This is a genomic window from Thalassoroseus pseudoceratinae (assembly GCF_011634775.1).
In the GTDB taxonomy this organism is placed as follows: domain Bacteria; phylum Planctomycetota; class Planctomycetia; order Planctomycetales; family Planctomycetaceae; genus Thalassoroseus; species Thalassoroseus pseudoceratinae.
This window is the reverse complement of sequence record NZ_JAALXT010000002.1, coordinates 230,686-346,028: the sequence shown is the minus strand read 5'-3', so window position 1 is coordinate 346,028 and position 115,343 is coordinate 230,686. Positions and strand designations below refer to the sequence as shown.

Genomic DNA, 115,343 nt, shown 5'->3' with positions numbered 1-115,343 from the left:
TTCTGGAAACCACGACCCCAACGAGAATTGATCACCCGATTACTACATAGAATAACTACACTCACTCTTATCACCCTGACATCGATTCTGTCAATATGTTCGGCAAAAACTGGTCTTTCTGCGGAAAACTGGAGTGTACCAAACATTGTGCTAATACTTGCGGACGATCTGGGTTATGGGGACTTGTCGTGCTATGGGCAGGAGACGTTGCGTACGCCGCATTTGGATCGGATGGCTCGGGAGGGGATGCGGTTCACTCAGCACTATGCGGGTTCGACGGTCTGTGCTCCATCACGTTGCGTGCTGTTAACGGGTAAGCACACGGGTCATGCTCGAATTCGTGGGAACGGCCCTAGTCGATTGCTCGATGAAGATGTCACGATCGCACATCGACTGAAATCCGCCGGGTACGTGACTGGTTGCGTCGGCAAATGGGGAGTGGGCAATCCACCACCGTTGAACGACCCGAAGCGGATGGGGTTCGATTATTTCTACGGCTACGTGAATATGTATCACGCTCACAATTTCTATCCCGAATTCGTGATCCGAAACGGGACCCGAGTGCAACTACGCAATCGGGTGGCGGAAAAGTGGAAGCCGTTTCTTGATCTGGCTGATCCCCGGCATGGTCGGGGGGTGGCCATCAAACGATTGGATTATGTGCCGGATTTGGTGGCAGACGAGGCGGTGCAGTTCATCGAACGGAATCAAGAGCGTCCGTTCTTTCTCTACTTCGCGATGAATGTGCCGCATGCGAACAACGAAGCCGGTCGGCAGGGAATGGAAGTTCCCGATCAGTACGAGTTCGATCAAAAGGATTGGCCAGAACCCGAGCAGGGATTTGCGGCGATGATCCGTAACATCGATCGCGATGTGAATCGTGTTCTCGTGACACTTCAGAAGCTCGGCTTGGACGAGAACACGCTTGTCATTTTCACATCCGACAACGGACCGCACAAAGAGGGAGGCCACTCGGCAACGTTCTTCAATTCCAGCGGTGCGGTTCGGGGAACGAAACGGGATGTGTATGAAGGCGGCGTGCGTGTTCCGTTCATTGCCCGTTGGCCGGGGACGATTCCGGCGGGCACGACGAGCGACCACATCTCAGCGTTTCAAGATGTGCTGCCCACGTTGTGTGAACTTGCGAAAGTGGATCCGCCGCAAGACATTGACGGCATTTCCATGATTCCCACGTTCACGGGGCACGCAGACGACCAAACGCAACATCCGTATTTGTATTGGGAGTTTTTCGAGCAAGGTGGCAAACAAGCGGTTCGCCAAGGGGACTGGAAAGCCGTCCGGTTGAACACGCTTCGCAATCCCAATGGACCACTCGAACTCTACAACCTCAAAGACGATCTGAAAGAACGAAACAACATCGCCGCTGACCATCCGGAGATCGTGCAGACAATGGAAAAGATCATGATTGAAGCCCACCGCGAACCCGCGGAATGAACATTGTGATCATTCCACGATGATTCGAGGGCCGACGCTCATTCCGACTCAGGTTCTTCGGTTTCGACGGGGTCCTTCAATTCGACTTTTTCATCTTCGACGACAGGTGGCAGTTCTTTCGGCCCGTCAGCACTGACCTCGCTCGGTGGGATGAGTTCTGCGACGGCCGGTTTCACGCTGTTATCCAAGAGCACTTCAATTGGGTATTCCCGAATCACGCCCCAGGTGTATCTGCGAACGGTCCCCGTCGTCAGCTTCTCCTCCGTATAATCGGCTGACCCTTTCATTAAGCCTTCCAAGTCTTCGGCGTATAATTCGCTGCCGTCGTTTTCCCGTTCTTGCATCGCGGTTTGCCAGGCATCGTAGGTGCCTTCGGCATTCTTTTTCTCGAAGAAGTCCATCAAGGCAAAGACAAGCAGAACTCCCAGCACACCAAAGACAACCCCTCGGACAATCCAATCCTTTTGAGAATTCTTTTTCTTGCTTGTTTTGTCTTGCGATGGATTCGCGTCACTCATCGGTTGGTCCTTGCATGGCCATTGGTGGTAAGTCTTTGGAACGCAGGTCGCTAATTGAGCCCAAGATACTCCGGTCAAGACAGAGTTTCCAACCCGATTTCGGAAATCGTCTTGTTCACTCGACGGGGTTTCGCTGCCAAACCGTTTTGCGTTGCGATCGATCTCGATGATTCCGAATTTGGTCACACCAGTCAGTTGGAATGCCGGGAAGTTTTTGCGTCATCGCTTCGACGGTCTCCGTGAACCCGGTCCATTCCTCCAAGATTTCGAACACGAATCCGCTTGGGTGAAAAAGTTCAATCACAAGGGCGCTCGCGGACGAACTCTCCCGTTGATACCCCGACACTGCGTCGATGGCTTCCCAGTAAATCCCCGAAGCCAAATCGGGGCGGTCATCGCACCAGATACCACGGTCATCGACTCGCAAACGAGGAAATTCATCGGACACGTTACGCTACTCTCTCAGAGGTGTTATGTTCACTTGCTGGATCGGCCGGTTTGCTCAACAGTTTCTGGCGGGCAATCGAATTTTCTAGGAAGTCTGATTATGCATATTTGTTTCTTCGATATCGATGGCACGCTGCTCCTGAGTGGCGGTGCGGGGCAGGCGGCCATGGAGGCGGCTCTTGTGGCGGAGTTCCAAACCCAGGAGGAACCGCATGGCATCTCCGCGGCTGGACGGACGGATCGAGCCATCGTCACCGACTTGATGGCGTTCTATGGCATCGAGCACGACGACGCTGTTTACGAGCGGTTCTTGGGGGTCTATTTGACGCATCTGCCGAAACATCTTTCCACCGGTGGTGGAGCTGTGCTGCCGGGAGTGGAAGACGTTTTGGAAGCCCTGCATACACGGGACGATGTCCGACTTGGCTTGCTCACCGGAAATTATGCTCAGGGAGCCGAAGCGAAGTTGAAGCACTTCGGTCTGCATCACTACTTTCAATTTGGCGGTTACGGGGATCGCCACACGGACCGAGCGGATGTCGCTCGAGAGGCGTTGGCTGCGTACCGCGAACTTCACCCCGAGTGCAGCACCGAGGATACACTGTGGGTTATCGGTGATACTCCACATGACATCACCTGCGGACGAGCCATCGACGCCAACGTGATCGCTGTCGCGACTGGAATGTTCACCAGCGAGGAACTTGCCCAATACGAGCCGGATCATCTGTTTGACGACTTTTCCGATGTCAAACGGATGCTCGCCGTGTTTCCATAAGGCAACAGAACCCGCGAATCGTTGCCAATGTCAGAAAAAATCGGGGTTTACCACTTCCCAAACGTCGGTTCTCCCCGGATCATGGACACGGAAGTGTGAGAATGGGACGGGTAACAAGAATAGGCAACAAGGAGATCAAATCTCATGAAGAACGTTTGGACAATGTTAACACTGGTCGCGATCGGTGGCCCGTTGGTCGCCAATGCGGCTGAAGGCCCCGTCTTGGCTCCAACGCCGGACCCGGAGTACCGCACGCCGTTACCAAACGAACTGCCCGTGCTCCCACGGCCGAACACCATCCGCACGATCCCGGTGCAACCACGGACAATTTCGGTCGCCCAACCGCTGCCGTTGTTCCCGAATGTGCGGGTTGAAGACCGAGACAACATCCATCCGTGTGCGGTGAAGGAAATCATCCGGGTGAAAGACCCTCGCCCCAACTGCCACGCCTGCGGAAGTCCGGGCTATGTGTTCATCGAAATCTGTGTTCCGCCGAATTGCCGACCGGAAATCGACATCAAACGCAAAGACGGCAGCAAAATTGAATACGACTACGGTGACTACGAAGTCGAAATCACATCGAAAAAGGGTTACGTCAAAATCGACTACGACGACTAAAGCAGCAGACGATTGATCGCAACGGGCCCGTGGATTCACGGGTCCGTTTTTTTGTGGGTTCTACTCGCGGCTGATGACTTCATCGAGATTCAACATCATACGAGCCACCACGACCCATGCAGCGGATTCCTCGGCCGAGACCGATTCGGAGCGATGGAGTTTCGTTAACTCGATCGCGGCTTCTGGGTGAGCTTCGTAGTACTCGCGAGCGGATTGCAGCAACTTCCGAAAGACGGCGACTGATTCCGAAGACGCCGGGCGAGCGGTACAAATTTCGAACCCACGACGAATACGAGCCTCATCATCGTCGTCGGAGGGCAACTCAGTCAGCAAGCGTTCCGCCAACGCCTGAGCCGCCTCCACGAACACAAGGTTGTTCAATGTGGTGAGGGCCATCAAAGGTGTGTTCGACGCTCGACGTTCCACCAGAGTCGTGTTGCCATCGGGACAATCAAAGGTTGTCAAATTCGGATGCGGAGCCGTTCGTTTGAAGAACGTATACATTCCCCGCCGATAACGGTCTTCGCCGTCGCTGGTCTTCCATCGGAAGTTGTTCGCGTAGCTCAAGGCGGCGACGTCCGAAGGCATTGGTGGGAACACGCTTGGCCCGCCGACTTTTCGAGAGAGCGACCCGCTAGCCGCCAAATACACATCTCGCACGAGTTCCGCTTCCACACGAAAACGGTTCTGCCTCGCGAGCCAATTGTTCTGCGGGTCTTGCTCTTGAAGGTCGGGCCGAACTTGTGATGACTGTTGATAGGTCGCGGACATCACAATGTATTTGATGAGTTTTTTCCGACTCCAGCCAAACTCAGTCCGGAACCGATGAGCCAAGTCGTCAAGCAATCGCGGATGCGTCGGCGGTTCACCACGGACGCCGAAATCGTTCATGGTCGGTACCAAACCGCGTCCGAAGAGTGGTCGCCAAATGTGGTTAACCAGCACACGCGGCGTGAGCGGGTTCTCATCCGAGACCAGCCACAACGCAAGGTCCAATCGGTCCGGCTGGGACTTTTCATCACGGGACGTCAACGGAGGCAAAACCGCGAGCGTGTTCGGTTCCACTTCTCCTTGCGGTTGAAGAAAATCTCCCCGACGGAGTAAGTGTGTCGTGCGGGGGCTCTTGGTTCGTTGAGAGATCACACGAACGGTCATGAACGGCGATTGCGGAGCTTTTTTCTTGAGCTGTTCTTGTTGTTTCAGGAGAACTCGTCCGGTATCCGAATCCGCAAATGCGTAATCCAGGATCATTTGATTCTGCTTCACACTGCGTTGATCGGACGGGATTTGAACGATCTCCCGGATCTTTGCTGGCACCCCTTCACCGGGTTCGGTGCCCGTGCGTGCTTCGATGTGAAAGCGGCCGATGGTGTGTTGACTGCCGTAGTTCTGTTGGAGTTCGATCTTGATCCAATTCGATTTTCCATCGCCATTCACGGGTGTCGCGAAGACGAAAACCGCTTCATGGTCTTTGCCCATCTGCGGTGAGATCGCCCAACCGGATTTCGGTTTACCGTCAAATGCCCCAGCCACGTCCCATTTGTTCTGCGAGAAGTCAGCCGTCGCGGATTGAATGGGTTGAGGCTTGGCCTTTTTGAAATCTTGGTTCACACTGGATTGGACCTGGAACTCATTGAGCACAAAGTTGCCGTGCGCTGTCCGTCCCGGTCCCTTTGATGGAAGTTTCGGATCGGCCAGTGTTCGCAATCGCAGACCTGTGACGTTCTTCTGATCGGTTTTCGCGATGATGGTGTATGTGGCGGACGCGGGATTTTTCCCCGTGGCCAAGTACGAGCCATCGGTCTGCGTATCGAATGTTGCCCCGCCGGTTGATTTCACTTGGACGATTTCCAACGGGTGAAATTCGATTCGGTTTGGGTCGGCCTTGGCGAGTTCCTGTTGCAAGTTGTCCGCCCATTGATCGAGTTTGGTGCGGAACTCCTGTTTTGCGTTGTGGATTTTTTCCGCATGAGCGGCCAGCAGGCGGTCGTGGGTGGCTTTGTCGCGTCGGTACCGTTCGAGTTCGGCTTCGCTCTTGGCAACTTCAGTGTTGGTCTCGTCACCGTTGTTGAAGAAGGCAAAAAGTTGATAGTACTCCGCTTGCGAAATCTGATCGTATTTGTGCGAGTGACATTGAGCACACCCGACGGTCAGCCCCAACCAAACGGTGCCGGTGGTGTCCACGCGATCGAACACCGCTGCCACGCGGAATTCCTCTTGGTCCGTCCCGCCTTCGGTGTTGGTTAGCGTTTGGCGGTGAAACGCGGTCGCCAATTTTTGATCGGGTGTTGCATTGGGAAGTAGATCGCCGGCAAGTTGTTGGATGGTGAACTCATCAACGGGCAGATCATCATTGATCGCATCAATAACCCAATCCCGATACCGCCAGGCATTCATTCGCGGACGGTCTTTCTCGTAGCCATCGGAGTCGGCATATCGGGCTTTGTCTAACCAATGCCGCCCCCACCGTTCGCCGAAATGCGGGCTACTCAACAGCCGATCGACTGCGTGTTCGTAGGCATTCGTTCTTTTGTCTCGAATGAATTCTTCAACCTCGGCTGGTGTGGGTGGCAGACCGGTGAGATCGAGAAACAACCGTTTGAGCAGCACATGCCGATCGGCTCGTGGTGACGGTTCCACACCGGCTTCCTGCAACTTGGCAAGTACGAAGCGATCGATGTCGTTTCGCACCCAATCGGAGGTTGGTAGTCCTTTCCGTGCGGTCTGTTGCAATGGTTGATAAGACCAGTGATCCGATTTGACGACGAGTTTTTTGCCGTCATCGGGCCAATCGGCACCGGCGTCGATCCATCGTCCGATCAACGCGATTTGATCGTCACTCAGCGGATGGATGTCGTCTTCATACGGTGGGGGCATCTTGAGTGATTCGTCATCACTGCTGATCCGGTTCCACAATTCACTTTTCTCACTTTTCTTCGGTTCGAGCAAAGGCCCGGAATCGCCGCCCCGCAACGCGGTCGCTCGGTGATCGAGACGCAACCCGCCCTCTTGCTTGTCCACACCGTGACACGCACTGCAATGTTTGGTGAGAAGCGGTTCGATGTCGCGTTGAAACTCAATCGGCGGACTGTCTGCGACGGTCGTCTGCCCCCACATCGCAATTACGCAGAGGCAGAAGGTTGTCCGAAACAATGAATTCATCATGAGCAGTCTTCCATTTTCTACAGCCGCGTTGACCACTCCATTAAACGACGCCCGACCACGTCGGTCAACACATGTGGATTTGCCAATGCATGGCTGACGGGAAATCTGTCCCCCCTTAACCTCGATGCGTTCGGTCACTACAGTACGGGAAATCTCGTTTCTGGAAGGAATCCTATGAGTACGCCCCACGAACCGTATCCCCCTCCACCCGAAGGGGGATATCCGTTGCGAAAAGAACCGACCGCGAAACCCTCTGCCGCGAAATCGTCTCTGGAACCAGACGAACCGGCCCGTTCCCGAAAACGTCGCAAGCCACCGGGCAAACCGCGACGCTGGGGGTTCCGATTCGCGGTCTTGTTGCTACTGATTTCGGTGGCGGTGAATTTTGTGATGTTCTCCCAATACCGCGAGTACTTCGCGGCGATGAAGTCGCCATCTGAACGGCTTCTATCGGGGGATGCGGAATCCGAAGACAAAATCGCGGTGATTCGGATTGAAGGCACGATCATGCCGCCGTTTACCGCGAATCTGTTGAAGCAAATCAAGAAAGCGACGGACGATGATTCCGTCAAAGGTGTGTTGCTCACGGTCGACAGCCCCGGTGGTTTGGTGGCGGACAGTCACCAGATTTATCATCGGCTCGTCGAACTCCGCGAGACCGGCAAGCCGATCTACGTGGCCATGAAACGGATCGCCGCTTCGGGCGGGTACTATGTTTCGATGGGGTGCGGTACGGAAGGAAGAATCTTTGCTGAACCGACCACCTGGACCGGGTCCATCGGTGTGATTATCCCGCGTTATGACGTCAGCGGTTTGGCGGATTCCTGGAAAGTGCGGTCTGATCCGCTAAAAACGGGCCGATTCAAAGATGCCCTGAGTCCATTTCGCGAACTCACCGCCGAAGAACGGCAATTGTGGGGCGGAATTCTGAATGAATCCTTCGAACGCTTCCTAACGGTCATTGATGAAAACCGTGAAACGCTGGTCCGTCGAGAGTCAGCCGCTGTTGCGGAGAAGCCCGGTGACAACGTGATTCCGCATTCGTTGGAGTTGGTGGCGTACTCCAATGGTGAAGCGACCAGCGAAGACTTGGCGACCGGCCGCATCTTCCCGGCAACGGAGGCACTGGAAAAAGGACTCGTCGATGAGATCGGGTTCGAAGACGACGCCCTCGACGCGTTGCAGAAACAACTCGGGCTTGAGAATGCTCGAGTGGTCACGTATTCCAATCCGCTTTCGTTGCTGCAACAACTGCTCGGATTCATGGAAGTGAACGAACCGAACCACGATCGACAGCGTGTCCTAACCGCGACCGTTCCACAAGCCATGTACTACTTTTCCTGGGTGCCGCCAGTTTGGCCAATGTCGTTGGAAACGCCGTAAATATGGCAATTGTGTTTGATGTCCCAAACGAACTATAGTTTCTATTCTCATCGAAGGGCTTTGATCCAGCCGATCGAATCGGCTTGCAAGTCATTTTCTCAAAGAAGCGCTGAGGTTTTCCATGCAGTTGACCCACTGGCTAAACGATCTTGCTGAGAAGTTTCGCTTTGGACGATGTGGCTTCGCTCGCTCGCGTCGCCGAATCGGTAGCGTGCCGATGACGGCCGAAGTGTTGGAAGATCGCACGCTATTGTCAGCACTGACGGTGAACTCCACGGACGATAACACCAACAGCGATGCCTTCCTGACGCTACGTGAAGCGATTCTTTTGGTCAACAATGGTGGTGATTCGATTGCGGCGTTGGATCGGGCGTTGACTGCTTCGGAACAAGCCCAAGTTGACACCACCGAATCATTCGGCACGAACGACACGATCTCGTTCGACCAATCGTTCGGCGGTGGAACCGTGACATTACAGTCGCAAGGTGCCGCCGGTGGTCCCGAATTATTGATTTCCGCATCGGTTCAACTAACGGGACCGGGGTCATCCTTACTCACGATCAACGGACAAAACAATTCACGTATCCTCAGCGTTGATGGAGAAACCACGATCGACGTCGGTATTCGCGGCGTGACATTCGTGGCTGGTGCCGTTGGCAACTCGCAGAATGGTGGTGCGATCCAAAACCGGGGCGAGACGTTGTCACTCGATGACGTATTGTTCGTGAACAACGAAGCCGAACGCGGTGGAGCACTCTACACGCAAGGCGGCGTTGTGAGCATCATGAACTCGAACTTCAATGGAAACAACGCGCTCGCGGATGGCGGCGGAATCTACAACGATGGCGGGATTATTAATATCGCCACCTCAGTCTTCATGAACAATTCTGCGTCTGCGGATGGCGGTGCATTCTACAACGCCACCAACGGTGCTGTGCTCGCGGATACCCTGACGTACAGCAACAACATGTCCGACAATACCGGTGGGGCTATCTTCAACGGAGGAGCATACGGTCAAATTAACGGTGCCATTTCGAGCAATATAGCACTCACTTTCGGAGGCGGCGTCTACAACACCAATTCTCTTGACCTAAGCAACGTAGTGTTGGACTCGAACGATGGCGTTACCGGCGGTGGAATCGCAACGCAAGTTAGCGGGGAAACTGCGCTCTTGAGTGTGACACTCACCAATAACGATGCCAGCGTGGGCGGTGGACTGTGGACCGAAAACGGAGGAACGACCATGCTGGCCGATTCCACCGTTACTGACAACTCCGCAGTCAGCAACGGTGGCGGAATTGTCAACAACGGCGTCACAACGATCAGCCAATCGCTCGTTGCCAACAATATCACCGATGGCGATGGTGGGGGAATCGTCAACTCCGACGGCACGACGACTGTGATCAATTCCACGATCTCAGGCAATTCGGCATTCGGTTCCGGCGGTGGGATTTTCAACGGTCTCGGTACCATCAACATCGTTCACGGCACAATCACCGGGAACAAAGCCGACTCCGAGGACAACGGCGGAGCGGAAGGCGGTGGGGTCTTCACGAACGATCCGGGAAGCACACTCGTCGCCGTTACATCACTCTATAACACGATCGTCGCCGGCAACGACCAAGGCCTTTCCAGTGCTTTTCCTTCCGATATCGAAGGATTGCCAGTTGGTAGCAACAGTGCCAGCAATTTAATTGGTGATCCAAATTCTGCGGGTGGACTGACACACGGCGTCGATAGCAATATCGTTGGACAGGACGACGGTGGCAGTGGACGCGAACTCCTACCAATCACGAATGTCCTGGATATCACCCTGGCTCCGAACGGCGGCCCCACGGAAACTCACGCGTTAGTGGCGGACGGACCGGCGTTTAACGCAGGAAACAACGCTTTTGCGACAACACCGGGTGACGATGGCATTCCCGGAACCAGTGACGCCAACGAAGAACTACTGATCACCGACCAACGGGGCGTTAATGCTAACGAAGTGCCGTTCAGCCGAATCGAATTCGGGACCGTCGATATCGGTGCCTTCGAAACCCAGTCCGCAGTGATCAGTATCGCGGCTAATGTTGCCAGTGCTTCGGAAGGTGATTCCGGATTCACCGACTTCACGTTCACCATCACACGGACGGGAAATGTCGACGGCATCGCCACGGTTGATTACACCGTCTCGGGCAGCGGAATCGACTCCGATGATTTCGGTGGAATCTTGCCGAGCGGAACCATCACCTTCACTGATCAAGAAACGACACAAACGCTGACGTTGTCAGTCTCGGGCGACATCATCCCCGAATCCGACGAACTTTTCACCGTGCAGTTGAGCAACCCTTCGACGAACGCAGAAATTGGTACCGGTTTGGCCGCGAGTACCATCCTCAATGATGACGATCTCAGCGATTTCCCGAACATCTCTGTCAACGACATCTTCCCTGTCGAAGACAGCGGAACAGCAACGGTGACGATTACGTTGTCCCAAGTCATCACATCTAATGTGTCGATTGACTACGCGACGGCATTCGGGACGGCCGATGCAACCGACTTCACGGCGACCTCCGGAACCGCGACGATTATCGCCGGGACCACTTCAACCACATTCGATGTGGCCATCACACCGGACACTGAACTCGAAGCTGACGAACAATTCACGATTGATCTTTCCAATCTGATCGTAAACGGATCCGACACGGTCTTTGTTGCCGATGCCCAGGGAATCGGAACCATTCTCAACGATGAAGTGGCGACCGGTGTGGCCAGCGTCCAACCGCGTCCCGTGATCCCCACAGCGATCAATGGCAACGCTTTCCAAGAAGTCGGAGCGGGCAACTTCGACGGTGTCGTCAGCACGTCATCCTCGTCAGCTGACAGCTTGGGCATGCCTAACAATCTCGCGATGACGTTCGACACTGTGATGACCAACGACGCCTCCGGAACACCGGGTTCGGCTGCAGATGACTTGTTCTTCTGGGACCCACGTACCGGCCAGAACCGCATTGTGTTCGGCGATGGCACGATTCAAGACGATCCATTCCCGCGCACGGCGATCAACGGGAACGATTTCACGGTTGTCGTGTTCGGCAACTTCGATAATGGCGGTGGAAGCGACTTGTTCTTCTGGAACCCGCTCACCGGCCGAAACCGAATCATGCACGCCAACGGGCCGACTGGCAACGTGACCGGCACGATCGAAACCAATGTTGTGCCGGAAATCGCCATCAATGGGAACGAGTACACCACGTTCGTGTCCGGCGATCTCGATGGTGGCGGAGCCGAAGATATTTACTTCTGGAATCCACTGACGGGGGAAAACCGTTTGATTCACTTTGAATCAGTCATCGTTGGTAGTTCCACAAGCGGGGCCAACTTCCAAACCTCAGTGATCGACACAACGTTCATCAACGGAAACGACTTTGAACAACTCCACTTGGGGCAGTTCACATCCGCTGGGTTGCCGGAGTTTCTGTTTATCAATCTGGGTACCGGATCGAACCGGCTTGTGCCTTTGTTAGCCGATATGGCAGGTGAGTCCACCATGACCGGCGAAGTGCAAACGAACATGCTGCCCCCGACTTCGTTCAATGGAAACGACTTCGAGCAAATTGAAATCGGCGACTTTAACGGCGACGGTGTGGACGACATTTTCGCATTCGACATGACCAGCGGTCAAAACCGGATGTCTGTCACGAGTCCAATTATGATGCCACCGATGATTGTCGAAGACGTCGTTCCACGTGGGGCGATCAACAACGGATTTTCTAAAATTAGCCGCCTCACGGATCAGGTGTTCGCGCCGGGGGCTCAAGACAAGCTGTTCTTCTGGGACCCCGTCACCGGCGAAAACCGAGCGGCATTCTTGTAAGCCACGTGAGTTCAATGCAACGAATCCCGGCGTTCAGCATGCACTTGAGCACTGGATGCCGGGACCGCTGCGATCGTCTGGATGGTGGGTTGTCAACGTTTCTGGTTGACGGGTTCGGCGCGTCCGCTTAAACCGCGTACAATCACGGTCGATAACGAGTGTTTCACTCGCAAACGGCCTACACTCGCGGACGGCAATTGAAATGGCATCGGATTCACACGCAAACCCAACCAAAGTTTCCCGCAATCGGCGACCGGAGGGCATGTCGCTTGAAGATTGGCAGATCGCATTGCGACGCCAATACGGACGCGATCAAGATTTCGCCGTCACCAACATCGGCGATGATCCGGTATTTTCCGAGTTCAAAGTCCACAACGCCGCCAGTGGGAATACCTATCGAGTTGCGATTCGAGGCACACAACTCGGCGACAATTACTGCTCCTGTCCGGATTTCGAGACGAATCATCTCGGCACGTGTAAACACATCGAGTGGATGCTGGCTCATCTTGAGCAGGACGAAAGCAAAGCCCAGCGGTTGCACGACGGCTTCTTTCCGCCCTACACGGAAGTCTTTCTGAAGTACGGTTCGCAACGAAAAGTCGTTTTCCGCGCAGGGGCGGATTGTCCCGATGAGTTGAAAGAACTGGCCAAAAAATACTTCGACGACACTGGCACACTCAAGCAGGACGCCATCGGCAAGTTTCCTGCATTCCTGAGCAAAGCGGGCGAGTTCGATCATGAAGTTCGCTGTTACGATGACGCATTGGCGTTCGTTGCCGAAGTTCGTGATGAACAACATCGCAAGCAGCATCTCGCAACCGTGTTCCCGGTCGGTGCACGCAGTGCGAACTTGAACAATGTGCTGCGATTGCCGTTGTACGGGTATCAGCGGGAAGGGGCATTGTTCGCGGCGAACGCCGGCCGATGTTTGATCGGCGACGACATGGGGCTCGGCAAAACCGTGCAGGCGCTCGCGGCGGCGGAAATTTTGGCGAGTGAGTCCGGTGTGGAGAAAGTGCTCGTCATTTGCCCGACGAGCCTGAAACATCAATGGGCACGCGAAGTCAAAAAATTCACGCATCGAAGTTGTGTGGTTGTCGAGGGCACACCGACGAAGCGTGCCGATCTTTACGCCGAAGATTCGTTCTACAAAATCACCAACTACGACACAGTCCCGCAAGATCTGGCCCTCATCGGGCGGTTCGCTCCGGATTTAGTCATCGTCGACGAAGCTCAGCGAATCAAAAATTGGGACACGCAAATCGCGAAAAGCGTCAAGCGAATTGATTCTCCCTATGCCATCGTGCTCACCGGCACGCCGTTGGAGAATCGGCTGGAAGAACTGATCTCGATCGTGCAGTTTGTCGATCGACATCGGCTGGGGCCGACATATCGGTTCTTGGACGAACACCAACAACACGACGAAAGCGGGCGTGTCGTCGGGTATCAAAATCTCGATGAAGTGTCTAAGACCCTCGAACCGGTTTTTCTTCGGCGAACCAAAGCTGACGTGCTCGATGAATTACCGGAGCGGATCGAGAAGAATTTCTTCGTCCAAATGACGCCACCGCAATGGGACGCGCATCAAGACAACCGCGAAACCGTCGCCCGCATCGTGCAGCGTTGGAAACGCGTTGGCGTGCTTCGTGAACCCGAGCAACGCCGACTGATGATCGCCCTGCAAAACATGCGAATGGCTTGCAACAGCACGTATTTGCTCGATCAGGAAACCGATCACAGCGTCAAACCGGACGAACTGGTGGCGTTGTTGTCCGATTTGTTCGAAACGCCGAATGTGAAAGTCGTCGTGTTCAGCCAATGGACGCGAACTCTCGAACTCATCGTGCGTCGCCTGGATATTGCGGGAATCGACCATGTGTTTTTCCACGGTGGAATTTCCAGCAAACGTCGCAAGGAGTTTGTCAGGCAGTTCCACGACGATCCCAATTGTCGGCTGTTTCTCTCGACCGATGCCGGCGGTGTCGGCTTGAATTTGCAGGTCGCGAGTGTGGTGATCAATCTCGACTTGCCTTGGAACCCGGCGATTCTGGATCAGCGGATCGGGCGGGTCCACCGGATCGGCCAAACCGAACCCGTGCAAGTCGTCAATATGATCGCCGAAGGCACCATCGAAGAAGGCATGTTGCACACGCTCGCATTCAAGAAGAGCCTCATGGAAGGCGTACTCGACGGTGGGCAAAGCGAAGTGTTTCTCGGCGAAGGTCGGTTTCAGCAATTCATGGAAACCGTGGAGTCCGTCACCGACTCCATCAGCAAGACACCACCGGAACCAGCAACACAGCCGGAAACGCTTAAGTCACCCGCTCCGCACCCGGTGGCCTTCACGCCCTACGAAACACCACAACCGACCGGTCAGGAAACCACACCCGCACAGCCAACCGCGAGTGTTTCGGCGGATGCGTGGAACGGTTTGATTCAGAATGGCGTGACGGTGCTGCAACAACTCGCGTCGGGCAACGCCAAGTCCATCGAAACCATTCAAGACGAGAAGAATGGTCAGTCGTATCTCAAAATTCCATTGCCAGAACCGGCAGTTCTGCAAGAAACTCTGACCGCCGTCACCAAGCTATTGCAAAGTTTACAACGCTGACGAAGACTTCACTTTTTGATGAACAATCAGCCGGTGAAGGTTTGCCACAGTTTGTGACCAATGATGAGACCGATCGCAAGCAGCGTGCCGAGGGTAATCATCGTCACACCGGCGGCACTGATGCGGCGGAGTTTGCGGACGGTCGGTGATGTGGGACGGGCGGCTTCCGGCAACGATTCCAGCGTTTGCATCAATGCCCGATGGAACAACTCCGCTCCGATGACCGTCGTCAACGAGAACACCAAGAAACACCACTGAACCAGCGTGATCCCCAAAACCCAGCCAGCGGCCAATACGACCGTTCCACCGAAGAAGTAGACGAAGAACGTGCTATCGCCGCGAAATCCTTCGGTCAAACCCCGTTCGGCATCGACCAGACGACGACGCCACATTGGTCGACGACGTTCGGCACGGCAAAGGGTTTCTTCCGCGTCCAATTCCGTCGGATTCGGCGGTTCGACCGGTTTGGTTTCCGCCGATGGGTCGGCGAATGTTTGCAGACGAAGTTGCGGTTGCGACATTGCTAAGAATCAGGATTTGGGAGTTCGGGATTCGGGGATGAGTTTCAACGTCTCACGTCATCACCCCGCACCTCATCACATCATCATGTCGATCAACGGAAGGTGGGTAACAGCGACCCAAGTTGTGTCATCGAGTACGGCGAGAGCGGACCGAATCGCGGTTCCAGTGCGAACATCACACCCGCATTGTCTTTCCCGGCGTCGTAGTTTGCTCCCAAGTGGAACAGGAAGTCTGCACCGACTCGGGTGACGGTCAGCGATTGCCCGGCGTTACGTTCCTCGCGGAGGTCGTACGCCGTCGCGAATGTGCTGATCCATTTCGGACTCATGCGGTAGCTGTAACTTCCGGTGGCGATCAAACTATTGAGAGCACCACCTTTGACCTGTTGCACCCCGACGTACAAACTGCCGCGTTCGCTTCTTTGCGTGTTGAAACCGGCATTCCAAATTTCCTGACCACCGTCGAAGAAGTCGTACATCGCGTTAGCGACGAATTGGGTCCGGTCGCCGAAGTTCCATTCATAGTGCCCGTCGAGCAATCCGAGCGGCTCACCAAAGTTGTCGCGTTCGTCATCTGGGAAGTACGAGACAGCCACGTCAAAGACCATCCAGTCTTTGATCCGCATGCGTTCCGGCGGACCGACTTTCGTCTGCAAGCGATGTCGCCACGCCAACCGCAAGACGTTCAGATCGTCAATTAACTCGTGATACGGGTCGGTCACATTTCGCCCGGCTCCGTAACGAATGGCGTAGGAGCGTGGGTCCAACTGGGCTGGCACACTACCGTTGAAGATCAAACTCGGAAACCGCTGACGGTATCGCTGTTGGGCGTTGTCGTCGATTTCGTTGTACTGTGGAATCATATCCACTGAGGTGTCCGATGCGGTGTAAGAATACTCCGCCTCGAAGACCATCTTATGAGCCAAACCATTCAGGTTGAAAATTCGACTATGGACGTAGGGGAAAGTCCGCATCGCGAACAAGCTCCCGCGAATCCCGCCGCTTCCCACAAGACGTGTGAGTGAATCGCCATTGAGGTCTTCGCCCCAAAAGTCGGCTTCTCCCATCACAAAGGGCACAATGTTGAACGGCCCCGCTTGCAGTGGTGCATTGAGTTCATGCCGCGTCATTAACACCGCACCTTCGCGGTCTTGGATGTACGGAATCGGCGTGTAGATATCGAGCAGTTGCTGCGAATATGTGGGAGGATCTCCCCGTCTCAAAGCGGCGTACCCGGCGGATGAATGCTGACTCCAATTCACCCAACCATCGAGGATCGGTTGGCCGAGCGTGTAGGAGTCGCCACGCACCCAGTTGGTTTCGTTCTCGAAATCGTTCAATCGTGGTTGGAACAACGCCGTCCACGCCTCGTTGCCATCGTACTGTTGTTTGAAGTACAGCAACGTTTCTTGGTCTTTGTCGCGGTCGTATTCCGACTCCCAATACTGTTCGAGAAAGTTCGGATCGGATAGCACCCCGATTTCGGCAATCATATCAATGTTGCCGGGTAGAAACTGTCGGTGCCGCAGTTTTAATCGGTAGCGATTTTCATCTTCGAGCGGAATCGATTGGCGTTCACGACCAAGATTGTCTTCACCACCATCATGGATGTAGTAGACCAATCCTTCACCGAAGAACGACCCCGGCACGCCGAACAAGCCTTCGCCGCCGTAGGTGCCACCGGTTCCCAAGCCGACGCCTCGATCGGTGTACACATCGGTGTGCAACTCCCATTCGGTGCCGTCCGGTTGGTCGATGCCGGTCAGTTGGAACATGTCCCAACCGACTCCGAGTTGAAATCCAAAGATGCGGTCGTATCCGGTCGAGAACCGACGGATCGGAATATTTGGATCTTCAGCCGGTCCCGCAATCTTGGGCAGATAGAGTAGCGGAACCTCATCGACGAGGAATTTCGTGTTGAGTGCCGTCACGAACGGAACGTCACGGACAACTGGCTGACCGGTGATCGGATCGCGAGCGCGTGCCCCCTGCCCCCACCATGGTCGCATGATTCGGTTTTCGAGGTAAATGTCGCTGGCCTGCATCCGGTATCCCGGCTTGGCAAATTCACTCGGCGTCACATAGGCATTCTGGGCGTGGAACGAATCCCGCGAGAGTTGCCGCAGTCGATCGGCACGCACACGGACGTCGCCCATCAGCGATGGTAAAAATGTTCGCAACTCGGCATTCACAAGGAGTGCCCGGTCTTCGCGTGCGTCATACACACCCTGAGCCGCCCGGACGACGTTTTCACCCTGACGGATGACGACGTTGCCTTCCAGGTAGATCGTGAATGGAGTGTCGCGTGTTTGATAGCTCTCCGCTTGGAAGTCCGCACCGCCACCGGGTTGAGTCCACACAACCACACGGTCGGCTTTCAAATCGATCGTGCCAAACTCCTCGACGCCATCGATGACCACGTTGATCCCTCCGGTCAATCGCCAGATGAGTTCCGGTGGCGTGGAATCGGTGGTTTCACGGGTATCCAAGTTGAACGGTGGTCCGTAGCGAGGGAAGAAGCGAATGCGTCGCAAACTCGCAGGACGGGATTGTTGAATCAACAAACTCGGTGGCGGAGCCGCACCTTGTGGGATACGGAGTTGAGTCGGATCGAGTTCCCGCCGACCGGTTGTCTTTTCCAAATTCTTCTCAGCCCGAAGAAAGACCGGGTCTTGTGGTGCCGGCTCAAAGAGCGGCTTGAAGTGCTCAACAACCCCCGCCCGTGTGGCAATTTCAACAACCAACGGCGAGTCGGAAACCGAACTTCCAGGGCGTTGCACCAGCACATCGTCTTCGAGGTAAATCTGCAAGTTGTCGCGGACCTCTTCACCACGCTCGGTCTGTGTTCGCCACACAACCATCTTCTGTGCGAAGATCACCGTGGAACCCTGCACAACTCGGCAGCGTCCGCGGAGGAGGGAAATTGTGGTGTCACCGTTGGACCACTTCTGTGCCAAGTCTGCGTCGATGGAAATCGGATCTTCATCCGTGGCTTCACGAAGCATTTCCGAAGGAGCCGGTGCTTCCTCGTAGTCCGACGCAACGCCCGCTTCCGCCGTGATATTCTCGGTGTCCCGATTCAGAAACCGATCGAATAACCGAAGCGGTGAGGAAGATCGTCGCGGTGTCGTTTCGGGTCCGTTTCCGACCGACGGAGCCGGTGGGATTGCTTCACCGGCTTCGGGGTCCGGAGCTGGTGGCGGAACGAGACCGGGATTTGCCGCGGTCAGTTCGATCGCATCGTTTTCTTCTAAGAATTCAAACCCGCCCTGAACCGCCGGCTCGCTGTCGGCTTCGGCTTGGTTGGGCATTGGGGTCCAGTCCCAATCAACTTCCGAAATCGACCGGTCGGTCGTTGGGGAAGTTGAGTGCGATGGTGCCGAATCAAATTCCGGGAACGGAGACGCTTCCGAATTTTGGGATTCGGTTTCCAGTTCGGTCTGTCCACGCAGTCCACTGTGCCACAGACCTCCCGCAACCGCGAGGGCAAGCGCAGCGAAAACGGTGGCGATCGACAGACCGCGCAATTGAGACCAAAGGGCCGCCTTAGGCATTCCCTGGAATCCGATGAAGAAACATAGAGTGAGTCAGTTTGGCGAAGCTCGTCCTGTTGATTGCGGTGTCATCCTGACGACGGCATTCAACGTCCCGCTGGGCGAGCCAGCCCTCTCGATAGATTGAAAGGGGCGGGACTATAAGTCGGTCCGCAAAACGGGTCAAGACATTTTTTTGACAACTTCCCAGTTCGCGGCAGAACCCATCGACGCCCTAGTGAAACCCCATGGAAAACGGGGCAACCATACGAGAAGAAACCCAACCATGATTGACCGAATCGGGAAATGGCCGTTAAGATCAATCGTGGTATTCATCCGTCAGACCGCGTTTCGGGTTCCGTTCGCAGCCTGGCGATTCCGCGACGATCCACTCAGACGACGGAATTCACAGTGGCTTTTCTCAAAGTCGTCAAAGGAGCCGTTCCCGGTCAGATCCTGGAACTGCACGGCGAACGGACCGTTCTCGGTCGACACCCTAATTGTCAGGTCATCCTCGACGATGCCTCCGTCAGCCGGCATCATGCCCAAGTTCTCGAAACGCATGGGCATTTCTATCTCGAGGATTTGCGAAGTCGGAATTACACGTATCTCAACGGAGATCGGGTCGAGGGGCGTACCGAACTCCGCGATAGTGACGAAGTCAAAGTCTGCGGAATCCTGTTTCGATTCCACACCGATTTGCCGACCAGCGATCAGCCAGTCAAAGACGACACAACCCTGGCCAGCCGAGTCGTTTCCAGCGATTCCGATGTGCATTCCAATCCCGCACGACAAACCGTAGAAATCCCCTCACAGCCTGAGGAAGATGACAGCGTCTCCGGAAAAAGTTCGTCGATCATCAGCACACTCGACGTTCGCAGCAGCCAAGATTTGCGGTTGGGCGTCAAACCGGAAGCGAAATTGCGTGCGGTCTTGGAGATGAGTCGAGCGTTGTCTCGTGCCGTCCGGCTCGATGATGTGCTCAAGGAAATGTTGGATGGCCTGTTCAAGGTATTCCCCCGCGCGAGTTACGGCATCGTGCTCCTCAAGGAACCTGCGAGCGACAACCTGCAAGTGAAAGCTACTCGCTCGTCGCTGCCTCACAAGGAATCCGACGAGATCTACAGCCGAACGATGGTCGAGCGGGCCATCGAGACCGGCGAAGCAATCCTCAGTGCCGATGCAATCAGTGATCGGGAATTCAGTCACAGCGAAAGCGTTCGCAGTCTGCGGATTCAATCGATGATGTGCGTTCCGCTGATGTCCCAAGAAGGCGAACCCCTCGGTGCCATTCAAATCGTCACTCAGATCACTCAGGAACAATTCGTTCAAGACGATTTGGATTTGCTCACGAGTATGGCATCGCAGGCCGCGTTGGCTGTGGAAAACTCGCGACTTCACGAGCAAGTGATGCAACAACGCGAGGTCCAACGCGATTTGGAAGTCGCCACACGGATTCAGTTCGGTTTTCTGCCGAACAATCGGCCGACATTGGAAGGATACGAATTTGCCGACTACTACGAACCAGCTCAAAGTGTGGGAGGCGATTACTTCGACTATATCCCGTTGCCGAACAATTGCGTTGCCATTGCCATCGCCGATGTCGCGGGCAAAGGCGTTTCGGCAGCGTTGCTAATGGTGCGATTGTACTCCGCCGCACGATTTCACTTGTTAATGCACCCGTCTCCGGCCGAAGCCATGACGGGATTGAACGCCGAAATCACGTCCAGCGGCCTGGGTTTCCGATTCATCACCTGTGTGCTGATCGTTCTGGACCCGGTGGCTCATACGCTCACAATTGCCAATGCTGGGCACATGTTGCCGTTGGTTCGTCGTGCCGATGGCAAAGTCGAAGGCGTGGGCAAAGGATTTTCCGGTATGCCGCTCGGCGTCGAACCGGACCAGGTCTTCCGCGAAACAACAATCCCGATCGAACCCAACGAAACGGTTTCCCTGTTTACCGACGGTATTACCGAGGCGATGGATCCTGCCCAGAATCTCTATGATACCCGACTGCTGAGTCAGTTTATTTCATCGGGGCCGACCAACACGGAGAAGTTGGTGCAGGGCATCATCGGGGATGTCGAACGCTTCTGCGAAGGTCGTCCGCAATCTGATGACATGTGTTTGGTCTGTTTTCGCCGATTGGAAAACGGGACCGCGACTGCTCCATCTTGACACAACTAGCTGCAGAAAAAGAGGTTGTGACCTATTGGAGTTGGAATCACACCACTTTCAGGACATGCCGCAAGAAGAGATAGAAGCTGTACACCACAACTCCTCCCACCACGAGCGTGGCGAATTTGATCAGATATTCGGCGACTTTCGGGCGTTTCGTGGCGATGATCTGTGCCAACACGAGCACAAATGCGACCATGCCGAATTTGAAGTAGATCATCCCCTTCATGCCCCACCGGTCAAAAAAATAGCGGGCCACCGGGTTTCCCTCCTGAAACGTTCCCGTTCGCATCAGGATGTAGGTCATAAAGACATCCAACGCACTGACGAACACATATAAAGTTGTCTCGTGCTCGAATGGCAAATGCCCGCGCAAGATATTCTTGCTCGGTTCGTTTCCATGATCCTGTTTGTTTGTCGATGTCATATTGTACCTTTGGTGTGCAATTTGACTGTCATTGTTGCAAAATCTTCAACCAATCTGGTTGAAAAAAGTACAATCTCAAAAAGAGATTCGGAACCCAAAAAGAGAAAACAACACACCAGGAAAATTCACAAGAAGTTACTACAAAAATACTTGCGTAAAATTACCCCAAGTAAAACAGCTTCTTTTGGACATGTTTTTCGGACTTCTGGCACGCTGTCTGCAATATGTTCGTGGCAGAGAGACTCAGAAGTTCACAAAAAGTAGCTCGCACTGCTTTTTGTTCGAACCACGAGTGAGAGAGAAAGAGAGAGACTCAGACCCACCGGCCTGTGGAGACAGGCTGCACACCTCACATCAGGCTCTTCAGCCTCCAATCCCAAATGGACCGAGACGATTCCCGCATCGTCTCGGTTCCTTTCTTTGATAGACGCAATACTCGCGTGACCGTCCCAACGTCCCGTTACTATTGAATTTCCACCGAACCTTTTTTCGGAATCATTCCTCTACCAAGAAACCTATTGATGCCCGGATGAGTGAGCGCTACACTAACAGTAGGCTATTTACTCCTTTGTCATATGGGTCCCCATGCTCGACAATGAAATCGTTCTGAACCATTTCTTGCTCGGCATGTTTGAGCAACTCACCAACGATTTCCCGACTGACGAAATGTCTCGGAGTTTTTCCGGTCATGGACATTCGCCGATTTGGATTGCCGGTCATTTGGCAATTGTCGGGGAGATGGGATGTCAAATCTTGGGCGGCGAAATCCGTCATCAAGCTTGGCTTTCATTATTTGGACCCCGTTCAGAAGATCTGCCGGAGAAGTTGTCCCATGTGGACCCGACCGATTGTCTAACCGCCGTTGCTCCGGCCTATGCCGAGTTACGGGAACTGTCTCAGTCTGCTTCTGCGGAGCATCTGAACGCACCGCATGACGTGGGAATTCTGAAGAATTCACCTCTCAAAACCAACGAGCATATCATTGCTCACCTTCTAACGACGCATCTCGCGTTTCATCTGGCCCAATGGTCGGCTTGCCGACGTGAACTTGGCCAACCCAAACTTTTCTAACATGCCAGGCGAATGCCGCCGGGCTGATTATGACCTCATTTAGTAGAGAATCACTTGGCGAATCCTATACGAGAAGAACTTCGGGTCGAAAATCAAACCGCCGTTTTGGCAGCTGTCCTCGACCCCAGTGACCCGGTCCCGAAGGAACGGGCCTTGGAAGAAATCCGCGGACTGGTTGAAACCGCTGGCGTGAGAGTCGTCGGTGAAATCGCCCAAACGCGCGACACAAAGCATCCAGCGACCGCGTTTGGCCCCGGGAAAGTCGAAGAATTGGCCACCTTGGTCAAAGCGACCGATGCTCAGTTGGTTGTCTTCGACAATAACTTGACGCCCGCGCAAGGTCGCAACTTGGAAGAGGCGTTGAAGACGGTCATTGTCGACCGCAGTGAAGTCATTCTGGACATCTTCGCCAATTCCGCGCGGACTCACGAAGCGAAATTGCAGGTTGAGTTGGCTCAGCTGTTGTACTTCCGCCCACGACTAAAACGATTGTGGACTCACTTGGAACGCATCGGCGGGGGCATCGGTGCCGGTCGTGGACCGGGGGAAAAGCAGTTGGAAACCGACCGTCGGTTGCTCGACCGACGTGTGTCCGAGCTGAAACGCAAACTCGGCGAGATCGACGCCCGACGCGAACGCTTGGTGGCGAATCGGCATGACCAAATGACGGTGTCGCTCGTCGGTTACACGAATGCCGGCAAAAGTACGCTGATGAATGCCCTGACCGGGGCGGATGTGTACGTCGCGAACAAACTCTTCGCCACGCTCGACACCCGCACACGGAAGTGGGACATCCCGAATCTTGGCGAAGTGTTGTTGAGTGACACCGTCGGTTTCGTGCGGAACCTGCCACACCATTTAGTCGCGTCGTTCCGTTCCACGCTGGAAGAAGCTCGACAAGCTCAACTGTTGTTGCATGTTGTCGACGCCAGTCATCCAGAAGCCGAAGAGCAAATCGACACGGTCTACAAAGTGCTCGATGAAATCGGCATCGAACATGAGAACGTGTTGCTCGTGCTCAACAAAGTCGACGCCATCGAAGACCGTTCCCTGGTGGACGTGCTTCGCCGTAAGCATCAAGACGCGATCGGCGTGAGTGCTCGCAGTGGTGAAGGGTTGGATCGTCTTCGGAATACGGTCGCGGAACGTGTCAGCGGCGGCTATCTCGATGCACAAATCGAAGCCGATGTTGGCAACGGTCGCTTAATCTCTTTCCTCGCCGAACACGCCGACGTCCAAGACACCACCTACGAAGACAACCGCATGATCATGCAGTGCCGCCTGCCCAAGCGGTTCCTCAAGACCGTGCAGGACGAAGACGCGACGGTCACGTTGCGATCCGACACGGGTGCGGTTCTGAGCGACTTGGAAATTCAGCCCGAACGCTGAGTTGCAATTCGGTGAAAGCGAGTATCTCGTGCGACGAGCGGACAACATCGAAGCGGAATTTCCGCCGGGGGTTACGATGCCTGCGGAACTGCGTCAGTTGTGCGATTATCTCGACGATACCGGCTACCCCATCAGTGGTTTGATGAAATTGCGGCCGGAAGGGAACGCGCTGAAACATTGGTTTGGTGACGGCACCGACGCTTGGTGCCAACTCGCCGGGTTTGGTGCCGATTCCACCGGGTCGCCTTTGGCTCTGTGGTTGTATGCCGGACCAGACACTTCGAAAGCTCCCGTGGTTTCTCTCGGCTCCGAAGGCGACAAGACCGTCGTTCTGGCGAACAACATTCGTGATTTCCTGATGTTGTTCGGAATCGGCTACGATGATTTGGGTGCTGCAAACCTGAATCAACCTCCGACAAACCCGGATTCTGCCGCCGATTTGCGAGACTGGCTAGCCGCCAAGTTTGGCATTCACTGCCCGGAAACCGGCATCGCGGTGGCGGAACATGGGCGTTCTCGGCACCCGGACTTCGCGCAATGGGTTGAGGACGCCGTCGAAAGCACAATCACGCGGGACGAACCGGAAGCGGAAGCATTGCGACAGCGTGTGTTTGCAGTTGCCGAGGACATGATCCGTGATGGCCGCTCGCAAGTCTATCAGGTTTCATCCGCGTGGTGGTCCATGGATTTCAAGGTGGTTCGCTATCGGAACCAACTTTTGCTCGACTACCGAGACCGTGGAAAATGGCATCCGATGCCAGAGCAGTACGAAATCGACGAGGTGGTGGCGCGGTTGCTTCAATTCGTTCGGAACAAAGAGCGAGACCACTACGAGGTTTCGGTAGTATGCAGTGGTCACGTCACGGTCGGTCCGTATCGAGAACTCGTCCTCGTTCCGCCAGCCAACGATGCGAATTGACCCAGCCATTCAACCGAACGATCTCATCAGCAGCAGTGCCGAACTCCGGCCTACGCAACTTCTGCGATCGTGTTATCGTTTGTAGGGAGTCGGTGGCAGTTCGATGGGATCGGGGTTTTGCAACACCCACCGAACGGCCAGCTGAACCAAGGGGGTCGGGTCGACGTTTTTGCGTTTCGCCGCAGCGACGACCGTTGCAGCGTCTTTGAGTTTCGCGGCCGATAGCGGGCGACCTTGTTCGATGCATTTGAGAAACGCATCCGCCATCTTGTTGTATTCGGCGTCCCAATTCACCCCCCCGTTTCCGTCAAGTTCACGCCGGATCCGTCCGGCGATGCGGATCACCTCGCCTTGAACCGTAGCTGCGGGGCCACTTGAGGGAACAAGCAATTCCCACAGTTCCTCATATCGTTTTTGCCACGTCTTTGATTGGACTGTGATCGGAGATTTGCCGTCGTGGATTTCCCGACGAGGAGCCGGTGTGGCATCAAAAATCTCGTAGAGCTTGTCGAGAGCCTGACTCGCGGCATCGACGGACTCGGGATTATATCTGCTCCGGTGGAATTCGAATTGCTTGCCGATCTCCTCGACAAACTCGGCCATCCGTGGCGTCTTCTTGGCCCCGGCCTCAAGGAGCAATTCCGCGATTTCCACCGTCTCTTCGATGTAGGATCGACCAGCCAACGCCGCTTCGAGCGGGGTGAATTTCGCTTCCTCAGGGCCGTCGACATGAGCACCATGTTCCAGAAGGACACGGACGTTCGTCACATTATACTTTTCGACCGCGACATAGAGCGGCGGTCTCATACGGTTTTCGGCTTTGTTGGGGTCCGCTCCGAGTTCGAGCAACACACCCACGTTTCCCCGGCGGTAATTAAGGCGTGAATGCAGCGGAGTATCGCCGTTTTTGTCCGTGGCGTTGAGGTCCGCCCCCTCTGCGACCAGCCAACGGACTAATTCGTCGGGACAATCGACAAACGCAAGCGCTGGTCGTTTGTCGTAGCCGCCACGAGCATCGAGTTCGCAGCTTTCGAAGATTGCTTGCAATTCGGCGAGATCTCCTCGCTCGAGGAGGGCTTCGAAATCCTTGGGAAGTGTTTTTCGTTTCCTCTTCGCCATCACGCCCCTCGGACCGTGGAATCAGTCGCTGCACGATACCGTCAAGAATTAAAACGGCACACGCAAACCATCGTACGCGAGTTCCACATTGTCTGGCAGTTCGGCATTGGTTTCTTCGTATTCGAGCATGCACGCGAGGTGCGTGAAGAAGGTTTGCTTGGGCTTCAAGCGTTCGACGACTTCCAACGCCTGTTCGACGTTGAAGTGCGTGGTGTGCGGTTCGTGACGGAGGGCGTCGAGGATGAGTGTGTCCAAGCCTTCCAAGTGTGGCCACGTTTCTTCGGGGATTTCACTGACGTCGGTGCAATACGCGACATCACCGATTCGGAACCCCAACACTGGTAATTTACCGTGCATCAATCGCAGTGGACGAATTTCTTGTCCGAAGAGTTCGAACGGTTCTAAACCGATTCGCTCAAACCGCAGGCGAGGCAATGCGAACTTGTGCGGGTTGATTGGGGCTTCTTTGCCAAAGGCGTAGTAATACGACTTCCGCAGAGCCTTCTCGACGGCTTCCTCACAGTACAACGGCACAGGGGCATCCATGCGGTGTCCGCAGATCCGCAAGTCGTCTAGACCGAAAATGTGATCCGCGTGGGCGTGTGTGAACAAAGTTGCGTGCACCAACGGGATTCTTTCCCGCACCAACTGCAATCGAATTTCCGGCGGCGTGTCAACGATCACCCAACGTTCGCCGACCGGGATGGCAATACTGCATCGCATCCGGTTGTTCCGCGGGTTGTCGGACATGCAGGTCTTGCATTCGCAGCCAATCACCGGAACGCCAACACTCGTACCCGAGCCGAGAACAATAATTTCGCGTGGATTGCCAGTGCGATTCATGAGCCGTGACAACGTTGAAGACAGAGAATCCTTCCAGAAACGATAACCGTAATAGCAGAAGTTATCGTCTCAGACTCTTCAAACCATAGGATTCCTCTGGCAATCGAGCAAGACCGTTGATCGCGGTTTATACAAGCGGTGAGCGAAATTGATTGGCAGTCGACGCCTTCGATTCGCAGGGGATGCTCATCCCGCCAGCGATGGCGCGATTTCGAGGCACGAATTGCCCAAGACTCATGCACACATCGCGCGCTTGGTGCCGAAGCGCATGATCAGCCAGAAATTTTATCTTCTTGCTAGACAGTGACTTAAGAAAAAGTTCGGGGTGTGCCAACCGAACTGGCACACCCCTTGCAATACATCTCTTTCGGAAGCGTTAAGCTGGACCGACTCTCCTCTCCAGGGTTGTAATCATGTGTGGGTGATTACAACTCAACCTTCCTCAGGAGATCGGTCGGAAGTGTAGCCGGATTGAGCCGCGTGTGTGCTTCTTCCGGGCGAGCGCCTATACTTCCGGCCGTCTCCTTTTATTTTAACATGGAAAGCCTCAGGGTGTGAACCCTGAGGCTTTTTTTTGTGGGATCGTTCCTTTCCAAAAGGCGAAAGGTAGTAGATCAATCTTCAGACGTCTGGTAGGATTGAGAATCACTAATATGATTCGTCCTACCAATATTTCCCCGCCGTCGAAGGATGGAGACCGTATGAATTCCATTCGCCTGTTCCCCCTGAGTCTCATCGTCTGCGTGTGGTTTGCTCACGTTGTTACAGCGGCAGAGGTCAAAGAGAAGCCTCAGGAGCCCAGTCGCGAGGAAGTCAAATTCTTCGAAAATGAAATCCGGCCGCTGTTGGCGAAGAACTGCTACAAATGCCACGGCGAAGAAAAGCAAAAAGGCGGTCTGCGTTTGGACGGCATTGGTTCGATGCTCGTCGGCGGAGAGTCGGGGTCACCGAGCGTTGTGCCGGGCAAACCTGATGAGAGCATGCTCATCGAAGCAGTTCGGTGGGATTCTTACGAGATGCCGCCAAGCGGACGACTCGACGACGCTGAAGTCGCCAAGCTCACCAAGTGGGTTGAACTCGGCGCTCCGTGGCCGGGCGGACATGGCAGTGTTTCTGACCAACCCGTACGCCCCGTTGAGAAAATCACCGAAGAAGATCGGCAATGGTGGGCGTTCCAACCAGTCACCGATCCCGCCGTTCCCGAATTGGAAAATGACGAATGGTGCCGAACGGATATCGATCGGTTTGTGCTGCGAAAACTCCGAGAACACAAATTGTCACCCGCGAAGGAAGCGGATCGAGAAACATTGATCCGCCGCGTGACATTGGATCTGACCGGGCTGCCTCCAACACCGGAGGAAATCGCCGCGTTCGTGAATGATCCGTCATCCGACGCGTATGAACGGCTTGTCGATAGTCTTTTGGAAAGTCCTCGTTACGGTGAGCGAGCGGCTGTGCAATGGCTCGACTTGGTCCGATACGCGGAGTCCGATGGATATCGCCAAGACGCGTATCGCCCCCATGCATGGCGATATCGGGATTACGTGATCCGTTCGTTCAACGATGATAAACCTTACGATCAATTTGTGACCGAACAACTCGCGGGAGATGAAGTCGCTCCCGGCGACGCCGACGCACTGGTTGCCACCGGTTTTCTGCGACATTGGGTTTACGAATACAACCAACGCGACTGCCGTACGCAATGGGATGTCATCGTCACCGATATGACCGACGTTACCGGTGATGTGTTCCTGGGCATGGGAATGGGATGTGCCCGCTGTCACGATCACAAGTTCGACCCGATTTTGCAGAAAGACTATTTCGCATTGCGAGCCTTCTTGGCTCCGGTCTTGCCTCGCGATGATGTGCCCGCTGCGGATGCGAAAGAACGTGAGGAATACAACCGGCAACTCGCCGTTTGGGAAGCCAAGACGGCGTCCATCCGAGAGGAAATGGACCAGCTGCGTTTTTCTTATCGGCGGAATGCCAAAGCGCGAGCGGTTGAGAAATTCCCACCGGACATTCGCAAGTTCATGAAACGTCCCGAAAGCGAGTGGACACCATTGCAACGGCAGTTGGCCGACCTCGTCTTGCGGCAAGTCATCACTGAAGAGAAACGAGCTGAAGCCAAGCTGAAGGACGAAGAGAAAAAGCGGATAGCCGAACTGGAGAAGCAACTTGCTCAGTTCGACGACATTAAACCGAAACCGCTGCCGGCAGCCATCACGGTGACCGATGTCGGGGCGGAAGCTCCCACGGTGACGATTCCCGGCAAGAAAAAGCTGGGCGAGATCGAACCGGCATTTCTGACCGTGCTTGATCCGGCGGAACCGGACATCAATCCACCAGCGGAGTTGGAGTCCACCGGACGCCGGACCGCGTTGGCCAAATGGATTACCGATCCCGAAAATCCGCTGTCGACAAGGGTGATCGTCAATCGAATCTGGCAACAACATTTCGGGCGAGGCATCGTCGAGACCGCGAGTGATTTTGGCCATCTTGGCGAAAAGCCCACGCATCCAGAATTGCTGGACTGGCTCACGAAACGCTTCTTGGAAGATGGTTGGCGGATCAAGCCGTTGCATCGTCGGATCGTGATGTCGGCGGCGTACCGTCAAAGTTCCTTCGCCGACGATACCGAAGCGGCCGAAATGATCGACGCCGAGAACAAATTTCTCTGGCGTCAGAATGTTCGTCGCATGGAAGCGGAGCAAGTCCGCGATGCGATTCTCGCCGTCACGGGTGAACTCGACGAAAAGATGGGCGGTTCCGCGGTCTCGGGGAAGAGTCCTCGCCGCAGCGTCTATACCCAAGTCAAACGAAACTCGCCGGACCCATTGTTGGCGGCGTTCGACGGAGCGATGCGGATCACGAGTACGCCTAATCGCAATGTGACGACCACGCCCACGCAGGCACTGCTTCTGATCAACGGTGATTGGACCGTCGAACGAGCCCGCAAACTGGCCGGACAGTTGGAGCAGATCGCCCGTTCCAAAGGGCTGGCGACAGCGATTGAACGAGCATACAAGTTAACTTTCGGTCGGTCGCCTCGTGAGGTGGAAACGCAATCTGCGTTAGCATTCCTGGAATCGCAACGTCGACTGGCCGCTGAAGCAGCCAAGAATTCTTCATCCGAACTGAAAGCCAGACTTGGCAAAATCAAGACAGTCAATGGCGAGAGTGCGGCTCTCGATCTGCGGCCTGCAGAAAAGCAAGGTCGATTGGTTCATTTCGATTCGTCGGCCATTTCCAAATCGTTCCCATCGCAGGACTTCACCATTGAGGCGGTCATTCAGTTGCGATCGTTGTACGCGGACGCTTCTGTCCGCACGATTGCCTCGCGTTGGAACAACACCAAGCAACACGCCGGGTGGTCGCTCGGCGTGACCAGCACACGCAGCGGGTACAAACCGCGAAATCTCATCCTGCAAATTGTCGGCCATAATGGACAGGGACAGATGACGTATGAGGTTGTCGCTTCCAATTTGCGGCCGGAACTTAATAAGCCGTATTACGTCGCGGCAAGCGTCGATGTGAGCGAAACCGGCAAACAGGGAATTACGTTCTATCTGAAAGATCTCTCCGTTGCAGATGCCCCGCTGCAAATGGCACACGTTGCTCATAAAGTCGTATCGCTTGCAACGGCATCAGCACCATTGATTCTTGGTGGTCGAGCAGAAACGAACCACCATCGTTGGGACGGATTACTCGACTCTGTGCGACTATCTGCAGGCGTTCTGCCGGAGAATAATCTGGCAGTGAACTCGGCATCACCAGCCAAATCCGCCGTAGCTGTGTGGAATTTCGATGGTCAAACGCCACTCGTCGATCATGCCAATCAGCACAAATTGGCATTCCAAGAACCGTCTCGAACAAACGTGGAGCAACAAGCCCTTGTCGACTTCTGCCACGTCTTGTTGAACACAAACGAGTTCTTGTACATCGACTAAAAACTAAGTTCGTTATCTCATTCGACAGACACCACTGACCAAACACATGACTAGATGGATCGTTGTTCCATCTAGTCATGTGTTTTACTTTAGTCACTCAGCGGTTTGGCACCCGCAAAACTGACTTGGCATTGAGAAATAGGTTCTCGAGCATCGGGGCTGGCGCGATTGCTTTTGCCTGCATCGGCGCAGGTTGGCGAAGGCCTTGATTGGCTTTATGAATAAAAGCCCGGGCGATCAGGACGTTTATTGCAACGCCAGCGAAGTCATCGTCGTCCCTGCACACCAATCTGACCGGCAAAAAACAGCCGCCGAAAGTGCTTGACACTTCAGGCGGCTGCTGTTGATTTGGTTCGCTGTGGGATGCGGTCACTACGACTGCGGCATGTCGACTTCGGGGAACAAGTTCCCTAACTGCGTGATTTGCAACACTTCGCGGATGTGACTCGAGGGGTTGTATAAGCTGACTTTCACGCCCTGACGGTGCAGGTGAAACAGGAAGCCCAACACACCACTGGAAACACTTTTGACGCCTGAAAGATCGACAACCAATGATTCGGTCTTGTGTTCATCGATCAATTGTTGCAGCGGTTCACGGAATTTGTCGAGTTGATTGTCATCGACAATTTCCAATGATTTGAATCCGATGAGCGTCGAGGGGCCCGTATCGTACACCATCAGAGCGCCATAATCGTCGTTCATCATATTTCCTTCGCCACTTGGGAAAAGCCCGGATGTTGTACAGGGGGACTCCATACATTATAGGAGATTGAGCCGGTATCGAACAGAGATTGTTTGGCTAACCCCAGAGGAATCGGTGAGGTGACGATCATGGCTGTTCCAGCATTTGGTCAGCGGAATCAGAAACCCAGCTCCCGTCGAACCATCACCCGGTTGGCGACCGCAAGCGGTGTCGATGCAGACGCTCTTCATACGTTATACAGCGTATTCTACGACCTCGATACGAAATCCTATATTCCGTCTCGAAGTTGGATGGACGGCGAAACACGACTGGAAGACCAGATTCCCCAAGAACAGTTCGATCATGCGATTCGGGAGGGCGTTTGGGTTCCGTCACGTGAGATGTCCGCCGAGACCGTGACGGAATGGTTTCTGGAAGAAAAACGCCGACTTCCGCCAGCCGAGAAGATTGGCGAAGCGTTCATGATCGGGCTACGAACGTCGGCCATGCCGCTGCGGTCGATCTTGGGGAGCTATGCAAATTTCCGAGCCGTCAACGAATCGAACTTTGATCGTTGGCGAAACGATCCCGGCTTTGTTGGTGACGTTGAGGACACCGAAACCAGAGTCTTGGCCGGTCTCCAATTTCGTCGATTCTTTGGCCCGTATATGAGTTGCCACGAAGACATCGTTTATACAGCCTTGGATTTCGAGCAGTTCAATCGCCTGCCCACGTTCGATGCCACCGACGAGGACCGTGACACCATGCGGGGTGTTCTCGACGCAATCCGAAATCTCCCCGCGACCGCTCAACTGACCGAACTCAACAAGTGCTTGACCGGAACATTCCCAAGCAACAAGTTGCAACGGAAACACGTTGTCGAAATCCTCGGACTATGTGACGTGTTGCATCCACACAGTCAACCGTTGATTGCTGAGCGGTACATCCGCCCGAGTGAATGTCCGTTGCCAAGTAGTTCCACCAAGCGAGACACGCGTTACCCACTCTGCTGGTGGACTGCCGAAGATGGGGTCAACGAAGACGCCGTGGTGGATTACTTTCCGGGATTGGAACGCTGAACCAAGTCGACAACCAGGCAACAAAAAAACGGACTACCGGAGATTGAGTCCGGGCAGTCCGTCGATTTGTATTTCAGCCGTTCTTACCGCCAACCACGATGGTGGTGGTGATGGCCGGGGCTGTGGTAGTGATGATGGTGGTGCTTGCCGGGACGATAGTAGCTTCGTGGATAGTAATATCCACCGGGGTAACCACGGTATCCTCCTCGGAATCGGTAACGGTTGGCGGGATGACTGTAGCTAGGATATCTGTAGCTCCGGTATCCATAGCCCCGACCGTAGTAGCCGCCGCGTCCGTAGGAACTGCCAATACTAAATCGAAACCCGACATTTGCCGACGCTTGTTGCGGGGCCATCAGTTCGACACAGCCGAGCAGCATCGCAACTCCGGCTCCGAGTAACAGTGTCCGTTTCATTGCATTCTCCCTCTTGCTTTGTAAAAACCGTCGTGATTCGAGGAAGGGCACTGGGCCGAGTTTGGCCGTCTTGAACCAACCTCTCACCCTTGGAATGAAATTCGGCGCTCTCAGCCCGACACCGGTTTTGCGTTTTTTACAAATTGCTCAGCGCGCAACGGTTCCTCAGACATTGCATGGGGGCCGACAAATCCGTCTTCGGACGTGCTTCGATTTCCGATCGCGTTCAGAAACTGTTGCTCTGCAACAACTTCAGAAGGACAGTTGGTTAAGCATTACCAGACGCAATCTAACAATCGCGAGCCAACCGGAAACCGCTCATTTGCCAGCGAGAGGTGGCGGGGAAGAAATTCCGATATGTGCCACGGATGTGCTCATGGGACGTCAAACACGAGCCGCCACGGAGCACCCATTGATCACACATGAATTTGCCATTGTACTCGCCGAGCACTCCACCGAGCGGTCGATAACCGGGATAGGCGGTGTATTGGCTTGAGGTCCACTCCCAAACCTCGCCGAGCAGTTGTTGCATCATTCCTGACGACGCCGTTGTCGGATGCAACCGCCCGTTCTCAACGAATCCTTTCGAGTGATTCGCATGCGTGGAACATTGTTGCAGGGCGACTTCCCATTCCTTCTCGGTTGGCAATCGGGCTCCCGCCCAACGAGCGTAGGCATCGGCCTCGAAGTAACTGAGGTGGCAGACCGGCTCGTTCTCTTCGACGGCACGAACTCCGCCAAGAGTGAACGTCTTCCACTCCGAGCCATCCAAGTGCCAATACAACGGTGCAGTCCAGCCTTCGGATTGAACAACGTCCCAACCGGTGGACAGCCAGTATTCGTGCTGCTCGTATCCGCCATCCTCAATGAACCGCATGAATTCACCGTTGGTGATCAATCGATTCGAGAGTTCGAAGGCTTCCAGAAACACACGGTGTCGGGGTGTTTCGTTGTCGAAGCAGAAGTCTTCCGTGTCCGCCGGCACGCCAATCTCTCGGACTCCCTCCGGGAAGGCTTGCCAATCCAGCGTTGGTGCCGGCGATTCCGTGGGGGCGGCGGCTCCTTCGAGATAGGTCGGCAAAATTGGATTACACGAAAGCAGGTGTTTCACGTCGGTGAGCAACAACTCCTGATGCTGCTGTTCGTGATTGAGACCGATTTCGAGGATTTCGGTCAATTCCTCCGACAAACCGGCGTCAATCTGCTCCGAAACCGCGTCATCGACGACTTCCCGGTAGGCGTAGACATCTCCCAAACTTGGTCGTGTCAGCAGTCCTCGTTTCGGACGCGCGTGCCGATCGCCTACGCCGTTGTAATACGAATTGAATAAGTACGAAAACTGCGGATGATAGGGCTGGTAGTTGGGATCAGCTCGGAGAATGAACGTCTCGAAAAACCACGTGGTATGAGCCAAATGCCACTTCGCGGGACTGGCATCCGGCATGGATTGGACGACACAATCTTCCGGTGAGAGTGGTTCCGTCAGCTGTTCTGTGAAGCCTCGGATTCGTCGGTAAGCCGCGTTTTGTTGGCTGGTATCTTGAGAAACAATCCGTGACGGGTCGGAAAGTGACGCAGGTCGAGTCGCGCGGGATCGGGACATCGGCGGGGAATTCCTCATAGGATTCGGAATGGCGGCACAGTCCGCTGAGCCTATCTTATTCAACGGGCAGGAGTTGGCAACCGCCGCAACATGATCGATTTTCAATCGACGGTGGCTTCAAAACGACCAGGAAACCACGACGCCGACCAATTCAGTCAGCACAAACTCGTCACTCCATGCAAATTGTGATCCCAGCCAGATGAGACTGATGTGAACGGTCTTCACTCTGATTGCCCAAGCAATAGCCATTTGTTCCCAGCAATCGTTCCCAAGATATGAATTCTTCGGGAAAGTCGAGAGAATATCGAGTTCTGCTCTAGGCGTGATGAGTTCCAGCCTTACAATGCGACGGCGATTCGGTGCATTCACCGTATTGGAAATCTGGAACACAGTTGACGCGTCCTTTGAGATGTTCATTCCTTACAGTTCTTGATTCCGAGTTGTTTTCAGATTGTTTTTGGGCTTGGTTGGTCGTTTTTGCGAACCAAGTTCCGTGGGCCTGCCGGGGTGTTTGGATGGGCGACCGTACGAAAGGTCGATTCCCTCAACCCCCAGAGACAACAGCGAGTTCTTTGAGCACGGTCCATTCCCTCAGTTGGGCGTATTGGTGGCAATTAAAGAGATGACGTGAATCCACCGCCGCCGTGTCATAACGCCCTGGCTACTCAATAACCGCTTGGTTTTGTCGCCGAAATGTGACGACCTTCGCTCGATATCTACGACCCCGTCGAGATTCGCGGCTAGTCACAAGACAACCACTGTCCCTACCCACAAAGAATTTTTAGGTACTGCACTTGAATATTAAAACGTTTGCCGATCTGGACTTAGACAAATCAATTCAAAAGGCACTTCTGGCCGAGAACTATCAAACCCCAACTCCCATTCAGGCCCAAGCAATTCCTCACTTGCTCCAAGGCCGTGATGTGATTGGTTCCGCTCAAACGGGGACCGGCAAAACCGCCGCGTTCGCCCTGCCCATTTTGCATCAATTGGCGACCAAACCCCGACGGGCTCAAACGGGAACTCCGCGAGTCTTGGTGTTGTCGCCGACACGCGAACTAGCCCTGCAAATCGCAGAGAGTTTCAAAACGTACGGCCAATTTGTCCATTATCGTCAAGCCGTGATTTACGGTGGCGTGAGTCAACACTCGCAAGTCCGGTCGCTCGACCGCGGGGTGCATGTGGTTGTGGCGACGCCTGGTCGGTTGATTGACCTACTGGACCAAGGGCATGTCCAACTCGATCAGTTGGAAGCCTTTGTCCTTGATGAAGCCGACCGGATGCTCGACATGGGTTTTCTGCCGGCACTGAAACGGATTATTCGTGAGTTGCCAGAGGAGCGTCAGTCGCTGTTTTTCTCCGCGACATTGTCTCCGAAGATCATGGAACTGACAAAACAATTGCTGAATGATCCGGTGACGGTCAGTGTTGATCCACCATCATCCAGCGTTGACATGATCGATCAGCGGGTGGCTTTTGTCGAGCATGGTGGCAAACGTGAGTTGCTCAAGAACTTGCTCGAAGCTCCCGATGTAGAACGAGCGGTTGTGTTCACGAAAACAAAGCGGTCGGCGAATACAGTTGCCGAGAAGCTTTTGCGACAGGGAATTCGAGCGACGGCAATTCACGGTAACAAATCCCAAAATGCCCGTCAGCGAGCCTTGGATGAATTCCGTCGCAGCCGTGTGAAAGTCTTGGTGGCGACCGATGTTGCCGCTCGCGGTCTCGATGTGGACGGCATCACACACGTCGTCAACTTCGACTTGCCATTGGAGCCGGAAAACTACGTCCACCGGATCGGTCGGACTGGACGAGCCGGTGCCGAGGGCATGGCGGTTTCGTTTTGCAGTGCGGGCGAACGTCGGGAACTGCGGGCGATTGAACGACTCATCGGCCGACGACTTCTGATGGTCAACGGCGAGCCGCAACCGGAAAACGGGCCGACTTCCAAAGACGATCGGTCCGGAAACCGCCAAGGCAATCCGAAGTCCAAACCGCGACGCAACCGGTGGCAGTCGTCCGGCCCATCGAAGAACAACTCGGCGGGCAACTCAGCCGGAAAACGAAAGCGTCGTCGCGTGAAATCGAACAATGGCGAACGGCAAAACGTAAAACCCAAAGGGTAACGAAACCTGATACGCACTTCCCCCGACCGCGTGCAAATGACCGTCATGCGGTTTCGGGGAAGTCCGACATCTCTGCGGTTTCGAAGTCATAACGATCGACCGCAGGTTTCAGCAAAATTTCTTTGAGCACCACGCACATCCATTCCATGCGGCTCTCCGAGAGCATCGCACCAAACTTGATGGTCTGATCCGCGACAATCTTGATCTCCCGATTCTCCCCCTCGTTACTCTGCCATCGCGTGCGAGACTGAACGACCTCGCGAACTTGTTTGGCGTTGAAGCGTCGCTTCCAAGAAATGATCGGAATACCCGTCGCTACGTGGGAACGGCTGCCGTCGCAAACCACATCGACTCGGCCGATCAAACTGAGTAACGCACTCCAAATGATTCCGATTCCGATGGTGACAAATGGAATCAGGAACACGCACAGAAACAATGTTGTGCCGAGTCCCATCGCCTCATCGTTCATGATGGGCTGACCATTCTCTACGCCAGGCGCCGGAAACCATTCGGGCACCGGTCCGATCAAATTGCTGTAGAGTCCCGCCAACGCAACCAGAACAAACACCGAGACGATACCGTTCCAGAACAACGCGATTCCGGTCGTTGTGATGAACCCAGAAATCGACCGGAGCGAGGTCGTCACCACCGTTTGAAATCCGTTGTCGACAACCATGCAACCGATTGGTTGTTGATCGAGAATCTCTTGAATCGAGCGTTCGCTCAGACGAAGTTCGGAAAGCGGTATCAGCTGACGACACCCCTCGCAGAGTGCGACACCTTCCTTCATGTTGATGGCATCTGAGTCGACGGGTTCATCACACTCCGGACATCGCTGCATCTGAGAACCTCGGGAGAACATGCTCTGTAATGAAAACTTCATGCGTGTTAGACATTTCGACTAGTTTTGAGCGGTTTCGATGGCGGCTCGCACGAGCGGTCCCATTTTCGGCGGGGAGGCTTCGACATCGACCTGAAACCCCAGGGTTTGCAACCGCTCGGTCGCCGTCGGACCGATCGAAGCAATGAGAGTGTTGTTGGCCGCTGACCGAAAATCGTCTTCGAGTCCCTCGTCCGCGGCGGCTCGAAGTGTATTGACGATTTGCTGAGCGCTGGTGAACATCAGAACCTGAAAGTCGCCAGCGATTGTGCGGCGGATGGCATCTTTGAGCGGTCCGGTGTCTTCCGGGAACGCCCATTTATAAACCGGGACCGGCACGACGGTCGCGTTCCGATTTCTGAGGGCTTCATACAGTTCCTCGTTTGGCTCACCGTATTCTTGAATGGCAATCGTGCTACCGGCGAGGGCAACATTCTCGTCGAGGGTTTCCAGCAACTCCCGCCAAGTGTTCGGCTCCGGCACGCGATGATCGATTCCCACGCCCCATTCCCGCAGCACCGTCATCGGCTTCGGGCCACGCACGACAACCGTCGTTGCTTCCAACTCTTTGAATAGTCGGTCCGCTTCGTAACGGATTTTCCAAGTCTCCAGCAGTGCACGAGCTCCCACACCGGTCATAAAAACAACCACGTTGATCTGACCGGCTAAGAGTTGCTCCGCAAAGGCGAACACGTTAGCGTTCTCCTCCAACGGAACTTCCCGCATTGAGGGAGCCACCGTCGCATCGCCCCCAAATCGCTCAATCAGGGAATGCATCTCATTTCGTCGGCGGCTTTCAAAACTACAAATTCGGATCGGTTTTTCCGGTTTCATCGAACCATCATTTCACTACGAACCATTCAATCGGTCCCCAAGGCAACATTCCCATCGGGGCGATTCAAAAAGGTATGAGACTACGTGAACGCATTGTCCATACTCAAACTATGACGTTAAAATTCGAAATTTTCGCATGAACCTTCATGAGTGAAGAACGTCATGAGGTAAAAACGCGAAATTATCGGTCGTGACGACTGGTCTCGAATGATTAAATGAGGAACAATTTCATCAACACGTTGATCGACGTATGGATGAAGTTGCCTGACCGCTCAATTCCGAGTGGCTGGGCCGCCGGCTTCGCTCCGATAATACAACTTCTCTCCGATGACTCACGATTGAGATCGTCCATTCGGACAACCGATTGAGAGCTATTATCGCGAGAGTCTAACTCAATTACCCACTTTCATCGAATTTCGGTAACGATCGCCCGCACGATTCGGATTTGAAATTCGAAAAAATTCCTAAAAAACGCTCAACTCACGATGATTGCGCTCAACACCGCTGCCAACACAGAATGTATTTTAACTCGATACGTGTCCGGATTTCAGGTAGGGACCGCTTTGCCGGTGACTCTACCGCCGGGGCGATACAAGGTGACTCGACGTGAAGTGATTGACGAATGCCAAGTCGTCCTGCTCGACAACCAATACCGCGTCGATGCCGCTGACGTTGCGGACCGCTCGTAAGATCACGATCGGACAGCCTTCCAAACACCGCGTTGTTCTGACAAATGTTTCAGTAGTCCGACTCAAGTGGGACCACTAGGAATTGACTCGGGAACCGGGTAGAACGGAGCCATTCAATTCGCTCGCCCTTTCGGAAAGGACGCGATGATGGCTCGTCGTGTGAGGTTGGTTCTGTTCGGTTTGATGTCTTGCAGTATGGCTTGGCTATGCTGTTGCGGTTCCGTGAGTGAAGCGGCCGAGAAACCGCCCAACATTCTCTTGGCGATTTCCGACGACCAATCCTACCCCTACGCCAGTGCGTATGGCACAACCGACATTCAAACCCCTGCATTCGATCGGGTGGCGAAGTCGGGTGTGCTGTTCCACAATGCATTCTGTGCGTCGCCGGGCTGTAGTCCGTCGCGGGCGGCGTTGCTGACTGGTCGAAACACGTGGGAGTTGGAGCAAGCCGGCACACACGCGAGTTCATTCCCGCAGAAGTTCACGGTCTACCCCGACATCCTCGAAGACGCCGGTTATTTCGTCGGCTACACCGGCAAAGGTTGGGGACCGGGCAACTACAAAGTCAGCGGACGCAAACGCAATCCAGCTGGACCGGCTTGGCAGAAGCGGAAAATGAAGTCGCCGCCGGGCATCTCCAGCAACGACTACGCTAGCAACTTCAGTGACTTCCTCAAGGAAAAACCTGCGGATCAACCGTTCTGCTTTTGGTTTGGAGCCACTGAACCGCATCGGAGTTACAAGAACGGCATCGGTCGCGAACAGGGTAAGTCTCTTGCGGATGCGTTCGTGCCAAAGTTTCTTCCCGACACGCCCACCATCCGAAGCGACATCCTTGATTACGATGTGGAAATCGAGTGGTTCGATCAACATCTTGGGCGGATTCTCGATCAATTGGAGCAAGCCGGCGAGTTAGAGAACACGCTGGTGATTGTCACCGCAGACAACGGCATGCCGTTTCCTCGGGCGAAGGCTAACTGTTACGAATACGGCATCCACGCTCCACTTGCAGTGAGTTGGCCCGCGAAAGTGCCGGCAGATCGGGATGTGATCGACATCGTCGGTTTCATCGACTTCGCACCAACAATGCTACACGCCGCTGGTGTGAAGATTCCCAAAGTGATGAGCGGACGGAGCTTTTTGAATCTGCTGATGAGCCGCCGAGATGGACAAGTCAGCGAAGATCGAGTGCGGGCATACTCGGCTCGCGAACGACATTCGTCCTCACGATTCGACAACCGCACCTATCCCATCCGAGCGATGCGGACGCCGAAGTACCTCTACATTCGCAACTTCCGCCCGAACCGTTGGCCCGCCGGTCATCCCGCCGGTTTCAAGAAAGACGTTTTCGGGTACTACGACATCGACGCCTGCCCCAGCAAAACATTCCTTTGGGAACACCGGACCGATCCGCGACTTGGACAGTACTTCGAATGGTCGGTTGAGAAACGACCGGAGATCGAACTGTACGACATTGAGAACGATCCGGCGAATCTCATCAACTTGGCCGACAATGCAAAGTATGCGGCGATCAAAAATGAACTCGGGGAAGAATTCGAAGCGTATTTGCGGAGAACGGGTGATCCTCGTGTGCTCGATGGTGGTGACATTTACGAGTCTTACAAACGCTACAGTCACATCCGCGAGTTTCCCGCAGATTGATTGGATGACGCATGGAATCTCGGACCGAAACTGACGATGACGCTGCGGAATCACGGACGCTGCGTTGGCAAGATGCAGCGAGTTTGATCGTGGGGATCGTCGTTGGTGCGGCGATCTTCAAAGTTCCGCCGCTCGTGTTCAGTTGCGTCTCCGGGCCGATGGCGGGACTGCTCGTATGGCTTGTCGGCGGACTGGTCGCGTTTTGCGGGGCGTTATGCTACGCGGAACTTGCCACATCGCTACCGAAATCCGGTGGGGACTATGTCTATCTGACACGGGCGTATGCCCCGATCGTCGGATTCTTGTTCGGTTGGGCCCATCTCACGGGGATTCTCACCGGCAGTATCGGTTCGATGGCTTACATTTTCGCAGAGTATGCGAATGCGTTGTTTGAATTCTCCGCCGATAAAATCGTGCTAACGGCTTTAGTGGCTGTGATTGGATTGACACTGCTCAACATTGGCGGTGTGGTCTTCGGCAAGACGGCTCAGAATGTTCTCACAATCGCGAAGGTCCTCGGTTTGGTCGGGATCGCAGTTTGTGGACTGATCGGTGGTGATGGACTTCTCACTGCCGCCGAGCCGGTCGATGGCCAAACGGCAAATTTCGGACTGGCATTCGTGTTGATTCTCTATGCCTATGGCGGTTGGAACGACGCTGCGTTTGTGGCGGCCGAAGTTCGTGAACCGGCGCGAAACATCCCGAAAGCACTGCTAGGCGGTGTGGGGTTGGTCACACTGATCTATTTGCTGATCAACGCCGCGTACATCAACGGACTCGGTTGGACCGGGATTCAACAATCCTCCGCACCGGCGGCAGACGTGCTGAAACCAAAGTTCGGCTCGACTGGGCATGCTGTGATGTGCGTACTGATCATGATTTCCACGCTCGGCGCACTCAACGGCTTGATTTTGACCGGCTCACGTGTTCATGCCAGCTTAGGGGCGGATCACCGTTTGTTCGCATGGCTCGCATGGCAACCGCAAGACCACAAAGCTCCATTGGCTTCACTCATTGTGCAAGGTGTAATTTCGATTCTGTTAGTCCTCTCAGTGGGTACACAAGCCGGAAAAAACACAGTCGATCAGACGTTGATCACGTCGGGGTGGTCGGCAGTGTCGTGGGAACGATTTGGCGGTGGCTTTGATGCTTTGGTGGCGGCAACTGCGCCGATTTTTTGGGGCTTCTTCTTGCTCAGCGGTCTTGCGGTCATCGTGCTGCGAATCCGCGAACCGGAATTACCACGACCGTTTCGCTCCCCACTATTTCCATTATTGCCGCTAATTTTTTGCGGCACATCGGGATACATGCTGTACTCCAGCATCACATGGGCCGAAGAACTCTGCCTGCTCGGGGCGGGTCCACTCTTGGCCGGTCTGCCACTCTATTGGCTGAGTTCGAAACTCGGGACGCCGACGCCGCCAGCGAATGCGAATTGAGACTGATAGCGCTGCGAAAACCACACGTGCGTTGCCGAGAATCAACACCTTCGGGTGTGATGGTGTCGAACTAGCAAGTCATTCGTGAGAGCTGTAGCCCTCATCGAAACTTCAAGCCGTCGTACAACTCGCACAATCGTTGAATTCCCACCGCGAATTCGGTTTGTTGACGGAACGGCTTCGCGTACCCAAAAACCAGTCTCGCGATCGTACGGGATTTGCAATGAGGTTCTCCACGCATTCGTGTTTATCTCTATCGAATGCAGCGAGATTCATTACTGCTCCCGGAGGTGCGCTGTGGTTTCATCAATTCCGCAACTCGAAGACGAACTGCGACAAATTCAGGCCCTCGCCGCGAGGGTAAGTCTTGAACTCCGCCAAGCCGCCGAGGATTTGGCGATTGACGAGTCACTGCCATCACTGCAACTCATCGACGAATTGCGGCAACTGCGGTCCCGGGTGGCGACGTTGCGAAAACGGATCTCCCCCACAGAATCCACGCCGACCGAGGACGAACTCGATGCCACGACGCTCGCCCAAGTCTCGGAAGATATTGCCGCTTGTGCAATCCGCGAAACTGCGCACGAGATTCTTGAATCGGTGTTAGCCCTGGAACATCAGGAACGTGAGTCGTTCGCCCCGCTCGAAACCGTGCGAGCCGACGCCGACCGTCTGCTGAGTCAGTGGGGCGAAGGTGTGTCGAACGAGTCGACTCAACAACTTGTGGATGGTTCGCATCCAATCGCCGCGCTCGCGGGATTGGTGTCACCGAGCGACGAACTATCCGACTCGGAATGGCTCGACCGATTGAATAAGGTTTCATCCGCATACGGGGAGGAACTCGCCGCTGCGGCTGCACGCGGACGACTCGTCGGCCGAGACAAATCCTACGCCATTTGGAATTGATGACCAAAGACCGGATGAACCCCGGCCAATGGAATCGCAGTCTTTCCTCTTTGACAGTGACAACAACTGACCATGAGTTCCCTGCACTATAAAACACTTCTCGCAAACCTGCCGAGTATGGCGGCGGTCGTCAATTCGTTTGAATCTCCCGATGTTCAACGGGCCGTTTTTGATGTCTTGATCGACTCGTTTCAAAAACGACTCGCGAGTGAGCGGACAAGTTCAAGCAGTACGCCAGACGCAACGCCACCGGTTCGCTCCAGCAATGGTAAGTCCAGTGAGGAAGTCGCCGACTTGACTCACGATCTCGTCGATGGCGAAAGCATTCATTCTTTCAGCAGCGACTAGAGCCCCCTCAACTTTCCTCATGTGCCCCACGCTGAGGATTCGTTCGGCGTACCGAGCAATTCGACACTCACACAGGTTCGACACGCCCGTGACTTCGGCCAATTTAATCCGATTTCAGTCATGATTGGTTGGAATCAGAGGATGGAATGAGAAAAGGCTTGCCCGTGAACAATGCGAGACGCATAAGCCCCATAGATCAAACCGCGGATGAGGAATCCTTGGATCGTTCACTGCTGCGCGCGGCACAGGTTGCGTTGAACTGCCACTCTGATGAGAAACCATTCGCTTTGGCAGCAGTGATTGAAGAATTGGTGATCGCCAATGAGCTTGGTTTGGCCTATCAGCTTTGTCGCTGCGTCGAAACGCAAGGCGTACCGATTCCCGGCGTGTCTTCGCGTCTGATTCGCCCGTTGATCTTCGGGCGAATCGTGCAAAATGCTGACGGACCGCTTGGGGCACAGCTTCGCGAAGATTTGCAATACCTTGCGAAACAGTGGGATTCTGAACGTCGTGGAGGTCTTGATTCCCCGGAAGAATTGTTTCTGCGGGCAGCGACTTTGACTCCTGCATTGATTCTCGGTGATTCCGAGGTCACGCAACTGTTGCGTTCGTTTCCAATGAACGAATCGCTGCCACAACTATCGAATCTCTGTATTCGCGTATCGACGGCATGCCGTCGTTTGGGAGGCAAATCGAAGAGCGCTTTTGCCACATCCCTGTCTCAAACGCAGTGGGACGATGCATGGAACCAACTTCAAACTGAGATCAGTGAGTGGATTGAACACGAACTCGACGATCGATTTACCTATCGAACCGCGAAACCCATCTTTCTACAGAATCATTGGACGGTCACTCCGTCGACGGTCACACGCCGACCGGAAATCGCCGACGAATGGGCCTTTTGGCAGCATGGTCTCACTTGGCTTACAAACCAATTGAAACCTCTGTTGAATGGCGAACCGCTTCGGCGACGAAATCAAGTTGCGAGACTCTTACAGACGCTTCGCGAGAATTCTTCTGTCACACGAGCAACAGCGGACGGTAATCGCAAACAGCGATTTCAAGAGTTTCAACGACTGCAACAAGCCGCGATTGTACTGGCGGAGCGTTGGATTCAGTTGGTCGACAGCCATCCGGCCACCAATCAATTTCTCCCCCAGGAAGCTAGCGACCTACAGAAGGACATCAAGAGGCGATTTCTGTTCGTCGATCAGGAGTGTCAGGATTTCATCGCGTGTCAGTCGAATCGTCGACTTGTTGCGGCGGTTCGGTGTTGTCAGCGTTCTGTCTTGGCGTTGTGGAGTCGCGTTGTGAATTCGTCGCAACAATCCAAGCAGGAGCCAAGGCAAGAGCTGCTGTTAGCAGCGGATTTGCTTCGCATCCCTCATATCGTGCTTGATGACCATTGGACTCCCCTCGCGACGCCCGAGAGATTGGAGCGAAAATTACTCGAAACCGTGACGAACGGATTGCCGGACTGGGGATCCGCTCTCGTAATGCATCGAACGCTCGGAAACCCAAAGGCTGCCCGGCGGATTGAGTCCATCTTGAACGCAGGTTCCGACAACACGAACTGCTCCGATCACGAACTAACATCCTCAGTGACGATGCAAAACGAGGCAGCCGACGTTCGTCCGATTCCGCAAGAGGCGGAACCAATCGCAACCCAGCACGGATTGGCATCTGAGGACTCGGCTTGGATTTGGGATTTCGAAGAATCGGAATCCATGTAATAATGCTCACTGTCTACAAGTACTGGTCAACCAAGTGCAACTTGATTTTCAGAATATGCCTGATTCGCATTCGAGTCCTTCGGATCCAGCACCGAATCGGTCCCTCGACTCGCAAGCTGTTTCCCAAGGCGAAACCGAGAGCGTGGAAACTGCACTCGCGAAAGCATCGCAATTGTTTGAAGCCGGTGACTTTGCAGCAGCCGAATGGGAACTCCGAACTGCGAAACGTCAGTGTCTCGAACAACACGGGCCAACACATCCGCATACCGGATTGGTCCTGCTACAACTTGCAATTCTGTCAGCTGCTCGACGTGAAATTGCCGAAGCGATACCATTTGCCGAAGAAGCCATTGCCATTTTTCGAAAGGCTGGCGATCGGTACCAATCTCGATTGATCGAAGCACTCACGCAATTGGGGGAGTTGCAGTTTACACAATCCAATTCCGCCGCTGCTTTGAGTGCCTCTCAAGAGGCCTACGATCTTTGTCGTGAATCGCTGGCCGAGACTTCGCCGATTTCAATTCGCCTGCATAATAATCTAGCCGCCATTCATCTCAATGCCAGTCGATTGAATGACGCCGAACCGATCTTGCACCGTGTCGTCGAACTCTCGAAGCAAGTGCACGGTGAAGCACATCCAAGTGTGGCGACGTTGCTGAACAATTTAGGCGAACTCTACCGTCAACGTGGCGAGTACCAAGCGGCTGAACGATGCATGCGGGATGCATTGAAAATTCGTCGCCGCACTATGGGATGGTCGCATACGCAAGTTGGGCAAAGTCTCAGCAACCTCGGCATCATTTGGCTGATGCGGAGGCAACTCGACAAAGCCCGTGATGCACTAACGCAGTCCCTGCGAATCCGCACACAAACGCGGTCGGCCAATCATCCCGAGATTGCGACGACATTGGTAACGCTAGGCCGTGTCCATTGGGAATCTGGGCGGTTAGATCAAGCCGAAGGGATGTTGCAGCAAGCCGTTCGGATCTACGAACGACTCCAAGGCGACAACCACCCCCGATTGCCCCAGGCTTTGAGTCATCTGAGCGGTGTCTGTCGAAGCCGACATCGACTCGGACCGGCGGCACGTCATCTCCAACGGGCCATGGAACTCTCAGCAGGAGGGCGAAACCTATCACGAGCAGATGCCGCAAGTCTCATGCGGACACAAGGCGATTTTGACTTCGCCAACCGCGAATATCGACGAGCAGAAACCGCCTACCGTAAGGCTCTCGAACTTCAAGAATCGTTGAAACGGACCTTTGATCCGGAAGTTGTTCGCATCTTGTATCGGCTCGCAGCAATTTTAGGCAAGACCGACCGCACTGCTGATGCCAAAGATGTCCTCTACCGCGCAATTGCACTTTGTGAATCGACGCCGGATACGCACTCTGACCAAATTCAGGGGTACACGCAGTTGGCATCGCTCGCAATCCAAGACGGAGACTGGAAATCAGCCGAACAATGGTGCACTCGTGCGGAGACGATCGCCTCTACAAACTCAGAGCAAGCCCCTTGGATTGAAATCGAACGGCTGCGAATCACAGCGAAAGTTCATCACCAACGAAATCGCAATGCCGAAGCCGAGTCGTTGCTGACTCAAGCCATTGAGATCTACGAGACAACCATCGACGGGGACAAAATTGGAGTCGTCCCGTTGCCACGCGCACTCGCTCAGGTCTATATCGATCAAGGCAAGTACCAAAAGGCAATTCGATTGGTGCAGCGGACGATGCAAATTCAGGAAAAAGCCACGGGCAAGCAAAGTCGCGATGTGTTGGTCGATCTTCGGGTGCTAGCTGACTTATGCACACGTCAAGGTGAGTTGTTCCAGGCGGAGGAACTTCTCCGCCGGATTATCGAAATTCAGGAACAGACCGCTGACGAAACCGATCCGGAATTCTTAGAAACCTTGGAATCGCTGGTCGAGAATCTTGTTCAACAAGGACAACAGACCCGCGCCAATGAAATCCGGCAACGCATTGAACGCATTGAGTCGCGGAATTCCCATGTGCTTGATGAACTGATGTAACTAATCAGCTATTTCGCAACTTCGCTGGCGAACACAGTCCATCGAACGGCACCGAATGCAACTCTGCAGCTATGTTAAGCGTTCGGCTTGGTTAAGTACTGTGGTGGATTCGACGCTGAGAATCTCGATTTCGATCGTAAGATTTTGACCGGCGAGCGGGTGGTTTGCATCGAAATGAACGACTTCGCCATCAGTGAATTGGCGATGCAGGTCGAGTGTGTGTCCATCAACGACGAAAGAAACTTGGTCTGCCGAAGCAATTTCTTTAGACACCGCCGAGATGGGAATGCTGCGTTTGAGGTGCGAATATCGCTCTCCAAAAGCATCCTCGGCGGTGAGATACAGCCGACGACGGTCTCCGGCTTGGAGTCCATACACCCCCTGCTCTAATCCCTTGAGGACCTCGCCGTTTCCGACAACGAATGTAAGCGGTGTTCGGCCGACCGAGGAATCCAAGACACAACCGCTGCCGGAGGATGTGGTGTAATGTAAACACACCCGATCGCCGTCCTGAATTGTCGACATCGACGCATGACCCCTTCAAATTGAACGGGAAAAATTCCCAATTTGAGACTCTTCACAAACATAGCTTGTAACAGCCCCTCATCCATGGAAAAACTGGTGGAATGGATCAGAACAGCGAGATCTCCAGTCTGTGATTCTGGCCCCCAATCGTTTGATACCCTAGTGAATTGCAAGGAACCAGCCGATGACGCTTAAACTGACCGCAGCGTCCTTCTTGGCTTGTCTCAAGCGGAGCGAGTTAATTGAGTCCAAACTCTTGGAACGACTGCTGGCTACGTTCCGCAAGCAAGGTGTGAATCTTGATGACGCAAAATCGTTGTCACAGGCCTTGATTCAAGCCGACGCTCTGACGGAATGGCAAGCATCGAAATTGCAGCAAGGTCGGTACAAAGGTTTCTTTCTTGGGCGTTATCGGTTGTTGCGACTGTTGAGTACAGGGGAGACCAGTGCCGTCTATCTCGCCCAACACTTGTTCATGAACCGAAAGTGCGCGATCAAAGTTCTCCCTGGGCACCGTGTGAAAGACACCTCCTATCTCGGCCGGTTCTATCGCGAGGCCGAAGCGGTGGCCTCACTAGACCATCAGAACATCGTGCGGGCCTATGATATCGGTTGCCAAGACGACAGCGGGACAGAGTTGCACTATCTCGTTCTGCAGTACGTCGAGGGCCAGACTCTAGAGCAATCCGTGCAAGAATCGGGGCCGCTCCCGTTGACACTGATCGTCGATTTGATTCGACAAGCGGCTGAAGGACTAGCCCACGCACACTCATCAGGCTTGATCCACCGCGATATTAAGCCTGCTAACTTATTAATAACGCCTGATAAGACACTCAAGCTAGTTGATCTTGGTTTAGCCCGATTCTTTAAGGCGACTGAAGAAGAGTCGCTAACGGTCAAGCATGATGAGAAAGTCCTAGGGACCGCGGATTACTTGGCACCTGAACAGGCTGTTGATAGTCACCAAGTCGACGAACGGGCGGACGTTTATGCGTTAGGGTGTACGCTCTACTTCGCTTTAACGGGGCACCCGCCATTTAACGATGGAACTCTAGTCCAGCGATTGCTGGCACACCAAACGCGACAACCACCTTCGGTGAAACGAGACCGTCCCGATACACCAGACGAAATCTTGGAGGTTCTTGATCGCATGATGGCCAAGAAGCCAGGCGACCGCTATCAAACCGCTCAGGATGTTGCCGACGCTCTCTCTAGCTGGCTTGTTAGTCACGCGGATTCCGCCTGGCGGAAACGGAATTGGAATTTAGTCTTGGACAATCGACCAGCAGAAAGTCCGGGATCGAAGTTAAAACCAACACCAAAGCAGATCACGCAACCGGCCGCGAAGGCACTTCCGCAGAATTCATCGACGACGAACAAACCGACAGCTAAAAAGCCTTCCAATCGTAAGCCGAAAGCCAGTTCCACATCACCGCGTCCGCAAGCAAACGCAGCTGTTAGTCGACCAACCCCTGTGAACTCCGAAGCGCCAGCCAAGGCAGTCTTGGAAACGCCAGCTTCAAGGCCGATCAAGATCAACACTGAGACATCCGGTCGACAAACTAGATTCCCGCGTCGAAACTGGCGGCCGATCTTTGTGACTTTAGGCGTATTGATTGCAACTGCACTTGGTTATTGGCAGTGGTCGATTCACGAAACTCATTCCATAACCGAGCAAGCCAACTCGACTGAAATCTCGCCTATCAAGCCTGATTCCGCTTCCTCAATTCAGCCACTCGAAGACTCTGAAATCCGAGGTGGAAACTAGGCAATTCTAAAAAGTGCGAACTAGGAGCCCTATTTTTAGACTTTTTTAGCAATTACGTCCTAGCAATTAGGATCATAAGATTGACTTTAAGACTAGTCGCTAGTATGAATCAGCAGATTAGACTGAATTTACCACTGGTTCTACTACGAAGGACACAACACCATGGCCAAGAAGACAGCGTCTGGCGGAGTCAACAAAAGTCAAGCAATCCGCGATTACCTCTCTGAGAAACCCGGAGCCACTGCATCGGAAATCGTTCCGGCGTTGGAAGAGAAAGGCATTTCGGTCACACCAGGTTTGGTGAGCCAAGTCAAGTCGACCATCGGCGGAAGCAAGCCCACTCGCAAAACCACCAAAAAGAAGAAGGGCGGCGCGAAGAAAACCTCCGCTCCCAAAGCGACTCGCAGCACGAGCAAGTCGTCTTTGTCGGCGACCGAGCTGATGAATGCGAAGAAGTTCGCCGACGAACTCGGTGGAATCGAACGAACCCGACAAGCACTCGATATGCTCGAACAACTCAAATAACCGAAGCCATTCGGACGAGTCCGGGGCGTGAATTGGCCTGAAAACCAATTGGGACGACACTTTGAAATTTGCGGGTTTTCAGGCGATCGCGTTTGCCCTGGCGGTAGACCAAGTGATATACTGTCGGCGATACGGAGTGGGAACTGTGAGGATCGTTTGCTGAACCATCCCTCTCCAGCTACTTACTTTTGGGACGAAAAGCAGGGTCCATGGCGGAAGGCACGATCAAAAAACTGACGGAAAAAGGTTTCGGATTCATCGACACTGGAAAAGGGAAAGACTTGTTCTTCCACCTTTCCAACCTGGACGGTGTGCACTACAACGACCTCTATGAAGGTCAACAGGTTTCGTACGAAGAAGGACAAGGCCCCAAGGGACCGCGTGCCGAAAACGTCCGCCCACTCTAAGGCGATTGCTGGACGTTGCTGACTGACGATACCAAGTTGAAGACAGAGTACCCGTCGATTTCGAATCGGCGGGTACTTTTTTTGTGGACAGCGCTCGACAGGCAAAATCGTGATCATCTTGCCGATCCGCCGATCTTTCCATACCATAAACCATTGTGGATTTGGATATCTGGTTCGGATGCTCGATGAATTAAGGAGGGGCTGATGCTCGGTATAAAACGAACTCGATCCGTTACGGCCGTGCTGGCGGCAGTGACGATGACCTGCGGACTTTCCATCGGTATGGCGGAAGAAATCGCCGAACCCAAGCCGGAGAAAGACGCCGACTACTATCAATTGATGAAGATGTTCGTCGACACCTTCGAGCAGATCGATCGGAATTACGTGACCGATGTCGATCGTCGCAAGTTGATGGAGGCGGCCATTCAGGGCATGCTCAAAGACCTTGATCCGTATTCCACGTTCATCCCGCCCGAGGAGCTGGCTCGATTCAATCAATCGGTTGATCAGGAATTCGGGGGGATCGGAATCCAAGTGCAGATCGATCCGGAATCCAGCCGTCTCACTGTGATCACACCGCTGCCGGGAACACCAGCCTACAAAGCCGGCGTGCGAGCGGGCGACCTTATTATGGAAATCGAAGGCAAATCCACTGACGGGTACACTATCGACGACGCCGTCAAAGCCCTGAAAGGCAAACCAGGGGAAGAGGTCAGCATTGGCGTCCTGCACCTGGGCGAGAGCAAAACCGAAACGCTGACGATGGAACGAGCCATCATCAAAATGGATACGATCTTGGGTTACGAGCGAGTTGAGGGCGAAGACAATTGGGACTTCATGCTCGATGAGAAGCAGAAAATCGGCTACATCCGCATGTCGCATTTCAGTCGCCGCACCGCTGACGAACTGCTCAAAGCGATGGATGACCTGAAAGCCGACGGAATGAAAGCCCTCGTGCTCGACCTGCGATTTAACCCAGGTGGTCTGCTTTCCCAAGCAACTCAGATCGCAGATTTGTTTTTGGAAGAGGGTCGTATTGTCAGTACCAAAGGCCGGAACACTCCGGAACGAGTTTGGGATGCCCACAAGCCGGGCACATTCGAAGACTTTCCTATGGTTGTCTTAATCAACCGATTTAGTGCCTCCGCGAGTGAGATTCTCAGTGCAGCTTTGCAAGACCACAAACGAGCTTTGGTGGTCGGTGAACGAAGCTGGGGCAAAGGCAGCGTGCAGAATGTCATCGAATTGGACAACGGTGCGAGTGCCCTCAAGCTGACGACGGCGACATATCACCGCCCAAGCGGCAAAAACATCCATCGCAACGCCGAGTCGGAGAAAACCGGCGAATGGGGCGTTATGCCAGACGTGGTTGTTAAGTTCTCAAACGAGGAAATCAAAAAGTATCTTGATGACCGTCGGGACCGCGACATTATCCGCGAAGAAGGAACGAGCGAGAGTAAGTTCAAGGATCGTCAACTCTCGCGGGCTCTGAAGTATCTCGAGAACAAACTCAACGGCAAACCGGACGAAAAACCCGAAGCCACCAGTGCAGAAAAGAAGGCGGCCTAAGCCCCATTCCCCATTCAAATTCACGGCCCCGGGATTTCCTCCTGGGGCTTTTTGTTTCACCAGTCTCACCGACGCGAATTTACCGTCGTGGCTGACAACCGCACCAGTCATTGGAACCGTCGGATAGTGACTCCACACCGGGCGCGTAGGAGGGACGTTTCGACTGCAGTTCAATCGCCACCGGTTCGCTGAAGAAAACGGTATTAGCCATCACTTGGGCGATTTCAGGTTCGCGGAGATACGCATCCCAGCCGTGTGTCGCACGCAGAAACCGCGTGGCATCGAAGTCTCGATATCGCTCACGGTACGGTCCTAAGTAGGCGGAACCAGCCGTCCCTAATCCGACGTGACCTATCGCCACATCAGAGAACGGTCGTCGGAGCGGGTACAGTTGCAAACTGTAATCCGAACGGTTCACGACGTTCAACATGCGTTCCATGACTGGCAACGCAGCTTCAAACCGCCCATTGGGAAATAGCCAATGACGGTCGAAAGCCCCGGCTAGGAAAACGGTGCGAATTCGTCGTTGCTGCGGTGGAAACGCAAGCCGATATCGACTGACATATCCCCCACCAAGCATGTGCAACGCGGATCCGATCACTCGTGTTCCATGGCTGTGACCGACAAGACTGACTGGGGTCTGCTGTGGAAGTTGCGTTAGAAAATGAGCCAAGTAGATCCCGTTATAACTGGCTTGCACGCCCCGCGGAGCCAAGTCAATCGGCCCGAGATTCAAGTTCCGGTCTTCGCTTGGCCAAGTGAAGAACACGAACTGCGCACGAGCTAACGGTTGCCCACTTTGAATCCAGCGTTGAATTCGCGGGGCGATCTCATAAAGCTCCGCCCACTCCATGAAGCTACCGTGCACAACCACGCAAATCGGCAGATCGGGTTGAAGCGACGCATGAAACGCGGCGGCATCCTGAACTTGCTTTTGGCCGTCGGGTCCGGAATAAACATAGCCAAACTCGCCCGCCGTACACCCCGGCTGACCACTCTGCCGACATCGACGGCTGCTCACAACCCAATACGACTCAACAGGTTCGATCGCCTGATCCATGCCTGGCGGTTGTTCGATGTTCGGAGATTGCTCGATTTCTGGGAGTGCCGGGGCCACCGGAGTCGGCGAAGCTGGCGGAAGCAAAATCGGACCTTGCCCGCATGCCACCTTGCCAATTGTCAGAATCAGCAATATGACGGCTGGCAGCGGAAATGGATGACCGTTCGCAAGCCGCATAAACAACGCTCTTTCAAAATAGGAGAACCCCAACTTCAGCTTATTTTGCCAATCCGCGGAAACAACACCCCGATGCCGTTTCCAGAATGAATTGAAGCGATTGTATCACGCGAACAAGAACAACCCGTGCAATCGAAAATCCCTCTGTAAACTACCTAGGCCTTCAATGACTTGGAATTGACGGTTTTAGAACCGATCTTGGCACACTCGTTGGCAATCTGCATTGGCTATGCGACAATGTCGGCCCTAGCAACGCGGTTTTTCCTCGGTTGATGTTTCTATGTTTTCCGTGATTGATTTTCCTGCGGCGAGCGGCGTTTGGATTCTCGTGTCGTTGGCCGTTATGTTCTGGATCAGTATGTTGGTCCACTGCTATTTCTGCGAACCGGACCGTGAGTTTTGGTTCTTTACCATGCTAATCATTCCACCAGCAACTCTTGTGTATGTATTCGCTCGGGTTCTCTTTTCGCGACGGCAGATCCCATCCGGCCTCTTGAAACAGTTTGGCGGCAAACGGGAGATCGAGCAGAAGCGGATCGCCGCCGAACAAATTGGCAATCCCCACCAGCATGTCGAGTATGGAGAAGTGCTCCGGCAACACGGACGGTATGCGGATGCCCGAGATGCATACGCCAAAGCTCTTGAGCGAGAACCGGACAACTTGCCCGCGTTATGGGGGATCTCGTTGGCAGAAATTGAACTCGAGGAATATCCCTCCGCGAAGAACCACCTCAAATATATGCTAGAAATGGACTTTGGCTACAAGTTCGGGGATGTCAGTCTCGCTTATGGGAAGTGCCTATATTTGATGAAGGACACCGACGCGGCGACGGCCCATCTTAAGCAGCATATCAATCGTTGGCGACACCCCGAAGCTATGTATTTGCTGGCGGAGATGCACGCCGACACCGGGTCGCCCGCAGTCGCACGCCAGTACGTGGAAGCGATGTTCATCGACATCGACGGAAGTCCCAAAGCCATCGCCCGCAAACAAAGCCGTTGGCGTCGCAAAGGTCAAAAGTTGTTAAACCGCTTACCGAAAGCATCGTCATGAAGTGGATTTTCCTGGGAATCGGCGGTCTTTTGATCTTCACCTGTGAGTTGGTGGCAGAAGATTGGCCACATTGGCGGGGACCGAATCGAAATGACATCATCGATGAGCCTTCCGGATGGGACGGCAACCATTGGCTATCGAAGAAGCCGGCTTGGTCAATCAATGTTGGTGAAGGAGCCAGTTCTCCGTTGGTGGTCGGCAACGACGTCTTCGTGATGGGCTGGAAACGTGGACAAGACGTGCTGACCTGTCGCGATGCGAACACAGGAAAAGAACGCTGGTCGGTGAACTATGACTGCCCACGGTTTGGACGGCTCGCCACCGGCGATCAGGGTTTGTATTCCGGCCCGACCGCTACACCCGAGTACGATCCCCAAACCGGTCTTCTGTATACGCTGAGTTGTGACGGAGACCTCAACTGTTGGAACACTCGTCAACAAGGCAAGAACGTTTGGCACCTCAATCTCTATGATCGGTTTCAAGTCGGGCGACGCCCCAAGATCGGGCGATCCGGTCGGCGTGATTACGGATACACGACAGCTCCGCTTGTTCATCAAGATTGGGTGATCATTGAAGTCGGCTCTGAGGACGGCTTAGTGATGGCTTTTCAGAAGAGCACGGGCAAACAGGTTTGGACATCGGACGCCAACGGGCCAGCGGGACACACTGGCGGGCCGGTGCCGATCACCGTTCAGAACATCCCGTGCATTGCAGTTTTGAGTTGCTATCACCTTTATATCATTCGTATAGACTCAAAATCCCCCGGTGAAACGATTGCCCAATACGAATGGACCACGAATTTTATCAATAACATCGCAACGCCCGCCGTTCATAAAAACTATGTGCTGATCACGTCGGCGTACAATCATGAGTCCATCTGCAAATTGAAGATCACTTTGGACGGTGCGGAAAAGATCTGGCAAGCACCGTTTTCATCGAAGGTTTGCAGCCCAATCATTCACGACGGGCACATCTATTGGGCGTGGCGGGAGTTGCATTGTCTGGACTTCGAAACCGGCAAACCCAAGTGGAAGGGTGGTCGATTTGGCGATGCCGGCTCGTGCATTCTGACGAATGATGATCGACTGATTGTCTGGGGTGGGCGTGGGCAACTTTCACTCGTGGAATCAGCCAAACGAGCCGATTCGTATCAGGAGCTGGCACGTCGAGACCGACTTGGCTCCGGTGATGTTTGGCCTCACGTCGTACTAGCGAATCACCGAATTTACACAAAGGACCGCAAAGGCCAGCTCACTTGCCTGGCAATCCGCTAAAACATTCCTCTTGATCTCGACATCGTTTCTTCTCCCCGGCAATAGGCGTGCGAGAGACGCTTATTAGAGACGTGCACTTTCGTCACGACCGCAAAACGTCGCTTCGTTCTGACGAAAATGCTCACTACTGACGTTGCAATCTCGTCAAGAAAGTTTGGCCTGCCGGATGGCAACGAAAGGATTGCAGGTCGAAATGTTTTCAGGAAATGAACTGTGGCGATTGCATCATTCCACCGGGTTCGTGCTCGGCTTCTAGAATTAAAATCGTCATTCGCGGCTAAGACAGCAACGGGTCTTATGGTAGCGATGGAATGTGCTTGAGCAGGTGCATTCCAACTTGCAACGCGCAGGAGAACTCAATTGCAGAACACTGTCACAGGGACGGGAACTCCCAGAAAAACCGTTGGCTGAATGGGTGCGGCGCAATCAGTCGGTGTGACGCTTGAACTTTGCACTCCACGACTACGGCCAACTCACTTTCGGGAAAAATTCGTTGACCCCAGCCCAAATATCTGTAACATACAGCTATTTGGGCGCGCATGAGAAAACATGTCTTCAGCGTACGGACAGCGTTTTCGAATCAGAATTCACAGGATGATCAAGATGCACTTCGGTTCTGAGTCCTCGCCAGGGTTTGCAATTGGGCGGGTCGCCTATTTGATTCGCACCGGAATGGCAGTGGTGCTGAAGAATGCTGGTTGGCCGTTTTCGCCCGAGGAGACGCAGACGCTGATCACGTTGCACGATGCCGGCCAGTCGCTGAGCATGAACGAGTTGGCATCGCTGATGATTCGTGATCCAACCACCGTGAAACGACAGTTGGATCGACTGGTCGAACATCGATTTGTCGAGCGGAATGCCTCCAATGAAGACGCTCGCATCGTGATGATCAGCTTGACACGCCGAGGCGAGCAGAAGTTGCAGAAAGTCCTCCCTTTGCTTGATGACCTTCGCAAAACGACTTTAAAGGGAATTCCAAAGTCAGACCTTGACGCGACACAAAGTGTTCTGCGGCAAATGCAGAAAAACCTATCGAACCACCTCGCAAAGGATTAACGCCATGAACAAATTCGTGCCCTCACTTTGGCTACTGTTCCTCTACGTCAGTACCAGCCAGGCTCAGGAGTTGAACACTCCTACCGAACGATTGAACAAACAGAATGAGCAGTTCAAGGAACAGGTCATCAAGGTTGGTGAAAACGTCTACGTTGCAGTTGGATACAGCGTGTCGAATGTTTCCATGATTGTCGGCGAAGACGGAATTGTGCTGGTTGATACAGGGATGATGGGCAAAGCGGCACAGAAAATCGCTAAGGAGTTTCGCAAAATTACGGACAAGCCAGTCAAGGCGATCATCTATACGCATTCGCACGGCGACCACACTGGTGGAGCCCCTATGTTTCTAGGTTCTCAGCGGCCACAAATCTGGGCGCATAAAAATTTCGGCAGCGAGGCCCGTCCATGGAAGGCCGGTGGTTTGACATACCAGAATGTGCGTGGAGCGAGGCAAGCCGGATTCAAGTTGCCTCGTGAGCAACGGATCAACAACGGGGTCGCACCGGTTCGGTATCCGAATCGTGGCGGAGAAGTCTTCTCAAGAGGCGACGTAACGAAGCCGAATCGCTTTCTGGAGGGAAAGCGAAAAACCATCAATGTCGCCGGAGTCGAGCTGGAACTTGTTTCGGCCCCCGGCGAAACACTTGATGAAATCTACGTTTGGTATCCGGCGGAAAAAGTCCTGTTTGCTGGCGACAACTTCTACCGTTCGTTTCCGAATCTATATGCGATTCGTGGCACACCCAATCGTAGTGTGCGTCTGTGGGCGGAGAGTCTCGGCAGAATGGCCGACCACGATGCGGTCGCCCTTGTCGGCGGTCATACCAATCCAATTCTTGGAGCGAAAGAAGTCAAACAGGTGCTGACCGACTATCACAACGCGGTTCAATTCATTCACGACAAGACCGTCGAGGGCATCAATAAAGGCCTGACGCCCGACGAGCTAGTCGAATATGTCAGACTCCCTGAACGACTAGCGAATAAAGATTACCTGCAGCCGTTTTACGGACATCCTGATTGGGGTGTTCGCAGCGTGTTCAACAGCTACCTTGGATGGTTCGACGGCAATGCAACGAATCTGTTTCCGTTGCCCCCCAAGGCAGAAGCTGAGCGAATGGTTCAACTCGCCGGTGGAAAAGACAAATTGGTACAAGCCGCCCAAAACGCACTCGCCGATGACGACAACCAGTGGGCCGCACAACTCGCCGACCATCTGCTGGCAATCGACAAAGAAGACGTTCCCGCGAAACACATCAAAGCAGATGCCCTGACAAACCTCGCCCATAAAATGGTCAATGCGACCGCCAGGAATTACTACCTGACGGTTGCTCGTGAACTTCGGAAAAGTAGTCCCTGATTTACAACTGGACAAGTCGTTGACACTCGAGTTCTGCACGGCGAATTCGGCAGTGATCGTGCCGGGGTCAAAGAACAGACGCCGCGGTTGGAATCCCGATCAGATCGTCAGAACAGCGTTCCAGCAGCCCCCAGATGTTCAGACCCGAACCAAAGTGACAATTGCTGGACCGAAAACGACAAAACCCTCGGTCGCACTAGAAGTTGCGACCAAGGGCTTAAGTTTGGATTGTGATCCGGTTCTTCAAAGCTCCCCGACAAGGACTTGAACCTTGAACCTAGCGGTTAACAGCCGCTCGCTCTACCGATTGAGCTATCGGGGAAAAGGTGGGCACTTGGTGTTGAGTGCGACCACGAGTATTAAAATGATTCTTCACATAAGATGCAAGAGAAGGAGGAATGGTTCGGAGGAAAAACTTTTGAATCAAAATTTGGTGGATCGATACAAACGGATTAATCGTCGTCCGTGTCCACACCACGGTGTTTTTCCAGCGTTACGCAGTTTCCGGCATCGTTGAATTCGATGACGTTCATGAAGGCTTTCATGAGCATCAGGCCACGCCCGGATGGATTCTCCAGGTTTTCGATGGCGGTGGGGTCGGGGACGTCTTCGGGTTTGAAGCCCGGCCCTTCGTCGCAGATACGAATTCGCACTAGGTCGGCGTTGATCCAGCAGCCGATGTGCACTTTCTTGTCGCTATCGGACTTGTTGCCATGCTTGATGGCGTTTACCAAAGCTTCTTCGAGAGCGAGTCGAACACTGAAGACATCCCGTGGCGGGAACTCCATTGACTCCAGCAAACCGACAATCCGCTCTTGGATCGCGTGACCCTCATTCGTGTCACTCGGGATGCTGACCTCGAATTGCTCTTGGTAGTCCATTTGCTTCTTCAACCTAGTTGTCATTATCCAACCAAGGCTCTGGCAAGGGACAACGGTCGTGACCGCCAAAAGTTCAACATGAGATAATGCCGTCCCCGGTCTGCACGCGATACCCAAGCTTCGTTGTGGATCAGATGAGTGGTCGATAGTTCAATCGGTGTGTTCTGACCCAGAGTTTGATGACTGCTTGGCAGCAAGTTGGGGCAAAACTGATGGCCTACATCACTGTTGCTGGACGCGAACAAGGTCGCAATCAAGCGAATTTGGCGAAGGGTCTCTCACTGGAAACCGATTCCCCATCAAAACCCTTCCAAGGCCTTATCGCGGTTCTCAAAGATGCTAAAGAGCTTGTTGAGTTTTGTGATTGCAAAGACCTCGTAGATATCCGGACGGATACTACAGAGCCGAAGCTGCCCGCGGGCTTGCTTCACCTTCTTGTCCATCGTGATCAATTTACCCAATGCAGCACTGGAGAGGTACTCGACATTGGAAAAGTCCAAGATGATCTTTTCGCGGTCGTCGTCGTCGACTAAGCTGAAAAGTTGGTTCCCGATGATCTGGATATTGGTCTCATCAAGAATTTTTCGATCGACAAACTGAGCGACGGTAACATCACCCACTTCTTCAATTTCGAGGCGTCGATGACCAGCAGCTGACATTGATGTATTCCGCCTTCGTCGCGGGGTTCAAGAAGAGAGCCGTTCCAACGTGCGACCCAAGGAATCTAAAAACACGTAGAAGATTCTGAAATGATCTTCACACCTAAGCTTCAGATTGTCAAGCAATATCAGCAGATTCCCCTTGGACTTTTCCACGGCTATGCGGGCCAGATAGCAGCGTCTTCCCCATCGATACGAAGCGTCAAACATTTCGCACTTCCCCCCGCCTTGATGAACTCGTCCAGTGGGGTCGGGTGGGGAGTGAAACCGAGTTCCGCGAGGCGGTCACATAGATCGGGACATCCGGTGTTGAGCACAACGTGCTCCCCCACAACCACGGCATTGCAGGCGAATCGCGTCGCCTCTTTATCGCTGACTTCCACCAACCGGGGGATGTGCTCGCGAATCGCCGCTTGAGCGTATGCATCGAACGCGGGGGGATACCACAACGCAGTGTCGGTTTGCAGCGGACAAAAACAGGTGTCGAGGTGATAATAACGGTCGTCGACCAATTGAAGAGGAATCACCCGACAGCCGATCTCGCTGCCTAACCATTGCATGGCGGACGCTTCGCTCCGGATCAAGTACCCGGCGTACAGGGTTTCGCCACAAAACAAGGCATCGCCGGCTCCCTCGAACGACCACGGTTCGGGAAGCATGACCGTTTCAAACTGATGAGCTCGAAACCAAGCTTCGTCAATTTCTGTTTCCCCTTGCCGAGCAGCGTGACGAAAGCGGGCGAGGAAGACCGTGTCGTTCCAAATCAACCCGGCGTTTGCAGTGAAGACAAGGTCTGGCAACCCACGGATTGGGGTCATCATTTCAATGTTCACCCCCAACGCAAGCAACTCGTCTCTTAGCAGATTCCATTGGCGAATCGCTTCGTCCCGATCGCTTTGTCGAGACCGACTCATCCAGGGATTGATTTCGTATTCGATCCCAAAATAGTCCGGCGGACACATCAAGATTGTGGGCCGTTTGATTTCACGCATGGGTCGATCGCTCGTCAGAGGGGACGGATGCTGGTCAATCGAACGCGTGAGTGAGTTGTACCTGGTTCGGGGAATTGGAGGGAGAGCAAATTCTTTCGCGTCGCCCGACAAGAACAATTGTGCAAGCAGACGCAAGGGGTGAACTGAGGGAAATTCTCAATCCTCATAAACCGCCAATTCACGAGAATTCGGATCTTCCCTCACACGACGGTGGAGAAGTATAATCCACCTTCGAACACGAAATTGTTCCATTCCTCGATACTTCAATAATTGGGCGCTCCGAATGACGGTTGAAGTTGCTCGGCCGGACGTTGCCGATCTCACATTTCAAATGTACGAGCGTTCTGTTCATCCGGAGCTTTTCCAGGTGACGGCGGAACTTCGCATTGAGCGAGAGAACTACACGGCGGAATTTCGCTTGTGGGAAGCCGGACACGTCATCAGCTTTCGGCATGGCCGGGAGTGTTTGACGGAAGTGATTGCGACTCGTCAACAAATGTTGCCATTGCATCGGCGGCGGGTCGAACGACGTATCCAGGGCTGCCAACACGAATCACAACGATTTGAAGATGTGCGCTACGATGCGAGTTTTCAGCTCGAACGTCTCGAATCCAACGTCTATGAACGTTGTCACGATGAACTAGCGCACGATCTTCGCACGGCTGACTTGGCGTGTGCCTTCGCGACGAACCCCCGTTTTGGTCCGCTGCCGATGAGCCTCATGCGAATCGACGCCACGCAGGACAGCCTCTTGGTCCATGCGTTCCACACCTTCCCCGATAGCTTGGCCGTCGTGAAAACCCAGTCGTTATACGAACTAGACCATGTCTAGTTTCAATGTAGCGGGGGGGCGCTATGTGTTCCGTGGGAAAAACCCGTCCTAAGACGCTACACATACGGTAAACGCGCTCAAGACTGCTAGACCATGTCATCGTCGCGGGCTTCGGCGTGACCGATTCAGAACCCGCGTGACGTCCTACCGGGCGTCTTGCAAGATGCGTTCGAGTTGGTTCAACGCATCTTCAGTGGCTGGGTAGACCAGCGGTTCTTGGGTCGGCAGTTGACTCGGTGTGACTTCCCAGGCCGGTTTGGATGGGCTGCCAGATTTTCCGGTGTCTCGTTGGAGCGGCACAATATAACGCTCACCAGATTTCAGTCGGGTTTGGTCGAGATTCGTGACCACGACATTCGGTGGGAATGCCTCATTATCGATTCGTTCTTCCTCGACAATGAGCAATCCACGATCTTCGTCGAGAGTACCAATCACGATTCTCGTCGACCGCAGAATCTGCCCTTGGTTGACGGTCACCGGATTCGCGGTCTGCCATGCAAGAACGGCGAGCGCGGTCAACCAAATGGCCCCGAAAGCCACTGCCGCAAATAAGCAGCGGCGGTGTTTGATGTCGGTGACGGCATCGATCGTGACCACGTTGGTTTCAGCGGTAGAATCGGTTGTTTTCGGCGTGGCCCGACTTTCCGAGTTCACCGCTTGAACGCCTGGCTGGCGTCGATCCGATACCCCTGATCCAACGCAGTTTCAAAATCGTAGACATCGATGAAGTCTTCGATGCAGTCTTGTTCAGTCTTCCGCATTTCACCGCGATCGACCATTTCGAAAACCATCTTGCCGAAGTCTTCCGTGCACGTCACGCCCCAGCGTCGAAACACTGTGGTGGCCAAGCAACCGAACTCCAAGAGAGCCAACTCTCGTACACCTTCCAGCAATTCCTGGCCGGTGACGTGGGCATCGTCAGAGTCGTCGCTCGATTCCAGCCCGAGGTCGTCTTGGCGTTCGTCTTGAACATGACGGAGTGCCGAGAACAGAAACCGGTAGGCATTGTGATGGTAACGAAACCGTGCGGTCGCCTGGCGAGACTTACTGGTGGTGGGCATGGGCAGTTGTCTGAGTCAGGAGGATCAATGCATGATTGGTTCACAATCATGGAGGTCGCACAATCCATCGCGGGCCTCTGAGGTTCAGGATAACAAGTTTCCGACCTCTGGCAATCCGAGTCTCGATGTTGTTTGAAAAGAATTCCCGGACGTTTGTACGTCGAGGCAATCACCACATGCGAGGATCAGCGCAGACGAGTCTCGCCCGTTGTAAGTCTTTCCGCGGAATCCGAAGCGATTCCGCGAACACAAGCCCGTATTCTTCCGACTTGAACCGTCGCCCGATCAGCTCATCCAGGTGCGTTCGATAAACGTGGTATCGACCTGGAAATCGCTGAATGCGGAGTGATTGAAGATTTTCCGCAGTAGTGGAATGGTCGTCTTGATGCCTTCGATTTCGAATTCGTCGAGGGCACGACGCATGCAAGCAATGGATTCGGCTCGGCTCTCTCGGTGCACGATGAGTTTGCCGATCATCGAATCGTAGTACGGCGGGACGAAATATCCCTCGTGGACATGGGAATCAAACCGAACACCGGGCCCACCTGGCAAACGGAGTTTGGTGATTCGTCCTGGTGAGCCACGGAAGTCGTTGTCGGGATCTTCGGCATTGATCCGAACTTCGATAGCCGATCCGTTGCACTCGATATCACGTTGACGCAGGGACAATTCCTCACCGGCGGCCACTCGAATCTGCTGTTTGATTAGGTCGATTCCCGTGACTTGCTCCGTCACCGGGTGTTCGACTTGAATCCGGGCATTCACTTCGATGAAGTAATATTGGTTGTCTTGGTCGACGAGGAACTCGACGGTTCCCGCATTGTAGTAACCGGCCGTTTGAACCAACCGAACGGCGGACTTGCAGATATCTTGTCGGACGGCCAACGGCAGATTCGGTGCGGGTGATTCTTCAACGAGTTTTTGGTGCTTCCGCTGCAAGGAACAATCACGTTCCCAGAGGTGAACCGCATTCCCATGTTGGTCGGCCAGAATCTGGACTTCGACGTGACGCGGACGCTCGATGTATTTTTCGAGATAAACACCGGCGTTTTTGAACGCCTTTTCCGCTTCCTGTGCGGCTTGCTTCACACCGGCTTTCAAGCTGATATCGTTCCGGGCAACTCGCATGCCCTTCCCACCACCACCAGCGGTGGCTTTGATCAAGACCGGATAACCAATCCGCTCCGCCGTCTCCAATGCTTCTTGCTCAGTCGTCAGAAGGCCATCGCTACCCGGCACGGTGTGGACGTTCGCTGACTCCGCGATTTCCCGCGCGGTGACTTTATCACCAAGTTTGGCCATCGCTTCGTGCGGTGGTCCGATGAAGGCAATTTTGCAATCCCGGCAGACTTCCGCAAAGTGGGCATTCTCGGAAAGAAACCCGTACCCGGGGTGGATCGCCTGGACATTTCCGACCTCGGCGGCCGAAATGATCTGCTTGATGTTCAAGTAGCTGTCCGATGCGGACGCCGGGCCGATGCAATAAGCCTCGTTCGCCAAACTCAGATAGTGCGCGTCGCGATCGCCTTCACTGTAGACCGCAACGGTTTCGATGCCCATCTCACGACAGGCTCGAATGATTCGCAGGGCGATTTCGCCTCGGTTGGCCACCAAAATGCGTTGGAACATGATTTCTCGACGACGTCGGTCGCGGCTCTGGAATTTCGCGGACAGTCACAGGGTTACGGGGTGACTCGGAACAGGGGTGTTCCGTATTCGACAGCTTCGCCGTTCTCGACGAGAACCTCTGCGATGGTCCCGCTGAGGCCTGCTGGAATTTGATTGAACACCTTCATGGCTTCGATAAGACAAACCGTGGTATCCGGTTCGACCCGCGAGCCAACTTGCACGAACGGTGGGTCATCCGGTGAGGCAGCCGTGTAGAAGGTTCCGACGGCTTCCGCCTTGATGACCATGCCAGGTTTCGCCGGTTCGGCTTCCCCTGCTGCGGGCGCACTGGCTGCCGGTGTCGGTGCAGGTGCCGCTGGTGCGGGAGCTGGTGTTGCAAACGCAGCCGGTGTCGTCTGGTAGACCTCTTGCGGTCCCCGCTTGAGATGCCAGCGTTCTCGACCACGTCGGAGCGAAACTTCTGTCAGTTCGTGCTTTTCCATCATCTCGACCAACTCTCGGAGTTTATCGAGATCGAACGAACCGCTTTCCGAAGCCTGTGGCGAGTCGTTGTGCTCCTGATCCATTTTTCTGCCTCTTTGACTCTCGTTTTCCGCTGCCTGATGATTACAGAGCCACAACCGCCTCATCCCACTGTTTGGGAACGGACGTCAACACTTCGTAGCCGTCTTTCGTGACGAGTACGTCGTCTTCGATCCGCACTCCACCCCAGTGTGGGATGTAAATTCCCGGCTCAACGGTAATCACCATGCCCGGTTTTAATTCCGCTTTCTCAACCGGTGACATTCGCGGTGATTCATGGATGTCCAAGCCGATGCCGTGACCTAATCCATGACCAAACCGAGAACCAAAACCGGCGTTTTCGATCACATTTCGGGCTGCCGCGTCCACTTCGTGGCACGGGACTCCCGGTCGAATCGCTTCGATGGCCTGAAGTTGGGCTTCTAAAACGACCTGGTAGATCTTCCGCAGTTTCGCCGGAACTTTACCGGTCACCAAAACTCGCGTCAAGTCACTTCGATAGCCACTCGGAGCAGTCGCCCCCCAATCGACGAGCACGAAGCCCGCTTCACTGATCTGCTGTGTTCCCGGATGTGCATGAGGCAACGCCGCCGTTGCGCCAACGCCGACAATCGGTGGGAACGCCAGCCCCGGCGAACCGAGTCGTCGGACCGTATGTTCCAAATCGTGTGCCACTTCCAACTCGGTGGCTCCCGGTCGCAGCGTAGCTTTAAGGGCATCGAAACCGCGTTCGGCCAATAGGACCGCACGTCGAATTTCCTTAATTTCCTGGGCGTCCTTGATGGCTCGAAGTTCTTCGACCAACCCCGTGAGCGGCACCAAATCGGTTGATTCCGTAGCCTCGTCGAAGGCGGAATATTGAGCGAACGTCATCGCATCACTCTCGAAACCGAGGGACGTCCACCCCAATTTGCCGACCAACTCCCCGAGTTTGTCGGTCATTTTTTCCCGATTGGTACGGATCACCGTTTCCAACCCCGGGCACTCATCCAAAATTTGGGTTTCGTAGCGGGTATCGCTGACGAGTATTGTCCGATCGCGATCGACGAGCAAAGTCGATGAGTCGCCGGTGAAGCCTGTCAGATACGACACATTGGTTTCGTTCGTGACCAAGAGTCGAGGAGCATCCGCCTTCCGCAATGCTCGCAAAAGTTTGTCGCGACGTTTTTGATACCGATCCGTTGCCATTTCGGCCCTTCGAAGTGTGTCGTGTCCACGGTTGATGAGTTCGGTCGGGTGATCCTACGAAAGTTTTCCTGTGTCTCGCTACCGACTTCGGCGAGTTTTTCCGTTCAAACCGCCAGCCGACTGGTCACCGCGTTGCCCATCTTCTAATAATGAGGTGGAAGCCAATCTATTTGGCTTCTGCTGGGGGAGCGTGGTCGAAACATAGCCGCCAGCGATTCTGATGGCGTTTGAGGACACCAAAATCATGACGGATGCAAAACGCAGCGAATTTAATATGGTCGAAAAAGCCGTGGAGTCGTTGCGCGCGGGGAAAATGGTGATTGTGGTCGATGCGGCCGAACGCGAGAACGAAGGCGATTTCGTCTGTGCCGCCGAGAACGTCACCCCGGAGATGGTGCATTTCATGTTGTCGCACGGCATGGGCGTGTTCTGCACACCGATGTCGCAAGAAGTTGCGGACCGATTGCATCTCACCCCCATGGTGCAGCAAGAGCAAAACACCGCTCCTCACAGCACACCGTTTTTGGTGCCGATTGATCACCGAGATGCCGGCACCGGCGTGAGTCCGGAAAGTCGAGCGCTGACCGTCCAGAAACTCGCAGACCCGAACAGCACGCCGGCAGAATTTCTTCGCCCCGGACACGTCAGCCCGCTGCTCGCCAAAGAAGGTGGTGTGTTGAGACGAGCCGGGCACACCGAAGCGACCGTCGATTTAATGCGATTGGCGGGGTTGAAGCCGGTCGGATGTTTGATCGAAATTTGCAGTCGATCCGGTCGTGGCATGGCGGATTTCGATGAACTGCAGGAAATCGGTGCCGAACACGACATTCCGATCATTTCGATTGAGGAACTCATCCGCTACCGTCGCGTGCGAGAACAACTCATTCATCGGGAAGCAGAAGTCGTCATTCCCACTGGTCACTACGGCGATCCCAACCTGATCGGTTACCGTGTCGCGCATGAATCGCAGGAACCGTTGGCGATCGTTTGGGGCGATTTGAAGAACGCCGAAAAACCACCCCTCGTGCGAATGCACTCCTCATGTTTCACCGGCGATTTGCTCGATTCCCTGCGATGCGATTGCGGCGACCAACTCCACCTGGCGATGAAAGCCATTCACGAGCAAGGCAGCGGGGCCATTGTGTACCTACCGCAGGAGGGACGTGGTATTGGTTTGATGGCCAAACTCAAGGCGTACCAACTCCAAGACCAAGGCCGAGATACCGTTGAAGCTAACGAAATGCTCGGTTTTCAAGCCGACCACCGCGACTACATGGTCGGCTTGCAAATCCTCAAAGATCTCGGACTCACAAAAATTCGCCTGCTGACCAACAACCCCAAAAAAACCGACGCCTTCACTCTCGCAGGGATGGATTTGGAAGTCGTCGAGCAAGTGCCCCTCATCGCGCCTCCACCCCACAACCACCGCGAACGCTACCTAGCCACCAAACGCGACAAAATGGGCCACCAATTCCCAACCGAGGAAGTCACGGAATCGGAGTAGTGAAGTTCACGTCTTTCGCGAGCGACTCTTACTTGTTGCCGATGCAGTACAGGTATTTGCCGGTTCGTAGGAACAGTTCGTTGTTGCTGATGGCGGGGGTGCCGCTGGCGTCGGTGTCGTCGTTGGCGAATTTGTTTTGAGCGAGGACTTCGAACTTGGGTTTTGCAGCCAGGACGAAGGTGCCGTCGTATCGGCTGGGGATGTAGATTTTATCGCCCGCTCGCACCGGCGACGCATACACCGGGCGACCGCCGCTGGACAGTCCTGGCACGCGTTCCCGGTAGACCAATTCACCGTCGGACGCCCGTTGACAGTAGGCGATGCCACGATCGTCGAACCAATAGAGATGGCCGTCGTACAGTAGCGGTGTCGCCACATAGGAACTCGTGCGGGAGTTCCAAATTTCTTGACTCGTGATATCGCCTTTTCCATCGGTGGGGAATGCGTGACTGCCGGAGGAACGAATGCCGCCATAGGCGTAGATTTTGTCGCCATCGAGAATAGTGGTCGGAGAGACGTTGCCGCCCAAATTCGTTTCTGCGAACCAACGGAGTTTGCCGGTCTTTGGATTCACGCCCCAAATTTCATCGGGAACGGCAACGATGAGGATGCCGTGTTTACGATCGATTGTCGGCGTGTTGTACGACAATTCCAGGCCGTACCCTTCGGTTTTCCATTTCTCTTCGCCGGTGGTTTTATCATAGGCAAAGATCGCGCGAGCTTCGTCGGCGGCACTGACGATGAGCATGTCGTCGTAGAGGATCGGACTCGTCCCCGACCCCCATTCCCGGTTACTGGACTGCTTCCCGACTTGCGCTTCCCATTTTTGATTTCCCTCGAAATCGACGGCGTAGACGCCCATTTTGCCGAAGAAGACATAGACGAGTTTGCCATCGGTCACGGGCGTGTTGCTCGCGTAGCCATGCTCGTTGATGAAACCGCGATACGCGTCTTCCGGTCCCGAATTCGCAACATCGAAGGTCCATTTTTCGTCGCCGGTGGCACGATCAAAGCAGTGCAGCGTGCGTTTGACATCTTGCCCAGTGCCGGTGTAGCTCGTCACGAAAACGGTGTTCTCCCAGACAATCGGGCTGGAGGAACCCGCGCCGATTTCCGCCTTCCACTTGAGGTTTTCCGATTCACTCCATTTCGTGGGAAGTTTGCTATCTTCGCTCGTTGCTCGCCCATCCGGCCCGAGAAACCGGGGCCAATTCTCGGCGAACACTGATTGAACTCCGAAGAATGCAACAAGCAACATCACAAGCAGACGCATCGGCTTTCCCTCTCGGTCGGTGACTCTGTTCCTAAGGCTTGCGGGAGATGCGACCAGCAAAGTGCCCCGCAGGTCATCAAACCAAGGTGTGCCGATTGGGTATCGGTGAAATCGCTTGATCGCGGCAGATTCCCGAAAATGCGGCTACTTCGTTCGCAACTTCCAGCCTGGTTGCGTGATCGGTGGCTCGCTGGTGGGTTTGACAAGTTCATCGTACAGGTCGGGACGGCGAGCCCGGATGTAGCGACGGCCGCTCGCCTGATCAATTTTCTCCGACGTGCAAAGGGCAACCGTTACGTCATCATCGAGTTGGTGACACTCCGCGATCACTTCGCCAAATGGATCAAGCACCATGGCGTTGCCGTTGCGAACTTCGCCGTCGTCCATGCCGATCGGGTTGGTGAAGACGGCGTAAATTCCGTTATCGTAGGCACGGGCGGGAAGCCAACGCATGAGCCAACCACGCCCCTTGGGACCGTCGAATTCTTGTCGCAAACGGACCGGGTCCCGTTCACGGTTGGCCCAGAGTTCCGGATCGACAACACCCCGCCCCGGCATCACCGACGGCAAACACCCCGTCACATGGGGCATGAAGACAACCTCCGCCCCCTTCAGTGTGATCGCTCTCACGTTCTCAATAAGGTTGTTGTCGTAGCAGATCAGAATACTGCATCGACACCCTAGCAGATCGAACACAACATATTCCGAACCCGACGAGAGATTCGGATTCACGAACGCATGCAACTTGCTGAACTTTGCAACAAGTTGATTGCCATTCACACACACATAGGTGTTGTAGACGTTGTGTTCGCCATTCGCTTCACGTCGGCGTTCGAACAGTCCCGCGAGCAACGGAACACCGTGATCGCCAGACAGATCCATCAACGCTTGCACACTCGGGCCGTCTGGAACGGGTTCCGCGATTTCGAGCAGTTCCGATTTCGAGAACGCCTGCACGAACGAGTAAGCGGAAATGCAACACTCGTGAAAACTGACGACCTCCGCCCCGTCCGCAACGGCTCGCCGAGTGAGTGCATCGATGCGAGACAGGTTGGACGACGGATCAGCGTTCTTGTGCTCGAATTGAGCCGCCGCAATGCGGATGTCTCGCACGGATTCACTCCATCCAGCGGTGTCGCTCCGAAGTGTTTAGGCCCAGAATTTTTCGCCGTGCCAATTGCTGTCAGGTTGCGTTTCGATTTCGCAATCGCCTTTGACTTTCGTTTGGCAAGCGAGACGAAGTTGGTCTTCTTTCCCCAAGCGAGCGAAGAACAACAGCGGTCCTGCGAGGAATCGCAATTTCTCGCGAAGCCCCTGTTTGCTGACATTCTCGACGCCTTTGCGAACCAGCACCCGGCAAGTCCCGCACGATCCCAAGCCTTTGCAATTGAGAACGCGGTTCATGGAAGGATGAATCGGGATGCCCGCTTTCAGGGCTTCTTTCCGCAAGTTCGCTCCTTCGGGAACTTCGACCTTTTTCTTCTCGTTGACGAAATTAACCGTGGGCATGATAGGCGTTTCCGCAAACTTCGATCGCGTGGGATGGGATTCAATGGGTCCCGATAATATCGACGAACGAGACGGAATTCCAGTAGACGCCAAATCCCATCGCAAGACCAACTACGGTGAACCCGGCGACGGGATGACCAACTCCGGCCAAGTCCCGGATCGCGTCCCCGGACGCGGTCGGTTCATTTCCGGACGATAGGTGTTGACCAGGGAATACTTCGTCTCACTCGTGTGATTCCGAGACGCCGCGTGGAATGTCCGGCAGTGAAAGAACAGCACATCGCCAGGATTCAATTCCACCATCACTTTCTGACGAATGAGTTCTTGATTCTCCGGGAGATCGGTTCGGAAGAACAAATCGTCGTCAAATCGTTCTCGGTCGAACAGCATACGATGCGAACCTGGGATGACTTGCAAACAACCGTTCTGAGCGTTTTCTGCCCCGAGCGCCAACCATACGCTGACCAACTCGCGTTCGGCGAACGACCAATACCGAATATCCTGATGCCAACCCGTGTCACTGCTGAATTCCGGTTGCTTGGTCATCACGCAGTTGTGATGAGCCAGCGGCATAACCAATTCGGGACCAAGCAGTTGTCGTAATCGCCCGACGACTTTCGGATGCATCGCCCATTCCGTGAACGCGATGCCTCGACTATGGGCTTGCTTGAGCCGTCTTGCGGTTCGACCGCCGGTAGCCGTTCGTGATTCCGGCGAACCCGGGTAGTGCACGTCGGCTTCGTACTCGATTGGCTGCAAATCTCTGTGAAGTCCGTCGAGCGTGAGCTGCAACAACTCCGTTCGCAAGCTTTCTTCGCAAAGTCCCCGCGCGATCGCGAATCCGTTTTGCTCGAAGAACGTGAGTTCGTCGGTCGAGAATTCCATCGCGGTCGAATGCGAAGCGGCCAACGGTTCATTCATAACTTTTTGAACCTTGAGAACAGAAGATCAATCACCCCAAACGTTATCGGTGTGGTGCTCCCCATTCTACGATGGTTCCACAATTTTGGGCAGGGTCGAATCGGGGAAAACCGAGAGCCCGTTCAAATGACGACAATCGCTGGCGTTTTCGCTCAATGCCGAGCCGAAAGACGGAAGAAAATCGATTCCTCAGGCTCGAAGTTGCCCACTCCGGAGCGGTATTCCAGATCGCGTGCGAAGACGTAGCCGATCTCGAACATGTTGTCGATCACGCCCGGTGCAAACCGATGGAAGCCGAGCACCAAACTGTAATCGTTGTACGTGACCACGTCGGCCAGGTCCGTGTCGGCCCGTTCGATGGCCCACTCACCGCCACCGATTTGTCCAGACAGTGACAACCACCGTTGCGTGCCGTCATCATCTTCCGAGACCTGCCATGCGACACGCGGTTCGGGGAACAACAGTTCGAGTCGCAGTTGGTCATCCGGTCGCAAGATGACACCACCCACCGGGAGCGCGACCAAATTTCGACGATCGAAATACTTCACCCCGAACACCGCTTGCGCGTCGTTGGACCAATCGGTGAATACTATCGCTTCGGACGGGAATCGCCAGCCGTCGCGAGCACTATCTTCGATGTCGGAATACACACCGGCGGTGACACGAAGGTTCGCCCACCAGCCGTCGGTGACTTCACCGTTCCAATGCAGACCCAAATCGAAATCAAACAGTTTGGAGGGCAGATCGGTGCTGACCGGACCATTAAGAAAATGAAACGACATCCCGCTGAGCAGCGACAAGTTCTCCCAATTGCTGAATTGGCCCGCGGATTCCGAACGCAGACTGAACATGCCGAACCGATCTCGATGCCCCGGCAACCACGTGAGTCCCCCACCATCGGGGTACCACCGCGCTGCGGAAAAGTCCGCCACCTTCGGCCAGAGGTCGGAATCTCCGTCCGTTCCGATTTGGATTTCCGTGGTGGTTTCGGATGTCGTCCCGTCTTCGACCACGGTTTCCGCGAAAACCTCGTCCGGTGTCGACAGCTCATTCGAATATTCTAATCGCACCGTTGCAGTGCCGACGGCCTCTTCGGTGACGACAGGAGTAGATGGCTCCGCAGGATTCGACGGACTCGGTGGCACGAACGGAACGGGCGATTCCGGAACCGTCTCGTCAGCGAGGACGGTCACAATTCCCGCCCATCCGAGGCCGAACATCAGCGCAAGTGTTCGCAACACGGAATTGGCCTCCGATGCCAACGGCGAGATGAAAAGATCGAGAGAGAGGCGGGTGAATATCAAATTTCCCGCCATCTGTACAAGATCAGATTCGGTTTACGGGCGGTACTCGAAAAAGTTCTCGCGGAGCATCAGAGTGTCGGTGTTGCGTCCGCGACCGAGGGTCACCCGGTTCCAGCGATAGCCTCCTCGAACGGCAAAACCAGGGCCGTAGCCGGTCATGGGGCGTCGGTACGCTGTCCGTCGCGGTGGGGGCGGTGGATAATTTTCACGGAGTTCTTCGGGAATCTCGTGGGAGTAATACGATCGGCGGAACATCCAATCGTCTGCGACGGCTTCGTTCGCATCGACATGAAACACCCCGAGCACTCCCCACACAATGACGGGCCAAATCGCGGTCGTAGGTTTCGGGCAGAGTGTCATGTCAAACTCATTCAACAGAACGAAAACGATGTTGCCTTCGAACAACTCAGATGATGCGAATCATCGACATCGAACCGATTGACGAGGCGTGATCGCCACAAAAGTCAATGTTCTGTGGCACAATCCATGTTTAAGCGATTTCCATGCCAGCCAACCCGGCGGATTGGCAAGCCTGATTGATCCCGAGTATGCTGGTACAAATTACCAGCACCAATCTTTTGCGTTCAGGAGGTCCAGCGATGTGCCCAAAGATTCGACGAAACTCCATGCGAAGCGGCCTTCTCTGTGTCGCCGCCTGGATGCTGATATTATCCGGAGTTCAAGCCCAACAACCGCAATCGGCGTTTCCGGTTCGGTATGTACCGAAACATGCGTTGCTAGCCGTGGGGATTCGACCGGCTCAGATGTTGTCCTCTGACACCGTACGAAAGTTGGTCCCACTTTTCCAGAACGGACGGCTACTCAACCCGCTGCATGGTGTGCCGATCGAGAACGTGGAACGATTGATGATTTCGCTTTCGATCATTGATCCCGCGATCGGTCGTTTCCACACGGCATTCATCCTACAGACCCAAGAACCGATCGACCAAGACACCGTCATCGAAACGGCAATTCCACAGAACCGAGTCATTCTTTACGGCGGGCAACGCTATCGTAAAGATACGGACTCCCAATTCCGTCCGGTTTCCGTTTGGTTCCCTGATGAGAAAACCCTGATCGTCGCCGAAGGCGATGGAGCGATGGAAACCGTCATCGACTCCGCCGCGATGAAGACCCCACCCGTATGGCATTCCCACGTCAAACCGGATGCCTCGGTCATGGCCTACGAGAACGTCTCGCGAGGCCAGGAACTCATTGAGATGGGCATGGAAATGATGCGGCAAATGTCACGGAATCGTCGGCATGCCACTCGCCCACTGATGTTTCCAGCGGACCCGTCTTTGGTCGTGCTCGAACCGTTCTTGGGAATGTTCGCCCCACTCTGGCAAGACGTGGACACCATGGTCTGGAATGTCAGTGTGGGCGATGACATGCAGCTAGAAGTCGTTGCAGATGTCGAGGAAAACGGTTCGGTGGAAGCCGTCGAGGAAACGCTCGATGCGGTTCGGTTGTTGAAGAAAAACGCATTCGCGTATTTGGCGAAGCACGATCAAAAAACGAACGACGCTTTCTCCAAAGCGTTCTCGGCGTTCCTGCAAATGTCGGATGATCTGCTGAAGACGACCAAGATCACACGCGAAGAACGGACCATCCGTGTGACGGCGAGTTGGTCGGGGGAGAAAATGGAAAAGACGATCGCCTCAATGGTTCCCACGATGATCGAACTTCGCGCGAGAAGCCGTCGCATTCAATCGAAGAACAATATGAAACATCTCGGCATCGCCATGCACAATTATCACGATGTGCACGGCCAGTTCCCGCCGCCGGTCATCACTGGTCCTGATGGGAAAACGCCGGTCAGTTGGCGAGTCGCCATTTTGCCGTACATCGAAGCCAACGAACTACACAAGCAGTACCACTTCGACGAACCGTGGGACAGCGAGCACAACAAGAAATTGCTCGACCAAATGCCGTCCGTTTATCGCCATCCCGACGACGAAACGGAGTCCACGAACACGAGCTACTTTGCGATCGTCGGCGAGAAAACCGCGTTCGGTCCCAAAGACGGCGACGGAATTCGTTTCGCCGATATCTTTGATGGCTCATCGAACACCTGGATGATTGTCGAAGCCAAAAAGAAAGTCCCATGGACCAAACCCGACGACATCGCCTACGACCCCGAAGCGAAGAAACTGCCCGTATTCGGCGGTTGGTACAAAGACGGGTTTCATGCGGCATTCTGTGATGGAGCCGTTCGATTCATCGAGAAAACACTCGAAGACGAAACCGTCCGCAAACTCATCGAACGGAATGATGGGCAGATCGTCGAATTTCCGCGATAGCTTGGCTGACGCTTTCGTCATTTGCGTGGATCGGCAGGTGTGATGGCCATTCCCGTGTTTCGGGGGCGGGTGATGTGAGTCGCCAGCCGCCCGAAATGGGGTTGCGAGTGCAGCGATTCCACAATCATGCCGGCGGATTTCCGATCGGCCGCAAACGCGAACACCGTTGGTCCCCATGACGTTTGACCGACACCACGCACTCCACTCACCCGCAAGAACTCCACGATCGCTCCTGTCGTGGAGTTCGCAAACGGGCCGCCCTGGACGGCTGCGAATGTTTGGCCGACACCAAATCCGTACTCGTAAACCGCTTCGGAAAACGCCGCGAAATCAGCGTGTTCCACGCTAGGGGCAAGACGTTCCGTACCCAGTTTCCATAAGCGATCGACCTCAGACCGCGATGTTGGCGGCAACTCGTCGAAGGCTCGCAACTCGGCGGCACCAGACAAACCGGTTTCGTCCAGCGGGGTGATCAGCACGACCCGCCACGACTTCGGTACGGCGATGCGTCGCACACGGTGTTCGCCGCTTTGCTGTTCTCCAGAATCGAGCAGCAAACCGCCGGTGCGGCTACCCGCGATGCCAATGCCCGACCGTCTTCCGCGACCAACCCACTCTGCGAGAGTCCAAGGACTCACGAATTCTTGGCGGGCGGAAAGTCGCTCGATCGCCGTTGCAGTGGCTAACCCAAGTTGCGTTCCAGAACCAAGCCCCGCGTGGGATGGAATCGCTGAATCGACGAGGATCTCACAGTTCGGAAACGCGTCCGGTGAGGATTCCCGAAACCGCTCCATAAATGTCCGCACACGGTCACGAGCAGCGGTGGTAAACTTGTCGGCGATAACACCGTCGGCCATCGATTCCAAAGCAATCAGGCGGACGCCGGGCGATTCCAGCATCATTCCGACACCCGCGAACCGACCATGATCTGTGCCCGGTTGAGAGAGCAAACCAAAATGAAGTCGGCAACCAGTCTCCACATGAATTGTCGTCATGTCGATTCACCACACGCCGCCGTCAACCGCTCGGAAATGAAACTCTCGACGAGTGCGAAGGCCTCCCGTTCGGCGGAACCGGCCGTTTTCTCGACTGGCGAACGCAGTGCTTCGATCTGTCGCTGAAGATCGTTGGCATCCAGCAGATGAATCCGCGTTGCCAAAATTGCCGCCTCGATCACCGCGTGTTTCGCGCGATTGAAACCGAGAAAATCACGAAGCCGTCCGGTATGAATCACGCTCGCGTCAATCTCCGTACGGTCCTGAGAATCGTCCAGCGAACTGACCCGAAATTCGTACCAACGACACGCATCCGCAAGCACCTCGCCAGCGATTGTCTCTGCTGCAAATGTCGGCGGAGTCTGCTCTAACAATCCCAATGCCGCGCGGGTGATGAGAAGCACATCATCCGTCACATGAAACACGCCTTCGCCGCCACGTTTCAAATTCTGATAGGTCGTTGATGTTTGAAACGGACGCAATCGAAGTGTTTGCATCGTCGGTGAAACGATCGGTCCCATCGGGGCCACGTTCACGGTTCCGTTCGCATTGCGAGTGGTGACGATACCTTCAAGAATCATAGTCGCAAACAGTCCTGATGTTTGGCAGTTCCGGGAAAGCCGTCTTTCGATCACACTTGATCGCGAGTCTGAATGAACATCGCTTTCTTCTGGCCGGGCAAGGTGAAATCGAATCCACAGGCCCTGAAGAATTCTTCTGTTGCGGTGACGGCCATCACTTCGAGCACGTGCATCTCACGCGCCCGATCGATGCAAGCTTGCACGAGTCGTTTGCCTACGCCATGCCCGCGAGTATTCGGATCGACCGCCAAACTCCGCACCTCGGCGAGTTTCTTCGAATACACCTCAAGTGCCGCAAACCCGACAATCCGATCGTTCAGCACCGCGACAAATCCATGATGGACCAATCCATCAAGCTCGTCCGGCGTTCGTGGTAGAAGCTGGCCGAGTTCAACGAACGGTTCGATAAAGCTGGCCAACTCCGTCACATCCTGTGAGTGCGCGGGTCGAACAACGCAGGTTTCGGGTTCGGAACTGGACATCGCAAAATTCAGTAAAATGAAAAACGTCCGCGAGCTCAAACGGACGAGTGTAACGATTTCGAGCCGCCTCGACTATCGCCAGGAAAGTTGGTTCCGTTCCCTTCGCCCGGTGCGATTGTGTTTGCCCTGCGTTTGATCCACAATACATCGCAATTTCATCCAACCAACTCCGCCCGTTTGCACACTGAGCGACTAATTATCTGATGGCTCCCATTCTTTATTGCGGTGACACCAACCTGGAGACTGCCGCCTCGTATCTGGCTGGCATGATGGCTTCATGGGGCTGGGAATTCGATTACGTTCCCAGCGATCAACCAATCACGCCGGACGAGATGCAACCCCGTGACTTGGTGATTCTCTCGGACTATCCCGCCGACCAAATGAACGACGCTGCCCAAACCGCGTTGTTGAGTTCGGTCGAAGCGGGAACCGGTTTGATCATGATTGGCGGCTGGGAGTCCTTCCACGGATTCGGTGGGGATTGGGATCGCACAAAGATTGCCGACGCACTGCCTGTGACGCTGCAAACCGAGGACGACCGCATCAATTGCGATCAATCCGCCCTCGTGCGCGTCCTGCAAAATCATCCCGCGGTCGATGGACTTCCCTGGCAAGACCGTCCGCCTTGCATCGGGGGATTCAATCGGTTCCACGCAAAACCCGATGCGAAAACGCTGCTGGCTGCTGATCGTCTTCAGATTGCGATTGCTGAGTCTGAAGCGATCGAATTCAACGTCCGCGAAACGCATCCGCTATTGGTGGTCGGGAAGTATGGCCAGGGGCAAACGGCGGCACTCGCGACGGATGTGGCTCCGCACTGGGTTGGTGGTTGGGTCGATTGGGGTGATGGACGCGTGCAAGGCCAAGCAGACGGTGCCGAAGCTATTGAAGTGGGTGATTCCTACGCCCAATTCTGGCGACAGTTGCTATCGTCTCTGCGACGATCACTTCCCACTTAGACTGAAATTCCCAAGCGTTCTTTTCACAAGATGAACCACGCTGGGTTTCGCGTTGCGAACTCAGCGAACAACCATTACGACGAAACGTCTTTTAGACAAAAGAGTGAGCGAACTGATGACCAACGGAAATGCGATTGTAGGGCAGTCGGGCGGACCGACTTCGGTGATTAATGCTTCACTGGTCGGCGTGGTCGATGCCGCCATCGAAGCCAACGAGATTGAAACCATCTACGGCATGCGTTTCGGTATTGAAGGCGTGTTGAACGACCAACTCATCGCCCTCTCGGAACAACCCCGCGATTTGCTCGACGCGATTCGGCAGGCTCCAAGTAGTGCTCTCGGGTCCACACGTCTCAAACTTCAAGACGAACACTTTGGTCCGATCCTGGAAGCCCTGAAGAAACACAACATTCGATACTTCTTCATGATCGGTGGCAACGACACGATGGACACGATTCATCGCATCACCGAATACGCCGCGACTCAGGGGTATGAACTCCGTGGCGTGGGTGTGCCAAAAACCGTCGACAATGACCTGTTCGGCACCGATCACACTCCCGGCTTCGCCAGTGCCGCTCGCTATGTGGCCATGAGCGTGATGCAAGCGGGGGTGTTGGCCCGTGACATGCAGAAGGTTGATCAATTCAACATCTTCCAAACCGTGGGACGCTCGGCGGGTTGGTTGCCAGCGGCGGCGGCAATGGCTCGTCAGCAATCCGGCGACGCACCGCACATCATCTTGCTGCCCGAACGTCCGTTCGATCGGGAAGCGTTCTTGGCGAAAGTGAAGAAAACCCAACAAGAAAACGGTTTCGTGTCCATCGTTTGCGGTGAAGGAATTCTCGATGCCGACGGCAACCCGGTGAGTGCTTCCACTACGCGAGACAAATTCGACAACGTCGAATTCGGAGCGATGGGGGGAACAAGTGCCGCGATGATGCTCCATCGAATTCTCTCCGACGAGTTTGGTTGGCGAGGAGAATTCCAAGTGACGGAATCACTTCAAATGTGTGCCGCCGATCGTGGAGTCGGGCTCGATTACGACGAAGCCTACCGCTGCGGTCAGGAAGCCGTCGCACGAGGCGTGGCTGGTCGAAGTGGGGAAATGGTGACGATCGACCGTATGTCTAATGATCCCTACGTAATCGAACTAGGATCTGCACCACTATCCGAAGTCGCCAACCATGAGCGTCCCATGCCAGACGAATTCATCGCGGCCGATGGGATGGATGTGACGGACGCATTCATGGAGTACGTTAGCCCGTTGGTCGGTGAACTCCCGACCTACGCCCGATTCAGCTAACCACCAGCGAAAACCGCCAGAATCTCTCAAAACCCGGAGTGTTTCCTAGGAATACTCCGGGTTTCTCTTGATGCACATATTCAAAAAATGTCCAGACTTTCTCGCCGTCAAGCGAATTTTGAGAGCCACTTCGTGAATTGGCTGGGTATTAAAAGATGAGTCGTGTGAATTGGGAGAAAAAAGGGAATTCTTTTCCCAATCCTCTGAACCAGCGCACTACTTTATTCGTAGAAAGCATTGAGACCACCGAATTTCACCGGAACCTTTTTCGAAGAACATGCACTCTATACTGTTGGCGCTCGCTTCAATCGGTGAGGTTTGATCAGCCACTTTACCTCCAAACCTCTCCAAGGGTCAGATGGGAATTGAGGTCGACATGACCGATCAAAGAAAATGTTCGCTTAACGAAACTATCGCTGGGCTGAATTCCAACTCCCGAATCAGTCAGTGTTTAGTGGAATTGCGGGACCGTGTTGTGACATCGCAACCGAACCGTGATGAATGGCCATCGCTGGCGGATTTCAAGAACCAACTTTCGCAGGAATTGCGGGCAACACATCAATTGGAGTCGGCATCCGATACGGATTGTCCCGCGACCTTAGTTGTGGCATAACTGCAGCTCACAGTTCGGGTTCGTCTTCCAAGTCGAAACCGAACTGATCAAGATTTGCGTGAAGTTCGCCGACATCTCGAAAAACACGATGGGCACCGGCTTGGATCAATTCCATGCGGTCGTTCCCGCCAGTAAGAACCGCCACACACAACATTCCGGCTCGCTGAGCCGCCAAAACATCCCAGATGGCATCCCCCACGATGAGACAATCCTCTGGGGCGATGTCAATTTTTTTGGCCGCCGTCAGAAATGTCTCAGGATTCGGCTTACCATGCGTGACGTGAGACGCATCCACCACGGCGGTTTCTTCTTCGAATTCCAACGCAGCCAGTGATTCTTTGATCGACGTTGGCTTGCCGGAAGTCGCAACGGCATGCGGCACCTGCATTTGCCGAAGCGAACGCAGAATCTCCACCGCACCGGGAAGCGGGGTCCGTTCCGGAAGTATCTCCGCATAGGCTTCGCCGTGTCGACGTCGAAGCTCGGCGGACTCATCTTCGGTGACCCGTTTTCCGATCTCCCGCAACGCCGATCGCACAAACAGCTTCCCATTCAAGCCGATTCGCGAATGAATCACATACGCCGGGACCGCCAACCCCGCTGCCGCGAACACGCGTTGCCAGGCCAGAGTGTGTGCGTAGACGGTGTCCACAAGTGTACCGTCGAGGTCGAAAATTAGTGCTTTCATAGACTGCTGGCTGGCTTGTTGGGAGGGAGCTGAGCGGGAGTTTCGATGCTATGTCGGCGTTCGGTGCTGTTGTTATCCAACGAAAAAACAGCACCGGTCGCTTCACAAAAAAAAGCGTTTTAGGCGAGGCTGGCGAAGACGTCACGAGCGCCGGAAATTGTGGATTCGATGTGGTCATCGGTGTGGGCGTTGGACACGAAATTCGCTTCGAATTGACTGCACGGCAGATAGATTCCGTGGTCCAGCATGCCCATAAAGTATTTCGCGAACCGATCAGTGTCGTTCTGAGCCGAAACCGCGTAACTGGTGACTTTCTCCGTGTTGAAGAACAGCGTGAACATGCTGCCGCACTGAGCGAGCACGTGAGGAATTCCCGCGTCCTCGGCAGCTTGATGCAGACCGTCGACCAGTTTTGTACTCAATGTTTCCAGACGCTCGTAGGGAGGATTGGCTTTGAGTTCCCGCAGCATCGCCAGTCCCGACGCCATCGCCAACGGATTTCCCGAAAGCGTGCCCGCTTGGTAAACCGGTCCGGTCGGAGACACCGCTTGCATAATGTCTTCCCGTCCGCCATATGCACCGACCGGCAAACCGCCCCCAATGATTTTGCCGAGCGTCGTCATGTCCGGTGTCACGCCGAACCGTTCCTGAGCACCGCCCAACGCGACGCGAAAACCGGTCATCACTTCATCAAAGATCAGGACTGATCCGTATTTTGTGCATAGTTCTCGCGCGGTTTCTAAAAATCCTGGTTCCGGCAATACACAGCCCATGTTCCCAACAACAGGTTCGAGAATCACCCCGGCAATTTTATCGCCTTCGTTTTGGAAGGCCGCGGTCAGGGCTTCGATATCGTTGTATTCCAAGACCAACGTGTCCGACGTGCACCCGGCTGGCACACCGGGACTGGACGGTGTGCCGTGCGTCAACGCTCCGCTGCCGGCTTGGACGAGAAGTGCGTCCACATGTCCGTGGTAGCAGCCAGCAAATTTGACGATGACATCGCGACCGGTGAATCCACGAGCGACACGAATGGCACTCATCGTGGCTTCAGTGCCGCTGTTGACCATGCGGACTTTTTCCACGCTGGGCACCAGTTCGCACACGAGTTCGGCCATCTCCGTTTCCAACGCCGTCGGTGCGCCAAAACTGGTTCCCGTTTCCAACGCGGCTTGAATGGCTGAGGTGACGAATTCCGGACGGTGTCCCAAGATGTGCGGTCCCCAGGAGCCGATGTAATCCAGATAGCGATTGTCGTCGATGTCGTACAGATACGGGCCTTCCCCGCGTGCCATGATCACCGGTTGCCCGCCAACAGCACCAAACGCTCGAGCCGGGCTATTCACACCGCCGGGAATGAACTGCGCGGCTCGCTGAAATTCGGCGTGGCTTTTCGCGTGGGAAAGTGACGTGGACATGGATTCAATCCGTATTGTGGGGTATCAGCTATGAGTTCGACTTGGAGAATTTATTCGCTGGGGATTGTAGACCTTCAACTCCGCAATCATCAACTGAGTCGCAACACTCGACAGCCTGCCGAGTTCGGCTACAGTTAATTACACTGCGAAACGTAAACACGCCGAAATCGTTGTTGACACCCCATCGGGCCATTTTGCCGAAAGGCAGTTGTGACAAAAACGCCGCTGAAGCCGCATTCCCCGATCGACGTGGAGCCTGTTCCCAAAGACCGATACCCACAGGCATTGGAACTGTTCTTCCACGACAACTTGCCGACCGTGAGGAAGAATCTCGTCGAGCATTGGTTGGCGGCCGATGCGAGCGGCGACGTACCATTGGACGGACTGTTGTGGGCCTCAGTTCACGGGCGTCCGGTTGGGGCCGCATTCTTTTCTCGGCACCGAGGTTCGATGGCCTTCGTTTGGCAACCGATCGTTGACCAATCTCGCCTGTTAATTCCTTCCGATCCATCCGTGGGTGAAATTAAAATTTCATTGCTGCACGCAATCGGAGATCGTTTGAGTGGCGAAGAAATCCACATCGGACAAATGTTGACCCCACCCAATGAAACCGAGCGGGAGTTGTACCGCACCGGCGGCTTCCCTTGGGTGACCGACCTTCACTATTTGTTGCACACCCTTGAGACAACCACCGAGAACCAACCGCCCGATTGGGAGCGAATCTCCTACGAGCCGGGCAACACTGGGCAAACTCAGTTGTTCGCCAGTGTCCTCGAACGGACGTGGGAACAAACTCAAGATTGTCCCGAACTGAACGGGCTGCGAACGGGCTTGCAAGCGCTCGACGGGCATCGAGAGGGTGTGCAAGATGACGAACTGGCCTGGTCGCTATTCACGCATCGTGAGCGGCCAATCGGTTTGTGTTTGGTCAATCCGCGTGAGGGGAATCTTTCTGAAATTGTCTACGTGGGCGTCGTCCCGGAAGCACGTGGCAACGGATACGGACGGGCGATGGTTTCAGACGCATTACGGACTGCTCGGGAGCAACAACATCGTGGTGTCGTGTTAGCGGTCGATTCCCGAAACGAGGTCGCTCGGCGAATCTACCGCGATCTGGGTTTCTCCGAGGTTGATCGGCTCTCGGTTTACTTGCGATTGCTTCACTGAACCTGTTCTTCCGGCAATTCGAACAAGTGCAGCGGCGACGTGTTGCCGAGATACGCGCCTGTTTCCTTGTCACGAACCGCTCCGTTGCCTTGGCTGTTGCGATTCGTAGCCGAAACGAAAAACCGATGGCGATCGGGGTGCATCGCCAATGCATGACAATTGGAGAGTTTCTTGAATTCAAAGCGGAATTCGTCTTCATCGGGATGTCGCCAAAGCACGCGTCCGTTGCCGGGGGTTCCGCTCGTGACGATGAGAAACGAACCGTCGTCGAGTCGTTCAAAATCAAACACGAACCCCGTAGCATTGTCGCCCACCACGAGTGATTCCCGAATCGCTCCGGTTTTCCAATCGAGAAAATGCAGACTGGGAATGCCATTGACGTTCCCCGTTCGTTTCGGATCCATTCCAGCCGCGACGAGTGTGGCGCCGTCATCCAAGAACCGCAGATGTTTCAAACCTGCCACGTCTTGATCGCGATCGTAAAAGTGCATTCGTGACAGATCGAGATCTCGGACGCACTTCCTCGATTGGAGATCCCATTCCTTGACCACACCGAGGACGTCTCCCGCTACAACGGACTTCCCATGCGGATGCATCGCCGCCGCCATGACTTCGGAATCGTGGTCGTTCAGATCGTGTATGCGTTTGCCGGTTTTCGTTTCCCATACGCGAACGTACCGATCTTGACCGGCGGTGATGATCTGTTCGCCGTCCGCCGAGAGGGTCAGCGAATGAATGCGACCATCGTGAGCGGTGTCATGTTTCCAGAGACGCTGACCTGATTCGGAATTCTCGGCGGATGGATGACACACCATCAACCGGCCCCAGGAATCCGAACTCACGAGGATATCGGTCGCGGAATCGGGGTGGAACACAATCCGTTCGATCCAACCGTTGTGTCCGGCGATTGGTTCGGTTTCGGTCAACGCTTCCTTCTCGATTCGCCAACGCCGCAACGAGCCATCGTATCCGCCGGTCACCAGTAGCTCACCGTTCGGATGGAATCTCGCGGTTGCAACTTGCCGATCCGCCTGAGTCGCGAGGACCTGTTGAGGCGTCTTGGTTTCGGTCTTGAACATGATCAAACCTCGTTCAGCTCAGCAATTCGCGGATCGGTTGCATTTCGTCGTGGGCAATCGGCAGCGGTTGGGTGCCGTTCATAAATTCGGTGGTTGTGGGGTCGATGCCGATGGCGTGATACCAGGTGTGGAACAGGGCACCGATGTCGTACCGTTCGCCAACGATGTCAGTGCCGTCGGCATTTGTTTCCCCGATGACGGTGCCAGGACGAATCCCGCAACCGGTCATTGCCAGAGACCACGCATTCGGCCAATGATCACGCCCGACAGACCCATTGATCCGTGGAGTGCGACCGAATTCACACATCACCACGACCAGAACCCGTTCGGACAAACCGCGTTCGTCGAGGTCTTCTAGCAATGCCGACAACGCCTGATCGACCTTCGGCACACGACTGGCATGGGCATTGAAATTGTCGCCATGCGTGTCCCAACCGTAGGACTGAACCTGCACGAACCGCACGCCAGCTTCGATCAGTCGTCGCCCGAGCAGCGTGTGCTTACCTAAATCCGTACGGCCGTAGCGATCGCGGTCACGGTCCGAGAGTGTGGCTTCGTCGAACAAATCTGAATGCTTCATCAGCGTTTGGGCGACATCGTAGACGTAGCTGTGGGCTTCGCTGTTATTCGGTGGATGGCGTTTGGCGTATCGTCGATTGAACTTCTCCCGCAGGGCATTACGGGCGAGATCATCTTCAACGGTGATGGAATCCAGACGCACGAGATTCTTCGGTGGTTTGCCGTTGCCGAGCGCGAACGCTCCGTATTTCGCTCCGAGGAATCCGGCGTGTTTTGAGATAAACCCGCCATTGCCCGGTTTGACCCAAACATACGGCGGCAACCCACTTTTGGTTGGTCCTAACAACTTGGCCACCGCCGACCCCATGAACGGGTATTCGACACCGCGATTCTTCGGGTGCCCACGCAGAATTTTGCCGACGCCACTGGAATGGTTCGGGTCTTCTGTCCGCATACTGCGAACAAGACTGAAGCGATGCATTTGCTTCGCCAGTCGTGGCATCAATTCACTGAGATGCACACCAGGAAGCGATGTGGGAATCGAGCGGTAAGGGCCGCCGAATTGGGTGCCCGGTTTTGGGTCCCAACTTTCAAGCTGACTCATACCGCCATCGAGCCACACCAAGAGCATTTGCTTGTCGCTCTTTTGCAACTCTTTGGCGAAGGTGGGTTGGAGCAATCCACCACACGCCAGACCGCCCGCCGTTCCCGCAAGCGCTCCCAACATACGACGCCGCGACAACGTATGATCCGCGATTTGACATCGGGGATGAGGCATATCGTTTGCTCCTCACTTTGAATCTTCGTGTGTCACGACTGACGATCAGTGGTTTAAACAGAATTCCGTGCCGGACACGAGTGCCCAGATGAGGTTCTGAATGGCGGACTCTCGACGGACTTCATTTTCCGCCAGATAGCTTTGCACGTCCTTGCGTTCTTCATCGGTGGGACGACGAACCAGGATTGCCAAGAACAATTCGTCCGTTAATTCCGCATCTGATCGTTTGGCTAGTTGATGAGTCAAGTTGCCGTCTTTGGGGGCGATCAGCTTATGCACGCCGTCACCGTTCATGAGATACAACGCGGCTTTGACAGATGGTTCAAAATCAATCTCGGGTTCCGTCGGTGGGTTGGCGAATGTATCGACGAAGGTTTCCCGTAGCGTCTGTAGGTCTTTGGAAGCAGCAACGACGTCTTCAATGGACTGACCGGGTTCGGCAAGTCGATCGAATTCTTTAGTCGCGATCAGCACACTCCAAAAGAGCTGTTCGGCCGACAGTCGTTTTTCACTCGCGAATTCATATGGCGCGGGTGTTTCGCTCTCATCGGGAAGTTGGCTGCTCCGTTGGTAGGTATTTGAACGCCCGATTTCACGGAGTAGCCATTTGATGTCAAAGTTGTGAGCAGCAAACTCGGACGCTAACAGATCGAGCAATTCCGGATGTGTGGCCGGGTTCCCTGTGTGATGTAAGTCCAACGGTTCAACCAATCCGCGACCGGTCATCATCCACCACAAACGGTTCGCCATATTGCGGCTGAACAATTTATTTTCGGTGGTTGTCAATCCGTTGGCGAGTTCGCGTAGCGGGCTGAATTTCGGCACGCCGACGATTCGTTTTTTTCGATCCGGAGCAACTTCGTATTCTTCACCTTTGGGAAATTCGGGAATTGGGATTTCCGATCCACCGGGAACTCGGGGCGGAGTCGTGCGGGGTTCCTGAATGAATACCGACATAAACTCCTGCGGTGCGGACATCAGTATTTCGTCAATGGCCGGAAACTTGCTGCCGCGTCGAGTGGCGACCTTTTCAAAGATGGTGTGTAACCCTTGAAAATCTTCCTGGTAGTAATCGTCAACGGTGAGGTGGTCGTGACACTGGGCACACTGCCAATCGACGCCGGCGAACAATCGCCCCACATCGCGGGTGAGTCCGGGAACATCGATGGGAGCCATCGCGCCCCGTGAGACCAACCGTTGTGTGATGAAAAACGCCGCTCCTCGCGTCGTCTCATTGGAGTCGTCCGGCTTGATAATTCGCCGCACGATTTCGCCCCACGATTGATTTTCCTCGCACGCGGATCGCAGAAATTTCTTCCACTCATCATTCTCGCCACGTCGTTCCATCAACCAAATATTGAGCCGCTCGGCCATTTGCCGAGGGAAATCCGGACCGGCAAGCAAATCGTCGATGAGTTTCTCGCGTTTCTGAGGTGATTTCTCATTCAGAAATGTGGCGGTTTCGTTGTGAGTGGGAATGCGACCGGCGAGATCGAGATAAACTCGCCGAAGAAATTCCTCATCATTGGCAGCGGACGCGAACTTTTCGGGCTGTCCGTTTGCGTGAATGAGTCGATCAATTTCCGATGAGAGAGACAGTTCGCTGGCCGAAAGGTTTCCCATTGGCAAACCGAGCAGAAACAAACACCACCAGAGTCGTCTCATCGGACGCACCTTTCCACTCCACGCGAAGCGTCGAATGCTCTTCGAAACTCAAATTCCTGTAGGGAGTTGTCCAACTCAAGGAATCCGTTACGCTGCAACAGCATGTTTCACTATAATCGTGATGAACACAAGAATAAAGAGTTGTTGATCTATGAGTGGGTTGCCGGAACTCTATGAGTCGGCCAAATTTTTGGCAGAGCGACTTCGTCAGTGTGATCGGAAAGTTGTCTTCGCAGAGAGTTGCACGGGCGGCTTGGTCTCTAGCGTGGTGACGGCGGTTGCGGGCGTGTCCGATGTGATGTGCGGGTCGACCGTGGTGTACCGCATCGAGACCAAAGCCGAATGGTTGGGGATTTCTCGAGACCTCCTCGACGATCCTGGCCCAGTCAGTGAGATTGTGGCACGGTTGATGGCCGAGGGTGTGCTTGCGAAAACTCCGGAAGCGACGGTGGCGGCATCGGTGACGGGGCACGTTGGTCCGTTTGCTCCTGAGGATCAAGACGGTTTGGTCTTCATCGGCGTTGCTGGGCGAAATCGGGAACCAGAGGTCTTTGAATATCGTCTAGAACGAACGCCCGATGATGCCAACGAAAGCGAACTACACCAGCTTCGAATTGCTCGACAGATGACGGCGGCAAAGTTAGTGCTGGAATCCGTGTTGAGTTTCGTCACGTCTGCGTAACGGCGGGCGCGAGTTGCTATGAAGACGCTACGGTGGCGGTTCAATCGATTTCTTCCGACGAATCACCACCGCGACCGGCTAGCAACAGGTACAACGCGACCAGTCCCCAGAGTGAGCCGCCGATGATGTACTTCAACAGCGAGGGAATTCCCGCCGGTGACCAGAACGCTTCCAACAACGCCGCGATGAACAACATCACTGCCGCACCGCCCGCAATTTGAACAGCTTCCAAACCGCGGGTTTGTAGTGCTTGCCGACGAGTTTGTTGGCCAGGGTGAATCAGGGCATTCCCGAGCATCAAACCGGCTCCCCCCGCGATGGCGATGGCGGTGAGTTCGAAGGAACCATGAGAAATCGCAAAGCTGGTAAACGCTTTGCCGTGTCCTTCCGCGATGAGATATCCCGCGACGGCTCCGATGTAAATCCCGTTTGAAAGCAGCACATACACCGTGACCACCCCGAGAAAAATCCCGGCGGCAAACGCTCGCAACGCAATGCCGACATTATTGTAAACGTAGAATCCCCCCATTCCGGCTCGATCTTCTTGAAAGACGGGGCGTGTGGGATCATCGGGATCGTAGTCGTACATGGCCTCCATGACTTCCAACTGAGCCGGCGGCATGATTCGACCGGCCAACTCGGAATCTTTCTGCACGACTGTCCAAGTGGCGATCAACGGCAGAAAGAAGCACAGACATCCGGCCCAAAAGTAACCGATGTTCTTGCGAAATGTGCGTGGATAGCCAACGGCGAGAAAATCCAGAAACCGTTCGATCCGTCCCGGTGGCGACCGATAGAACACGTTGTGTCCACGAGCAGCTAGTTCATTGAGATAGGTCTCGAGTTGCCCACCCCATTCATTCGCCCGCACCGTCGCCAAGTCGTGACAAACCTCGCGAAACATCCGTGAGAAGTCCAACACGCCGTTGCCGCTCAGTCTCCGAAACTTCCCGGTTTCCAGGCGACCGACCTGTTTCGAGAACCGATTCCAAACCGGACGACGTTGCTTGAGAAAATCGCGTTTGTTCATGACGGTGTCGTTCTCGACTACGATCAAAGACGTGTCCGATGTTGCCGGGGTGTGCGACGCGGGACGACCTCCAACTCGGCCAACTCATTCGATGCCGTTTCCTGGGGTAACCATTGTGTGTCATCTTCGTCGTCTCGCCGGGCAAATGTTACGTAGGCCCGAGCCAAAAACGACATGGGGTAATCCCGCAGTTGGTATGGGTCGCCTTTGAATTCCAGTTTTCGAGCCATCGTCATCGCCAAGTCGGCACACAGTTCGTGCCCGCGTTCGTGCGAGAGAACATGACGTCGGGAGAGGTAATCGTCAATGATGGCCAGCGTTCGGCTGTCGGGTTTCCAATGGTTGATTTCACCGCGTTCGAGCGGCCGGATTCGCGACAGAATCACGGGTTCTCGCGGCAATTGGCCGAAGCGTTCGGAGATCACCACGGTCCCGGCGGCGAAGTCACCGATGCGTTGCAATTTCGGAGAGAGAATCATCGTGACCAACGCAGGTCCGTAGACGGGTATGAACTGCAAGCCCACGGAAATATCCATTCCCGTCCCGAAATAGAACACGGATAACGGGACGCCATCGACAACCCGCAGGAAGTTCCGCAGCATCGCCCCCCAAAATGTCACGGGGTGACCGTGCTCGTGAATCACCCGCAGGCCCATGGCCCGTTTGCCGATCGTGCGACCACGAAACAAACCTTCGGAGATGGTGAAGTATCCCCAATCCAAGAAGAACAGGGTCAGCAACATCAAACCGGTCGACGTTCCCGGCAGATAATCGGCCAGCAGGAACGATAGAATCATCAAAGCGATCAAGATTCCGCCACGAACCAGGCCATCAATCAGGAACGCCGCACATCGCGAGGCCGGTCCGGCGAGTTGATACGACAAAACAATGTTCTCCGGCGTTTGGAGTTCCAACGCCAGACTCACTGAAGATTGTTTGTCCCAAGTTTCCGTCGGATGCATGACCACTCAGACCGATCGATGTTCAATTCTCGATCCCAGCTTAGAGCATTCTACCAACGGATTCCAAGCAGACATTCCCACCGTTGCTCTGGGTATTGAATGGATTGTGTCGGTTGGGCCGTTTTCATTTGTGACTGGCAGCATGGATCGGCAGAAATTCCGCGGGGAACATCCGGCATCCGACGCTCGCTAACCTATGTTGAGTACAAGAGCCGCGCCCGTCTCTTGAACGTAGTAAGTGAATTTGACCTCCCCGGCGTTGGCGAACCGAATCGCAGCCGTCTCAATGAATCCGGAGAATAGATTATGTCGGCAGACCCTTGGAGCCGTCCCACCTTGGAAGATCTCCAACGCATCTTGGAATCCATCGGCAAGTCCGATCGGGAAAACCTGCGGGAAGCCGAGCGGTTGGAGCTTTCGGTCCCGGCGGAGATCACCACCATGCGGGGAAACACGATCTCAGCCATGACACGGGAAATCAGCCGTTTGGGGATCGGGATGGTGCATCGCGGAGCAGTCTCTCCCGGCGAAGTCACCGTGCGAATGGCGAGCGAAACCCGAAAATTCGAGTACCGTGTGCTCATCGAGTGGTGTCACCCCTGCGAGAACGGCATGTTCCTTAGCGGCGGACGATTCCTTCGCAAAAGCGACGACTAAAACGGAGCAAGGTCGTCCGTGTCCACGACGGACGCGAGAAGCCTTGGTTTCCTAAATGCCAAGAGACAGATCCCGTTCCGATCGCGAGTCAACGGCCTCAATAACGGGTGCTGTGGGTCTTTATTGGTGTCCACTGACACCACCGAACTGTCGGAAACGCGAACACATCGGCATTCCCAGACGATTTGGGTTGCCGAATGATCACACCGATTGACATCCGAATTTCGAACAGGCAATCGCCGGAAGTCTAGAATTCATCGACGGTTGGAACGTCTGAATTGTCCACAGGACGGAGATGGCGTCGAATCTTTTTCCCGTCGAATTCCCGAGGCTTCTTCGAATTCCGCCCTTGCACGTTGAATGGCGTCGGGTTAAGAATGTCGAGATTTAATGGAACAGGTGACGCTCGGTCGCCTGCTCAGAAACCTCGATTGACCGCACACAGCGGGCCGATTCCTCGAAGGGATGTCATCGCGTGGCTAAGGACGTTGGCAAAAAGTATCAGGCGTTGGTGATCGTCGAATCCCCAGCGAAAGCAAAAAAAATCGGCGGGTTTCTTGGGCCAAAATATAAGGTGTTGGCCAGCGTCGGGCACGTCCGCGACCTGCCCGCCAGCCGCAAGGAAATTCCCGAGAAGTATAAAAAGGAAGAGTGGGCCGAACTCGGTGTGAAAGTCGACGAAGACTTCGAACCGTTCTATGTGGTCTCTTCAGATAGCAAGAAGATCATCAAGGAACTCAAGGCCGCTCTGAAAGAATCCAGCGAACTTATCATCGCGACCGACGAAGACCGCGAAGGGGAAAGCATCGGTTGGCACCTTGTGCAACTGCTCGATCCGAAGGTCCCCGTCAGTCGGATGGTGTTCTCCGAGATCACCAAAGACGCCATCCAGCACGCGATTCAGAATCCTCGGCAGATCGACGAAGACTTGGTCGAGGCTCAGGAAACGCGTCGTGTGGTTGATCGTCTCTTCGGTTTTCCGCTGAGTAAACTGCTCTGGCGGAAAGTTGCGCCGAAATTGTCCGCCGGTCGGGTGCAATCCGTCGCGGTCCGGGTGTTGGTGCAACGCGAGCTCGAACGCCTCGCCTTCCACAGCGCCACGTATTGGGATTTGAAAGCCGGTCTCCACGCCGCCGGTGACAAAGAACCGCAAGCCAAAGACCGCTTCACCGCCGACCTGATGACCGTCGACGGCAAAAGAATCGCCAGCGGGAAAGACTTCGACGAGAACACTGGAAAACTCAAAGAGGGCAGCAATGTGTTGTTGCTCAGTGAGGACGATGCGAAGAAACTCGTCGAAAAAATCAAATCATCCGATTGGCAAGTCGAGTCCGTCGAAGAACGCGAACAAACCCGCAAACCCTCGGCTCCGTTCACCACAAGTACGCTGCAACAGGAAGCGAACCGCAAACTCAACATGACTGCCCGCGAAACCATGCGGACGGCTCAGGAGTTGTATCAGAACGGGCTGATTACCTACATGAGAACTGACAGCGTGAACCTCTCCAAAGAGGCCGTCACGGCAGCTCGGAAATGTGTGAAGGATCGATACGGCGATAAGTTTCTGCACAGCAGCGAACGACAATACACATCCAAATCGAAGGGAGCACAGGAAGCTCACGAAGCGATCCGCCCCGCTGGAACGGAGATGAAAACCGCCGACGAACACAACCTGAAAGGTCGCGAGGCGAAACTTTACGATCTGATCTGGAAACGCACCGTCGCCACACAAATGGCGGAAGCAAGATTGCGATTCCAAACGGTGACAATCAAAGTCGAGGACACACAGTTTCGGGCGTCGGGTCGGTCGGTGATCTTTCCCGGTTTCTTCCGCGCTTATGTCGAAGGTAGTGACGATCCGGAAGCCGCTCTCGATGACCAAGACAGCGTGCTGCCGCCGCTCACCGAAGGTCAAACGCTCTCGTGCGAACAAGTTGATGCCCTCAGTCACGAAACCAAACCGCCGGCCCGTTACACGGAAGCCTCGCTCGTGCGGCAGTTGGAAGCTGAAGGAATCGGGCGACCGAGTACGTATGCAAGTATTCTCGGAACCATTCAAGACCGCGGGTACGCTCGAAAGAACGGTAGCCAACTCGTGCCGACGTTTACCGCGATGGCCGTGACCCGGTTGCTCGAACAGCACTTCCCGAACTTGGTCGATTACAAATTCACGGCTCGAATGGAACAAGACCTCGACGATATCGCCGCCGGGCAAGCCGAGCGGTTGCCGTATCTTCAACGGTTCTATTCGGGTGACGAAGGTCTCGATACGCAACTCAAGGAAAAGATTGAAACCATTGATCCTCGCGAAGCATGCACGTTGCAGCTTTCCGGTGTCGATTCCGCCATTCGGGTCGGCAAGTACGGTCCGTATCTCGAGAAGGAAAACAACGGCGAGAAGGTCACTGCTTCATTGCCAAACGATTTTGCGCCCGGCGATCTGACTAATGAGTTCGTCGAAGATCAAATTCAGAAGAAACAAGAAGGCCCGAAACCGCTTGGAATGCATCCGGAAGAGGGTTTGCCAATTTATTTGAAGAGCGGTCCTTACGGTTGGTATGTGCAGCTTGGCGAAATCACCGACGAAAACCCCAAACCGAAACGCAAAGGGTTGATCAATTCGATTGATCCCGAAACGATCACGCTCGATCAAGCCATTGCGTTGATGAATCTGCCGCGGAAACTCGGCCAACACCCTGAGACCGGGAACGTCGTCAAAACGGATGTTGGCATGTATGGTCCGTACGTGCTCCATAACAAGGTTTATGGCAACTTCGACAAGAAGAAACACACCTACGAGTTTGAAGGCAAAGAGTACACACCGCTCGACATCACAATGGAAGCGGCCGTCGATATGCTCTCCAAGACGAAAAAGCGAGCCGCCGCTGAGCCGCTACGTGTGTTGGGCGAGCATCCGGAATCCGGTCAACCGGTGCAAGTTTTCGAAGGCAAGTACGGCCCCTATGTTCGGCATGGCAAGAAGAAGGTGTTCGCCAGCGTCCCGAAAGATCAGGACGTCAACGAATTAACGCTCGCCGAAGGCATTGCCTTGCTCGAGGAAAAGGCCGGCCAAAAGAAGACCAAGAAAAAGAAAAAAACGACCAAGAAGAAAGCCGCGAAAAAGACCACGGCGAAGAAAAAGACAACCAAGAAAAAGAGCTAGAGCGGTTTACTCTCGATCGGAGCGAGTTCGGTTTTGTGGGACCGCGATTGGTAACTCGTTTCCGGTCTTGTCTTCGGAAAGCAAACGCGGGTCTTCACGAAATACACGCGGAGTCAATTGGATTGTCATGTAGGATTTGTCGGTCCCGAACTGAATTTCCGCCTCTCGCCCCGCTAAGGTTCGCACCGTTGGTCGTGTCAGAACGACTTTTTTCCCATCCGGTCCTGTGCGGCTGACGACCACGTCGATCTCGACACGATCTTCAATTCGGTCCAATTTCTCGATGAGAGCCGTAATCTCGGCTAACGTCGCCTTGTCGGCTGTGCAGAGCAAGCTGTTTGTCTCGACTCTGGCCTGAATGGTGAACTGAAGCGGTTTCTTGGTGGGATCCGTCAACCTTTCAAGATCGTGTTTTGCGTTCAAATAGTTCCGGATGGCGTCAGCGGCCGACTTTGCCGGGACCTTCATCAACGGAAAGATCTGCGTTTGCTGATCCATTGATGGGGTCGCAGGCTGATCAGCCGACAGTATCCGAGCAGAACCGATCAGAACAAGAATCATCAATCTAAAACGCATATCACGAACTCCATTCATCAGCGATTTGCTCAAAAAGGCCCCTATCATCTTGCAAAGTTTACACCAAACGCCTCATGTTTACCGCGGTCAGAAAAATTGATCTGTACACAGTACGTGCGGTCTGCTATCAACCGCGCAATCCCTGAATACAATTCAAAAATCACGAACCGCAGGGAGGCGGGTCATGTGTGGTATTCTACGTACGATTTCCTTGGTTAGCGCGTGTCTGACGTGCAGTGTTGCCCTGGGAATATCCGGGTGCGCATCGGATGGCGATCCGGTGCTCAACACGTCCATGATGCCCACAAAACTACTCGGCGGACTGCCACCGCAAGACGAACCCGACTTGGGGAACGTCTACGGTGAATTGCCCGACCAACGGGAATCGGCCCGCGACACGGACTTCGACGACTAGACCATGTCTAGTTTGAATGTAGCGGGTGGCGCTTTGTGTTCCGTGGGAAAAACCCTTCCTAAGACGCTACACATACGGTAAACGCGCTCTCGGACTGGATTCGTTCTCGGCTGTTGAAACCGGCTGATCGTCCCTTGCCAAGTTTTGCAACGGAACTTAGACGATGACACGCAGCACGATTTTCGGATATGCGACTCTCGCGATATGTGTTTGCTCGGTGGGATGCGCTGCGCCTCGAATGACCTTCGAAGCGAGCAGCGATCAACCGACTCCGACTGTCGGCTTGCACTTCGAACGCCCGCCGGAAACCGAATCAAATCCCCAGCCAACGGTCGAAACTGCGGAAACCACGCCGTCGCAGTCCGTGAACGCAACAGCCACAGCGAACACACCCGAACCGTTTGGGCAACACAAGCGGGTGCCGTTGCGACGCACCGACCAAACCGAGGAACCCGAGCAGAAGTCCTTATCCACAACGACACAATCAGCGTCTCGCGGAGCCGAAACCGCACCGTTCAGTTTCTGAGAGTGAAATCCGCGTTGCATTAATCGTCGATGAGCTTCAGCATGGCTTGCCCCATGGCTTCGCCGATGAGGTAGTACGTCTCGGCGTTCGTGTTCCAGTGATAAGCCTGGCCAGATGGCGATTCTTCTTTCGCGCGGAAGAAATCTTTTGTGCCCACGAACGCCACGTTTCCTTGAAACTCGGGATGCGTCGCGACGGCGGCTTGGGCTTTCATTAGTGACAACGCCCGCGGATGTTTTTCCTGATGACCACTCATGCCGGTCTCAGCGATCACGAATGGCAAACCCGGGGTCTTCAAGTCTTTGCGGATATCACGAATGAAGTTCGCCATGTTTTCTTCATAGGCATCATTGAATGCCTGATTGACCCGGTCATTCCATCCTTGATGCCAACCGAAACCGACCAATTCCAGCTTGTGTCCTTTGTATTGTGGGAACAAAGTTGCGGCATCGGCCAGGGTAGCCTTCGTGTGCTTCAGCAACTCTTGGTAATACGGCCCCACCTCGCCGCCAGATGACGGCGGTCGAAAATCTTTCCCAAGACTCTTGCCACCCCAAGCAATTTTGATCAGCAAGATCGGTTCGTTGATCGCGTCCCCAACGACATGCCCGAACCCCAGTTCCGGGCCGATCCGTTCCTCATTGGCACCGAAACCGGGTTTCAAGTTGCCCTTGCGGCCGAGATACCAAATCTGCACATCATCACGGGCCGTCCACTCGGCGTCTTCGTTGATGAGATGTCCAAATTTCTTGTTCGTGACAGGATTCTCGACAAGCCACGTCAAAGAGCCCTTGCCATCGTTTCGCTTCGGGTTGGCATCAATAATGCCATGCCCTTGCATATTCGATTGACCAGCCAAAATGAACACTTTGACCGAATCGGCCGCCAACGCGGACGACGCTCCTACGAAGACCAACAGAGCGCTCGTCAGAATTCGTTGCAACATGGGGGACTCCTTGGGGCAAAGTGAAAGGTTACATGGTCATGTCGGCGGTAACTCAATGAGACATTCATTGAAGATGTCACGACTCCAATAGCCGTGACATCTTCGATTTCTGGGAAACGCACATTGATCATGAGGTGCGTCTAAATGGCATCCAATGCTTGTTTCAGATCGGTGATGATGTCGTCCTTGTCTTCGGTACCGATCGAGAGTCGCACGAAGTCCGGAGTCACACCAGCACTAACTTGTTCTTCGACTGAGAGCTGTTGGTGAGTGGTGCTCGCGGGGTGAATGATCAGGCTCTTGCTGTCACCCACGTTCGCCAAGTGGCTGAACAGTTTCACGCTATCGATCAGCTTAACGCCTTTGCTGCGTTGCTCGTCTGGGCTGTCTCCGGCAAGACCGAACCCAAAGACCGAACCGCAACCATTCGGCAGATACTTCTGTCCGAGTTCATACGACGGATGATTTTTCAGTCCGGCATAACTCACCCAAGAAACTTTTGGATGCAGCTCCAAGAACTCGGCGACGGCCAACGCATTTTCGCAATGCTTCGGCATCCGCAGGTGAAGCGTTTCCAACCCTTGCAGGAATTGGAAGGCGTTGAACGGGCTCATTGCGGAGCCCAAGTCCCGCAGCATTTGCACGCGAGCTTTGATGATGTACGGGATATTCATCGGCCCGAACGTTTCAAAGTATTTCATCCCATGGTAGCTGGGGTCGGGATCGGTCAGCTCTGGAAACTTGCCGTTATCCCAGGGGAAATCGCCTTTTTCGACAATCACGCCACCGATGCTCGTCCCATGCCCGCCAATGAACTTCGTGCAGGATTGCACAACGATGTCGGCTCCCCACTTCAACGGCTGACACAACGCCGGCGACGCGAGGGTGTTATCGACGATCAACGGAATGCCGGCATCGTGGGCAACCTTGGCGATCGCTTCGAAATCCGGGATGTCGCCCCGGGGATTCCCGATCGTTTCTAGATACAGACAGCGAGTGTTGTCGTCGATCGCCTTCTTGAAGTTTTCCGGATCGCTTTGATCGACGAACTTCGCGGTCACTCCGAACTTGGGAAACGTATAGTGGAACAGGTTATAAGTTCCCCCGTACAAACTCGACGAGGAAACGAAGTTTTGCCCAGTTTGAGCGATGTTCAAAATCGCCATGGTTTCGGCGGCTTGCCCCGACGAAACCGCCAACGCTCCCGATCCACCTTCGAGCGCGGCGATGCGTTGTTCGAGCACATCCTGCGTCGGATTCATGATCCGCGTGTAGATGTTCCCGAACTCTTCCAGTCCGAACAATCGAGCGGCATGGTCGGTGTCGTTGAAGGTGTACGACGTGGTCTGGTAGATCGGCACCGCACGCGAATTCGTGGCGGAATCGGGCTCCTGACCAGCATGAAGACACAACGTAGCGAGTTTGAGTGCTTGCGGATCCATAGCGGTAGACTTTCAGATGGCAAAGTGGACAATCAAGTTTGTCGCATCCTATCCGCACGAAACACGGATCGCAATTTGACGCCCCTCCTCATTGCGAAGTCGGGGCGAAAACTCGTATTCAACCTACAATGACCAGCCCTGCCGCGGCTCTCGTTTGAGGAATGGATCGGCCTCCGGACACCCTGTGGCTTCCATCTTCGCCGCATCCCAGTGGAGTTTTTGATCCACACGATACGCCACGTTGCCAAGATGATTCGCTTCCGTCAGCGGCCCGGCGTAACTGAAGGGGCTTGCGGTTTTTGATCCCGTCTTGCAGGCAATCAACCATTCCTTGTGATGCCCCGGCGAATTCCCCGTGAACTGCTCGGGGTATTCGAAGTCCTCGAAGTCTTTCTCAGGAAGCAGTTTGTGCTTGCCATAATCGGAGATCAGCATTCCGCGATCCCCAACGAACAACACGCCACTGTTCCAGTTCGTGAGGTTCAACTCTTGGAGAATCTCCGGTTTCATCGCTCCTTGGTACCAAGTGAGCTTGCACGGTGGCAAATCCTGACGTGCGCCGTACTCGTAGACGGCTTTCATCGATGCCGGTGCGATCTCCGGGTGTGGCGGCGGACCAAACGCCTCGATGGTCTTAGGAGCATCTAACTGAAGTGCCCAGAATGGTAAGTCCACCCAGTGACTACCAAGGTCCGACATCGTGCCATTGCCAAAATCCCACCAGCGATACCACCGCGGCCCCGGCACATAGACCGGATTGAACGGGCGATACGGAGCCGGACCAAGCCATAAATCCCAGTTCAAATTCTTCGGCGGCGTGACGGATTCTTGGGGACGTTCGGTCACATGGATGATGTCACGATGCTTCTTCGCATCCTCTGCGCTTTGCAGTCCCCAGGCGCGGCCGACCCAAACATGCACATCGGTCACATTGCCGATCGCACCGGATTGAATCAACTCCACCACGCGGTGATAATTCGGCATGCCATGAATTTGCGTCCCCATTTGCGTGGCGACGTTTGCCTTTGCCGCGGCTTCTGTGATTTGCCGAGCTTCGTCAACGTTGTATGTCAGCGGTTTCTCACAGTAGACATGCTTACCCTCTTTCAACGCCGGCATCGTGGCGTAGGCATGCGTGTGCTCGGCAACGCTGACCACAACCGCGTCGATGTCATCCGCATCTTCGTAGAGTTTGCGAAAATCGACATACGTGCGGGCTTTCGGAAAACGCTGACTCGCTTTGCCCAGTGCAATCGAATTCACATCACACACCGCGACCACGTTATCCGCACCGCCGGAAGTCAGTGTGTTCAAGTTGGCCAGACCACGCCCACCGACTCCGATAAACGCCAAATTCAACCGCTCATTCGGTGACTTCGCGGACAGAATCGCCGGACATCCTATTGCTGCCGTCCCCGCAGCAATGGCTCCAGCGGATCGGGATAAAAACTCACGACGACCGAAAGACGAAACTTGTTGCGACATCAATGAACTCCATCAAAGGTGGTTGATATCATCACAATACCACAACATGAAACGGATTCACCAGTCTGCTGGCATTTGCTAATCGCTATCGAAGGCTCAACAATACAACAGATGACCCCAACGAACCGCCAACCTCTCCGGAGAAACTCATGGACAAAGTTTTGATCGTTATCGGCGACGCTACCGAAACCCTGGACACAATGTACCCATACTACCGATTGCAAGAAGCTGGCTTCGAGCCTGTCGTCACCGCCCCCGAACAGCGGCTGTATCAAATGGTGCTCCATGAAGTGAAGCCGGGGTGGACAATCACCAAAGAGTGGGAAGGGTATACACTCCAGGCCAATATTGCGTTCAAAGATGTTCAACCCGAAGAGTACGCTGGTATTCTTTTCTCCGGCGGACGAGCCCCTGAATATATCCGCTACGACGAGGAGCTCGTTCGGATCACCAAACACTTCTTCGCAGAAAACAAACCGATTGCGAGTGTGTGTCACGGTGTGGAAATTCCTGCCTATGCGGACTGTGTCCGAGGACGCAAAATGGCAACCGTGCCGAAATGCCAGTTCGACTTGGAAGTTTGCGGTGGCATTTTCGTCAACGAACCCTGTGTGATTGATGGCAACCTAGTTAGCGGTCGTACCTTTCATGACAACGGGTATTACGTTGGCCCATGGATTCAGTTGCTCGAACAAGCCCGCGAGCAGAAAAACTAGGACCGACATGGTGACGTCGACACAACTAGTGCAACCGAGTCATGCTAGTCGTGATCGGTTGCTAAAACAGTTTGATAGCTAGCAAGTTCTTTCTCATAGTCGGAGTGCTCCCGCATGAAATCTCAGCCACATCTCCAACGACAATTCACTCGTTTACTAGTTGTCGTTCTGTCGCTTGCAGGCTTAGTCGCTCATGCTCAAGAACCGAGCCATCAACGTCTTAACATTCTGCTATTCACAGCCGACGATCTTGGCTATGAGGCTTTCCCCGCGTTGGGAGGTTCAACGACTGATGTGACGCCGAATTTAGACCGCTTTGCAAAATCGGCGATGAGTTTCGAACACGCGCATGTGAATGTCGCAATCTGTGCACCAAGTCGAAGCGTGATCGCCACGGGGCGATACAGCCACAACAGTGGTTGCATCGGTTTCAACAAAATGCCGAAACCGATACCAACAGTCTTTGGCACGCTCCGGAACGCTGGCTATCTCACGGGCATTCTCGGGAAAGTCGATCACTCGACAACCGACCCGAACTTTCGCTGGGACTTTGCCCATGATTATGGGGAACTAGGAAGCGGTCGTAGTCCTTCGAAATACTACAACTACTGCACTCAGTTCTTTGAGAAGTCTAGGGATGCCGATAAGCCATTCTATCTGATGGTGAATTCACACGATCCTCACCGTCCGTTCTATACTCAACGAAAAATGCCAGGCGAGGAAGTTCCGACCCGCATTTTTTCCGAGACGGAAATCACGGTGCCAACTTACTTGGCCGACCTTCCGAATGTTCGGAAGGAAATCGCGATGTATTTCAGTTCCATCCGACGACTCGACGATACATTTGGCAAAGTCATGGATGCACTCGAAGAGTCCGGGATGGCGAAGAACACTTTGGTGCTTTTTATGACCGACAATGGATCAGCGTTCCCGTTCGCCAAGGCGAATACCTACCTCGCAAGCACGAGAACCCCCTGTTTTGTTCGATGGCCGGGAGTCACTCGTGCGGGATCGGTTGACCGCACTCACTTGATCTCTGAAGTTGACTTTTTCCCAACCTTCATGGAGGCCACTGGGGTGACACCGCCTGAGCAATTAGACGGACGTTCAATCGTGCCGATATTGCAGGGAAAGAATCAGCCGAATCGAGAGTATGTCTTCACGCAAATCGACTATACGATCAGCGGGCCGCCCAAACCTATGCGGTGCGTTCAAGACAAACGGTATGGTTACATCTTCAATGCGTTTAGTGATGGAAAATTTCAATATCGCAACAACAACGAAGGCAGCACATTTCGGGCAATGCAAAAAGCCGGTAAGACGAACCCCGCGATTCAAGAACGCGTTGATATGTTTCGCTATCGTGTCCCTCAGGAGTTCTATGATTTGCAGCAGGATCCTGGCTGTGTGAACAACCTGATTAACAGTCCTGAACACCAGACGCTTATCAAGGATTACCAAGACCGACTGCGTCGTTGGATGGTTGAAACGAACGATCATTGCCTAACGGCATTTGATGTTCGTGACAACCCCGAGAAACTAGCTGAGCAGATCCGAAACTATCGACAGCAAATCAAACAACCACGTAGCAACAAGAAAAAGCGGAAAGCAAAGGCAACGAACTAAGCACCGTTCTTATGTGACGCCCCGCGCTATGCAATCTTAGGGGCAAACACACAGATTACAGACGTAGTCGCTTGAACTATGCCAATTGTGCTTTTGCGACGCGGTCGTGCTTGTTGAGGTCCTTGATGATCTGGATATTCGTGTAAGAACCATTCGCAGTAAACAATTCTCGACACGCATTCCCTTCGTCTTCACCGATCTCGAATAGCAACCAACCGCCGGGTTTGAGCCATTGCGGGGCCGTCTCGATCAAGCGGCGGATAACGTCCAATCCGTCCGCCCCGCCGTTCAGGGCCAAATGCGGTTCGTGCAACCGCACATCGGGATCAAGTTCCGCAATGTCGTCTTCTTTGATATATGGTGGGTTACTGACAATCAAATCAAACTGCGTACCTGATTCCAACGGTGAGAACAAGTCGCCGATCTGAAAATCAATCCGGTCAGCAACCTCATGCGTTTCAGCGTTGGACTTGGCAACGTCCGATGCCGCTTCGCTGATGTCGACTGACGTGATTCGAACACTCGAATGGCGTTTCGCGAGTGTAATCGGAATGCACCCCGAACCGGTGCCGATTTCCAGAATCGTTGATTCCGCCTGATCACCCAAGTGCGATAGCGTTTCCATCACGAGGGTTTCAGTGTCCGGACGTGGAATTAGGACGTCCGCAGTCACCTGAAACGAGAGATTGTAGAATTCCTTGTGACCGACAAGATACGCAACCGGTTCCGCCTTGGCTCGGCGTTTGACCAGTTCTCGCATTGTGGCCCGTTCCTCGTCGGTCAGGACTTCTGCAAATCGAGTGTAAAGCTCGATTCGGGCACATCCTCGCGAGTGAGCGAGCAAAATCTCCGCATCCAGTCGCGGTGATTCGCTGCCATGTTGGGTGAGGTGGTTTGTGGTCCATTCAAGAATTCGTTGAACGGTCCATTCATCGGGTTTAGCAACGGGAGAAACCGCCGCTGAATTTTCGGGCGTGGACACAGGGATTCCTTTCGCGATGTAGCTCGGCTCTTCGTTCACCATAGGCGCGTGCCGAGATAGCCGTCAACGCCTGAGCAGAATCCATCGGGTTGACGAAACTAGTTATTTTCCGGATCGGGGTTATTGAGACGTTCTTGGCGGTCAAATTCCAGCAGGCCGCCGACAAGTTCGCTCAAATCACCAGCGAGGATTTGATCGAGTCGATACAACGTTAGATTGATGCGGTGATCGGTCACGCGCCCTTGGGGAAAATTATATGTCCGGATGCGTTCGGAACGGTCGCCACTGCCGACCAGCGTGCGGCGATGTTCCGCACGAGCGTTGGCGATTTTTTGCTGTCGTTGTTCGATGATACGGCCTCGCAGAATTCGCATCGCGGTGGCTCGGTTTTTGTGCTGGCTCTTTTCGTCCTGACATTTGACCTGGATACCGGTCGGGACGTGAGTAATTCGCACGGCCGATTCTGTCTTGTTGACTTTCTGTCCGCCGGGCCCACCCGCTCGCATGGTTTCGATTTCAAGGTCTTCGTCACGCACTTCGACTTCCACTTCCGAAGGCTCCGGCATCACGGCGACGGTTGCTGCGGAGGTGTGAACGCGGCCTTGAGTTTCGGTTTGCGGAACACGCTGCACACGATGCCCGCCACTCTCAAACTGCAAATTCAAGTAGGCTCCATCGCCAGTGATCGAGAACACGATCTCTTTGTAACCACCGACTTCGCCACCACTGACATCCATGGCCTCCCATTTCCAACCTTGAGTCTCAATGTACCGTTTGTACATTTCGAACAAGTCACCGGCGAACAGAGCCGCCTCGTCACCTCCCGTGCCGGCACGGATCTCCATGATGCAACTGCCGTACGTCATCGCGTCACCGGCTGCCGCGATGTCTTCGAGTTCCTTCTGGTGGTTTTCGTGCGCCTCCAGCAACTCGTTCAACTCGGCTTGGGCGTACTCTTTGCTTTCCGGGTCGGTTTCCTCATCCAACATCATTCGGGCGGCTTCGATGTCGGCTTCGCGATTGTTGTATTCGCGGACCGAAAGAGCCACCTTCTGCAATCCGCCGTACTCCCGTTGGACCGCCAGCATCTTGTCGACGTTGGCGAGCACTTCCGGGTCCTGAAGTTGTTCTTCGAGTTCCTCGAACCGACGGAGTTTGGCTTCCAAGCTGGGAAACATGACGATAGCCCTACGATGATCAGAAACGAATGCGGATGATGGAAAGAGATTGGCGCGCAGCAACACGCGCTCTCATCGAGTTCCCAAAACAAGAACCGGATGAGAGCGCGTGTTTCGTTTCCGTCGTGGCTAGCCTTCGCTGGCTTGCTCTTCGCCGCCTTTTTTCTTGCGACGTCGGCCTTGCCAGTTGAATTTCTTCGTGAATTTCTCGATCCGACCCGCCGAGTCCACGTGCTTCATCTGCCCCGTGTAGAATGGGTGCGATGCGGAACTCACTTCCACTTTGACGAGCGGGTATTCTTTGCCATCTTCCCATTCAATCGTTTCTTTGGATTGAATGGTCGAACGGGTCATGAACTTGGTCCCGGTCGAGGTGTCGAGAAACACCACGGGGTGGTAATCGGGATGAATGTCTTGTTTCATAGCGGAATCCAACCGCAACTCGGACGTTCCGATTGCGAATTCGAATCAAAAAATGTCTAGACGGACTCCGGACACGCACCGCACGGTTCCGGTTCGAGCTAGTGTAGCGGGCACAATCGCCTCAGGCAAGGTTGGTAGACCGAAAGAAAACTCATCCATCGGTCAGCTTTCATTGATCCGAACTTACCGCGATTCGTTTTCACGAGAAAATCCATCGCGATGTTCAGTTCGGAGCGGCACGATGTACGAGGAATCGGATGGCAATGACGTCGAACTCTTAAAAATCATCTTCTGGCTTGTTGTCGGCTTTATCTTCTGCACCTACCGAACTTGGAGCGAGATTCGGTACGCGTTGACCGGTCGGACAAGTACAGCCCGTATCATCAGTATGCATGAGAGCATCGATGCGGTCTTTACGGGGAAATCGGTCCGAGAAAATCGAATTCAGGAAGTCCGCCTTGAATACTTGGACGAAGACGGCAAGCGACAACGCCAAGCGATCAATTTCCCACAGGGATGGCGACCGCCGACGAATGGCCGAGTCTCCATTCAATATCTGCCCAATGTTTCGAAGTCCGCTCGCTGGGTAGACGGGGTGACGTATGCGTACGTCTGGGTCTGGCTGATCTACATTGGCGGAATTGCTGTGTTCTTCATATACATGCACCGGCTCGCGCACGAACCAGCGATTAGTTTCCGCGAGAAGCGTCGACGCAAACGGTTGGCTCGCCGAAAAAAGCGGTTTGCCCGTTACGCCAATCGCTAAGCGTCACCGCGTTCGATCAGCAGCACCGACGTGTCATCGTGTCGCCCCGCACCTTCGGTAAAGGCGTTGGAGGCGTTGAATAGCACGTCCAGCGTTTCATCCAACGGCTTATCCCGACACTCCTTCACCGTTCGCATAATCCCCGCCTGACCAAACTGGCCATGCGTGTCCTGTTTTTCCGCTGGGAATGCTTCTTCAAGTCCGTCGGTGTAAAGAATGATGCGACTCCGCGGCGGAACCTCGATCGACTTCCATTCGTAATCACATTCGCTGATGATTCCCAAAGGCATGCCCCCGTCATCCATGGTGCCCATCGGCTCAACGGTGTTCTCATCCAACCGATGCAACAACGGCAGCGGATGCCCCGCGGACGTCCATTGAAACTCGTTCGTTTGCGACTTCAGCAGACCAAACAGCATAGTGATAAAGCCCTCGCTTTCCCCCACCATCGTTTGCTCGCACAAGTGCCGATTGACGGACTCCACGAATGCGGCCGTGTCTTTGTAGCGACGATCGAGAATCATCCGAATCAACGTGTGCATCGCCATGATGGAGATACACGCTTTCATACCATGACCGGCGGCATCGCCGAGCAGCACAATGGTTTCGTTGTTCGGAGCTTCGAAAACATCGTAATAATCGCCCCCAGCCAGCACGACGGGCGTTCCGCCGATCACTTGCAACTGCGAAGATTCGTACCGGCCACAGATCCGGTAGCCATCCGGGCTGCGAAGATCGCGAGGCATGATGGACTCTTGCAGCTTCCGAACCGACTCGATCTCCTCCCGCAGCTTCGCAGAAATGATACGTTCCCGCTCGGCCTTCACCGCTTCAACGACTCCTTGCAAAGTCGCCTGAAGCAAGAACATGAAGTCCCCAGCTTGGTCACGAACCACGTAGGCCCGCAAACCCTGCCCGAGAAAACCGGCCAGCTGGAACATCGTTTCCATATGACACGCACCGACGATCGGAAGATCCGGCCGGGTTTTGCGGACCTGCTGGAAAACAGACATGGCAGTGGAGTCGTCCGGGCGATCGGTCGGCAACAACACGATATCCCAAGGTGTGCCAGACCCCAATTTCGCCCAGAAATCATCGAGATCGGAAGTGATCTCGGCACTGGATTCGTCGAGGTTCAAGTAAAGGCTGAGCAACTCCGCTTCGGCCGGATCGTGCCACGCGACAAGAATACGCATCTGAATACCACCCGTTGAACGCAGTGATGCCGTTACAATGAGAGTTCGGCCAGATACCGATGAGATTGGCATCAAGAGATGAAGATTTCATGAGCATACCGCTTTTAGATCGTCGACGGTAGGGTTCGAACATGTCTGTAGCCCCACTGGTACTGCCCGCCAGAGAAATAGAGAGAAACTCCACAAGCACGAAACCAACAGACAACATCCGTGCTCGCCCGGACTCGGCCACGAAACGGGCAAAATTCGAGTGGCCTCACGACTCTGGAAGAGCACTGACTACGACACCGGTCCCAATGCCAGATTCCGCCAGAAACCTGGAATCGGCATTCCTGACCGGTCGATGTGGACCACTGAAAGATCGGTTCCCAAGAAACCTTGTCATCCGCCCTTGACGCCCACGAGATCGTCGTCCAGAATGCTCGTTCTGATCGAGGTCTATCCTCAATCAGCCGATACCACTCCGGAGAGATGACAGAGTGGCCGATTGTGCGGCACTGGAAATGCCGTGTCCGGGGCAACTCGGACCGGGGGTTCGAATCCCCCTCTCTCCGCTTGCCTATCTGAGATCGCCGTAAGCCGTTGCAACACAATGAGTTGCAACGGCTGTTTTTCTTTGACACGGTGAATTGTGCCAAGATTGTGCCAAAACTGCTGATTAAGGATGCTCAACAACCACACCGGATCGCCGTCTTCGGGGTTACAGAAATCAATCATTCGTGCCGGCGGAACGTCCGCCGGAAATCTCAAGGAAGTTCAGTCGGCTCATTTGCCGCTTCGCTTCTTCGTCATGCAAATGATAATAACGTTGGACCATTTCGCTGCTGGAATGTCCCAGCCTTCGCATCACGATTTGTTCGGGGACCCCGCTGCTGGCGGACACCGAACAGAAATAGTGCCGGAATGAATGGACGCCGCCCTCGTCGATCCGCGGGGTGACGCCATTGGACAATCTTTCGGCCAGCGGACGAAGCACGTCTCGCTTGAGAATATTAAGGACCGTGTCCGGTTTCAATTTCCCGCCGCGTGGCCCGTGGAAAATCTCGCGACCGCTGCGGGGCTTCGTTTCGAGGACAGCCTTCAGGTCCGCGTGGATGGGGAACGTCCGATCGCGACCCGTCTTCGTCGTCCGATAAGTCCGGGCACCGTAAACTCACCAACTCCGATATCCGCAGCCCGGTTGTCACCAGGGCAATGACAACATCGCAAAGCCAATGCAGGGATTTGTCGCAGTCACACCATCGGATACTTACCCCCTCCCTCTTCCGAGATAACGGAACGTCTATTTTGCAGAGTCGTTTGCCTCAGGGCAGCTCATGCTCCTACCCGAAACGACGCCAATTCGTCATCCCGACAGTCAATCAATCCGCCGAAGTTATTTCCTCGGTGGTCCTTAGCTTCTTCAATCATCACAGATTCCAGCAACCTTTAAGGCACTGGCCGCTAACTCTTTGCAATCATCTCACCTGACGCGAAAATGGCCTGAATTTAGCGTCTTCGCAAGCCAAACCGACTTCATTGACTGTTAACCGCTAGGTTCGAGTCCTTGTCGGGGAGGGCGAGGGATTGTGCATCTCGTGAATAATTTGAGTCCAAATCATCCATCCAGTTATCCGGAATTGCTAGAGACACTCTCTTGAGAACTCATCACGCATGTCTTTAATCTGAAATGGTTCATCAATGAGATCGTCTCGAGTCAAGTGTGTCAGTTGTCGGCTAGTGGATCGGAGACTGAAGCCCAGCCCGAGTGGTATCATCGCGCCCGCTACCGCCCCCTTTCTGCCGAGGAGCTTCTTGAGTCTTGGGTGATTGCTAGTGGTCACGACCAGGTGCTAAAGAACACCGGACAGGCATCCGACGAACGTCTTTCCTACCGGCGGATCACCTGGACTTATCTATTGAATTCATTCGGAGAGCCCAACGATGGTGTCGGGAATTTTCAAGGTGGATTACAGGAACATCTCTACTTGAACTACGGCCAAGTCCACACCTTGATTTCCGATCAACCCGGCAGCTTGCTTCATCGTCTCAACAACTCGGAAGACTCGCTCGAAACCCGTGTGGAACAACTCTATCTACAAGTTCTCTCTCGGAAACCCATTCTCGAAGAGACGCAGCCGTTCTTTGAATTCTTGTCATTGGATGATGATCAGAAGGGACGTCTGCATGATGCTATCTGGACATTGATGACCTGCAGTGAGTTTCAATTCAATCACTAGTTCAACTTGCTGTACGTTTGCAGTCAGATCAAGGACATTCCTATGGATCGCTTTTGCCCGTCGCACGAACATCTCAGTCGTCGATCGTCATTGAAAGCCTCCCTAGCGACTGGTGGGGCGAACTCTATCATGAACTGGGGCGGGTTGTTTCATTCCGACGCCCACGCGAACGAAGTCACGCAGAACAACAAGCGTTGTATTCTGTTTTGGTTGAATGGGGGCTGCAGTCAATTTGAAACTATTGACATGAAAGTCGGACGGCCCACCGGTGGCGTGTTCCGGGAAATCTCGACCAACTTGCCCGGAGTGCGAGTCTGCGAATTGATGCCCAACATCGCCCAGCGGATGAACAAGCTGACGGTCATTCGTTCTATGCGAACGTCTCAGATCGATCATCCCAGCGGGATTTATCTGATGCATACCGGGTGGTCCCAGACGGCCAATACCCGGTTCCCGGAAAGCGGGTGTGGCTTTCGCGGAAGTCGGACAAAGCGGGTACGACACGCACGCCGATAATTTCGAAGGTCACAAGTCGCTGGTCCCTCCGATGGGCCATGCTTGGGTCGCTCTGCTCGATGACTTGGAAGATCGCGGATTGCTGGCGCTGGTGTGGCGGTGGCGGACGGTTGAACACAACGGGGTGGACCGCCGCGAGATTTGATCTGGCGTGAATCCGGCAAAGCACTAGAACTGCCAAAGCCAGATGCGTAAGGGTAACTGCTGCGGACATGGTCGGCGGCGATCCAGAAAGGTTAATGTCAGTTCCGCTGGAGTGAGTCCGACGGTTGCGAGCGAAGCTGGATGCGTGGCTCACAGCAACGGAGACGAAATTTCCCATATAAAAATCCCTAGTTTGATTCCGCCAAACGCTTAGCCTGGTGGGAATCCTTGAAAACCCACATGCGGGGGGTCGTCAAACGAGATTCCCAACCCAACTGAGACTGATGAGAAGTGCCCCAAGCGATTCCAGCGGTTTACGGTTGACCATGAATTCAAGCCAACACGTCCTTGATTGGTTCTTCAATTTTCAGCAGATGCAGTCGTTGGCTTTGGTCATGGTGGTCCGTCTTAACCAGGGACTCCCAATATGAACAACTCGGTTCTGAAGCTATAGCTATAATGGTCGAAACATTGAATCAGCACGGAAATGCCACCTGTCAACGCTCCATAACTTGAGAGCCGTTGTTCGTGTTGTTTGTCCCGGCTTTAAGCAATGAGCCGAAGAGAACGCTTCGCAAATTGGCGAAAGCCTTAGCTCTGTGTTAGTCTGGCGATCTATGGCCTGGAATCTCTATCCCCCTCACAGTGAATGCCAGCATGCAAAGATCGCATCTCACGCGACGAGATTGGTTGAAAACGACGACCGCTCTCACGATAGCAACCGCCGGATCAAAGTTACGACCATCATCCGCCGCGGCAGGCGATACCAAGGAGCAAGACGTCACTGACATCGATACTCGACGCGAACTATTCGTCGACGATGTGCTGATTGAACGACTGACCGGTCAGGCCAATCGACGACTGCACCAACCGCGTCCCTGCGACATTGCCTTGAAGCACGACGAACCGTGGGAAGGCAGCGGGAGCGGCTACCACAGCGTCTTTCAGGATGACGACGTTTATCGAATGTATTACAAGGCATGGCACCTGGAGGCAATTCAAGGGCGTCTCAATTCCAGCCACCACCCGCTGTTCTGTTGTTATGCTGAGAGCAAGGATGGGATTGAATGGCAGAAACCCAATCTCGGTTTGGTGGAATTCGAGGGTAGCAAACAAAACAATATCGTGCTTGCCAGCGGCATTCTGAACGGTGCCAACATTGACGCGGGGCATCCGGCCGTGTTCAAGGATCAGAACCCCGACACTCCGGCCGATTCTCGTTATAAAGCGATTGTGAGATCGCGGAAGCCGAGGGGCTTGCACGTGCTGGGATCACCAGACGGCCTGCATTGGACTCCTTTGTCGAAAGAACCGGTCATCACCGAGGGAGCGTTCGATTCGCAAAACCTGGCCTTCTGGGACCCGACAATCGGAAAGTACCGCGCCTACTGGCGGATCTTCAGTAACAACATTCGTGCCATCCGCACGGCCACATCGGATGATTTCGTGCATTGGGGTCTGCATACGGAACTCCAGTACAAAGATTCGCCGGCCGAACACCTCTACACCAACCAGGTGAAGCCTTACCATCGGGCTCCACACATTTTGATCGGTTTTCCGACGCGTTATGTGGATCGTGGTTGGTCGGACTCGACGAAAGCCCTGCCGGAGTTGGAGCACCGCGAATTGCGGGGCTCCTCGACCGAGCGCTATGGGACGGCCGTGACCGAAGGATTGTTGATGGCCAGCCGAGACGGCGTCCGTTTTAATCGCTGGAACGAGGCATTCCTGCGTCCCGGAATTCAGCGGCCGGGCACCTGGAACTACGGTCATCAGTACATCGCCTGGCATGTCGTCGAAACGAAGTCCCACCTTCCTGGTGCACCTCCCGAGTTATCTCTGTATGCAACCGAAAGCTATTGGACCGGGTCCGGCAGCGCGTTGAGACGCTACACATTACGACTCGACGGCTTTGTTTCGGTCAATGCTCCCATGAGCGGGGGAGAACTGTTCACCAAGCCGGTCACGTTCGCTGGCACGGAACTCCGACTAAATTTCGCCACCTCCGCAGCTGGCGGAATTCGTGTTGAAATCCAAGACACAGATGGAAGTGCCCTGCCCGGTTACGGCCTTGACGATTGCCAGGTTATCTTCGGCGATGAACTGGATCGGACGGTTTCTTGGAAGTCGGGTGGCGACCTAAGCAATCTCAATGGACGTCCTGTGCGGCTCCGCTTTCAACTGAAAGATGCTGACTTGTACGCATACCGCTTCCAAGGGCAAACTTAGAAAGTAAAACTTAGATCGCTTCCTTCGTTCCGTATTCGGTCTGCTCGCCGTCCAAGGCATCCGCTCTGACCGGACTCGATCGGCAGCAGAATGGTCAAATTGGCCTAGCGACCCACAAGTTCGCCATTCGAAGCGTCTGGCAGGTCAACGTCCCAATTTCACAACCACCAACTTCTTCAGAGACGTATCTATGAAGTCCGCAGACGGCCTGACATCGAAAAACAATATTTGGTTCCTACTATCGACGGCATTGGTCTTGGTTCTATTGGGAATCTCACCTGTCCACGCAGCACGGTTCGACATCACTGATTACGGCGCGACGGCCGGTGACGAGTCCGATGACACCGCGGCAATTGTACGAACCATGCAGGTGTGTGCGACGGTCGGCGGAGGCGAGGTGTTTGTTCCCGCCGGCACGTTTATCGTTTCGCGGCAGGGGGCGGAGAGCCCGATTCTGGAGATCCCATCCAATACAACGCTACGCGGCGAGGGGGCCGCTTCAACCCTGAAATTTGATCCGAAAGTGAATCAGTCGAACTTCTGGCGTATGCTAGGGGCTGGTTCCCAAGACTGCCGTAACGTTACGATCCGCGACCTGCACCTGGACGGCAGCAACACGTTCACCTTCTACGAGCCCGGCAAGACGCCCGAACATAATCACGGCATCTTTTTTTACCGCCAGGAAGGCGTGATCGAGAATGTGACCGTTCGTGATTGTCTGATCGAGAACTTTAGCGGCGACTGCGTTGGACTAGGGCCGGGCTGTCGCAACATGACGATCCGCAACGTCACAGTACGCAATTTCGTGCGTCAGGGTATTCAGATGGCTGGGGGCAACGGAGCCCGCGATTACCTCGTGACCGGTTGCCAGGACTTAGAGGGAGACGTTCGGCCTGGCGGCTCCACAATTCATGTCGAGCACGCACGGGGGCTAGAAAACGTCATCATTACCGATAACCGCTGTCGCAAATCGATCCTCGCCGGCGGGGTCGACGGGATCATCATTCGAGACAACATTATCTCAGGCCGCTTGGTGGGAAACGGGAACTCCAATGCCATCGTGCAAGGCAACCTCGTGCGTGGTACCCAAAGGGGTAGCTACGTAGTGCAACTAGGCTTCACCGACGGCCTGCTCCTGAAAGACAACCTTATCTCCAGCTCACATACCGAGAGCGGGGGGCTCTATGTTTGGGGTGCATCACGCTACAACCCGTCCCCTAGCCAGAACGTGACCGTGACTGGCAATGTGATCCGAGTCCCCGGACGCGGCGTGTTTCTCAACGGCGTTCACGATGCCCTAATCCGAAACAACCTTATCAAGAACGAGGATGCCAAGCAGAAGATTGTGGTTCAGCGGGCCGAGCGGATTGAGAGAGAACTGCAGACGGACGAGTGACTCAGAATGCTCAAGCTCTTGGCCGTAACTTTTGAGCAGCTTGAAGAACGACTCGATTTGCCACCGGCGATAGTACCAGTACGCTACCATCTGGGCAGAAACCTCAGACGAATCCACGTTCGTTAAGAGCGTCCATTGGGCGACAGTGAAATCCTCGTCATCGATCAATCGCAGTACCACCAACCGCAGCGGAAGCGGACGTCCCGAGACGGTGCGTTTCTCGCCTTTGCGGCACTCGGTGTGGGGGCGATCGGACTACCGCTGTTCGCATCGATCAAAAGAGCGGTCGTAGCCCACATCGTCGGCACGCGTAATCTGCCGAACATCGCTCTTGCTGGCGTGCGATTTGTAGCTCAGTTTGCACCAGTCATGAGCGAGCAGCACAAACGTCGAATCGTTCTGCTCACAGGCCTGCCGACCGGCGTCCCGCAGCGGCTCGGCAAAGTGCCGAGAGTTTCACCCGCGGATTGTTGAGAAACCGCCACGCCGCCTGCGTTGCCGAAGCCGATTGAGTCTGACCTACTAGTAGCGATGGCCCAGACTGAAATGGGAGAATATCATTGTGCCAAAGCCGGCGGAAGGATCGCCGTGGAAGTGGGGTGTCGGTGCCGACGTTACTGCGCCGACAGCTTCCGATCCAACACTGGGACGCGGGCTTTTCACCCAACCGGAGCAACAACTTCGTCACCGCGTCGAGGCATTGCTGAACGCGGGAGAAATCGAGTCCGCGGTGAAACTTATGTCTGCCCACAAACGGGATGATTTTCCCCCGCACTGGGATCCGCCGCCACGTATTGGTTACGGGGAAACCAAGCCTGAACTGCTGGCAGTGGTCGAAGCCCTGATCGTATTGAACCCAAAGGGTTGGGTTGAAGAACAATACTGGGAGAAATTCCATGGTCGGACCAGCCAAGGCTATGGCTTTCGCTACTATTGGAGAAGGTTGGATCAAGAACGATGGGACCGGCATCTTGAGATTCTGGAAAACCTACCGGAGAACGCTACGATTCTCACCGATCAACGGGAGGCTTTGTTATCGCTGCTTTCCGAGGGTGCTGATAATTCCTCAATGACCGATTCTCAACAAGACCGGCTTCGCCAACTTTTGGGAGTCGAGAAGAAGGAATCGAAAGAAGAGCCAGCTGAGACTTCAGCACCAGACGACTCAGCAGCACTTGAGGAAAACGCACCTTGAAACAGCCTCGGGAGCACTCCGACCGACTCGATTAGTCTTCTGTGAGGTGACGATTGGAATCGATGAATAGCCAGAACGCGGCGGCGATTGCATAGACTGCGGCATAGGTGAGAAATACGAACTGGTAACCGTCGAGCAGGGCTGCTTGTTCTAAAGTTTTTGAAAGTGGCACGGACTGTTCTGCAGCACGTCTAGCAACCGTTTGTTGAATGATGGTGCCGGTGGCCCAACCGGCTAGCGCTGCCCCCATCGTGCCAATGGTGTTCATGCAAGCGGCCGTGACGGCGGTGTGTTCGCGGCCTAAATCTTGGCAGGTGGCCCAAATCGCTCCCAAAGTGCAGTCGATGCAAAAGGCCGCCAATGAGACACAGAAACAGAACACGTGAATGTTCGGTGCCACACACGCTCCGAGCCAACAAAACATGCACACAAGCATCGCGAGGATGCCAACCGCTCGCCGTCCATTGCTTCTGCTACCGAGTTTGCGACTAAAGAAACCGACGAACAATCCGCCCGTCAAACATCCGACAGCTCCCACCCATAACGGGGCTCCTTTGTAAATCGCACCAATTACGTCGGAATCTTCAATGCTAAATCGTTGATCCAAGTACGACGGTAGATAGGTGATATTAAACGCCCAACCATAGTTGATCAGCGAATACATCGCGCAGAGTGCGAGAACGCTCCGATTCGTGAAGAGTGCTCGCCAAGGAACACTCGCATGCCCGAGAATTTCAGTACCTGGGCTTGGGGGGATTTCGGGGGATTTTGTTTCCTTTGCAGAGTCCGATTCTTCGGGATGGTTGCGAAAAAGAGCCGCGAACAATATGCACCACACAAGTCCAATCAACCCAAAGAGCACAAACGCGCCTCGCCAACTCAGTAGCGGAGAGGAAACTCCTGTTCCACCAACGAGGAAGGCCCAAATCAAAGGCGTTGCCCCTCCTGCGAGTCGGCCCGACATCCAGACGAGTCCCTGCGCAAACTCCCACCGATGCGCCGGAAACCAATTGTAGAGGACGCGCGTAATGTTCGGATACGCTCCTGCTTCACCGGCTCCGAATAAGAATCGCAGAACGATAAGCGTTCCAAGTCCGCCGAGTGTCCAACCGCCAACTTGGATGCCGACTAAGCCTGTCAATGTCGTGCAAACCGACCACCAAACCACGATGCGAATCAACATGGACCGCGGCCCAAGACGATCCCCCAACCAGCCTGTGGGAACTTCAAAAATCGCGTAGGCAATCGCGAACCCCGTGAATGCCCACTTGAGTTCGGCGACGCTATTGAGGTTCAAGTCTTTGGCAAGCGATGGGGCCGCCATTCCGAAGCAGACACGGTCGAGATAAGTGATCATCGACAACGTGCAAACCAAGGCCAACACAACTCGTGAACTCTGCGTTCCGAACCGCTGGGCTTGGGCACGCAGTACGTCGCCTTGAGGAGGGACATCTAACGGGGGAACCGCCGGCGGACTGTCTTTCGGCATCGCTACTTGTTCCTACTAAAGAATCGGGCCACCGGTTTCCAAGTGATCTCGGGATCGAGTGGAAACACCGGTCGCCGGCTTTTCTTATGCCCGAGAGAAGGCAAGTTGGCGCTTGTTGCCCCTGGCGCGTCGATATGAATCATGTCACACCACGCCGCGTACATGTGGTGCTGACAATGAGGGGATTTCACAATGGTGATGTCGAAGTCCTGCGGATTTTGACCGTGTGCCAAGAACAACGAACGATCGAACAAGTGCACCGGTCGACTTGTCATCACCAAGGTCAATTGGCCTGATTCAAACACGGCGGTCCGGCCGGAGTTCCATTCCCACGTGAACGATTCACTCCGGAAACGGCCATCCGATAACAACCGCACTTCCCCGGTGAGCGGAACACGTTGGAATCGCTGAGAATCCAACGCTCCGCCAACCTCGATCGAAATCGTTCTTCCCACGCCCGCATTGAATGCGGCATCCACCGCGTCCCGATCCACAACCGGAGCCAACACCGAACGCGAACATTGTTGTGCGAGCAATTCCCGCACGATTTCCAAGCTGTCTCCGGATGCTCCCGAAC

At 54.5% G+C, this 115,343-nt stretch carries 101 protein-coding genes and 2 tRNA genes (1 of these 103 running past the window's edge); 51 read left to right on the top strand and 52 right to left on the bottom strand.

All coding sequences use genetic code 11. The annotated features are described in order from the left end of the window. Positions 1-147 precede the first annotated feature (147 nt). On the top strand, positions 148-1,455 hold the full coding sequence (locus G6R38_RS07005; RefSeq protein ID WP_240928109.1) for an arylsulfatase: 1,308 nt from the start codon (positions 148-150) through the stop codon (positions 1,453-1,455). A gap of 38 nt (positions 1,456-1,493) precedes the next feature. Here the strand turns inward: G6R38_RS07005 and G6R38_RS07000 are convergent, their stop codons facing one another. Then, positions 1,494-1,973 carry a hypothetical protein gene (locus G6R38_RS07000; protein ID WP_166821972.1) on the bottom strand — a complete coding sequence of 160 codons (480 nt, stop codon included), beginning with the start codon at positions 1,971-1,973 and terminating at the stop codon, positions 1,494-1,496. Between the two features lie 115 nt (positions 1,974-2,088). Next, entirely contained in the window at positions 2,089-2,421 is a 333-nt protein-coding gene (locus G6R38_RS06995) for a hypothetical protein (protein ID WP_166821969.1), read from the bottom strand. Positions 2,422-2,520: 99 nt separating this feature from the next. On the opposite strand from G6R38_RS06995, the gene G6R38_RS06990 reads away from it, so the two are divergent. After that, positions 2,521-3,195, top strand: coding sequence for an HAD family hydrolase (locus tag G6R38_RS06990; protein ID WP_166821966.1), 675 nt, complete (start codon positions 2,521-2,523; stop codon positions 3,193-3,195). Between the two features lie 144 nt (positions 3,196-3,339). Continuing rightward, positions 3,340-3,813 carry a hypothetical protein gene (locus tag G6R38_RS06985; protein WP_166821963.1) on the top strand — a complete coding sequence of 158 codons (474 nt, stop codon included), beginning with the start codon at positions 3,340-3,342 and terminating at the stop codon, positions 3,811-3,813. Between the two features lie 60 nt (positions 3,814-3,873). On the opposite strand, the gene G6R38_RS06980 is transcribed toward G6R38_RS06985, so the two are convergent. Beyond that, the gene (locus tag G6R38_RS06980; RefSeq protein ID WP_166821960.1) at positions 3,874-6,978 is read right to left on the bottom strand and encodes a PSD1 and planctomycete cytochrome C domain-containing protein; all 3,105 of its coding nucleotides are present in this window, start codon (positions 6,976-6,978) and stop codon (positions 3,874-3,876) included. A gap of 174 nt (positions 6,979-7,152) precedes the next feature. On the opposite strand from G6R38_RS06980, the gene sppA reads away from it, so the two are divergent. The 3 genes from sppA (at position 7,153) to G6R38_RS06965 (ending at position 14,831) form a co-directional block, all read left to right on the top strand. Next, positions 7,153-8,361: a signal peptide peptidase SppA gene (gene sppA, locus G6R38_RS06975; protein WP_166821957.1), complete on the top strand. Its 1,209-nt coding sequence runs from the start codon at positions 7,153-7,155 to the stop codon at positions 8,359-8,361. A gap of 121 nt (positions 8,362-8,482) precedes the next feature. Further along, positions 8,483-12,220, top strand: coding sequence for a beta strand repeat-containing protein (locus tag G6R38_RS06970; protein ID WP_166821954.1), 3,738 nt, complete (start codon positions 8,483-8,485; stop codon positions 12,218-12,220). Between the two features lie 202 nt (positions 12,221-12,422). Next, complete coding sequence (locus G6R38_RS06965) at positions 12,423-14,831, top strand: DEAD/DEAH box helicase (protein WP_166821951.1); 2,409 nt, start codon at positions 12,423-12,425, stop codon at positions 14,829-14,831. Between the two features lie 26 nt (positions 14,832-14,857). On the opposite strand, the gene G6R38_RS06960 is transcribed toward G6R38_RS06965, so the two are convergent. Together G6R38_RS06960 and G6R38_RS06955 are read right to left on the bottom strand one after the other, a co-directional pair. Continuing rightward, positions 14,858-15,352, bottom strand: a complete 495-nt coding sequence (locus G6R38_RS06960; protein WP_166821948.1) for a diacylglycerol kinase — start codon at positions 15,350-15,352, stop codon at positions 14,858-14,860. A gap of 92 nt (positions 15,353-15,444) precedes the next feature. Continuing rightward, a complete protein-coding gene (locus tag G6R38_RS06955) occupies positions 15,445-18,663 on the bottom strand; it encodes a hypothetical protein (protein WP_166821945.1) in 3,219 nt (1,072 codons plus the stop codon). Positions 18,664-19,191: 528 nt separating this feature from the next. Between G6R38_RS06955 and G6R38_RS06950 the strand changes: the two genes are divergently transcribed. Further along, positions 19,192-21,063 (top strand): SpoIIE family protein phosphatase, encoded by a 1,872-nt coding sequence (locus tag G6R38_RS06950; RefSeq protein ID WP_166821942.1) that lies wholly within the window; start codon positions 19,192-19,194, stop codon positions 21,061-21,063. Positions 21,064-21,109: 46 nt separating this feature from the next. Here the strand turns inward: G6R38_RS06950 and G6R38_RS06945 are convergent, their stop codons facing one another. Next, entirely contained in the window at positions 21,110-21,490 is a 381-nt protein-coding gene (locus G6R38_RS06945; protein ID WP_240928108.1) for a DUF5658 family protein, read from the bottom strand. Positions 21,491-22,075: 585 nt separating this feature from the next. On the opposite strand from G6R38_RS06945, the gene G6R38_RS06940 reads away from it, so the two are divergent. Genes G6R38_RS06940 through G6R38_RS06930 form a run of 3 tightly spaced genes read left to right on the top strand, consistent with a single transcriptional unit; the run spans position 22,076 to position 24,869 of the window. Beyond that, positions 22,076-22,561 (top strand): DinB family protein, encoded by a 486-nt coding sequence (locus tag G6R38_RS06940; RefSeq protein ID WP_166821939.1) that lies wholly within the window; start codon positions 22,076-22,078, stop codon positions 22,559-22,561. 54 nt (positions 22,562-22,615) lie between these two features. Continuing rightward, positions 22,616-23,950 carry a GTPase HflX gene (hflX, locus tag G6R38_RS06935; protein WP_166821936.1) on the top strand — a complete coding sequence of 445 codons (1,335 nt, stop codon included), beginning with the start codon at positions 22,616-22,618 and terminating at the stop codon, positions 23,948-23,950. 1 nt (position 23,951) lies between these two features. Further along, complete coding sequence (locus G6R38_RS06930) at positions 23,952-24,869, top strand: SMI1/KNR4 family protein (RefSeq protein ID WP_166821933.1); 918 nt, start codon at positions 23,952-23,954, stop codon at positions 24,867-24,869. A 72-nt stretch (positions 24,870-24,941) separates the two neighbouring features. Here the strand turns inward: G6R38_RS06930 and G6R38_RS06925 are convergent, their stop codons facing one another. Together G6R38_RS06925 and G6R38_RS06920 are read right to left on the bottom strand one after the other, a co-directional pair. Then, positions 24,942-25,988, bottom strand: coding sequence for an ankyrin repeat domain-containing protein (locus G6R38_RS06925; RefSeq protein ID WP_166821930.1), 1,047 nt, complete (start codon positions 25,986-25,988; stop codon positions 24,942-24,944). 48 nt (positions 25,989-26,036) lie between these two features. After that, positions 26,037-26,711, bottom strand: a complete 675-nt coding sequence (locus G6R38_RS06920; RefSeq protein WP_240928107.1) for an MBL fold metallo-hydrolase — start codon at positions 26,709-26,711, stop codon at positions 26,037-26,039. An 821-nt stretch (positions 26,712-27,532) separates the two neighbouring features. On the opposite strand from G6R38_RS06920, the gene G6R38_RS06915 reads away from it, so the two are divergent. Next, entirely contained in the window at positions 27,533-30,781 is a 3,249-nt protein-coding gene (locus G6R38_RS06915) for a DUF1553 domain-containing protein (RefSeq protein ID WP_166821924.1), read from the top strand. Between the two features lie 372 nt (positions 30,782-31,153). On the opposite strand, the gene G6R38_RS06910 is transcribed toward G6R38_RS06915, so the two are convergent. Next, on the bottom strand, positions 31,154-31,486 hold the full coding sequence (locus G6R38_RS06910; RefSeq protein WP_166821921.1) for an STAS domain-containing protein: 333 nt from the start codon (positions 31,484-31,486) through the stop codon (positions 31,154-31,156). Positions 31,487-31,612: 126 nt separating this feature from the next. Between G6R38_RS06910 and G6R38_RS06905 the strand changes: the two genes are divergently transcribed. Continuing rightward, entirely contained in the window at positions 31,613-32,542 is a 930-nt protein-coding gene (locus tag G6R38_RS06905; RefSeq protein WP_166821918.1) for a hypothetical protein, read from the top strand. A gap of 83 nt (positions 32,543-32,625) precedes the next feature. Here G6R38_RS06905 and G6R38_RS06900 read toward each other — a convergent pair whose 3' ends face one another. Both G6R38_RS06900 and egtB read right to left on the bottom strand, forming a co-directional pair. Continuing rightward, complete coding sequence (locus G6R38_RS06900) at positions 32,626-32,958, bottom strand: hypothetical protein (RefSeq protein WP_166821915.1); 333 nt, start codon at positions 32,956-32,958, stop codon at positions 32,626-32,628. Positions 32,959-33,247: 289 nt separating this feature from the next. Beyond that, positions 33,248-34,561: an ergothioneine biosynthesis protein EgtB gene (egtB, locus tag G6R38_RS06895; protein ID WP_166821912.1), complete on the bottom strand. Its 1,314-nt coding sequence runs from the start codon at positions 34,559-34,561 to the stop codon at positions 33,248-33,250. 794 nt (positions 34,562-35,355) lie between these two features. On the opposite strand from egtB, the gene G6R38_RS06890 reads away from it, so the two are divergent. Further along, entirely contained in the window at positions 35,356-36,687 is a 1,332-nt protein-coding gene (locus G6R38_RS06890) for a DEAD/DEAH box helicase (RefSeq protein ID WP_240928106.1), read from the top strand. 43 nt (positions 36,688-36,730) lie between these two features. Here the strand turns inward: G6R38_RS06890 and G6R38_RS06885 are convergent, their stop codons facing one another. Together G6R38_RS06885 and G6R38_RS06880 are read right to left on the bottom strand one after the other, a co-directional pair. After that, the gene (locus tag G6R38_RS06885) at positions 36,731-37,528 is read right to left on the bottom strand and encodes a hypothetical protein (protein ID WP_166821909.1); all 798 of its coding nucleotides are present in this window, start codon (positions 37,526-37,528) and stop codon (positions 36,731-36,733) included. A 60-nt stretch (positions 37,529-37,588) separates the two neighbouring features. Further along, positions 37,589-38,344: a uroporphyrinogen-III synthase gene (locus G6R38_RS06880; protein WP_240928105.1), complete on the bottom strand. Its 756-nt coding sequence runs from the start codon at positions 38,342-38,344 to the stop codon at positions 37,589-37,591. Between the two features lie 542 nt (positions 38,345-38,886). Here G6R38_RS06880 and G6R38_RS06875 point away from each other — a divergent pair. The 7 genes from G6R38_RS06875 (at position 38,887) to G6R38_RS06845 (ending at position 47,210) form a co-directional block, all read left to right on the top strand. Then, positions 38,887-39,090 carry a hypothetical protein gene (locus tag G6R38_RS06875; RefSeq protein WP_166821903.1) on the top strand — a complete coding sequence of 68 codons (204 nt, stop codon included), beginning with the start codon at positions 38,887-38,889 and terminating at the stop codon, positions 39,088-39,090. 144 nt (positions 39,091-39,234) lie between these two features. Continuing rightward, positions 39,235-40,752 (top strand): sulfatase family protein, encoded by a 1,518-nt coding sequence (locus tag G6R38_RS06870; RefSeq protein WP_206028493.1) that lies wholly within the window; start codon positions 39,235-39,237, stop codon positions 40,750-40,752. Between the two features lie 11 nt (positions 40,753-40,763). After that, positions 40,764-42,191, top strand: a complete 1,428-nt coding sequence (locus G6R38_RS06865) for an APC family permease (RefSeq protein ID WP_166821900.1) — start codon at positions 40,764-40,766, stop codon at positions 42,189-42,191. A 297-nt stretch (positions 42,192-42,488) separates the two neighbouring features. Next, positions 42,489-43,097: a hypothetical protein gene (locus tag G6R38_RS06860; protein ID WP_166821897.1), complete on the top strand. Its 609-nt coding sequence runs from the start codon at positions 42,489-42,491 to the stop codon at positions 43,095-43,097. A 72-nt stretch (positions 43,098-43,169) separates the two neighbouring features. Then, on the top strand, positions 43,170-43,445 hold the full coding sequence (locus G6R38_RS06855) for a hypothetical protein (protein ID WP_166821894.1): 276 nt from the start codon (positions 43,170-43,172) through the stop codon (positions 43,443-43,445). 218 nt (positions 43,446-43,663) lie between these two features. Further along, complete coding sequence (locus G6R38_RS06850; protein WP_166821891.1) at positions 43,664-45,178, top strand: hypothetical protein; 1,515 nt, start codon at positions 43,664-43,666, stop codon at positions 45,176-45,178. Between the two features lie 55 nt (positions 45,179-45,233). Continuing rightward, complete coding sequence (locus G6R38_RS06845) at positions 45,234-47,210, top strand: tetratricopeptide repeat protein (protein WP_166821888.1); 1,977 nt, start codon at positions 45,234-45,236, stop codon at positions 47,208-47,210. 69 nt (positions 47,211-47,279) lie between these two features. On the opposite strand, the gene G6R38_RS06840 is transcribed toward G6R38_RS06845, so the two are convergent. Continuing rightward, entirely contained in the window at positions 47,280-47,735 is a 456-nt protein-coding gene (locus tag G6R38_RS06840) for an FKBP-type peptidyl-prolyl cis-trans isomerase (protein WP_166821885.1), read from the bottom strand. A gap of 184 nt (positions 47,736-47,919) precedes the next feature. Here G6R38_RS06840 and G6R38_RS06835 point away from each other — a divergent pair, with 184 nt between their 5' ends. From G6R38_RS06835 to G6R38_RS06820, 4 genes are all read left to right on the top strand, one after another. Further along, positions 47,920-49,503, top strand: coding sequence for a serine/threonine protein kinase (locus G6R38_RS06835; RefSeq protein WP_166821882.1), 1,584 nt, complete (start codon positions 47,920-47,922; stop codon positions 49,501-49,503). A gap of 162 nt (positions 49,504-49,665) precedes the next feature. Then, complete coding sequence (locus G6R38_RS06830; RefSeq protein ID WP_166821879.1) at positions 49,666-50,028, top strand: hypothetical protein; 363 nt, start codon at positions 49,666-49,668, stop codon at positions 50,026-50,028. Positions 50,029-50,237: 209 nt separating this feature from the next. After that, complete coding sequence (locus G6R38_RS06825; RefSeq protein ID WP_166821876.1) at positions 50,238-50,435, top strand: cold-shock protein; 198 nt, start codon at positions 50,238-50,240, stop codon at positions 50,433-50,435. Positions 50,436-50,639: 204 nt separating this feature from the next. After that, positions 50,640-52,004 (top strand): S41 family peptidase, encoded by a 1,365-nt coding sequence (locus tag G6R38_RS06820; RefSeq protein ID WP_166821873.1) that lies wholly within the window; start codon positions 50,640-50,642, stop codon positions 52,002-52,004. A gap of 79 nt (positions 52,005-52,083) precedes the next feature. Here the strand turns inward: G6R38_RS06820 and G6R38_RS06815 are convergent, their stop codons facing one another. Continuing rightward, positions 52,084-53,241: a lipase family protein gene (locus G6R38_RS06815; protein WP_166821870.1), complete on the bottom strand. Its 1,158-nt coding sequence runs from the start codon at positions 53,239-53,241 to the stop codon at positions 52,084-52,086. Between the two features lie 280 nt (positions 53,242-53,521). On the opposite strand from G6R38_RS06815, the gene G6R38_RS06810 reads away from it, so the two are divergent. The 4 genes from G6R38_RS06810 to G6R38_RS06795 all read left to right on the top strand — a co-directional run bounded on the left by G6R38_RS06810 (position 53,522) and on the right by G6R38_RS06795 (position 57,982). Further along, positions 53,522-54,295, top strand: a complete 774-nt coding sequence (locus G6R38_RS06810; RefSeq protein ID WP_166821866.1) for a tetratricopeptide repeat protein — start codon at positions 53,522-53,524, stop codon at positions 54,293-54,295. Beyond that, positions 54,292-55,569 carry an outer membrane protein assembly factor BamB family protein gene (locus G6R38_RS06805; protein ID WP_166821863.1) on the top strand — a complete coding sequence of 426 codons (1,278 nt, stop codon included), beginning with the start codon at positions 54,292-54,294 and terminating at the stop codon, positions 55,567-55,569. The genes G6R38_RS06810 and G6R38_RS06805 overlap by 4 nt, the downstream gene beginning before the upstream one ends. A 603-nt stretch (positions 55,570-56,172) precedes the next feature. Then, positions 56,173-56,625 (top strand): MarR family winged helix-turn-helix transcriptional regulator, encoded by a 453-nt coding sequence (locus tag G6R38_RS06800; protein WP_166821859.1) that lies wholly within the window; start codon positions 56,173-56,175, stop codon positions 56,623-56,625. Between the two features lie 4 nt (positions 56,626-56,629). Further along, positions 56,630-57,982 (top strand): alkyl/aryl-sulfatase, encoded by a 1,353-nt coding sequence (locus G6R38_RS06795; protein ID WP_166821856.1) that lies wholly within the window; start codon positions 56,630-56,632, stop codon positions 57,980-57,982. A gap of 249 nt (positions 57,983-58,231) precedes the next feature. On the opposite strand, the gene G6R38_RS06790 is transcribed toward G6R38_RS06795, so the two are convergent. The 4 genes from G6R38_RS06790 to G6R38_RS06775 all read right to left on the bottom strand — a co-directional run bounded on the left by G6R38_RS06790 (position 58,232) and on the right by G6R38_RS06775 (position 60,514). Beyond that, positions 58,232-58,304 (bottom strand) — tRNA-Asn (locus G6R38_RS06790). Between the two features lie 130 nt (positions 58,305-58,434). Continuing rightward, entirely contained in the window at positions 58,435-58,887 is a 453-nt protein-coding gene (locus G6R38_RS06785; RefSeq protein ID WP_240928104.1) for an ATP-binding protein, read from the bottom strand. A gap of 275 nt (positions 58,888-59,162) precedes the next feature. Further along, entirely contained in the window at positions 59,163-59,522 is a 360-nt protein-coding gene (locus G6R38_RS06780; protein WP_166821853.1) for an STAS domain-containing protein, read from the bottom strand. A gap of 158 nt (positions 59,523-59,680) precedes the next feature. Continuing rightward, the gene (locus G6R38_RS06775) at positions 59,681-60,514 is read right to left on the bottom strand and encodes a dimethylarginine dimethylaminohydrolase family protein (protein ID WP_166821850.1); all 834 of its coding nucleotides are present in this window, start codon (positions 60,512-60,514) and stop codon (positions 59,681-59,683) included. Between the two features lie 283 nt (positions 60,515-60,797). Between G6R38_RS06775 and G6R38_RS06770 the strand changes: the two genes are divergently transcribed. Next, on the top strand, positions 60,798-61,346 hold the full coding sequence (locus G6R38_RS06770; RefSeq protein ID WP_166821847.1) for a DUF2617 family protein: 549 nt from the start codon (positions 60,798-60,800) through the stop codon (positions 61,344-61,346). Between the two features lie 144 nt (positions 61,347-61,490). On the opposite strand, the gene G6R38_RS06765 is transcribed toward G6R38_RS06770, so the two are convergent. From G6R38_RS06765 to G6R38_RS06745, 5 genes are all read right to left on the bottom strand, one after another. Beyond that, positions 61,491-62,000 carry a hypothetical protein gene (locus G6R38_RS06765; protein WP_166821844.1) on the bottom strand — a complete coding sequence of 170 codons (510 nt, stop codon included), beginning with the start codon at positions 61,998-62,000 and terminating at the stop codon, positions 61,491-61,493. Continuing rightward, on the bottom strand, positions 61,997-62,407 hold the full coding sequence (locus G6R38_RS06760) for a Minf_1886 family protein (protein WP_166821841.1): 411 nt from the start codon (positions 62,405-62,407) through the stop codon (positions 61,997-61,999). The genes G6R38_RS06765 and G6R38_RS06760 overlap by 4 nt, the downstream gene beginning before the upstream one ends. Positions 62,408-62,692: 285 nt before the next feature. Continuing rightward, on the bottom strand, positions 62,693-64,036 hold the full coding sequence (gene accC / locus G6R38_RS06755) for an acetyl-CoA carboxylase biotin carboxylase subunit (protein ID WP_166821838.1): 1,344 nt from the start codon (positions 64,034-64,036) through the stop codon (positions 62,693-62,695). 53 nt (positions 64,037-64,089) lie between these two features. Further along, positions 64,090-64,602, bottom strand: a complete 513-nt coding sequence (gene accB, locus G6R38_RS06750; protein WP_166821835.1) for an acetyl-CoA carboxylase biotin carboxyl carrier protein — start codon at positions 64,600-64,602, stop codon at positions 64,090-64,092. A 40-nt stretch (positions 64,603-64,642) separates the two neighbouring features. Next, entirely contained in the window at positions 64,643-65,746 is a 1,104-nt protein-coding gene (locus G6R38_RS06745) for a M24 family metallopeptidase (RefSeq protein ID WP_166821832.1), read from the bottom strand. A 244-nt stretch (positions 65,747-65,990) separates the two neighbouring features. Between G6R38_RS06745 and ribA the strand changes: the two genes are divergently transcribed. Then, complete coding sequence (gene ribA / locus G6R38_RS06740) at positions 65,991-67,250, top strand: GTP cyclohydrolase II (RefSeq protein WP_166821829.1); 1,260 nt, start codon at positions 65,991-65,993, stop codon at positions 67,248-67,250. 28 nt (positions 67,251-67,278) lie between these two features. Here ribA and G6R38_RS06735 read toward each other — a convergent pair whose 3' ends face one another. From G6R38_RS06735 to G6R38_RS06710, 6 genes are all read right to left on the bottom strand, one after another. Beyond that, positions 67,279-68,523, bottom strand: a complete 1,245-nt coding sequence (locus G6R38_RS06735; protein WP_166821827.1) for an outer membrane protein assembly factor BamB family protein — start codon at positions 68,521-68,523, stop codon at positions 67,279-67,281. A 144-nt stretch (positions 68,524-68,667) separates the two neighbouring features. Then, positions 68,668-69,636 carry a nitrilase family protein gene (locus tag G6R38_RS06730; protein WP_166821825.1) on the bottom strand — a complete coding sequence of 323 codons (969 nt, stop codon included), beginning with the start codon at positions 69,634-69,636 and terminating at the stop codon, positions 68,668-68,670. A 36-nt stretch (positions 69,637-69,672) separates the two neighbouring features. Next, positions 69,673-70,032, bottom strand: a complete 360-nt coding sequence (locus tag G6R38_RS06725; protein WP_166821823.1) for a 2Fe-2S iron-sulfur cluster-binding protein — start codon at positions 70,030-70,032, stop codon at positions 69,673-69,675. A 111-nt stretch (positions 70,033-70,143) separates the two neighbouring features. Then, complete coding sequence (locus tag G6R38_RS06720; RefSeq protein ID WP_206028492.1) at positions 70,144-70,953, bottom strand: phytanoyl-CoA dioxygenase family protein; 810 nt, start codon at positions 70,951-70,953, stop codon at positions 70,144-70,146. 152 nt (positions 70,954-71,105) lie between these two features. Then, positions 71,106-72,194: a hypothetical protein gene (locus G6R38_RS06715; protein ID WP_166821821.1), complete on the bottom strand. Its 1,089-nt coding sequence runs from the start codon at positions 72,192-72,194 to the stop codon at positions 71,106-71,108. A gap of 96 nt (positions 72,195-72,290) precedes the next feature. Continuing rightward, a complete protein-coding gene (locus G6R38_RS06710; RefSeq protein WP_166821819.1) occupies positions 72,291-72,617 on the bottom strand; it encodes a hypothetical protein in 327 nt (108 codons plus the stop codon). A 266-nt stretch (positions 72,618-72,883) separates the two neighbouring features. Between G6R38_RS06710 and G6R38_RS06705 the strand changes: the two genes are divergently transcribed. After that, the gene (locus tag G6R38_RS06705; RefSeq protein WP_166821817.1) at positions 72,884-74,560 is read left to right on the top strand and encodes a DUF1559 family PulG-like putative transporter; all 1,677 of its coding nucleotides are present in this window, start codon (positions 72,884-72,886) and stop codon (positions 74,558-74,560) included. A 17-nt stretch (positions 74,561-74,577) separates the two neighbouring features. Here the strand turns inward: G6R38_RS06705 and G6R38_RS06700 are convergent, their stop codons facing one another. The 3 genes from G6R38_RS06700 to G6R38_RS06690 are packed head-to-tail and all read right to left on the bottom strand — an operon-like array spanning position 74,578 to position 76,618. Beyond that, the gene (locus tag G6R38_RS06700; protein WP_166821815.1) at positions 74,578-75,555 is read right to left on the bottom strand and encodes a GHMP family kinase ATP-binding protein; all 978 of its coding nucleotides are present in this window, start codon (positions 75,553-75,555) and stop codon (positions 74,578-74,580) included. Then, complete coding sequence (locus G6R38_RS06695) at positions 75,552-76,136, bottom strand: DUF447 domain-containing protein (RefSeq protein WP_166821812.1); 585 nt, start codon at positions 76,134-76,136, stop codon at positions 75,552-75,554. The genes G6R38_RS06700 and G6R38_RS06695 overlap by 4 nt, the downstream gene beginning before the upstream one ends. Positions 76,137-76,186: 50 nt before the next feature. Next, positions 76,187-76,618 carry a GNAT family N-acetyltransferase gene (locus G6R38_RS06690; protein ID WP_166821809.1) on the bottom strand — a complete coding sequence of 144 codons (432 nt, stop codon included), beginning with the start codon at positions 76,616-76,618 and terminating at the stop codon, positions 76,187-76,189. Between the two features lie 203 nt (positions 76,619-76,821). On the opposite strand from G6R38_RS06690, the gene G6R38_RS06685 reads away from it, so the two are divergent. The 3 genes from G6R38_RS06685 (at position 76,822) to G6R38_RS06675 (ending at position 79,493) form a co-directional block, all read left to right on the top strand. Further along, a complete protein-coding gene (locus tag G6R38_RS06685; protein ID WP_166821806.1) occupies positions 76,822-77,577 on the top strand; it encodes a glutamine amidotransferase in 756 nt (251 codons plus the stop codon). 115 nt (positions 77,578-77,692) lie between these two features. Further along, positions 77,693-78,880, top strand: a complete 1,188-nt coding sequence (locus G6R38_RS06680) for a diphosphate--fructose-6-phosphate 1-phosphotransferase (RefSeq protein ID WP_166821803.1) — start codon at positions 77,693-77,695, stop codon at positions 78,878-78,880. A gap of 376 nt (positions 78,881-79,256) precedes the next feature. Then, entirely contained in the window at positions 79,257-79,493 is a 237-nt protein-coding gene (locus tag G6R38_RS06675) for a hypothetical protein (RefSeq protein ID WP_166821799.1), read from the top strand. A 7-nt stretch (positions 79,494-79,500) separates the two neighbouring features. On the opposite strand, the gene G6R38_RS06670 is transcribed toward G6R38_RS06675, so the two are convergent. Continuing rightward, positions 79,501-80,181, bottom strand: a complete 681-nt coding sequence (locus G6R38_RS06670; RefSeq protein WP_166821796.1) for an HAD family hydrolase — start codon at positions 80,179-80,181, stop codon at positions 79,501-79,503. 119 nt (positions 80,182-80,300) lie between these two features. Beyond that, positions 80,301-81,599 (bottom strand): glutamate-1-semialdehyde 2,1-aminomutase, encoded by a 1,299-nt coding sequence (hemL, locus tag G6R38_RS06665; protein ID WP_166821793.1) that lies wholly within the window; start codon positions 81,597-81,599, stop codon positions 80,301-80,303. A 210-nt stretch (positions 81,600-81,809) separates the two neighbouring features. Between hemL and G6R38_RS06660 the strand changes: the two genes are divergently transcribed. Beyond that, on the top strand, positions 81,810-82,766 hold the full coding sequence (locus G6R38_RS06660; RefSeq protein ID WP_166821790.1) for a GNAT family N-acetyltransferase: 957 nt from the start codon (positions 81,810-81,812) through the stop codon (positions 82,764-82,766). On the opposite strand, the gene G6R38_RS06655 is transcribed toward G6R38_RS06660, so the two are convergent. From G6R38_RS06655 to G6R38_RS06645, 3 genes are read right to left on the bottom strand one after another with little or no spacing between them, the layout of a single operon-like run. Continuing rightward, entirely contained in the window at positions 82,760-83,845 is a 1,086-nt protein-coding gene (locus G6R38_RS06655) for a WD40 repeat domain-containing protein (RefSeq protein ID WP_166821787.1), read from the bottom strand. The genes G6R38_RS06660 and G6R38_RS06655 overlap by 7 nt on opposite strands. Positions 83,846-83,858: 13 nt before the next feature. Then, positions 83,859-85,142 (bottom strand): DUF1501 domain-containing protein, encoded by a 1,284-nt coding sequence (locus tag G6R38_RS06650; RefSeq protein WP_166821784.1) that lies wholly within the window; start codon positions 85,140-85,142, stop codon positions 83,859-83,861. Positions 85,143-85,187: 45 nt separating this feature from the next. Beyond that, the gene (locus G6R38_RS06645) at positions 85,188-86,807 is read right to left on the bottom strand and encodes a DUF1553 domain-containing protein (protein WP_166821781.1); all 1,620 of its coding nucleotides are present in this window, start codon (positions 86,805-86,807) and stop codon (positions 85,188-85,190) included. A 151-nt stretch (positions 86,808-86,958) separates the two neighbouring features. On the opposite strand from G6R38_RS06645, the gene G6R38_RS06640 reads away from it, so the two are divergent. Next, on the top strand, positions 86,959-87,489 hold the full coding sequence (locus G6R38_RS06640) for a CinA family protein (RefSeq protein ID WP_166821778.1): 531 nt from the start codon (positions 86,959-86,961) through the stop codon (positions 87,487-87,489). Between the two features lie 40 nt (positions 87,490-87,529). On the opposite strand, the gene G6R38_RS06635 is transcribed toward G6R38_RS06640, so the two are convergent. Then, the gene (locus tag G6R38_RS06635) at positions 87,530-88,519 is read right to left on the bottom strand and encodes a stage II sporulation protein M (protein ID WP_166821775.1); all 990 of its coding nucleotides are present in this window, start codon (positions 88,517-88,519) and stop codon (positions 87,530-87,532) included. A gap of 23 nt (positions 88,520-88,542) precedes the next feature. Next, positions 88,543-89,481 carry an RDD family protein gene (locus G6R38_RS06630; protein ID WP_166821771.1) on the bottom strand — a complete coding sequence of 313 codons (939 nt, stop codon included), beginning with the start codon at positions 89,479-89,481 and terminating at the stop codon, positions 88,543-88,545. Between the two features lie 306 nt (positions 89,482-89,787). On the opposite strand from G6R38_RS06630, the gene G6R38_RS06625 reads away from it, so the two are divergent. Together G6R38_RS06625 and topA are read left to right on the top strand one after the other, a co-directional pair. Further along, a complete protein-coding gene (locus G6R38_RS06625) occupies positions 89,788-90,138 on the top strand; it encodes a PilZ domain-containing protein (RefSeq protein ID WP_166821768.1) in 351 nt (116 codons plus the stop codon). Positions 90,139-90,613: 475 nt separating this feature from the next. Further along, a complete protein-coding gene (gene topA, locus G6R38_RS06620) occupies positions 90,614-93,301 on the top strand; it encodes a type I DNA topoisomerase (protein ID WP_166821765.1) in 2,688 nt (895 codons plus the stop codon). A gap of 6 nt (positions 93,302-93,307) precedes the next feature. Here the strand turns inward: topA and G6R38_RS06615 are convergent, their stop codons facing one another. Further along, on the bottom strand, positions 93,308-93,877 hold the full coding sequence (locus tag G6R38_RS06615; RefSeq protein ID WP_166821760.1) for a hypothetical protein: 570 nt from the start codon (positions 93,875-93,877) through the stop codon (positions 93,308-93,310). Positions 93,878-94,061: 184 nt separating this feature from the next. On the opposite strand from G6R38_RS06615, the gene G6R38_RS06610 reads away from it, so the two are divergent. Both G6R38_RS06610 and G6R38_RS06605 read left to right on the top strand, forming a co-directional pair. Next, positions 94,062-94,292, top strand: coding sequence for a hypothetical protein (locus G6R38_RS06610; protein WP_166821752.1), 231 nt, complete (start codon positions 94,062-94,064; stop codon positions 94,290-94,292). Positions 94,293-94,455: 163 nt separating this feature from the next. Then, positions 94,456-94,818, top strand: a complete 363-nt coding sequence (locus G6R38_RS06605; protein WP_166821749.1) for a hypothetical protein — start codon at positions 94,456-94,458, stop codon at positions 94,816-94,818. 19 nt (positions 94,819-94,837) lie between these two features. Here the strand turns inward: G6R38_RS06605 and G6R38_RS06600 are convergent, their stop codons facing one another. The 3 genes from G6R38_RS06600 to G6R38_RS06590 all read right to left on the bottom strand — a co-directional run bounded on the left by G6R38_RS06600 (position 94,838) and on the right by G6R38_RS06590 (position 98,691). Then, entirely contained in the window at positions 94,838-95,764 is a 927-nt protein-coding gene (locus G6R38_RS06600; RefSeq protein WP_166821746.1) for a sialate O-acetylesterase, read from the bottom strand. Positions 95,765-95,904: 140 nt separating this feature from the next. Then, positions 95,905-97,206, bottom strand: coding sequence for an O-acetylhomoserine aminocarboxypropyltransferase/cysteine synthase family protein (locus tag G6R38_RS06595; protein WP_166821743.1), 1,302 nt, complete (start codon positions 97,204-97,206; stop codon positions 95,905-95,907). A gap of 123 nt (positions 97,207-97,329) precedes the next feature. Beyond that, positions 97,330-98,691 (bottom strand): Gfo/Idh/MocA family protein, encoded by a 1,362-nt coding sequence (locus tag G6R38_RS06590; protein ID WP_166821740.1) that lies wholly within the window; start codon positions 98,689-98,691, stop codon positions 97,330-97,332. A 149-nt stretch (positions 98,692-98,840) separates the two neighbouring features. On the opposite strand from G6R38_RS06590, the gene G6R38_RS06585 reads away from it, so the two are divergent. Together G6R38_RS06585 and G6R38_RS06580 are read left to right on the top strand one after the other, a co-directional pair. Beyond that, positions 98,841-99,407: a DJ-1/PfpI family protein gene (locus G6R38_RS06585; RefSeq protein WP_166821737.1), complete on the top strand. Its 567-nt coding sequence runs from the start codon at positions 98,841-98,843 to the stop codon at positions 99,405-99,407. Between the two features lie 114 nt (positions 99,408-99,521). Further along, entirely contained in the window at positions 99,522-101,033 is a 1,512-nt protein-coding gene (locus G6R38_RS06580; protein WP_166821734.1) for a sulfatase family protein, read from the top strand. Between the two features lie 76 nt (positions 101,034-101,109). Here the strand turns inward: G6R38_RS06580 and prmC are convergent, their stop codons facing one another. The 3 genes from prmC to G6R38_RS06565 form a co-directional block, all read right to left on the bottom strand. Next, entirely contained in the window at positions 101,110-102,015 is a 906-nt protein-coding gene (gene prmC / locus G6R38_RS06575) for a peptide chain release factor N(5)-glutamine methyltransferase (protein ID WP_240928103.1), read from the bottom strand. A 98-nt stretch (positions 102,016-102,113) separates the two neighbouring features. After that, a complete protein-coding gene (prfA, locus tag G6R38_RS06570; RefSeq protein ID WP_166821728.1) occupies positions 102,114-103,193 on the bottom strand; it encodes a peptide chain release factor 1 in 1,080 nt (359 codons plus the stop codon). Positions 103,194-103,322: 129 nt separating this feature from the next. After that, the gene (locus G6R38_RS06565; protein WP_166821725.1) at positions 103,323-103,616 is read right to left on the bottom strand and encodes a type B 50S ribosomal protein L31; all 294 of its coding nucleotides are present in this window, start codon (positions 103,614-103,616) and stop codon (positions 103,323-103,325) included. A 241-nt stretch (positions 103,617-103,857) separates the two neighbouring features. Here G6R38_RS06565 and G6R38_RS06560 point away from each other — a divergent pair, with 241 nt between their 5' ends. Next, entirely contained in the window at positions 103,858-104,382 is a 525-nt protein-coding gene (locus tag G6R38_RS06560; RefSeq protein WP_166821722.1) for a hypothetical protein, read from the top strand. Here G6R38_RS06560 and G6R38_RS06555 read toward each other — a convergent pair. Further along, complete coding sequence (locus G6R38_RS06555) at positions 104,379-105,578, bottom strand: PP2C family protein-serine/threonine phosphatase (RefSeq protein WP_166821719.1); 1,200 nt, start codon at positions 105,576-105,578, stop codon at positions 104,379-104,381. The two genes, G6R38_RS06560 and G6R38_RS06555, sit on opposite strands and share 4 nt — an antisense overlap. Positions 105,579-106,043: 465 nt before the next feature. Here G6R38_RS06555 and G6R38_RS06550 point away from each other — a divergent pair. Then, positions 106,044-106,132: transfer RNA gene (locus tag G6R38_RS06550), tRNA-Ser, on the top strand. A gap of 155 nt (positions 106,133-106,287) precedes the next feature. Here the strand turns inward: G6R38_RS06550 and G6R38_RS28375 are convergent. Beyond that, on the bottom strand, positions 106,288-106,662 hold the full coding sequence (locus G6R38_RS28375; protein ID WP_390881380.1) for a tyrosine-type recombinase/integrase: 375 nt from the start codon (positions 106,660-106,662) through the stop codon (positions 106,288-106,290). A gap of 616 nt (positions 106,663-107,278) precedes the next feature. Here G6R38_RS28375 and G6R38_RS06540 point away from each other — a divergent pair. The 5 genes from G6R38_RS06540 (at position 107,279) to G6R38_RS06520 (ending at position 112,082) form a co-directional block, all read left to right on the top strand. Further along, positions 107,279-107,797, top strand: coding sequence for a hypothetical protein (locus G6R38_RS06540; RefSeq protein WP_240928102.1), 519 nt, complete (start codon positions 107,279-107,281; stop codon positions 107,795-107,797). Positions 107,798-107,839: 42 nt separating this feature from the next. Next, complete coding sequence (locus G6R38_RS28370; protein WP_166821716.1) at positions 107,840-108,313, top strand: DUF1501 domain-containing protein; 474 nt, start codon at positions 107,840-107,842, stop codon at positions 108,311-108,313. Beyond that, complete coding sequence (locus G6R38_RS06530) at positions 108,264-108,458, top strand: DUF1501 domain-containing protein (RefSeq protein ID WP_166821713.1); 195 nt, start codon at positions 108,264-108,266, stop codon at positions 108,456-108,458. The genes G6R38_RS28370 and G6R38_RS06530 overlap by 50 nt, the downstream gene beginning before the upstream one ends. A gap of 656 nt (positions 108,459-109,114) precedes the next feature. Next, complete coding sequence (locus G6R38_RS06525) at positions 109,115-110,686, top strand: hypothetical protein (protein WP_240928101.1); 1,572 nt, start codon at positions 109,115-109,117, stop codon at positions 110,684-110,686. A gap of 190 nt (positions 110,687-110,876) precedes the next feature. Next, positions 110,877-112,082 (top strand): glycosyl hydrolase family 28-related protein, encoded by a 1,206-nt coding sequence (locus G6R38_RS06520; protein WP_166821709.1) that lies wholly within the window; start codon positions 110,877-110,879, stop codon positions 112,080-112,082. Here the strand turns inward: G6R38_RS06520 and G6R38_RS28365 are convergent. Then, complete coding sequence (locus tag G6R38_RS28365; RefSeq protein ID WP_390881375.1) at positions 111,984-112,262, bottom strand: transposase; 279 nt, start codon at positions 112,260-112,262, stop codon at positions 111,984-111,986. The two genes, G6R38_RS06520 and G6R38_RS28365, sit on opposite strands and share 99 nt — an antisense overlap. Between G6R38_RS28365 and G6R38_RS06510 the strand changes: the two genes are divergently transcribed. Together G6R38_RS06510 and G6R38_RS06505 are read left to right on the top strand one after the other, a co-directional pair. Beyond that, positions 112,218-112,556: a hypothetical protein gene (locus G6R38_RS06510; protein WP_166821702.1), complete on the top strand. Its 339-nt coding sequence runs from the start codon at positions 112,218-112,220 to the stop codon at positions 112,554-112,556. The genes G6R38_RS28365 and G6R38_RS06510 overlap by 45 nt on opposite strands. Positions 112,557-112,644: 88 nt before the next feature. Beyond that, positions 112,645-113,277 (top strand): uroporphyrinogen decarboxylase/cobalamine-independent methonine synthase family protein, encoded by a 633-nt coding sequence (locus G6R38_RS06505; RefSeq protein ID WP_166821699.1) that lies wholly within the window; start codon positions 112,645-112,647, stop codon positions 113,275-113,277. Positions 113,278-113,308: 31 nt separating this feature from the next. On the opposite strand, the gene G6R38_RS06500 is transcribed toward G6R38_RS06505, so the two are convergent. Beyond that, positions 113,309-114,766, bottom strand: a complete 1,458-nt coding sequence (locus tag G6R38_RS06500; protein ID WP_166821696.1) for an MFS transporter — start codon at positions 114,764-114,766, stop codon at positions 113,309-113,311. Positions 114,767-114,768: 2 nt separating this feature from the next. Continuing rightward, on the bottom strand, positions 114,769-115,343 hold the 3' portion of the coding sequence (locus tag G6R38_RS06495) for a M81 family metallopeptidase (RefSeq protein ID WP_166821693.1). Its footprint extends 925 nt past the window's final position; only the last 575 of its 1,500 coding nucleotides appear in the window; its start codon lies off the right edge, out of view; it ends in the stop codon at positions 114,769-114,771.

Bases quoted from the DNA above. Each gene is read 5' to 3' on its own strand.
- G6R38_RS28370 (WP_166821716.1), top strand. From the start codon at position 107,840: ATGGATCGCTTTTGCCCGTCGCACGAACATCTCAGTCGTCGATCGTCA.
- G6R38_RS06630 (WP_166821771.1), bottom strand. From the start codon at position 89,481: ATGCATCCGACGGAAACTTGGGACAAACAATCTTCAGTGAGTCTGGCG.
- G6R38_RS06725 (WP_166821823.1), bottom strand. From the start codon at position 70,032: ATGCCCACGGTTAATTTCGTCAACGAGAAGAAAAAGGTCGAAGTTCCC.
- G6R38_RS07000 (WP_166821972.1), bottom strand. From the start codon at position 1,973: ATGAGTGACGCGAATCCATCGCAAGACAAAACAAGCAAGAAAAAGAAT.
- G6R38_RS06825 (WP_166821876.1), top strand. From the start codon at position 50,238: ATGGCGGAAGGCACGATCAAAAAACTGACGGAAAAAGGTTTCGGATTC.
- G6R38_RS06990 (WP_166821966.1), top strand. From the start codon at position 2,521: ATGCATATTTGTTTCTTCGATATCGATGGCACGCTGCTCCTGAGTGGC.
- G6R38_RS06875 (WP_166821903.1), top strand. From the start codon at position 38,887: ATGATTGCGCTCAACACCGCTGCCAACACAGAATGTATTTTAACTCGA.
- G6R38_RS06835 (WP_166821882.1), top strand. From the start codon at position 47,920: ATGACGCTTAAACTGACCGCAGCGTCCTTCTTGGCTTGTCTCAAGCGG.
- G6R38_RS06500 (WP_166821696.1), bottom strand. From the start codon at position 114,766: ATGCCGAAAGACAGTCCGCCGGCGGTTCCCCCGTTAGATGTCCCTCCT.
- G6R38_RS06855 (WP_166821894.1), top strand. From the start codon at position 43,170: ATGAGTTCCCTGCACTATAAAACACTTCTCGCAAACCTGCCGAGTATG.
- G6R38_RS06945 (WP_240928108.1), bottom strand. From the start codon at position 21,490: ATGACATCGACAAACAAACAGGATCATGGAAACGAACCGAGCAAGAAT.
- G6R38_RS06770 (WP_166821847.1), top strand. From the start codon at position 60,798: ATGACGGTTGAAGTTGCTCGGCCGGACGTTGCCGATCTCACATTTCAA.
- G6R38_RS06695 (WP_166821812.1), bottom strand. From the start codon at position 76,136: ATGATTCTTGAAGGTATCGTCACCACTCGCAATGCGAACGGAACCGTG.
- G6R38_RS06645 (WP_166821781.1), bottom strand. From the start codon at position 86,807: ATGAGACGACTCTGGTGGTGTTTGTTTCTGCTCGGTTTGCCAATGGGA.
- G6R38_RS06980 (WP_166821960.1), bottom strand. From the start codon at position 6,978: ATGATGAATTCATTGTTTCGGACAACCTTCTGCCTCTGCGTAATTGCG.
- G6R38_RS06845 (WP_166821888.1), top strand. From the start codon at position 45,234: ATGCCTGATTCGCATTCGAGTCCTTCGGATCCAGCACCGAATCGGTCC.
- G6R38_RS06815 (WP_166821870.1), bottom strand. From the start codon at position 53,241: ATGCGGCTTGCGAACGGTCATCCATTTCCGCTGCCAGCCGTCATATTG.
- G6R38_RS06625 (WP_166821768.1), top strand. From the start codon at position 89,788: ATGTCGGCAGACCCTTGGAGCCGTCCCACCTTGGAAGATCTCCAACGC.
- accC (WP_166821838.1), bottom strand. From the start codon at position 64,036: ATGTTCCAACGCATTTTGGTGGCCAACCGAGGCGAAATCGCCCTGCGA.
- G6R38_RS06870 (WP_206028493.1), top strand. From the start codon at position 39,235: ATGATGGCTCGTCGTGTGAGGTTGGTTCTGTTCGGTTTGATGTCTTGC.
- G6R38_RS06985 (WP_166821963.1), top strand. From the start codon at position 3,340: ATGAAGAACGTTTGGACAATGTTAACACTGGTCGCGATCGGTGGCCCG.
- G6R38_RS06915 (WP_166821924.1), top strand. From the start codon at position 27,533: ATGAATTCCATTCGCCTGTTCCCCCTGAGTCTCATCGTCTGCGTGTGG.
- G6R38_RS06880 (WP_240928105.1), bottom strand. From the start codon at position 38,344: ATGCATTCCCTGATTGAGCGATTTGGGGGCGATGCGACGGTGGCTCCC.
- G6R38_RS06960 (WP_166821948.1), bottom strand. From the start codon at position 15,352: ATGTCGCAACCGCAACTTCGTCTGCAAACATTCGCCGACCCATCGGCG.
- G6R38_RS06800 (WP_166821859.1), top strand. From the start codon at position 56,173: ATGCACTTCGGTTCTGAGTCCTCGCCAGGGTTTGCAATTGGGCGGGTC.
- G6R38_RS06775 (WP_166821850.1), bottom strand. From the start codon at position 60,514: ATGCGTGAAATCAAACGGCCCACAATCTTGATGTGTCCGCCGGACTAT.
- G6R38_RS06745 (WP_166821832.1), bottom strand. From the start codon at position 65,746: ATGGCAACGGATCGGTATCAAAAACGTCGCGACAAACTTTTGCGAGCA.
- G6R38_RS06670 (WP_166821796.1), bottom strand. From the start codon at position 80,181: ATGAAAGCACTAATTTTCGACCTCGACGGTACACTTGTGGACACCGTC.
- ribA (WP_166821829.1), top strand. From the start codon at position 65,991: ATGACGGATGCAAAACGCAGCGAATTTAATATGGTCGAAAAAGCCGTG.
- G6R38_RS06950 (WP_166821942.1), top strand. From the start codon at position 19,192: ATGGCCGTTAAGATCAATCGTGGTATTCATCCGTCAGACCGCGTTTCG.
- G6R38_RS06590 (WP_166821740.1), bottom strand. From the start codon at position 98,691: ATGTCGCAACAAGTTTCGTCTTTCGGTCGTCGTGAGTTTTTATCCCGA.
- hemL (WP_166821793.1), bottom strand. From the start codon at position 81,599: ATGTCCACGTCACTTTCCCACGCGAAAAGCCACGCCGAATTTCAGCGA.
- G6R38_RS06700 (WP_166821815.1), bottom strand. From the start codon at position 75,555: ATGACGACAATTCATGTGGAGACTGGTTGCCGACTTCATTTTGGTTTG.
- G6R38_RS06555 (WP_166821719.1), bottom strand. From the start codon at position 105,578: ATGCGTATTCTTGTCGCGTGGCACGATCCGGCCGAAGCGGAGTTGCTC.
- G6R38_RS06735 (WP_166821827.1), bottom strand. From the start codon at position 68,523: ATGCGTCTGCTTGTGATGTTGCTTGTTGCATTCTTCGGAGTTCAATCA.
- G6R38_RS06615 (WP_166821760.1), bottom strand. From the start codon at position 93,877: ATGCGTTTTAGATTGATGATTCTTGTTCTGATCGGTTCTGCTCGGATA.
- G6R38_RS06600 (WP_166821746.1), bottom strand. From the start codon at position 95,764: ATGTTGCAACGAATTCTGACGAGCGCTCTGTTGGTCTTCGTAGGAGCG.
- G6R38_RS06685 (WP_166821806.1), top strand. From the start codon at position 76,822: ATGGCTCCCATTCTTTATTGCGGTGACACCAACCTGGAGACTGCCGCC.
- G6R38_RS06780 (WP_166821853.1), bottom strand. From the start codon at position 59,522: ATGTCAGCTGCTGGTCATCGACGCCTCGAAATTGAAGAAGTGGGTGAT.
- G6R38_RS06520 (WP_166821709.1), top strand. From the start codon at position 110,877: ATGAAGTCCGCAGACGGCCTGACATCGAAAAACAATATTTGGTTCCTA.
- G6R38_RS06840 (WP_166821885.1), bottom strand. From the start codon at position 47,735: ATGTCGACAATTCAGGACGGCGATCGGGTGTGTTTACATTACACCACA.
- accB (WP_166821835.1), bottom strand. From the start codon at position 64,602: ATGGATCAGGAGCACAACGACTCGCCACAGGCTTCGGAAAGCGGTTCG.
- G6R38_RS06595 (WP_166821743.1), bottom strand. From the start codon at position 97,206: ATGGATCCGCAAGCACTCAAACTCGCTACGTTGTGTCTTCATGCTGGT.
- G6R38_RS06885 (WP_166821909.1), bottom strand. From the start codon at position 37,528: ATGCAGCGATGTCCGGAGTGTGATGAACCCGTCGACTCAGATGCCATC.
- G6R38_RS06905 (WP_166821918.1), top strand. From the start codon at position 31,613: ATGGCTGTTCCAGCATTTGGTCAGCGGAATCAGAAACCCAGCTCCCGT.
- G6R38_RS06925 (WP_166821930.1), bottom strand. From the start codon at position 25,988: ATGGCGAAGAGGAAACGAAAAACACTTCCCAAGGATTTCGAAGCCCTC.
- G6R38_RS06795 (WP_166821856.1), top strand. From the start codon at position 56,630: ATGAACAAATTCGTGCCCTCACTTTGGCTACTGTTCCTCTACGTCAGT.
- G6R38_RS06900 (WP_166821915.1), bottom strand. From the start codon at position 32,958: ATGAAACGGACACTGTTACTCGGAGCCGGAGTTGCGATGCTGCTCGGC.
- G6R38_RS06785 (WP_240928104.1), bottom strand. From the start codon at position 58,887: ATGACAACTAGGTTGAAGAAGCAAATGGACTACCAAGAGCAATTCGAG.
- G6R38_RS06655 (WP_166821787.1), bottom strand. From the start codon at position 83,845: ATGTTCAAGACCGAAACCAAGACGCCTCAACAGGTCCTCGCGACTCAG.
- sppA (WP_166821957.1), top strand. From the start codon at position 7,153: ATGAGTACGCCCCACGAACCGTATCCCCCTCCACCCGAAGGGGGATAT.
- G6R38_RS06610 (WP_166821752.1), top strand. From the start codon at position 94,062: ATGTGTGGTATTCTACGTACGATTTCCTTGGTTAGCGCGTGTCTGACG.
- G6R38_RS06705 (WP_166821817.1), top strand. From the start codon at position 72,884: ATGCGAAGCGGCCTTCTCTGTGTCGCCGCCTGGATGCTGATATTATCC.
- G6R38_RS06690 (WP_166821809.1), bottom strand. From the start codon at position 76,618: ATGTCCAGTTCCGAACCCGAAACCTGCGTTGTTCGACCCGCGCACTCA.
- prfA (WP_166821728.1), bottom strand. From the start codon at position 103,193: ATGTTTCCCAGCTTGGAAGCCAAACTCCGTCGGTTCGAGGAACTCGAA.
- G6R38_RS06955 (WP_166821945.1), bottom strand. From the start codon at position 18,663: ATGCCCAACCAAGCCGAAGCCGACAGCGAGCCGGCGGTTCAGGGCGGG.
- G6R38_RS06635 (WP_166821775.1), bottom strand. From the start codon at position 88,519: ATGAACAAACGCGATTTTCTCAAGCAACGTCGTCCGGTTTGGAATCGG.
- G6R38_RS06640 (WP_166821778.1), top strand. From the start codon at position 86,959: ATGAGTGGGTTGCCGGAACTCTATGAGTCGGCCAAATTTTTGGCAGAG.
- G6R38_RS06650 (WP_166821784.1), bottom strand. From the start codon at position 85,142: ATGCCTCATCCCCGATGTCAAATCGCGGATCATACGTTGTCGCGGCGT.
- G6R38_RS06605 (WP_166821749.1), top strand. From the start codon at position 94,456: ATGACACGCAGCACGATTTTCGGATATGCGACTCTCGCGATATGTGTT.
- G6R38_RS06910 (WP_166821921.1), bottom strand. From the start codon at position 31,486: ATGATGAACGACGATTATGGCGCTCTGATGGTGTACGATACGGGCCCC.
- G6R38_RS06720 (WP_206028492.1), bottom strand. From the start codon at position 70,953: ATGAATGAACCGTTGGCCGCTTCGCATTCGACCGCGATGGAATTCTCG.
- G6R38_RS06580 (WP_166821734.1), top strand. From the start codon at position 99,522: ATGAAATCTCAGCCACATCTCCAACGACAATTCACTCGTTTACTAGTT.
- G6R38_RS06810 (WP_166821866.1), top strand. From the start codon at position 53,522: ATGTTTTCCGTGATTGATTTTCCTGCGGCGAGCGGCGTTTGGATTCTC.
- G6R38_RS06675 (WP_166821799.1), top strand. From the start codon at position 79,257: ATGACCGATCAAAGAAAATGTTCGCTTAACGAAACTATCGCTGGGCTG.
- G6R38_RS06940 (WP_166821939.1), top strand. From the start codon at position 22,076: ATGCTCGACAATGAAATCGTTCTGAACCATTTCTTGCTCGGCATGTTT.
- G6R38_RS06585 (WP_166821737.1), top strand. From the start codon at position 98,841: ATGGACAAAGTTTTGATCGTTATCGGCGACGCTACCGAAACCCTGGAC.
- G6R38_RS06970 (WP_166821954.1), top strand. From the start codon at position 8,483: ATGCAGTTGACCCACTGGCTAAACGATCTTGCTGAGAAGTTTCGCTTT.
- G6R38_RS06565 (WP_166821725.1), bottom strand. From the start codon at position 103,616: ATGAAACAAGACATTCATCCCGATTACCACCCCGTGGTGTTTCTCGAC.
- G6R38_RS06805 (WP_166821863.1), top strand. From the start codon at position 54,292: ATGAAGTGGATTTTCCTGGGAATCGGCGGTCTTTTGATCTTCACCTGT.
- G6R38_RS06525 (WP_240928101.1), top strand. From the start codon at position 109,115: ATGCAAAGATCGCATCTCACGCGACGAGATTGGTTGAAAACGACGACC.
- G6R38_RS06680 (WP_166821803.1), top strand. From the start codon at position 77,693: ATGACCAACGGAAATGCGATTGTAGGGCAGTCGGGCGGACCGACTTCG.
- G6R38_RS06560 (WP_166821722.1), top strand. From the start codon at position 103,858: ATGTACGAGGAATCGGATGGCAATGACGTCGAACTCTTAAAAATCATC.
- G6R38_RS06820 (WP_166821873.1), top strand. From the start codon at position 50,640: ATGCTCGGTATAAAACGAACTCGATCCGTTACGGCCGTGCTGGCGGCA.
- egtB (WP_166821912.1), bottom strand. From the start codon at position 34,561: ATGTCCCGATCCCGCGCGACTCGACCTGCGTCACTTTCCGACCCGTCA.
- G6R38_RS06865 (WP_166821900.1), top strand. From the start codon at position 40,764: ATGGAATCTCGGACCGAAACTGACGATGACGCTGCGGAATCACGGACG.
- G6R38_RS06920 (WP_240928107.1), bottom strand. From the start codon at position 26,711: ATGCGATGCAGTATTGCCATCCCGGTCGGCGAACGTTGGGTGATCGTT.
- G6R38_RS06710 (WP_166821819.1), bottom strand. From the start codon at position 72,617: ATGACACTCTGCCCGAAACCTACGACCGCGATTTGGCCCGTCATTGTG.
- G6R38_RS06830 (WP_166821879.1), top strand. From the start codon at position 49,666: ATGGCCAAGAAGACAGCGTCTGGCGGAGTCAACAAAAGTCAAGCAATC.
- G6R38_RS06760 (WP_166821841.1), bottom strand. From the start codon at position 62,407: ATGCCCACCACCAGTAAGTCTCGCCAGGCGACCGCACGGTTTCGTTAC.
- G6R38_RS06965 (WP_166821951.1), top strand. From the start codon at position 12,423: ATGGCATCGGATTCACACGCAAACCCAACCAAAGTTTCCCGCAATCGG.